This window comes from Gordonia hongkongensis (assembly GCF_023078355.1).
Lineage (GTDB): Bacteria > Actinomycetota > Actinomycetes > Mycobacteriales > Mycobacteriaceae > Gordonia > Gordonia hongkongensis.
In genome coordinates, this window is the sequence record NZ_CP095552.1 from 576,120 (window position 1) to 689,715 (window position 113,596).

105 protein-coding genes, 1 tRNA gene, 8 pseudogenes and 1 riboswitch (2 of these 115 only partly in view) are annotated in these 113,596 nt (G+C 67.5%); of the genes and pseudogenes, 72 read left to right on the forward strand and 42 right to left on the reverse strand.

The genetic code is table 11. The features are described 5' to 3' along the window. On the forward strand, window positions 1-22 hold the 3' end of the coding sequence (locus MVF96_RS02550; RefSeq protein WP_004022078.1) for a WhiB family transcriptional regulator. The gene continues 287 nt to the left of window position 1, outside the view; only the last 22 of its 309 coding nucleotides appear in the window; its start codon lies beyond the left edge, outside the window; its stop codon occupies window positions 20-22. 176 nt (window positions 23-198) lie between these two features. Here the strand turns inward: MVF96_RS02550 and bagB are convergent, their stop codons facing one another. Further along, window positions 199-1,293, reverse strand: coding sequence for an ArsA family ATPase (gene bagB / locus MVF96_RS02555; RefSeq protein WP_058251081.1), 1,095 nt, complete (start codon window positions 1,291-1,293; stop codon window positions 199-201). After that, entirely contained in the window at window positions 1,293-2,363 is a 1,071-nt protein-coding gene (gene bagA, locus MVF96_RS02560) for an ATPase BagA (protein ID WP_058251082.1), read from the reverse strand. The genes bagB and bagA overlap by 1 nt, the downstream gene beginning before the upstream one ends. A 43-nt stretch (window positions 2,364-2,406) precedes the next feature. Between bagA and MVF96_RS02565 the strand changes: the two genes are divergently transcribed. The 8 genes from MVF96_RS02565 (at window position 2,407) to MVF96_RS02600 (ending at window position 9,132) form a co-directional block, all read left to right on the forward strand. Beyond that, window positions 2,407-2,571: a Sp36 family protein gene (locus tag MVF96_RS02565; protein WP_004022081.1), complete on the forward strand. Its 165-nt coding sequence runs from the start codon at window positions 2,407-2,409 to the stop codon at window positions 2,569-2,571. 2 nt (window positions 2,572-2,573) lie between these two features. Continuing rightward, on the forward strand, window positions 2,574-3,047 hold the full coding sequence (locus tag MVF96_RS02570) for a RidA family protein (protein WP_159369926.1): 474 nt from the start codon (window positions 2,574-2,576) through the stop codon (window positions 3,045-3,047). A gap of 8 nt (window positions 3,048-3,055) precedes the next feature. Then, window positions 3,056-3,817, forward strand: a complete 762-nt coding sequence (locus MVF96_RS02575; RefSeq protein WP_165630705.1) for a TSUP family transporter — start codon at window positions 3,056-3,058, stop codon at window positions 3,815-3,817. 187 nt (window positions 3,818-4,004) lie between these two features. Further along, window positions 4,005-5,504, forward strand: a complete 1,500-nt coding sequence (locus MVF96_RS02580; protein WP_336284910.1) for an MFS transporter — start codon at window positions 4,005-4,007, stop codon at window positions 5,502-5,504. After that, a complete protein-coding gene (locus MVF96_RS02585; protein WP_247451102.1) occupies window positions 5,501-6,736 on the forward strand; it encodes an MFS transporter in 1,236 nt (411 codons plus the stop codon). Before MVF96_RS02580 ends, MVF96_RS02585 begins: the two co-directional genes overlap by 4 nt. A gap of 40 nt (window positions 6,737-6,776) precedes the next feature. Then, window positions 6,777-7,013 carry a hypothetical protein gene (locus tag MVF96_RS02590; RefSeq protein ID WP_058251086.1) on the forward strand — a complete coding sequence of 79 codons (237 nt, stop codon included), beginning with the start codon at window positions 6,777-6,779 and terminating at the stop codon, window positions 7,011-7,013. Window positions 7,014-7,090: 77 nt separating this feature from the next. After that, window positions 7,091-8,233 (forward strand): flotillin family protein, encoded by a 1,143-nt coding sequence (locus MVF96_RS02595; RefSeq protein ID WP_065630677.1) that lies wholly within the window; start codon window positions 7,091-7,093, stop codon window positions 8,231-8,233. Window positions 8,234-8,310: 77 nt separating this feature from the next. After that, window positions 8,311-9,132: an MBL fold metallo-hydrolase gene (locus MVF96_RS02600; protein ID WP_065630678.1), complete on the forward strand. Its 822-nt coding sequence runs from the start codon at window positions 8,311-8,313 to the stop codon at window positions 9,130-9,132. Window positions 9,133-9,197: 65 nt separating this feature from the next. On the opposite strand, the gene MVF96_RS02605 is transcribed toward MVF96_RS02600, so the two are convergent. Further along, the gene (locus MVF96_RS02605; protein ID WP_068970215.1) at window positions 9,198-9,872 is read right to left on the reverse strand and encodes a Crp/Fnr family transcriptional regulator; all 675 of its coding nucleotides are present in this window, start codon (window positions 9,870-9,872) and stop codon (window positions 9,198-9,200) included. Between the two features lie 179 nt (window positions 9,873-10,051). Further along, window positions 10,052-10,315 carry a hypothetical protein gene (locus MVF96_RS02610; protein ID WP_058251089.1) on the reverse strand — a complete coding sequence of 88 codons (264 nt, stop codon included), beginning with the start codon at window positions 10,313-10,315 and terminating at the stop codon, window positions 10,052-10,054. Between the two features lie 333 nt (window positions 10,316-10,648). On the opposite strand from MVF96_RS02610, the gene nth reads away from it, so the two are divergent. The 4 genes from nth (at window position 10,649) to MVF96_RS02630 (ending at window position 14,062) form a co-directional block, all read left to right on the forward strand. Continuing rightward, complete coding sequence (gene nth / locus MVF96_RS02615; RefSeq protein ID WP_223258841.1) at window positions 10,649-11,338, forward strand: endonuclease III; 690 nt, start codon at window positions 10,649-10,651, stop codon at window positions 11,336-11,338. 80 nt (window positions 11,339-11,418) lie between these two features. Beyond that, window positions 11,419-12,039, forward strand: a complete 621-nt coding sequence (locus tag MVF96_RS02620) for a TlpA family protein disulfide reductase (protein ID WP_240199209.1) — start codon at window positions 11,419-11,421, stop codon at window positions 12,037-12,039. Continuing rightward, on the forward strand, window positions 12,036-12,872 hold the full coding sequence (locus tag MVF96_RS02625; RefSeq protein WP_065630681.1) for an NUDIX hydrolase: 837 nt from the start codon (window positions 12,036-12,038) through the stop codon (window positions 12,870-12,872). Before MVF96_RS02620 ends, MVF96_RS02625 begins: the two co-directional genes overlap by 4 nt. Beyond that, window positions 12,869-14,062: a MarP family serine protease gene (locus tag MVF96_RS02630; protein ID WP_065630682.1), complete on the forward strand. Its 1,194-nt coding sequence runs from the start codon at window positions 12,869-12,871 to the stop codon at window positions 14,060-14,062. The genes MVF96_RS02625 and MVF96_RS02630 overlap by 4 nt, the downstream gene beginning before the upstream one ends. On the opposite strand, the gene MVF96_RS02635 is transcribed toward MVF96_RS02630, so the two are convergent. From MVF96_RS02635 to acs, 3 genes are all read right to left on the reverse strand, one after another. Then, the gene (locus tag MVF96_RS02635) at window positions 13,977-15,041 is read right to left on the reverse strand and encodes an alpha/beta fold hydrolase (protein ID WP_065630683.1); all 1,065 of its coding nucleotides are present in this window, start codon (window positions 15,039-15,041) and stop codon (window positions 13,977-13,979) included. The genes MVF96_RS02630 and MVF96_RS02635 overlap by 86 nt on opposite strands. Window positions 15,042-15,044: 3 nt before the next feature. Then, a complete protein-coding gene (locus MVF96_RS02640) occupies window positions 15,045-15,554 on the reverse strand; it encodes a phage holin family protein (protein ID WP_065630684.1) in 510 nt (169 codons plus the stop codon). A gap of 192 nt (window positions 15,555-15,746) precedes the next feature. Then, window positions 15,747-17,687, reverse strand: coding sequence for an acetate--CoA ligase (gene acs, locus MVF96_RS02645; protein ID WP_065630685.1), 1,941 nt, complete (start codon window positions 17,685-17,687; stop codon window positions 15,747-15,749). A 394-nt stretch (window positions 17,688-18,081) separates the two neighbouring features. On the opposite strand from acs, the gene MVF96_RS02650 reads away from it, so the two are divergent. From MVF96_RS02650 to MVF96_RS02715, 15 genes and pseudogenes are all read left to right on the forward strand, one after another. Further along, window positions 18,082-18,837 (forward strand): oxidoreductase, encoded by a 756-nt coding sequence (locus MVF96_RS02650; protein WP_137808646.1) that lies wholly within the window; start codon window positions 18,082-18,084, stop codon window positions 18,835-18,837. Between the two features lie 953 nt (window positions 18,838-19,790). Next, window positions 19,791-20,852, forward strand: coding sequence for a septum site-determining protein Ssd (gene ssd / locus MVF96_RS02655; protein ID WP_247451104.1), 1,062 nt, complete (start codon window positions 19,791-19,793; stop codon window positions 20,850-20,852). Next, the gene (locus MVF96_RS02660) at window positions 20,849-22,057 is read left to right on the forward strand and encodes a TadA family conjugal transfer-associated ATPase (protein ID WP_078111775.1); all 1,209 of its coding nucleotides are present in this window, start codon (window positions 20,849-20,851) and stop codon (window positions 22,055-22,057) included. Before ssd ends, MVF96_RS02660 begins: the two co-directional genes overlap by 4 nt. Then, window positions 22,054-22,905 carry a type II secretion system F family protein gene (locus MVF96_RS02665; RefSeq protein WP_171011525.1) on the forward strand — a complete coding sequence of 284 codons (852 nt, stop codon included), beginning with the start codon at window positions 22,054-22,056 and terminating at the stop codon, window positions 22,903-22,905. Before MVF96_RS02660 ends, MVF96_RS02665 begins: the two co-directional genes overlap by 4 nt. Continuing rightward, window positions 22,902-23,522: a type II secretion system F family protein gene (locus tag MVF96_RS02670; RefSeq protein ID WP_211538702.1), complete on the forward strand. Its 621-nt coding sequence runs from the start codon at window positions 22,902-22,904 to the stop codon at window positions 23,520-23,522. Before MVF96_RS02665 ends, MVF96_RS02670 begins: the two co-directional genes overlap by 4 nt. A 35-nt stretch (window positions 23,523-23,557) precedes the next feature. Continuing rightward, window positions 23,558-23,932 carry a VOC family protein gene (locus MVF96_RS02675; RefSeq protein ID WP_065630549.1) on the forward strand — a complete coding sequence of 125 codons (375 nt, stop codon included), beginning with the start codon at window positions 23,558-23,560 and terminating at the stop codon, window positions 23,930-23,932. Between the two features lie 139 nt (window positions 23,933-24,071). Then, window positions 24,072-24,254 (forward strand): annotated as a pseudogene (locus MVF96_RS02680) (DUF4244 domain-containing protein); the annotation flags it as partial. A gap of 23 nt (window positions 24,255-24,277) precedes the next feature. Next, window positions 24,278-25,657 (forward strand): recombinase family protein, encoded by a 1,380-nt coding sequence (locus MVF96_RS02685; RefSeq protein WP_247451106.1) that lies wholly within the window; start codon window positions 24,278-24,280, stop codon window positions 25,655-25,657. A gap of 731 nt (window positions 25,658-26,388) precedes the next feature. Further along, window positions 26,389-26,646 (forward strand): DUF6011 domain-containing protein, encoded by a 258-nt coding sequence (locus MVF96_RS02690; protein WP_247451108.1) that lies wholly within the window; start codon window positions 26,389-26,391, stop codon window positions 26,644-26,646. Window positions 26,647-27,004: 358 nt separating this feature from the next. Then, a pseudogene (locus tag MVF96_RS02695) lies at window positions 27,005-28,198 on the forward strand (DUF3631 domain-containing protein); the annotation flags it as partial. 95 nt (window positions 28,199-28,293) lie between these two features. Then, complete coding sequence (locus tag MVF96_RS02700) at window positions 28,294-28,596, forward strand: hypothetical protein (protein WP_247451112.1); 303 nt, start codon at window positions 28,294-28,296, stop codon at window positions 28,594-28,596. Window positions 28,597-28,750: 154 nt separating this feature from the next. Continuing rightward, entirely contained in the window at window positions 28,751-29,263 is a 513-nt protein-coding gene (locus MVF96_RS02705) for a hypothetical protein (protein ID WP_247451114.1), read from the forward strand. 148 nt (window positions 29,264-29,411) lie between these two features. Continuing rightward, entirely contained in the window at window positions 29,412-30,257 is an 846-nt protein-coding gene (locus tag MVF96_RS02710; protein WP_247451116.1) for a phage major capsid protein, read from the forward strand. Window positions 30,258-30,493: 236 nt separating this feature from the next. Next, entirely contained in the window at window positions 30,494-30,850 is a 357-nt protein-coding gene (locus tag MVF96_RS24620) for an HNH endonuclease signature motif containing protein (protein ID WP_418930415.1), read from the forward strand. Continuing rightward, the gene (locus MVF96_RS02715) at window positions 30,843-31,112 is read left to right on the forward strand and encodes a hypothetical protein (RefSeq protein ID WP_247451118.1); all 270 of its coding nucleotides are present in this window, start codon (window positions 30,843-30,845) and stop codon (window positions 31,110-31,112) included. Before MVF96_RS24620 ends, MVF96_RS02715 begins: the two co-directional genes overlap by 8 nt. A 677-nt stretch (window positions 31,113-31,789) precedes the next feature. On the opposite strand, the gene MVF96_RS02720 is transcribed toward MVF96_RS02715, so the two are convergent. Both MVF96_RS02720 and MVF96_RS02725 read right to left on the reverse strand, forming a co-directional pair. After that, window positions 31,790-32,332, reverse strand: a complete 543-nt coding sequence (locus tag MVF96_RS02720; protein ID WP_247451119.1) for a hypothetical protein — start codon at window positions 32,330-32,332, stop codon at window positions 31,790-31,792. Then, complete coding sequence (locus MVF96_RS02725) at window positions 32,329-32,592, reverse strand: hypothetical protein (RefSeq protein ID WP_247451121.1); 264 nt, start codon at window positions 32,590-32,592, stop codon at window positions 32,329-32,331. Before MVF96_RS02725 ends, MVF96_RS02720 begins: the two co-directional genes overlap by 4 nt. Before the next feature lie 209 nt (window positions 32,593-32,801). Here MVF96_RS02725 and MVF96_RS02730 point away from each other — a divergent pair. From MVF96_RS02730 to MVF96_RS02740, 3 genes and pseudogenes are all read left to right on the forward strand, one after another. After that, window positions 32,802-32,879, forward strand: a pseudogene (locus tag MVF96_RS02730) (DUF4244 domain-containing protein); the annotation flags it as partial. After that, window positions 32,879-33,274 (forward strand): TadE family type IV pilus minor pilin, encoded by a 396-nt coding sequence (locus MVF96_RS02735; RefSeq protein ID WP_247451123.1) that lies wholly within the window; start codon window positions 32,879-32,881, stop codon window positions 33,272-33,274. The pseudogene MVF96_RS02730 and the gene MVF96_RS02735, both read left to right, overlap by 1 nt. Continuing rightward, a complete protein-coding gene (locus tag MVF96_RS02740; RefSeq protein WP_247451125.1) occupies window positions 33,271-33,642 on the forward strand; it encodes an Rv3654c family TadE-like protein in 372 nt (123 codons plus the stop codon). The genes MVF96_RS02735 and MVF96_RS02740 overlap by 4 nt, the downstream gene beginning before the upstream one ends. A gap of 16 nt (window positions 33,643-33,658) precedes the next feature. Here MVF96_RS02740 and MVF96_RS02745 read toward each other — a convergent pair whose 3' ends face one another. Together MVF96_RS02745 and MVF96_RS02750 are read right to left on the reverse strand one after the other, a co-directional pair. Continuing rightward, a complete protein-coding gene (locus tag MVF96_RS02745) occupies window positions 33,659-34,210 on the reverse strand; it encodes a hypothetical protein (protein ID WP_065630533.1) in 552 nt (183 codons plus the stop codon). Continuing rightward, a complete protein-coding gene (locus MVF96_RS02750; protein ID WP_068970205.1) occupies window positions 34,203-36,530 on the reverse strand; it encodes a DEAD/DEAH box helicase in 2,328 nt (775 codons plus the stop codon). The genes MVF96_RS02745 and MVF96_RS02750 overlap by 8 nt, the downstream gene beginning before the upstream one ends. A 337-nt stretch (window positions 36,531-36,867) precedes the next feature. On the opposite strand from MVF96_RS02750, the gene MVF96_RS02755 reads away from it, so the two are divergent. The 3 genes from MVF96_RS02755 to topA all read left to right on the forward strand — a co-directional run bounded on the left by MVF96_RS02755 (window position 36,868) and on the right by topA (window position 41,098). Then, window positions 36,868-37,071 (forward strand): cold-shock protein, encoded by a 204-nt coding sequence (locus MVF96_RS02755; protein WP_004022110.1) that lies wholly within the window; start codon window positions 36,868-36,870, stop codon window positions 37,069-37,071. A gap of 173 nt (window positions 37,072-37,244) precedes the next feature. After that, window positions 37,245-37,829, forward strand: a complete 585-nt coding sequence (locus MVF96_RS02760; protein WP_247451127.1) for a hypothetical protein — start codon at window positions 37,245-37,247, stop codon at window positions 37,827-37,829. A 185-nt stretch (window positions 37,830-38,014) separates the two neighbouring features. Continuing rightward, a complete protein-coding gene (gene topA / locus MVF96_RS02765; protein WP_247451129.1) occupies window positions 38,015-41,098 on the forward strand; it encodes a type I DNA topoisomerase in 3,084 nt (1,027 codons plus the stop codon). 75 nt (window positions 41,099-41,173) lie between these two features. Here topA and MVF96_RS02770 read toward each other — a convergent pair whose 3' ends face one another. Further along, the gene (locus MVF96_RS02770; protein ID WP_078111767.1) at window positions 41,174-42,634 is read right to left on the reverse strand and encodes an adenylate/guanylate cyclase domain-containing protein; all 1,461 of its coding nucleotides are present in this window, start codon (window positions 42,632-42,634) and stop codon (window positions 41,174-41,176) included. 172 nt (window positions 42,635-42,806) lie between these two features. Between MVF96_RS02770 and MVF96_RS02775 the strand changes: the two genes are divergently transcribed. From MVF96_RS02775 to MVF96_RS02790, 4 genes and pseudogenes are all read left to right on the forward strand, one after another. Next, window positions 42,807-44,093 (forward strand): DNA polymerase III subunit delta', encoded by a 1,287-nt coding sequence (locus MVF96_RS02775; protein ID WP_058251106.1) that lies wholly within the window; start codon window positions 42,807-42,809, stop codon window positions 44,091-44,093. Between the two features lie 77 nt (window positions 44,094-44,170). After that, a pseudogene (locus tag MVF96_RS02780) lies at window positions 44,171-44,296 on the forward strand (ArsR family transcriptional regulator); the annotation flags it as partial. 283 nt (window positions 44,297-44,579) lie between these two features. Then, complete coding sequence (locus MVF96_RS02785) at window positions 44,580-45,104, forward strand: SRPBCC family protein (RefSeq protein WP_058251108.1); 525 nt, start codon at window positions 44,580-44,582, stop codon at window positions 45,102-45,104. 105 nt (window positions 45,105-45,209) lie between these two features. Continuing rightward, complete coding sequence (locus MVF96_RS02790; RefSeq protein ID WP_058251156.1) at window positions 45,210-45,389, forward strand: hypothetical protein; 180 nt, start codon at window positions 45,210-45,212, stop codon at window positions 45,387-45,389. A 95-nt stretch (window positions 45,390-45,484) separates the two neighbouring features. On the opposite strand, the gene MVF96_RS02795 is transcribed toward MVF96_RS02790, so the two are convergent. Further along, window positions 45,485-46,327, reverse strand: coding sequence for an alpha/beta fold hydrolase (locus tag MVF96_RS02795; protein ID WP_058251157.1), 843 nt, complete (start codon window positions 46,325-46,327; stop codon window positions 45,485-45,487). 154 nt (window positions 46,328-46,481) lie between these two features. On the opposite strand from MVF96_RS02795, the gene MVF96_RS02800 reads away from it, so the two are divergent. Beyond that, window positions 46,482-47,042, forward strand: coding sequence for a TetR/AcrR family transcriptional regulator (locus MVF96_RS02800; RefSeq protein WP_247451131.1), 561 nt, complete (start codon window positions 46,482-46,484; stop codon window positions 47,040-47,042). 110 nt (window positions 47,043-47,152) lie between these two features. After that, window positions 47,153-47,869, forward strand: a complete 717-nt coding sequence (locus MVF96_RS02805) for a phytanoyl-CoA dioxygenase family protein (RefSeq protein WP_247451133.1) — start codon at window positions 47,153-47,155, stop codon at window positions 47,867-47,869. 22 nt (window positions 47,870-47,891) lie between these two features. On the opposite strand, the gene MVF96_RS02810 is transcribed toward MVF96_RS02805, so the two are convergent. The 7 genes and pseudogenes from MVF96_RS02810 to MVF96_RS02840 all read right to left on the reverse strand — a co-directional run bounded on the left by MVF96_RS02810 (window position 47,892) and on the right by MVF96_RS02840 (window position 53,393). Beyond that, entirely contained in the window at window positions 47,892-49,046 is a 1,155-nt protein-coding gene (locus tag MVF96_RS02810) for a hypothetical protein (protein WP_247451135.1), read from the reverse strand. A 108-nt stretch (window positions 49,047-49,154) separates the two neighbouring features. Further along, on the reverse strand, window positions 49,155-50,420 hold the full coding sequence (locus MVF96_RS02815) for a Fic family protein (protein WP_065630523.1): 1,266 nt from the start codon (window positions 50,418-50,420) through the stop codon (window positions 49,155-49,157). Between the two features lie 304 nt (window positions 50,421-50,724). Beyond that, window positions 50,725-50,800 (reverse strand) — tRNA-Thr (locus MVF96_RS02820). Window positions 50,801-50,883: 83 nt separating this feature from the next. Then, window positions 50,884-51,734: pseudogene (locus MVF96_RS02825) on the reverse strand (esterase/lipase family protein). A 60-nt stretch (window positions 51,735-51,794) separates the two neighbouring features. Next, window positions 51,795-52,220 carry a VOC family protein gene (locus tag MVF96_RS02830; RefSeq protein WP_137808633.1) on the reverse strand — a complete coding sequence of 142 codons (426 nt, stop codon included), beginning with the start codon at window positions 52,218-52,220 and terminating at the stop codon, window positions 51,795-51,797. 112 nt (window positions 52,221-52,332) lie between these two features. Further along, window positions 52,333-52,761 (reverse strand): helix-turn-helix domain-containing protein, encoded by a 429-nt coding sequence (locus MVF96_RS02835; RefSeq protein ID WP_137808689.1) that lies wholly within the window; start codon window positions 52,759-52,761, stop codon window positions 52,333-52,335. A gap of 50 nt (window positions 52,762-52,811) precedes the next feature. After that, window positions 52,812-53,393, reverse strand: a complete 582-nt coding sequence (locus tag MVF96_RS02840; RefSeq protein ID WP_137808632.1) for a hypothetical protein — start codon at window positions 53,391-53,393, stop codon at window positions 52,812-52,814. Between the two features lie 223 nt (window positions 53,394-53,616). Here MVF96_RS02840 and MVF96_RS02845 point away from each other — a divergent pair, with 223 nt between their 5' ends. The 5 genes from MVF96_RS02845 to MVF96_RS02870 all read left to right on the forward strand — a co-directional run bounded on the left by MVF96_RS02845 (window position 53,617) and on the right by MVF96_RS02870 (window position 58,741). Beyond that, on the forward strand, window positions 53,617-54,492 hold the full coding sequence (locus tag MVF96_RS02845; protein WP_247451136.1) for a DUF8176 domain-containing protein: 876 nt from the start codon (window positions 53,617-53,619) through the stop codon (window positions 54,490-54,492). Between the two features lie 41 nt (window positions 54,493-54,533). Continuing rightward, entirely contained in the window at window positions 54,534-55,739 is a 1,206-nt protein-coding gene (locus MVF96_RS02850) for a hypothetical protein (RefSeq protein ID WP_247451138.1), read from the forward strand. A gap of 1,106 nt (window positions 55,740-56,845) precedes the next feature. Beyond that, window positions 56,846-57,307: an enoyl-CoA hydratase gene (locus MVF96_RS02860; RefSeq protein ID WP_171011527.1), complete on the forward strand. Its 462-nt coding sequence runs from the start codon at window positions 56,846-56,848 to the stop codon at window positions 57,305-57,307. A gap of 6 nt (window positions 57,308-57,313) precedes the next feature. Further along, window positions 57,314-58,021 carry a hypothetical protein gene (locus tag MVF96_RS02865; protein ID WP_226512323.1) on the forward strand — a complete coding sequence of 236 codons (708 nt, stop codon included), beginning with the start codon at window positions 57,314-57,316 and terminating at the stop codon, window positions 58,019-58,021. 48 nt (window positions 58,022-58,069) lie between these two features. Further along, entirely contained in the window at window positions 58,070-58,741 is a 672-nt protein-coding gene (locus tag MVF96_RS02870) for a VOC family protein (protein WP_247451140.1), read from the forward strand. Here the strand turns inward: MVF96_RS02870 and MVF96_RS02875 are convergent, their stop codons facing one another. After that, complete coding sequence (locus tag MVF96_RS02875) at window positions 58,742-59,458, reverse strand: GntR family transcriptional regulator (protein WP_065630516.1); 717 nt, start codon at window positions 59,456-59,458, stop codon at window positions 58,742-58,744. It abuts the gene before it with no gap. 107 nt (window positions 59,459-59,565) lie between these two features. On the opposite strand from MVF96_RS02875, the gene MVF96_RS02880 reads away from it, so the two are divergent. From MVF96_RS02880 to MVF96_RS02905, 6 genes and pseudogenes are all read left to right on the forward strand, one after another. Next, window positions 59,566-60,309 (forward strand): phosphonatase-like hydrolase, encoded by a 744-nt coding sequence (locus tag MVF96_RS02880; RefSeq protein WP_137808624.1) that lies wholly within the window; start codon window positions 59,566-59,568, stop codon window positions 60,307-60,309. A 47-nt stretch (window positions 60,310-60,356) separates the two neighbouring features. Next, entirely contained in the window at window positions 60,357-61,322 is a 966-nt protein-coding gene (locus tag MVF96_RS02885; RefSeq protein WP_247451142.1) for a phosphate/phosphite/phosphonate ABC transporter substrate-binding protein, read from the forward strand. 1 nt (window position 61,323) lies between these two features. Then, complete coding sequence (phnC, locus tag MVF96_RS02890) at window positions 61,324-62,133, forward strand: phosphonate ABC transporter ATP-binding protein (protein WP_247451144.1); 810 nt, start codon at window positions 61,324-61,326, stop codon at window positions 62,131-62,133. Next, a pseudogene (gene phnE / locus MVF96_RS02895) lies at window positions 62,130-63,724 on the forward strand (phosphonate ABC transporter, permease protein PhnE). The gene phnC and the pseudogene phnE overlap by 4 nt, the downstream one beginning before the upstream one ends. After that, the gene (locus MVF96_RS02900; RefSeq protein WP_247451146.1) at window positions 63,700-64,713 is read left to right on the forward strand and encodes a zinc-binding dehydrogenase; all 1,014 of its coding nucleotides are present in this window, start codon (window positions 63,700-63,702) and stop codon (window positions 64,711-64,713) included. Before phnE ends, MVF96_RS02900 begins: the two are co-directional and overlap by 25 nt. Window positions 64,714-64,748: 35 nt before the next feature. Further along, window positions 64,749-65,864, forward strand: coding sequence for a TIGR03364 family FAD-dependent oxidoreductase (locus MVF96_RS02905; RefSeq protein WP_247451148.1), 1,116 nt, complete (start codon window positions 64,749-64,751; stop codon window positions 65,862-65,864). 108 nt (window positions 65,865-65,972) lie between these two features. Here the strand turns inward: MVF96_RS02905 and MVF96_RS02910 are convergent, their stop codons facing one another. Then, window positions 65,973-67,169, reverse strand: coding sequence for an NAD(P)-dependent malic enzyme (locus MVF96_RS02910; protein ID WP_058251397.1), 1,197 nt, complete (start codon window positions 67,167-67,169; stop codon window positions 65,973-65,975). Window positions 67,170-67,435: 266 nt separating this feature from the next. On the opposite strand from MVF96_RS02910, the gene MVF96_RS02915 reads away from it, so the two are divergent. From MVF96_RS02915 to MVF96_RS02930, 4 genes and pseudogenes are all read left to right on the forward strand, one after another. Then, window positions 67,436-68,101: a GntR family transcriptional regulator gene (locus MVF96_RS02915; RefSeq protein WP_065630510.1), complete on the forward strand. Its 666-nt coding sequence runs from the start codon at window positions 67,436-67,438 to the stop codon at window positions 68,099-68,101. Next, window positions 68,098-69,358: pseudogene (locus MVF96_RS02920) on the forward strand (MFS transporter). The gene MVF96_RS02915 and the pseudogene MVF96_RS02920 overlap by 4 nt, the downstream one beginning before the upstream one ends. A 111-nt stretch (window positions 69,359-69,469) precedes the next feature. Then, window positions 69,470-71,551 (forward strand): DUF6541 family protein, encoded by a 2,082-nt coding sequence (locus tag MVF96_RS02925; protein ID WP_247451150.1) that lies wholly within the window; start codon window positions 69,470-69,472, stop codon window positions 71,549-71,551. 327 nt (window positions 71,552-71,878) lie between these two features. After that, complete coding sequence (locus tag MVF96_RS02930) at window positions 71,879-72,742, forward strand: MBL fold metallo-hydrolase (protein WP_247451152.1); 864 nt, start codon at window positions 71,879-71,881, stop codon at window positions 72,740-72,742. On the opposite strand, the gene galE is transcribed toward MVF96_RS02930, so the two are convergent. Together galE and rfbB are read right to left on the reverse strand one after the other, a co-directional pair. Beyond that, the gene (gene galE / locus MVF96_RS02935; RefSeq protein WP_159369961.1) at window positions 72,727-73,746 is read right to left on the reverse strand and encodes a UDP-glucose 4-epimerase GalE; all 1,020 of its coding nucleotides are present in this window, start codon (window positions 73,744-73,746) and stop codon (window positions 72,727-72,729) included. The two genes, MVF96_RS02930 and galE, sit on opposite strands and share 16 nt — an antisense overlap. Window positions 73,747-74,110: 364 nt before the next feature. After that, window positions 74,111-75,115, reverse strand: a complete 1,005-nt coding sequence (gene rfbB / locus MVF96_RS02940) for a dTDP-glucose 4,6-dehydratase (RefSeq protein ID WP_247451154.1) — start codon at window positions 75,113-75,115, stop codon at window positions 74,111-74,113. A 130-nt stretch (window positions 75,116-75,245) separates the two neighbouring features. On the opposite strand from rfbB, the gene rfbA reads away from it, so the two are divergent. Both rfbA and MVF96_RS02950 read left to right on the forward strand, forming a co-directional pair. Then, entirely contained in the window at window positions 75,246-76,121 is an 876-nt protein-coding gene (gene rfbA, locus MVF96_RS02945; protein WP_247451156.1) for a glucose-1-phosphate thymidylyltransferase RfbA, read from the forward strand. A 52-nt stretch (window positions 76,122-76,173) separates the two neighbouring features. Continuing rightward, window positions 76,174-76,791, forward strand: coding sequence for a dTDP-4-dehydrorhamnose 3,5-epimerase family protein (locus MVF96_RS02950; RefSeq protein ID WP_247451158.1), 618 nt, complete (start codon window positions 76,174-76,176; stop codon window positions 76,789-76,791). 57 nt (window positions 76,792-76,848) lie between these two features. On the opposite strand, the gene MVF96_RS02955 is transcribed toward MVF96_RS02950, so the two are convergent. The 3 genes from MVF96_RS02955 to MVF96_RS02965 all read right to left on the reverse strand — a co-directional run bounded on the left by MVF96_RS02955 (window position 76,849) and on the right by MVF96_RS02965 (window position 79,268). Then, complete coding sequence (locus tag MVF96_RS02955; RefSeq protein ID WP_065630502.1) at window positions 76,849-77,643, reverse strand: ABC transporter permease; 795 nt, start codon at window positions 77,641-77,643, stop codon at window positions 76,849-76,851. A gap of 8 nt (window positions 77,644-77,651) precedes the next feature. After that, window positions 77,652-78,593, reverse strand: coding sequence for an ABC transporter ATP-binding protein (locus MVF96_RS02960; protein ID WP_247451159.1), 942 nt, complete (start codon window positions 78,591-78,593; stop codon window positions 77,652-77,654). Window positions 78,594-78,725: 132 nt separating this feature from the next. Next, window positions 78,726-79,268 (reverse strand): EXLDI protein, encoded by a 543-nt coding sequence (locus tag MVF96_RS02965; RefSeq protein ID WP_247451161.1) that lies wholly within the window; start codon window positions 79,266-79,268, stop codon window positions 78,726-78,728. A gap of 138 nt (window positions 79,269-79,406) precedes the next feature. On the opposite strand from MVF96_RS02965, the gene MVF96_RS02970 reads away from it, so the two are divergent. Further along, window positions 79,407-80,123, forward strand: a complete 717-nt coding sequence (locus tag MVF96_RS02970) for a hypothetical protein (RefSeq protein ID WP_247451163.1) — start codon at window positions 79,407-79,409, stop codon at window positions 80,121-80,123. Here the strand turns inward: MVF96_RS02970 and MVF96_RS02975 are convergent. Next, complete coding sequence (locus MVF96_RS02975) at window positions 80,120-80,473, reverse strand: DUF2304 domain-containing protein (protein ID WP_058251385.1); 354 nt, start codon at window positions 80,471-80,473, stop codon at window positions 80,120-80,122. The two genes, MVF96_RS02970 and MVF96_RS02975, sit on opposite strands and share 4 nt — an antisense overlap. Before the next feature lie 7 nt (window positions 80,474-80,480). Further along, window positions 80,481-81,182 (reverse strand): glycosyltransferase family 2 protein, encoded by a 702-nt coding sequence (locus tag MVF96_RS02980; RefSeq protein WP_065630497.1) that lies wholly within the window; start codon window positions 81,180-81,182, stop codon window positions 80,481-80,483. Window positions 81,183-81,273: 91 nt separating this feature from the next. Between MVF96_RS02980 and MVF96_RS02985 the strand changes: the two genes are divergently transcribed. Further along, complete coding sequence (locus MVF96_RS02985) at window positions 81,274-82,128, forward strand: glycosyltransferase family 2 protein (protein WP_247451165.1); 855 nt, start codon at window positions 81,274-81,276, stop codon at window positions 82,126-82,128. Window positions 82,129-82,425: 297 nt separating this feature from the next. Here the strand turns inward: MVF96_RS02985 and MVF96_RS02990 are convergent, their stop codons facing one another. Next, a complete protein-coding gene (locus MVF96_RS02990; RefSeq protein WP_247451166.1) occupies window positions 82,426-83,703 on the reverse strand; it encodes a polysaccharide biosynthesis protein in 1,278 nt (425 codons plus the stop codon). Window positions 83,704-83,711: 8 nt separating this feature from the next. After that, on the reverse strand, window positions 83,712-85,079 hold the full coding sequence (locus tag MVF96_RS02995) for a M1 family metallopeptidase (protein WP_065630494.1): 1,368 nt from the start codon (window positions 85,077-85,079) through the stop codon (window positions 83,712-83,714). A gap of 222 nt (window positions 85,080-85,301) precedes the next feature. On the opposite strand from MVF96_RS02995, the gene MVF96_RS03000 reads away from it, so the two are divergent. Continuing rightward, window positions 85,302-85,727 (forward strand): DoxX family protein, encoded by a 426-nt coding sequence (locus MVF96_RS03000; protein WP_058251379.1) that lies wholly within the window; start codon window positions 85,302-85,304, stop codon window positions 85,725-85,727. A gap of 4 nt (window positions 85,728-85,731) precedes the next feature. Here the strand turns inward: MVF96_RS03000 and MVF96_RS03005 are convergent, their stop codons facing one another. Further along, window positions 85,732-86,313, reverse strand: coding sequence for a hypothetical protein (locus MVF96_RS03005; protein ID WP_247451168.1), 582 nt, complete (start codon window positions 86,311-86,313; stop codon window positions 85,732-85,734). 129 nt (window positions 86,314-86,442) lie between these two features. Here MVF96_RS03005 and MVF96_RS03010 point away from each other — a divergent pair, with 129 nt between their 5' ends. Next, entirely contained in the window at window positions 86,443-86,937 is a 495-nt protein-coding gene (locus tag MVF96_RS03010; protein ID WP_065630492.1) for a DUF5709 domain-containing protein, read from the forward strand. On the opposite strand, the gene MVF96_RS03015 is transcribed toward MVF96_RS03010, so the two are convergent. Continuing rightward, window positions 86,934-87,785 (reverse strand): Clp protease N-terminal domain-containing protein, encoded by an 852-nt coding sequence (locus tag MVF96_RS03015; RefSeq protein WP_247451171.1) that lies wholly within the window; start codon window positions 87,783-87,785, stop codon window positions 86,934-86,936. The two genes, MVF96_RS03010 and MVF96_RS03015, sit on opposite strands and share 4 nt — an antisense overlap. Before the next feature lie 171 nt (window positions 87,786-87,956). On the opposite strand from MVF96_RS03015, the gene egtB reads away from it, so the two are divergent. Then, on the forward strand, window positions 87,957-89,270 hold the full coding sequence (egtB, locus tag MVF96_RS03020; RefSeq protein WP_247451174.1) for an ergothioneine biosynthesis protein EgtB: 1,314 nt from the start codon (window positions 87,957-87,959) through the stop codon (window positions 89,268-89,270). Further along, entirely contained in the window at window positions 89,267-90,256 is a 990-nt protein-coding gene (gene egtD, locus MVF96_RS03025; RefSeq protein WP_065630490.1) for an L-histidine N(alpha)-methyltransferase, read from the forward strand. The genes egtB and egtD overlap by 4 nt, the downstream gene beginning before the upstream one ends. Here egtD and MVF96_RS03030 read toward each other — a convergent pair. Further along, window positions 90,237-91,301, reverse strand: a complete 1,065-nt coding sequence (locus MVF96_RS03030) for an LLM class flavin-dependent oxidoreductase (protein WP_065630489.1) — start codon at window positions 91,299-91,301, stop codon at window positions 90,237-90,239. The two genes, egtD and MVF96_RS03030, sit on opposite strands and share 20 nt — an antisense overlap. Window positions 91,302-91,495: 194 nt before the next feature. Here MVF96_RS03030 and MVF96_RS03035 point away from each other — a divergent pair, with 194 nt between their 5' ends. Further along, on the forward strand, window positions 91,496-91,885 hold the full coding sequence (locus MVF96_RS03035) for an SHOCT domain-containing protein (RefSeq protein WP_247451175.1): 390 nt from the start codon (window positions 91,496-91,498) through the stop codon (window positions 91,883-91,885). Between the two features lie 88 nt (window positions 91,886-91,973). On the opposite strand, the gene thiD is transcribed toward MVF96_RS03035, so the two are convergent. Then, entirely contained in the window at window positions 91,974-92,894 is a 921-nt protein-coding gene (gene thiD, locus MVF96_RS03040; protein ID WP_159369971.1) for a bifunctional hydroxymethylpyrimidine kinase/phosphomethylpyrimidine kinase, read from the reverse strand. Beyond that, the gene (thiC, locus tag MVF96_RS03045; protein ID WP_247451177.1) at window positions 92,894-94,582 is read right to left on the reverse strand and encodes a phosphomethylpyrimidine synthase ThiC; all 1,689 of its coding nucleotides are present in this window, start codon (window positions 94,580-94,582) and stop codon (window positions 92,894-92,896) included. Before thiC ends, thiD begins: the two co-directional genes overlap by 1 nt. 7 nt (window positions 94,583-94,589) lie before the next feature. Beyond that, a riboswitch (TPP riboswitch) is annotated at window positions 94,590-94,679 on the reverse strand. A 219-nt stretch (window positions 94,680-94,898) separates the two neighbouring features. Between thiC and MVF96_RS03050 the strand changes: the two genes are divergently transcribed. Both MVF96_RS03050 and MVF96_RS03055 read left to right on the forward strand, forming a co-directional pair. Next, complete coding sequence (locus MVF96_RS03050) at window positions 94,899-95,246, forward strand: GNAT family N-acetyltransferase (RefSeq protein WP_065630486.1); 348 nt, start codon at window positions 94,899-94,901, stop codon at window positions 95,244-95,246. 333 nt (window positions 95,247-95,579) lie between these two features. Further along, window positions 95,580-96,818: an IS110 family RNA-guided transposase gene (locus tag MVF96_RS03055; RefSeq protein ID WP_137808541.1), complete on the forward strand. Its 1,239-nt coding sequence runs from the start codon at window positions 95,580-95,582 to the stop codon at window positions 96,816-96,818. 112 nt (window positions 96,819-96,930) lie between these two features. On the opposite strand, the gene MVF96_RS03060 is transcribed toward MVF96_RS03055, so the two are convergent. After that, a complete protein-coding gene (locus tag MVF96_RS03060; protein WP_247451179.1) occupies window positions 96,931-98,601 on the reverse strand; it encodes a (2,3-dihydroxybenzoyl)adenylate synthase in 1,671 nt (556 codons plus the stop codon). A 157-nt stretch (window positions 98,602-98,758) separates the two neighbouring features. Here MVF96_RS03060 and MVF96_RS03065 point away from each other — a divergent pair, with 157 nt between their 5' ends. The 6 genes from MVF96_RS03065 (at window position 98,759) to MVF96_RS03090 (ending at window position 104,939) form a co-directional block, all read left to right on the forward strand. Then, complete coding sequence (locus tag MVF96_RS03065; protein ID WP_247451181.1) at window positions 98,759-100,099, forward strand: salicylate synthase; 1,341 nt, start codon at window positions 98,759-98,761, stop codon at window positions 100,097-100,099. A gap of 46 nt (window positions 100,100-100,145) precedes the next feature. Then, window positions 100,146-100,394 carry an acyl carrier protein gene (locus MVF96_RS03070; protein ID WP_058251371.1) on the forward strand — a complete coding sequence of 83 codons (249 nt, stop codon included), beginning with the start codon at window positions 100,146-100,148 and terminating at the stop codon, window positions 100,392-100,394. A gap of 17 nt (window positions 100,395-100,411) precedes the next feature. Continuing rightward, window positions 100,412-101,593 (forward strand): acyl-CoA dehydrogenase family protein, encoded by a 1,182-nt coding sequence (locus MVF96_RS03075; RefSeq protein ID WP_247451183.1) that lies wholly within the window; start codon window positions 100,412-100,414, stop codon window positions 101,591-101,593. Window positions 101,594-101,634: 41 nt separating this feature from the next. Continuing rightward, on the forward strand, window positions 101,635-102,942 hold the full coding sequence (locus MVF96_RS03080; RefSeq protein ID WP_247451185.1) for a wax ester/triacylglycerol synthase domain-containing protein: 1,308 nt from the start codon (window positions 101,635-101,637) through the stop codon (window positions 102,940-102,942). Between the two features lie 107 nt (window positions 102,943-103,049). Then, window positions 103,050-103,901 carry an MTB12 C-terminal domain-containing protein gene (locus MVF96_RS03085; RefSeq protein ID WP_247451187.1) on the forward strand — a complete coding sequence of 284 codons (852 nt, stop codon included), beginning with the start codon at window positions 103,050-103,052 and terminating at the stop codon, window positions 103,899-103,901. Window positions 103,902-103,964: 63 nt separating this feature from the next. After that, window positions 103,965-104,939 carry an ABC transporter substrate-binding protein gene (locus MVF96_RS03090; protein WP_058251432.1) on the forward strand — a complete coding sequence of 325 codons (975 nt, stop codon included), beginning with the start codon at window positions 103,965-103,967 and terminating at the stop codon, window positions 104,937-104,939. Window positions 104,940-105,294: 355 nt separating this feature from the next. On the opposite strand, the pseudogene MVF96_RS03095 reads toward MVF96_RS03090, so the two are convergent. The 5 genes and pseudogenes from MVF96_RS03095 to MVF96_RS03115 form a co-directional block, all read right to left on the reverse strand. After that, window positions 105,295-106,628: pseudogene (locus MVF96_RS03095) on the reverse strand (lysine N(6)-hydroxylase/L-ornithine N(5)-oxygenase family protein). Beyond that, entirely contained in the window at window positions 106,625-108,169 is a 1,545-nt protein-coding gene (locus MVF96_RS03100) for a pyridoxal phosphate-dependent decarboxylase family protein (RefSeq protein ID WP_159369981.1), read from the reverse strand. Before MVF96_RS03100 ends, MVF96_RS03095 begins: the two are co-directional and overlap by 4 nt. 50 nt (window positions 108,170-108,219) lie before the next feature. Next, a complete protein-coding gene (locus MVF96_RS03105) occupies window positions 108,220-109,683 on the reverse strand; it encodes a condensation domain-containing protein (RefSeq protein ID WP_247451189.1) in 1,464 nt (487 codons plus the stop codon). Further along, window positions 109,671-112,007, reverse strand: a complete 2,337-nt coding sequence (locus MVF96_RS03110; RefSeq protein ID WP_247451191.1) for a penicillin acylase family protein — start codon at window positions 112,005-112,007, stop codon at window positions 109,671-109,673. The genes MVF96_RS03105 and MVF96_RS03110 overlap by 13 nt, the downstream gene beginning before the upstream one ends. A 5-nt stretch (window positions 112,008-112,012) precedes the next feature. Continuing rightward, window positions 112,013-113,596, reverse strand: the 3' portion of a protein-coding gene (locus MVF96_RS03115; protein ID WP_247452046.1) for an IucA/IucC family protein. Its footprint extends 198 nt past the window's final position; the window shows 1,584 of its 1,782 coding nt (coding positions 199-1,782); its start codon lies off the right edge, out of view; the stop codon is at window positions 112,013-112,015.

Genomic DNA, 113,596 nt, shown 5'->3' on the forward strand with positions numbered 1-113,596 from the left:
GCGTCATCGCGACGCCGTCTGACCTCTTCTCCGCCGAGCCGTGTCGAGTGGTTTCGACACGGCTCGTCGCACGCTCCTCGCCTGCTCAACCAGCAGGGGGGCTCGGCGCACGCTCCTCGCCTGCAACCAGCGGGAGGCGGCTCGTCGCACGCTCCTCGCCTTCTCAACCAGCGGGGGACGGCTCGTCGCGCTCGGTGATCAGCCGCGGCCGGTGATCTGCTCGGCCACCGCGCGCAGGGCGGTCACATCGGCCACCTCGAACGGCAGCGCCGGGACCCCGACGATCGGCACCCGCGGGTGCGACGCCGTGAACCGTTGCAGCAGATGGAGTTCGCGCTTCCCGGTGGCGGCCCGATCCGCGTGAATCCGGAGTACACCGCGAGCCAGTTCGTCGTTGACCGATTCGAGGGCGACCAGCGCTGCCTCCTCGTGGATCGACGTCAGGTTCGGGTGGGTCCGGTTGAGGATCAGTCCGGCCAGTGGCATCGACTCCTCGGACAGGCGGTCGACGAAGAACGCGGCCTCCCGCAGGGCATCGGCCTCGGCCGCAGCCACCACCGCGAACTGGGTGCCCGGCTGTTTCAGCAGGGCATAGGTCTTCGCGGCGCGGTCCTGGAAGCCGCCGAACATCGAGTCCAGTGACTGCACGAAGGTCGCCACGTCGCGGAGCATCTCGCCGCCGATGATCGTCGAGACACCCCGCATGGCCAGGCTCATCGCGCCGGTCACCATCCGGCCGACGCCGCGACCGCCGCCGACCAGCACCTTCATCAGACGCCCGGACAGGAACGACCCCAACCGCTGCGGGGCGTCGAGGAAGTCCAGTGCGTTGCGCGACGGCGGGGTGTCGACGACGATCAGGTCCCAGTGGTCCTGCTCGAGAAGCTTGCCGAGCTTCTCCATCGCCATGTACTCCTGCGTCCCGGAGAACGACGAGGCGACCGTCTGATAGAAGGCGTTCTGCATGATCGCCTCGGCGCGTTCGGGAGTGGAGTACTCGAGCACCATCTCGTCGAACGTGCGCCGCATGTCGAGCATCATCGCGTCGAGCGTGCCCTTGCCGTCGATCGCGACCGGCTGCGGGTCGTTGGTGAGTTCGGACATCCCGAGCGACTGCGCCAGGCGCCGGGCCGGGTCGATCGTCAGCACGGCCACGGTCCGGCCCTGTTCGGCGGCGTACATCGCCATCGCGGCAGCAGTCGTTGTCTTGCCGACTCCGCCTGCGCCGCAACAGATCACGACGCGGGTCGCGGGGTCGGTGAGCACCGCGCCCATCTTGAGGTCGAGTGGCATCACGCACCCGCTTTCTGGAGGAGGTCGGCCAGCTCATAGATCGACCCCAGGTCGACGCCGTCACCGAGGGACGGCAGTTCGAGTGTCGGCATCTCCACCTCGTCGAGCTGCGCCTTGGCGATCTGCTGCGCCTGCAGGCGGGTCGCGTGCTCGATCGTCTCGGTGAGCAGGCCGGCCAGGTCCCCGTCGGCGAGCTTGAGTCCGGCGGCGGTGAGGCCGTCCTCGACACGCCCCGCGTCGACCCGACCTTCGGCGATCTCGTCGATCACCTCGGCCGGCAGGTGGGGTTCGCTGACGCGGTTGATGACGAGACTGCCGAGGTTGAGGTTCTTGCCCCGCAGTTCGTCGATCGCCTCGATCGTCTCCTGGATCGGCATCGCCTCGAGGAGCGTCACCAGGTGGATGATCGTCTCCTCCGAGTGGAGCAGGCGGACGACACCTTCGCTCTGGTTGCGGATCGGGCCGGTCTTGGCGAGGTCGGCCATGGCCTGGGTGACGTCGAGGAAATTGCCGATCCGGCCGGTCGGCGGCGCGTCGACGACCACCGCGTCGTACACGCGGTTGCCCTGCTTGTCGGTGTGGATGATGCGCTCTTTGATCTTGCCGGTGAGCAGGACGTCGCGGAGTCCGGGAGCGACGGTCGTCACGAAGTCGATCGCGCCGATCCGCTTCATCGCGCGGCCGGCGAAGCCGAGGTTGTAGAACATGTCGAGGTACTCGAGAAGGGCGTGCTCGATGTCGATGGCCAGCGCGGACACCTCGCCACCGCCCTCGGCGGTCGCGATGCGGGTGTCGGTGGGTGGCAGCGGCGGGATGTCGAAGACCTGCGCGATGCCCTGGCGACCCTCGGTCTCGACGAGGAGGACCTTCTTGCCGTCGGCGGCGAGCGCGAGTGCGAGCGCCGCGGCGATCGTGGTCTTGCCGGTGCCGCCCTTGCCCGTCACGAAGTGCAGGCGAGCGCGCGCGGCGGCCGCCGGCCACTCGTTCTCGCGCGCGACGGAGGAGTTGTCTGTCACGCCGGAATCGAGCGCCTCGCCCGACCCGGATCGTGAGCCCTGTTCGTTGGCCACCGCAACACCTTATCCATTGACCGTCGCCAGATAGGGTGAGTCCATGAGTGAAGTGACCGCGTGGGAATACGTGACCGTGCCGCTGCTGACGCACGCCACGAAGCAGATCCTCGATCAGTGGGGCGCAGACGGTTGGGAACTGGTTTCGGTTCTGCCCGGTCCCACCGGCGAGCAGCACGTCGCCTACCTGAAGCGACCGAAGGGCTGACCATGGCGACCACGTGGACCGATCGTCTGGCCGAACTGGGCATCGAACTCCCGTCGGTGGTGCCACCGGTGGCGAGCTACACCCCGGCCGTGCGCACCGGCAACCTCGTCTACACCTCGGGACAGCTGCCCATCGTCGACGGCGAACTGTCGGCGCGGGGCAAGGTCCACGAGGGCGCCGAAGGCGTCGTTCGGCCGGACGAGGCGACGGCAGCAGCCCGGGTCTGCGCGCTGAACGCGCTCGCCGCGATCCACGCACTCGTCGGGATCGACTCGGTCGTCCGGGTGGTCAAGGTCGTCGGGTTCGTCGCGTCCGCACCGGGCTTCACCGGTCAGCCGGCCGTGATCAACGGGGCTTCGGACGTCCTCGGTGAGATCTTCGGCGACGCCGGTGTGCACGCCCGGTCCGCGGTCGGCGTCGCCGAACTCCCGCTCGGTGCGCCGGTCGAGGTGGAACTGATCGTCGAAGTGGCCTGACGTCTCCATTGGACGTCGCGCTGCTGGTCGTGGCAGCCGCCGCGGCCGGGTGGGTCGACGCCGTGGTCGGCGGCGGTGGCCTCGTCCTGATCCCGGCGATGCTGATCGCCCAGCCGGGGTTGCCGATCGCGACGGCCCTGGGGACCAACAAGCTGGCGGCGGTCTTCGGGACCGCGTCGGCAGCGTGGCGTTACGTGCGGCACGTCCGGATCGATCTTCGTCGCCTGATCCCGGTGTTCGTTGCGGCGCTCGCCTTCTCGGCCCTCGGCGCGACGGTGGCCGTCGTCCTGCCCACCGAGATCTTCACGCCGATCGTGCTGGTCATGCTGGTCGGCGTCGGACTGTTCGTCGCGCTCAATCCCGGCTTCGGGACTGACGCGTCGACGGGACCGCGCTCGCGCGTCTCGACGATCGCGGGCCTCGTGCTGGCCGGTGTCGTCGTGGCCTTCTACGACGGGGTGATGGGTCCCGGGACCGGTACCTTCCTCATCATCAGCCTGACCGCGCTGGTCGGGACGAGTTTCCTGGAGAGCTCGGCGATGGCGAAGGTCATCAACACCGGTACCAACCTCGGCGCCCTCACGGTCTTCGGCCTGCAGGGAAATGTGCTGTGGCTCTTGGGTCTCGGCCTGGCCGTCGCCAACATCGTCGGCGCCCAGATCGGCTCGCACATGGCGATCGGCCGCGGCAGTTCGTTCGTGCGGTGGGTCCTGCTGGCCGTCGTCGTCGTGATGGTGGGGAAGCTCGGGTACGACCTGATCGTCGGCTGAGGTGGCCGGACTCGGCGGACAGCGCTGTGGAACGGCATCGGCCGAACTATGCTCTCCTCGTCGACCCCGCAGCGGACGGGTCGCGACCCGATCGTCGTAGAGGCGGTGCATCATCAGCGATTCGACGGCTTCCGAGGCCGCGACGCCGCTGTCGGGAAAGCAGCGGGTCCTCGCGCTGCTCCTCGCGATGGCGATGTTCGTTCTCGTCGTGGACACCTCGTTCATGAATGTGTCCATATCGGCGGTGGTCCGTGATCTGGACACGACCGTGAGCGGTGTGCAGTCGGCGATTGCGCTCGAGGCGTTGGTGTCCGCCGCGTTCATCCTGATCGGGGGCAAGGTCGGGGATCTGATCGGTCGCCGGCGGGCCTACGTGATCGGTTTGCTCGCCTATGCCGTGGGCGCGTCGGCCATGGCGCTCGCACAAGGTCTCACGACGATCATCGTCTTCTGGGCGATCGTCGGCGGGATAGGGGCTTCCCTGCTCCTGCCCGCGATGCAGTCGCTGGTACACGGCAACTTTCACGGCGGCGACCAGAAGCGGGTCTACGCCCTCGTGGGCGCCGCCGCCGCGATCGCGGCCGCCGTCGGCCCGCTCCTGGGCGGTTTCATCACCACATACCTGTCCTGGCGGATCGCCTTCGTCGGTGAGGTCGTCATCATCGCGATCGTGTTGTGCGGCATCGGTTTGGTCCGCGACGTCGAGTACACGGGTCCACGGGGAGTCGACCCCGTCGGTGCTCTGCTCTCGGTGCTGGGAATGGGTGGGATCGTGCTGGGGATCCTCGTCTGGCAGGAGGGCGGTGAGGCCGTCGGCATCCTGCTGGTCCTGGGTGCCGCGGGTCTGGGCGGACTGACCTGGTGGCTGACCCGCCGGCGGCGCGCCGGGCGGCCCACGCTATTGGACCCGGACCTGTTTCGCTCCAAGCCGTTCCGCCTGGGCGTCAGCCAGCAGTTGCTGCAGCAGATCGCTCTCGGCGGCATCATGATCTCGCTGCCGATCTATCTGCAGATGGTCCTCGAGTACGACGCCATGGAGGCCGGGTTGTCCCTGGCGCCCCTGTCGCTCAGCATGTTCGCGGTCGCGCTGGTCGCCGGTCGGCGGACACACACCCGGCCCCCGTCGACGTTGGTGCTCATCGGTTTCGGCTTGCTCACGCTCGGGGTCGCGGTTCTGCTCCCGATCGTGACGCGGGCGGACTTCGGCTGGGGTCTCGTCGTGCCACTCGTCGTGGCGGGTGCCGGCCTGGGGCTGCTCGTCTCGCAGCTGAACGACTACACGCTCGGGCCGATGAGCGACGAGCGTGTGAGCGAGGCGGCCGGAACCAACTCTGCGGCCGGATCATTCGGTCTGTCCTTCGGACTCGCGAGTGCCGGTGCGATCCTGTTGGCCTCGCTCGCCTTCGGATTCGCGCGCGAGGCAGAGTCCAGCGAGGTCCTGGCGCCCGCGGAACAGCAGCGGGTGGCGCAGGTGCTCGACGACGACGCACAGGTCATGAGCAATACACAACTGACCGAGTTGCTGGCCGGGCAGCCCACGGACGTAAGCGACGAGATCATCCGGATCAACACCGAAGTCCGGCCGGTCGCGCTACAGGTGGCGCTGGTGGTCCCACTCGCTGCGGGTGTTCTCGGCACGATCAATTCGCTGCGGATGCGGAGCAGACCCGGTCGTCCGCGATCATGAGTGAGAACGTCGCTCTGCAACGGCGGACCATCGTCCTGCTGTGCACGGCCCAGATCCTGGCCGGCCTGTCGATGGGCGGAGCCCTGGCGCTTGGGGCGATCCTCGGTGAGGAACTGTCGGGAACGGCGTCCCTCGCCGGCATACCGACGACCGTGGTCACGCTGGGGGCCGCGGCCGCCGGTCTCCCGTTGGCGTCCCTGGCCGCCGGACGCGGGCGGCGTCCCGCGTTGACCACGGGCCTGGTGATCGCCGGGGCCGGTTCGCTGGTCGTGGCCGCCGCCGTCGATCGCGGCTGGTTCGCGTTGATGCTCGTCGGGATGGCCGGGGTGGGGTCGGGCACCGCGGTGAGCCTGCAGGCACGTTTCGCGGCAACGGATCTGTCGTCGGCCGGCACTCGTGGCCGCGACCTCTCGCTCGTGGTGTGGACGACGATGGTCGGCGCGGTGATCGGGCCGGCGGTGGTCCCGATCGGCGCCACCGTCGCCGGGTGGTTCGCGATGGCCGATCTGTCGGGTCCGTTCCTCGTGGGTGCGGTCGGGTGCTTCGGGGCGGCGGCCGTGCTGTTCGTCGGCCTCCGCCCCGACCCGCTGGTCGTGGTGACCTGCGAAACGGACGGGGGTCGTGTCAAAGTGTCGCTGGCCGAGGGGCTCTCGGCGATCACGCACTCGCCGCCGGCGCGGGCCGCGATGGCCGCGGTGGTGTCGGCGCACGCGGTCATGGTCGGGGTGATGGCGCTGACGCCGGTCCACATGCATCACGGGGGCGCCTCGGTGACGCTGGTCGGCCTGTCGATCAGCGCGCACATCGCCGGGATGTACGCGCTCGCACCGGTGATGGGCCTGCTCGCCGACCGGACCGGCCGGATCCCGGTGATCCTCGGCGGTCAGGCGACACTCGTCGTCAGCTGCGTCGTCGGATTCGTCGTCGCGGAATCGCAGACGGGTCTCGTCGTCGCGCTGGTCCTGCTCGGCGTGGGATGGTCGGCGTCGACGGTGGCGGCCTCCACGCTCCTCACCGACAGTGTCGACACCGCGCGACGCGCACCGGCGCAGGGGGTTTCGGACACCGCGATGAGTCTGGCCGGCGCGGCCGCGGGCGCGCTCTCCGGACTCGTCGTCGGGGCCTTCGGCTACGGGGTTCTGGTGCTCGGCGCCGCCGTGATCGCGGTGCTCACGGCGGCCTACGTGGTGCTCGACGGTGTCCGCGACCGACGACGGACCGCCATGGCCTAGGGTTCGACACACGGATCGGGGACACTGGGGAGGCCGTCGGATGGCAGCATCGCAACTCGTCGGGCGTACCGGGACGGTGACGATGTCGATACCGGGCGGCGAACTCCTCGGGGAGATCGAACTGCCGTTGGCCGGCGGAACCGAGCGGTTCCTCGCCCGCGCCGCCGCACCGATCGGGCTCGACGCGCCCGTTCTGGTCATCGCCGAGCGTTCCGGCCGAGTCGTCGACGTCGAGCCATGGGTACCGGTCCCGGGCACGGCGAACCGAACCATGTGAACAACCGATCGTCGAAAGGTCCCGGATGCGGCAGGATCTGACGTCGACACATATCGCCTGCCGCTCGAGGAGAGACCATGCTCGGCTACTACGTTCCCGAACCCGATGAGGCGATGCTGATCTCCGGCGCCAAGTCCGACTTCGACGATGCGCCATTCGTGGTCGTCGTCGGGCACGGGAAGTGGGTCATGCCCTTCTTCCGGAAGGTCCGTTTCCTGTCGATGGCGTTGCACGAGGCGACTATCCGAGAGGTCTGTGTGACGACCCAGGGCATCCAACTCAACGTGCGGGCGGTCATCGCCCACAAGGTCGGCAATGACGTGGCGTCGATCGTCAACGCCGGACAGCGCTTCATCTCCGAGCAGGAGAACGAGATGAATCAACTGACCGGACAGATCTTCTCGGGTCACCTGCGTTCCATCGTGGGCTCGATGACCGTCGAGCAGATCATCCGCGAGCGCGACACCCTGGCCCGTCAGGTGCTCGACGCGTCCAAGCGTGAGATGGGATCGATCGGTCTCGTCGTCGACTCGTTCCAGATCCAGTCGATCGACGACATGGATTCCGGTTACATCAACGCGCTGGCTGCCCCGAACATCGCCAAGGTGCAGCGCGAGGCGGCGGTCGAACGTGCTCGCGCCGACCAGGAGTCGGCGAAGGCGCAGCAGGAGTCGCTGCGGAACCAGGCCGACTACGAGCGGGAGACCGCGATCAAGCGGGCTGCGATCAAGGCCGAGACCGACAAGGCCAATGCCGAAGCCGCCCAGGCCGGTCCGCTCGCGCAGGCGCGGGTCAACCAGGAGGTCATCCGCGAACAGTCCGTGCTCGCGCAGGCGCAGGCCGAACTGCGTGAGCAGGAGCTGATCTCCGAAGTGGTGAAACCGGCCGAGGCCGAGGCGTTACGACGACAGATCATCGCCGAGGCGGAGGCCAAGGCGGTCGAGATCCAGTCGGCGGCCGCCGCACAGCACAACCGCATCGCCCTCGATCAGCAGCTCATCGAGGCCCTGCCCACGCTTGTCGGCGAGGTCGCCAAGGGCCTCAGCACCGCGAACCTCACCGTGTACAACGGGGCCGAGGGCGTCAACGAGATCATGACCGGTGTGATCACCCAGGGCGCCGCGCTGCTGCGCAGCCTGCAGGATCAGGTGGCGCCCACGGTGGTGGACGGGTCGGCCAGCGAGCAGTCCGTGAACGGTGCAACGGTCGGCGGGGTCTGACCCGGGGATCGACTCGGCATGGTCGGATCGTCGGGCTTCGCCCGGTTCCTCGCACCGAGTGGATAGGCTCGGGGACCATGAGCTCACCGAACGACGCCGCACCCACGCACCCTGCCTACGGGGTGCTGCGGGAAGTGACCCCCTTCGCGTCGGTCCTGCTGTGCGACAACTCGGGGATGATGGAACTCGACGGCACGAACACCTACGTGCTGCGCGCTCCCGGCAGCGAGGAATGCGTGGTCATCGACCCGGGACCGCCGAAGTACAAACACCACGCCCGGCGCCTCGCCGAATTGCCCGGGGTCGCACTGGTCTTGGTGACCCACCGGCACTTCGACCACACCGGCGGGGTGTCGCGCCTGCACAAGCGCACGGGTGCGCCGGTACGCGCTCGGTTGGAGAAGCACTGCCGCAACGGGGCGCCACTGCGGGATCGTGAGGTGATCGAGGCCGCGGGTCTGCGGATCACGGTGCTGTTCACCCCGGGACATACGGGGGATTCCGTCAGCTTCCTCGTCGAACACGACGGACAACGTGCGGTCCTGACCGGCGACACGATCCTCGGGAGTGGCACGACCGTGCTCGATCCCGCCGACGGCGGGTTGCGCGACTATCTGAACTCGCTGAACCGTCTGATCGTCGAAGGGGAAGGAGCGGCACTGCTCCCGGCGCACGGTCCGGACCATCCCGATCTGGGCCCCGTCGCGCGGTACTACAAGGCGCATCGCGAGGAGCGGATCGACCAGATCGTCGCCGCTCTGGACACGATGGGTGTCTCGGCCCGCGACGCGAAGCCGATGAAGGTGGTGCGCAAGGTGTACTCCGACGTCGACAAGAAGCTGTGGCCCGCCGCGCGGATGTCGGTGAAGGCGCAGTTGGAGTATTTGCGCGAGGCCTGACCCTTCGAGGGAAGAGCAAAGCCGCCCGCTCCCGGAGGAGCGAGCGGCTTCGTGGTGAACTCGAGTCAGCGCGCGCGGCGCGCGAGACGCTCGGAGTCGGCGATGAGCACGCTCTTGCCCTCGAGGCGCAGCCATCCGCGCTGGGCGAAGTCGGCGAGCGCCTTGTTGACGGTCTCGCGCGACGCGCCGACGAGCTGGGCGATCTCTTCCTGGGTCAGGTCGTGGGTGACGCGCAGCGCGCCGCCCTCCTGGGTGCCGAAGCGCTGCGCAAGCTGCAGGAGCTGCTTGGCGACGCGACCGGGCACGTCGGTGAAGATGAGGTCGGCGAGATTGTTGTTGGTGCGGCGCAAGCGGCGTGCCAGCACGCGCAGCAGCTGCTCGGCGATCTCCGGACGGTCCTTGATCCACGCCTTCAGCGCGTCACGGTCCATCGACACCGCGCGGACCTCGGTGACCGTCGTCGCCGACGAGGTACGGGGGCCGGGATCGAAGATGGAGAGTTCGCCGAACATGTCGGACGGGCCCATGATCGTCAGCAGGTTCTCGCGTCCGTCGGGCGAGCGTCGGCCGACCTTCACCTTGCCGGACATGATGATGTAGAGCCGATCGCCGGGCTCGCCTTCGTGGAAGATCACGTGTCCGCGAGGGAAGTCGGCGGGCTGAAGCTGCTTGGTCAGCGCCGCGACGGCGGAGGGCTCGACGCCCTGGAATATGCCCGCCCGCGCCAGTACTTCTTCCACCTAGGGAACCTTTCTCGAATCTCTCTACAGCCCGCGTCAGATCGCGCCGTTGGCTACGCTACCCCGCGCACAAGCATATGTGTTGGATGGGTCACTGGAAGCTCATTGCGGGTGTGTCCGATTGGCGGAGTGTCGACGCGGTGGTCGGGCGGTACGGAAGCGGGGGTGGCGACGGCCGGTCAGCTGGCCCGCTGCGGCGATTCGGTGTGGCCGGACACCGCTGATTCGTGACGGGTGACCCGTCGGTCGCGGAGTTCGTCGAGCGCGGCCGGCATGCCCTCGCGGGCGAGGGTCTGGACGTTCTGGGCGTCGGCCGAGTCGAGGAAGTCCTCCACCTCATCGCGTGAGACCGCCGAGCGGTCGATCCGGGACTGGACCTTGTCCATGCCCATGGCGAACAACATGAGTACAGCCGGGAACAGCAGCGCCGCGAGACCGTGCATGGGGACAAGTAAACACAATCGACCCGCCCGGAACCGCATCGAGAGGGCCGCCGTCATTGACTTGTTACCTGACCGTAGGTTGCGCGTGAGCACGCCGATGTGGCCGTGACCAGCCCTTCGCCCAGGGCGAACACGCGGTTCTGACCTGCGGTGATGTTCCATTCAGGGGGTGTGTGAGAGTGCTTCGCCCCGTGTCGGGGGCCAGCGGAATCGGGCTTCGCCGTGCGCATCGCTAACCTGAATCAGGTGAGCGCACGCAAGTCTGCGGCCGCGGGACCGACCCCGGCACGCAAGCAGGAGACCCATCTCGGATTGGTCCGGCGCGCTCGGCGGATGAATCGGACCCTCCAGGTCGCCTTCCCGCACGTGTACTGCGAACTCGACTTCACCGACCCGCTCGAGCTCTCGGTGGCGACGATCCTGTCGGCGCAGTGCACCGATGTGCGCGTGAACATGACCACCCCCGCGCTGTTCGCCAGGTATCGGACGGCCGCGGACTATGCCGGGGCGGACCGCACCGAGCTCGAGGAGATGATCCGTCCCACCGGCTTCTACCGGAACAAGGCGAACTCGATCATCGGACTCGGGCAGGCGCTCGTCGAGCGGTTCGACGGGGAGGTCCCGGACAATCTGAAGGATCTGGTGTCGCTGCCCGGGTTCGGGCGCAAGACCGCGAACGTGGTGCTGGGCAACGCCTTCGGTGTGCCAGGCATCACCGTCGACACCCACTTCGGCCGCCTGGTCCGGCGCTGGCAGTGGACCGAGGAGACCGATCCGGTGAAGGTCGAGCACGCCGTCGGCGAGCTGATCGAGCGGCGGGAGTGGACGGACCTGTCGCACCGGGTGATCTTCCACGGCCGACGGGTGTGTCATGCGCGCAAGCCGGCGTGTGGGGTGTGCGTCCTCGCCAAGGACTGTCCGTCGGTGGGCACCGGACCGATGGACAAGACCGAGGCCGCGGCCCTGGTGAAGGGGCCGGAGACCGAGCATCTCCTCGCGCTGGCCGGGATCGCGGCCCCGTGAGCGAACCAAGCGGCCCGGCGTCGCCCCGGGGTTCTCGTTTCCCGCCCGCCGCGCGATGGACCGTGGTCTTCGTGGTCGTGATGATCGCGCTCATCGTGGCGATCTGGCCGCGCGGGGACGATCCGTCGCCGATGTCGAGCGCACCGCCCTCGTCGAGTGGAGTCCGCCCGATCGATGCGCCGGTGGACGAGGCGCGTCTGGCGGAGGCGCGCAGCACCGCCGACCTGCCGGACTGCCCGGTCACCGGACTGCCGGAGTCGCCGGACTCCGTCCTCGACGGCGTCGTCGAACCCTGCTTGAGCACCGGAGCGCCCTACGACCTCGGTGCCTCGACGGCCGGCCGGCCGCTCGTCATCAACGTCTGGGCGCAGTGGTGCGGTCCGTGCAAGACCGAGCTGCCCTACTTCGAGGAGTTCGCCGCGCGGGCCGGCGACCGGGTCACCGTGCTGGCCCTGCACGCCAAGGAAGGCGGTAGCAACCCGTTCTTCCCGCTGACGCTGCTCACCGAGATCGGAGTCCGCTTGCCGTCCGTGCTCGACCTCGACGGAAAGGTGGCCGCGGCCATCAACGCGCCCAGGGTGTTCCCCTCGACCGTCTTCCTTCGACCCGACGGCACGGTGGCCGAGGTCTATCCCGGTGTCTTCGACAGTCCGGAGGAGATCGCCGATTCGGTGGCCGAGCATCTGGGCGTGCGGATATGAGCGGGCGTTCGCGCGCCGATGCGGGACCGCTGGTCCCGAGGGACGAGATCCCGCCGTGGCTGCGGGCGTTGACCGACGATGTCAGCGCCGTCAGGAAAAGCGTCGACAACCGCGGCGGGGATCGATCGCGCTGGGCGTCGATGTTGCCGACCAACTCCCGGTCGGCGGCCGTTCTGATCCTGTTCTCGGGTTCGTGGGAGTCGGCCGACGATCATCCCGGCGGGGTGCCGGCCGACGCCGAGGTCCTGCTGACCGAGCGCGCTCCCACCCTTCGCCAGCACAGCGGGCAGGTCGCGTTCCCCGGGGGCGCGGCCGATCCCGGCGACGACTTCCCGGTGGGCACCGCGCTGCGCGAGGCGGCCGAGGAAACCGGCCTCGACGCATCCGGGGTGACCATCCTCGCGACCCTGCCGAGCTTTCCCGTCGGGGTCTCGGGCTTCGACGTCGTCCCGGTGATCGGTTACTGGCACCGCCCGAGCGAGGTGCGCGTCGTCGACCAAGGCGAGACCGCGCGCGTGGACCGGATCAAACTGCGCGAGTTGCTGAACCCGGACAACCGGTTCCAGGTCCGCCGCAAGGCGGTCGGCATCGTCTACAAGGGGCCCGCGTTCTTCGTCGACCAGTTGCTCGTCTGGGGATTCACGGGTGGGCTCATCGCCGCCATCAGCGAGGTGTCCGGCTGGGACCGTCCGTGGGACTCCGCCGACGTTCGTTCGTTGGAGAAGATGATCGAGCTCGCCGGGAGCCGGCAGGAATCCGGGTTCGCGGAGCTGCACCCGGACGACCGCGACGTGGTCGACGCCGGTAACGCCGAGCCCGGAGGTACCCGATGACCGGCTCGACGTGGGTCGACATCATCGTGATCGGCATCGCCCTGCTCGCGGCGGCCAGCGGGTACCGGTCGGGTGCGGTCGCCTCGGCCCTGGCGTTCATCGGAGTCGCACTCGGCGCCGTAGCCGGTCTGCTGCTCGCGCCCCGCCTGATCGAGCAGTTCGACGATCTGCAGGTGCGGGTGCTCGCCGGGATTCTGGTGCTGGTCGTGCTCGTGGTCGTCGGCGAGGTGGCCGGCATGGTTCTGGGACGTGCGGCTCGCGGTGGCATCCGGTCGCCCGGGCTGCGCGCCGTCGACAGCGGAGTCGGCTCGCTCCTACAGGTGGTCGCGGTGTTGCTGGCCGCGGGCCTGCTGGCGATCCCGCTGCGCGAGTCCGCCGACCCGGCGATCGCCGGGGCGGTTCGGGACTCGAAGGTGCTCACCGGGGTCGACGCGGTGTCGCCGCAGTGGGTCGACGACATCCCGGACGACTTCAAGGCGCTCCTGGACAGTTCGGGACTCCCGAAGCTCCCGTTCGTCAGCACCCCGTCGACGAACGTCGACCCTCCCGATCAGGCGCTGGCCGAACTGCCGGTGGTGACGCAGGCGCGTCCCAGCGTGGTGAAGATCGAGGGCGTGGCACCGAGCTGCCGACAGGCTCTCGAGGGGAGCGGGTTCGTCGTCTCTCCGGAGCGCGTCATGACGAACGCGCACGTGGTCGCGGGCACCGAACGGCTGGAGGTCCAGACCTCGACGGGGGCGCAGCTCCCGGCGCGCGTCGTGCTCTTCGACAGCGAGAACGACATCGCGGTGCTCGACGTCCCGGGCCTCCGGGCGCCGGCCCTGCGGTTCGCCTCACGCCCCGCGTCGACCGGGGACGACGCCATCGCACTCGGTTTCCCCGAGGCCGGACCGTTCTATGTGAGTCCGCTGCGGGTGCGTGCGGTCTTCGCCCACACCGGTGACGACATCTACCGGACCGGGCAGGTGACCCGTGAGGTCTACGCCGTCCGTGGTCTGATTCGGCAGGGCAATTCGGGTGGGCCGCTGCTGAACTCGGACGGCGAGGTGCTCGGTGTGGTCTTCGGCGCGGCCGAGAATGCCGCCGACGAGACCGGTTTCGTGCTCACCGCCCGCCAGGTGCGCTCCGACTTCGACGAATCCGAGCGACGAAGCGAGCGGGTGAGTACGCAACGCTGCGTCCTCGCCTGACCTTGCGGGCCGATCGGCGGGGGACGTCGGCGGTGGGTGCGGGTTCGTGGCGTAGGAACTCGAGGATGTGCTCGGTCACCGTGGCCGGTTGTTCTTGATGGACGAAGTGGCCGCTGCCCTCGACCTGCCGATACGTCTGGTGCGCGGCCCATCGGTGACTGTCGGCAATCGCGTCGTCGAGGATGTACGGGTCGTCGCGGCCTCGGAGGGCCAGCACGGGGAGATGCAGCCGCTGGTCCATCAGTTCCATGAAGCGGGCGCCGTCGGGCCGGAACTGCGAACGGAACGCCCAGCGCCGGTACTCCAGGCTGCAGTGCGCGACGTTGGGGATCAGCATGGCCGACCGGTTGAGTTCGACGGTGTGCGCGTAGTCGGGTTCACCGCGCCAGGGGGCAGACGACCGTTCCGCGAAGTAGTCGGACACGAAGGCCGCGTCGTCGCGGGTGACCTGCCGTTCACCGAGGCGGGGGATCTGGTTGCGCAGGAACAGAGGTAAGAACTGTGCGCGTTGTGCCTTGTCGCGCAACACGCGTCGACGCAGGGCGCGGGGGTGCGGGGACGCGATGACGACGATCCGGTCGACGACGCGTGGGTGCAGCGCGGCGGTCGCCCAGCAGACCAGGCCGCCGTCGGAGTGTCCGATCAGGGTGGCCCGGGTGTGTCCGAACGCGCGGACGAGGCCGTTGGTGTCGCCGGCCAGGGTCCAGCCGTCGTAGCCGCGCGGTGGTTTGTCGGTGTCGCCGTAGCCGCGGAGGTCGACTGCGACGGCGCGAAAGCCGGCGTCGGTGAGCGCGGTCAGCTGATGTCGCCAGCTCCACCAGAACTCGCCGAAACCGTGCAGCAGCAGTACCAGCGGGCGGTCATCGGCGGGAACGCCGGCGGGCTGGACGGCGTGGAAACGGACTCCGTTGGCGCGGACGTCGAGATGCTCCCAATCACCCGGGAGACGAACGGTCGAGGGGTCGGGCTCCTCGCTCACGGATCACCCTTCGCGGGCGGGCGGGATTCTCGGGTGCGTGGTGGTGTCGTGCGCCGCGCCGCGGTGGGGCAGGACGGTCGGCAGTTCGTTGACCGTCTCGATCGTCTTCGCGGGTCCGCGCACGCGTTTGAAGAACAGGTATCCGACGAACGCGGCGATCAGGGTGACCGCCACCAGGATGAGGAACACGATGAGGAACGCCAACCAGCGCCAGACCCACTCGTCGAGCAGTTCGGCGAGGAAGAAAAAGAAGAAGAAGCTCGCGTAGAGCGCCATCACACCGGCGACGATGAGCAGCCCGGTGCCCGCGCCGGCCTTCTTGGCCTCGGTGACCAGCTCGGCCTTGGCGAGCGCGACCTCGGATCGGAACAGGGTGGAGACACTGGCGGTCGCGTCCTTGACCAGGCTTCCGATCGTCGGCTCGCCGTTGCGGCCGGCGTTGGCGTCGGAGAGCGGGATCGACGGGACGGAGTCCCGGCCCGCGTCGGGCAGGCCGTGCTCGTTGGGGCTCACAGAATCCTCCGTTGTTCGGCTGATGGCCATATGTTGCCATGCGCGGGCGGTCCGGGTGGCGAGCCACCCATCGAATGGGGTGGCGAGCCACCCGTCGAATGGGGTGGCGAGCCACCCGTCGAATGGAGTGGCGCGAAGACGGGCAGGGCCTGCCGACCTCAGGTCGGCAGGCCGTGGAGAACTCGAACGGCCTCAGGCCTTCTTCGCGCGGATCGCTTCGAAGACCGAGGGGTCGACGAGGGTGGAGGTGTCGCCGAGTTCGCGGCCTTCGGCGACGTCCTTGAGCAGACGGCGCATGATCTTGCCCGAGCGTGTCTTGGGCAGTTCGGGCACGACGTTGATCTCGCGGGGTTTGGCGATCGGCGAGATCTCCACCGACACCTGCTGGCGCAGTTCGGCGATCAGCTGGTCCCCGGTGTTCTCCACGCCCTCGCGCAGGATGACGAAGGCGACGATGCCCTGGCCGGTGGTCTCGTCGGCGGCGCCGATGACCGCGGCTTCGGCGACACCGGAGTGCCCGACGAGCGCGGACTCGACCTCGGCGGTGGAGATGCGGTGGCCGGAGACGTTCATGACGTCGTCGACGCGTCCGAGGACCCAGAGTGCGTGGTCCTCGTCGTAGCGGGCGCCGTCGCCGGCGAAGTACCAGCCCTGCTCGGCGAACCGTGACCAGTACGTGTCGCGGAAGCGCTCGTCGTCGCCCCAGATCCCTCGCAGCATCGACGGCCACGGCTGGTCGAGCACGAGGTAGCCCTGCTCACCGGCGCCGACCGGGTTGCCCTGGTCGTCGACGATGTTGGCGCTGATGCCGGGCAGGGGCTTCATCGCCGATCCCGGCTTGGTCGCGGTCACGCCGGGAAGCGGCGAGATCATGATGGCGCCGGTCTCGGTCTGCCACCAGGTGTCGACGATGGGTGCGGAGTTGCCGCCGATGACCTCGCGGTACCACTTCCAGGCCTCGGGGTTGATCGGTTCGCCGACGCTGCCGAGCAGCCGGATGCTGGACAGGTCGTGGGCGTCGGGGATCTCCCGTCCCCACTTCATGAAGGTGCGGATCAGGGTCGGCGCGATGTAGTAGATGGTGACGCCGTATTTCTGGATGATCTCGAAGTGGCGGTGTTCGTTGGGGGAGTTGGGGGTTCCCTCGTAGACGACCTCGGTCGCGCCGTTGGAGAGCGGACCGTAGACGAGGTAGGAGTGGCCGGTCACCCAGCCGATGTCGGCGCCACACCAGAAGACATCGCGGCCTTCTTTGTGGTCGAAGACGTAGTGGAACGTGTAGCTGACCTGGGTGAGGTAGCCGCCGGAGGAGTGGACGATGCCCTTGGGCTTGCCGGTGGTGCCCGAGGTGTAGAGCAGGAAGAGTGGGTGTTCGGCATCGAAGGCCTCGGCGTCGTGGGTGTCCGACTGTTCGTCGACGGTGTCTTCCCACCACACGTCGCGGCCTTCGACCCAGTTCAGGTCGGGGTCGTGGTTGGTACGACGCACGACGAGGACCTTCTCGACGGATTCCGCGGCGTCGTCGCCGGTGCCGAGCGCCTCGTCGACCTGGGTCTTCAACGGCGCCGGCTGGCCACGGCGGTACTGTCCGTCGGTGGTGATGACGAGCTTGGCCTCGGCGTCGTCGACGCGGGAGCGCAGCGCTCCGGAGGAGAAGCCGGCGAAGACCACGGAGTGGGTGAGGCCGAGGCGGGCGCAGGCGAGCATCGAGATCAGGGCCTCGGGGACCATCGGCATGTAGATGGCGACGCGATCCCCGGCGACCAGCCCGATGGACGAGAAGTAGTTGGCGGCCTTGCTGACCTCGGCGAGCAGCTGGCTGTAGGTGAGGTCGCGGGTGTCGCCGGGTTCACCGACCCAGTGGATGGCGACGCGGTCGCCCTTGCCTGCGGCGACGTGCCGATCCACGCAGTTGACCGCGACGTTGAGCTTGCCTCCGACGAACCACTTGGCGAACGGGGCGTCGGACCAGTCGAGGGTGGTGGTGAACTCGGTGGCCCAGTCCAGCCGCCGGGCCTGCTCGGCCCAGAACTCGAGGCGGTCGGCATCGGCATGGTCATACATCTCGGCGGTGCCGTTGGCCTGGGCGGCGAACTCGTCGGAGGGAGGAAATGCCTGGACGGTGGAGGACATCGGTGACAAGGGCCTTTCGCTGTCGACGGCGGTCACTCAACAGTAGGGTGACCTGGCGTCAGAACGGGCAATCAGTGTGAGCGTAGTCACGTCGCGGTCCAGGCTGGAACCGTCCGGTATGTGAGCGCGGCCGATTGGCGACGAACGGCGGGTAAGCGGCGACGAGCGGTCGGGATGCCCTCTGGACCGCGCCGACGTCGGGAGCGATGCGTTTCAGTCAGTCAACTGACGAACACCGTGAACAATTACAGGTGCGCATTATCTGAAACGGTGACTAACAATGGATCATCGGCGCCCATTCGGCTGACACCGTGGGTGTCCGAATCCGTAGCCCTGATCGACCGAACCGAGGGCGACCTGGTGAGCGGTCCGCGGCCGCAACTATCGTCGGTTCGTGACCACCGACCCACTGTTGCCCCTGCTGGAGCTGCCCGGCGTCGCCGCCGCCGCCGATCGAGCACGGGATGCCCTCTCCGCAGTGCACCGGCACCCCGCCAACCTGCGAGGATGGGACAAGACCGCCACCGAGGCGTCGTGGCGGGCGGGCCGGTCCTCGGCCGCGATCGACGGCGGAAGTGTCGAGCTCCGACGCGATGGCGACTTCGACGACCCGATTTTGGCCGGCGCGATGCGGGTGTCGCAGGCCCTCGACGGCGATTCGCTGGTCACACTCACCTCGGTGATCCGCCGGGCTCCCGCGCAGGCGCTGGCGAGGTTGCACACCCTCGCCGCCGCGGACCTCGTCGACGACCCGGAAGATCTCGGGCGGCCCCGGAGTGGGACGGATGTCGCCGAACGTCTCAACTTGTTGGGGCAGTTGACAACCGGCGCCACCTCGGTCCCGGCGCCGGTGCTCGTGGCGGTGGTGCACGGCGAGCTGCTGGCAGTGGACGCCTTCCCCGCTGCCAACGGTGTCGTCGCTCGTGCCGCGTCTCGGCTCGTCGGCGCCGCGACCGGGCTGGACCCGCACTGCCTCGGCGTGCCGGAGGTGACCTGGTTCAAGCGGGTCGGCGAGTATCGCACGTTGGCGACGAACTTCGGGGCTGGTACCGAGTCGGGCCTGCGGGACTGGATCATCTTCTGCTGCGAGGCCCTGGAATCCGGTGCGGCCGAGGCGAAGTCGATCGCGGACGCGGCCCGGTCGGGTTAGTCTCGCGCGGTCTCGAACGCGGCCCGGACAGCACTGCGGGCGGCCGCCGGCGTCGTAAACGACGCGGTTGCCGCCCGCGTAGCACGGACTCAAGTTACCAAGCGTGCTTGGTGGGTTGTGGTCACCGCCTCGGCGATTGATCGCGAGTCGGGATTACTGACCGTCCACGTGCTGCCAGCTGTGGGCCATTCCTCTCGGGCCTGGCGCCTCACGAGAGGAAGGCGGTGGCGCATCGAGTGGTGGCGGTCGGTCGTCCTGACTGTGATGTCGCAGGCGCACAACACTTTTGCCATATGCGGCGTGCTCCGCGTGGGTGCTTGCCGCCCGTGCTGGGAAGTGCTCGGCGTGGGGGTCCGTTCCTTCTCTTCCGGATCGAACTTGGCCTTCCGAGATTCCGTAACCACTGTTCTACACCGTGACGCCGATCACATCAAGCGTTCGGCGCCGGAATATTGAGCAACTTGCGGATGGCGACGAAACACTCTGTGACGCAGCATCTTCGACGGAATCCGCCGGCGGTTCGGGGGCGGTGGGTGTCCGGTTAGGGGGTTCGGCGGCCTCGAGCGGGAACGTTGCAAAGACGTTGCGCGATTCGCGAGGCTGAATCGCGATTCCCGAATATGCGCCCGGAACGGGCGTCGCATTCGACCACCTGGTTACTCGGCAGTAGAACGGACATTAGTGAATGGGATTGTTGTGCTTGCAAATAAACCAAAACCGTGTGTATAGTCATCGGTACCCGGTTCTCATACCGGTGCGTTTCAGCCCGACCCCCGGGGCTGAAACGTGACGACCCCGGCCTCCTCCCCCTGGCCGGGGTTGTCCTCTGTCTGGGGTCTTTTGTATCCCGAGACCCCGCCGGTCGCGAGAGTCTGTCCACAGCCTTCGTCGCCGTCCCCAACCGCCCGCGATCCCAAGCGTCGGAATGCCGCACCTGCCGCATGATCGGCTGCATGCCCGATGAACTCCTGGTTCTCGTAGATCCCGACCTCCACGACGACGTCGCTCGCTGCGCCGCCGCAGCCGGATACCACGTCCTCAACGCGCCGGCGGACGATTGCCGTCGCGAATGGCTGACCGCCCGGGCCGTCGCGGCCGACCCGTCCGCGATCGCTGTTCTCGACCGGGTGCGCCCACCTCGGCGACCCGGTCTCGTACTGGTGAGTGCGGCCGAACCGGGAGCACACGTCTGGCGGATGGCGATGGAACTGGGTATCGAAGACGCATCGACGCTCCCGGCCGACGAAGGACGCCTCGTCCGGGTGCTGACGGAGTGCCGGGTGCCCAGACGCCGACCCGCGGGTGTCGTGGCGCTCATCGGTGCTCACGGTGGTGCCGGGGCGTCGACCCTGGCCGCGGCGGTTGCGCTGACGTCGGCAGGTGCCGAGTCGCCCACGCTGCTGCTCGACCTCGACGACATGGGCGCCGGAGCCGATCTCCTGCTGGGCATCGAGCGCCGCCGCGGGCTGCGGTGGCAGGATCTCTCGCTCGATGGCGGCGTCGTCGGCGGTACGGCGCTCCACCAGGCGCTGCCGAGCGCGGGCGAGGGCCTGGCGGTGTTGACCTCACAACGCCGGCCGAGCGCCGGGTTGAGTGTCGAGGCGGTCACCGCGGTGATCGACGCGGGGCACACCCATGGTGATCTCGTCGTGCTCGACCTGCCCCGGTCCGACGCGCCGGTGGTGCGCGCCGCGATCGCGTCCTCCGATGTCGTGGTGGTGGTGACCACGCCCACCGTCGGCGGATGCGCCGCGGCTCGACGCATCGTCGACCGTGTCGTCGGTGACGAGGTGGCCGTCGAGCTGGTGGTGCGCGGCCCGTCGCCCGGCGGGTTGCGTCCGCAACAGGTCGCCGATGCCATCGGACTCCCACTGCTCGCCGCCTATCGGCCGGAGCCCCGTCTCGCGGGGCGGCTGGAGGGTGGTCCGTTGCGGTTGCGGCCTCGCAGTCCGCTCGGACGCGCGGCGCACACCGTGCACGCCAGGGTCGCCGAGCGCCGCCAGCGTGCGTCGTGACCCAGGCGCGAATCGACGGACCGGCCGACGAGGCGCTGTTGGACCGGGTTCGCTCGCGACTGGCCGCCGACGCGGCCGACCCGAGTCCGGCCGTCATCGCCGACGCGATCCGCGCCGAGGCCGGGGGAGTGCTGGGTGACACCGACCTGCTCGCCGCCCTCCGCTTCCTGCAGACCGAGCTGACCGGAGCGGGCAAGCTCGAGCAACTCCTCGCCGAACCCGACATCGCCGACATCCTGGTCGCCGGTCCCGACGAAGTCTGGGTCGACCGCGGATCCGGACTCGAGCAGACGACGATCCGCTTCCCGGACGAGGCGTCGGTACGCCGCCTCGCGGGTCGGCTGGCCCTGGGCGCCGGGCGGCGGCTCGACGACGCCCAGCCCTGGGTCGACGGGCAGCTGTCGAACGTCGGTCGGCGCGGATACACCGTGCGGCTGCACGCGATCATCCCGCCGCTTGCCGCGGACGGTACATGTATCTCCTTGCGGGTCCTGCGTTCGGCATCCAAGGATCTGCCGAGCCTCGTCGAGAGCGGCGCGATCCCGTCCGAGGTGGTGCCGATCATCGGGGACATCCTTCGGAACCGCCTGGCATTTTTGGTGATCGGCGGTACCGGGACCGGCAAGACGACCCTGCTCAACGCATTGATCGGAGCGATGGATCCGCGTGAGCGGGTCGTCTGCGTCGAAGATGCGCTCGAACTGGCCCCGCGCCATCCGCAGGTGGTGAGGTTGGTCGCGCGCGCGTCGAATGTCGAAGGCGTGGGCGAGGTGCCGGTGCGGACCCTGGTCCGTCAGGCACTTCGGATGAGACCCGACCGGATCATCGTCGGAGAGGTTCGCGGCGGTGAGGTCATCGACCTCCTCACCGCGCTGAACACCGGGCACGACGGGAGTGCCGGCACGGTCCACGCGAACTCGACGTCGGAGGTGCCGGCGCGGATGGAGGCCCTCGCCGCCCTCGGAGGCATGGCCCGCGACGCTCTCCACAGTCAGCTGGGTGCCGCACTGCAGGTGGTGCTCGGCGTGGCGCGCAACGCGGGCGGGACCCGCGGACTCGCCGAGGTCGGGGTCGTCCGGCGCGACGACGCCGGACGCGTGACCATCGTGCCGATCTGGTTGCGGAACAGCGGATTCACGGCGGAGCGCGATCACTTCGACCGGTTGGTCGCCGGGCGTGGGCCGGTGTCGGGGGACCGACGATGATGTCCACGCCGGTCGCCGTCGCGCTGGTCGTGGGAGCCGTGGGCGTCGCGCTGCAGCTGTCGGCCGCGCCGCGAGCGAGACACCGACTCCATACGGTGTCCGGACAACCCCGCCCCGCCCGGAGATCGGCACCGGCCGTGCTGATCCCGATGACGGTCCCGTTCGGGGCGCTCCTGATCGGCGGACTGGCGGCCGCCGTCGCTGCCGCGATCGTTGTGACCGTCGTGCTGTGGGTACGTCGGCGGCGGTCGGCCGAGAAGCGCCTCGTCCGCCAGTCGGATGACTTGCTCCTGGGGCTGTCGCTGATGATCGCCGAACTGTCGGTGGGCGCGCCACCGGTCCGGGCCTGCGAGGTCGCGGTCGCCGAACTCCGTCGTCGCGAGCCCCATGACCCGGCCACCGGAGCGGAGATCGCGAACGGGTTGGAGTCGATGGCGTTCCGGGCCGCCCTGGGCGGGTCGGTGATCGACCCGGTGTCCGGGGCCGGCCTGGCGGGCAGGGTCTCGGGCGAGGCGTCCTGGCGTCGTATCGGCGTGGCCTGGCAGATCGCCGAGGACCGCGGCCTGCCGATGGTCGACCTGCTCGGTGCAGTGCGTTCGGATCTTCAGGCGCGGCGTGGCTTCGCGGATCGGACGCGAGCCGGACTGTCCGGACCGCGGGCGACGGCGGCGGTCCTCGCCGGTCTGCCATTGCTCGGGATCGCCCTGGGTCAGGCGACCGGTGCGGGTCCGATCCAGGTCCTCCTCGGCGGTGGCCTGGGTGGGATCCTGCTGGTGGTCGGGTGCGCTCTGGTCGCCGCGGGGATCGGCTGGTCCGAGCGCATCACCGGCAAGGTGCTGGCACGATGATCGCCGGCGGCCTCACCGGCACGGCGTGTTCGGCGGTGCTGCTCGCGGCCGCGCTGTGGATCTGGCCCGCGCCGCGCTGGCTGCTCTATCGGGTGACCGATCCGCCGCCGCCCGATCGCACGCCGCGGTGGCTCGGTGCCGGTCCCACCGCCGACGACCCGTTCGCGGTCGCGGCGGCCTTCGATCTGTTCGCGGTGTGCCTACGCGCCGGTCTGCCGGTGGGGACCGCGGCCTCGGTGGTCGCCGAACGCGCGCCGGCGTCGATGGCGGCGCCCCTCGCTCACGTCGCCGACCTGCTGCAGCTGGGCGCCGATCCGGACGCGGCATGGTCGGCCCTGCTCGACGGACCGGACGGCGAGACGTCCGACGACCATCTCGATGCACTCGCCGCGATGGCGCGCCGGTCGGCGCGGGCCGGCTCGTCGCTGGCGGGCGGTCTCGCCGAACTCGCCGATGATGTTCGACGCCGGGCGCACGACGACGCACTCGCCGCCGCCGAACGGGCCGGTGTCGCGATCAGCGGCCCGCTCGGACTGTGCTTCCTGCCCGCGTTCATCTGTCTCGGGATCGTCCCGGTCGTCGTCGGGCTCGCCTCGTCGGTTCTGGGTTCGATCTGACGTATCTGTCGGTGCGACGACGCAGAATGTTCTCCATGACCGACTCCGGGCACCGACACCATGCCATCGACTACATCGAACTCACCGTCACCGACTCGGCCGCGGCGCAGGCGTTCTACGCAGCTGCGTTCGGCTGGCAGTTCAACGACTACGGTCCCGCATACGCGGGAATCGCGAATCCGGGCGGCCCGGACCTGCCCGAGGTCGGGGGTCTCGCGACGAGCGAGGTCGCGGCCGTACGCGGTGGTCCCCTTGTGCTGCTCTACTCCGACGATCTCGACGCCTCAGTGGAGCGGGTGCGCGCGGCGGGTGGCGAGATCGTGAACGGCCCCTACGCTTTTCCCGGTGGTCGTAGGTTCCACTTCACGGATCCGAGCGGGAACGAACTCGGGGTGTGGTCGACCTCTTAGCCGGGAATCGTCGGGGTTTGCGCCGGAAGGGCAGGGGCGGCAAATCCGAGGGATCCGAACGGCGACGCGCTGCGTCCAAGTACGTGCAACACCGTTCACTCGGTTCCATCGACTCCCAGGAGAGACCATGTCACGCACCATGTTCCGGACCCATGACGCCACCCAGGCCGCCGCGCCGCACGATCGAAGGGATGTGATCGGACGTCTCGGCGCGCACATGACGCGCCTGATGGCCGACGAGGAAGGCATGTCCACGGCGGAGTATGCGATCGGCACCATCGCCGCGGCGGCGTTCGGGGCGATCCTCTACACGGTCGTGACGGAAAGTCAAGATAGACTGTCATCATGCCGGAGCGAATCGCAGTCATCTACTGCCGCATCTCACAGGACCGAACCGGCCTACGAGCAGGCGTGGATCGACAACGAGCCGATTGCGAACGACTGGCAGAGTCCCTGGGCTGGACCGTGGGAGACGTGTTCGTCGACAACGACGTCTCAGCCTACGGGCGCCGACCCAGACCCGAGTACCAACGAATGTTGGACCTGCTTCGGGACGGGAGAGTGGGCGCCCTGATCGCCTGGCACACCGACAGGCTTTACCGATCCATCCCCGACCTGTCCGAGCTCGTTGAGATCTGCGACGACCGCGGCATCGAGATCCGCACCTGCAAGGCCGGCGAAGTGGATCTATCGACGCCCAGCGGTCGTCTCTCCGCCACAATGTTTGCGAGCATCGCCCGGTACGAGGTCGAACGCTCCGCTGAACGCCTCAGGTCCGCCAAAGACCAACAGGCCCGGGAAGGCAAATTCCGCGGCGGGCCACGGCCATTCGGCTATCAGGACGGTGGGCTACAGCTAGACGAGACAGAGGCGGCGAGACTCCGCGAAGCAGCCGACCATCTTCTGTCCGGTGGTTCACTGATGGCAGTAACGCGACGGTGGAACTCAGAGGGCTTCACCACCGCCCGCGGCTCGAAATGGACCGTGACGGCACTGCGGAAGGTTCTCACCCGCGGACGGAACGCCGGCCTGGTCGAGCAACAGGGGAGAGTCGTCGGCCCCGCTCTGTGGCCGGCAATCTTCGACGAGGACACCTTGCACGCGATTCGCGCCGTCGTCTCCGACCCGACGAGACGCACCGCAACCTCGTACGAGAAGAAGCACCAGGGCGCCGGGATCTATCGTTGCGGGAAGTGTGACGCACCGATGAAAACCATCAAGGCGCATGGTGGGGGCCGTGACTACCGTTGCGCTGAGCAACTGCACCTGTCCCAGAAACAAGACCCGCTCGACGAGTTCGTGAGCGCCCTCGTCGTCGGTCGACTTTCACGCCCTGACGCCGCCGTCATGTTCGCAGCGGAACCAGATTGCGACCCGGTTCAACTCGCTCGTACCCGCGAAGGCATACAGGCTCGCAAGGACGAACTCGCCGCGCTATTCGCGGCCGGGACCATCGACGGCTCGCAGCTGAAACGGGGCAGCGCGGATCTGCAGGTGAAGCTGGACGCGGTTGACGCCGAGTTGGCCGCTGCTCGACAACAATCCCCGGTTGCCGACCTTGCCCTCGCGCCCGACGTTGCGGAGCGATGGTCAGAACTGACGGCAGACGTGCGCGGCAAGATTATCGACGCGCTGATGAGAGTCACAGTGCTACCAGTAGGAGCCGGAGCGAAACGGCGTGATTTCCACGTCAGTGAGAGAGTCAGCGTGGAGTGGAAGAGATGAACCAGTCCTCGATCCGTGTGTTCTGCGATTCAGCCAGGCATTCGCCGCGGGTCGTGCCCGTGACCAATTTTGACAAGATCGACGGCACCTGGCACGAGCGCCCAACATCGCGAGCGGCGCAAACTGCGGGAACCGGCCAGACCTTGGTCGGAGATACTCTCCCGCAACCAGGTTGGGCGTTAGATCCAGCGATCGACAACAGAGATATTCGAGATCGATTCGACCTCAGATGTCGCAAATGCAAGGACCGACCGGTTCCAGCGCGCCGTGAGTCCTTGTTCGACGTACTTGATCGGTGGCTGGATTCTGGCGTGTCCGAACTCTCGCTTACTCAGATAGCTGCTAGTCTCGCAAGCAGAGGTGGTTAAGGTTGCCTCTCCCGAAGTTCGGCAGGGTTAACCGAACTGCATAAGTGCCTCAGCGGGCAGCGTTAATTCGCATGCCCTGGAGGCACTTTCTATGTCTTGGACCCAAGACCGTGCACGCGTTGCGGCTCTGTCCCGCACACGAACTCGTGACGATCCCGACCTGGTCTCGGCTCGTCAGACCCTCAAAGCCGAACGGCTCGCCGAGCATGTTGCGAAGGTGCTCGCTGAGGCTCCACCGCTCTCAGACGGACAACGCGAGCGCATCGCCGCGCTACTTAGGGTGAATCCTGGACGGCCTCAAGCGGGTCATGCAGACCTAGGGCTTGCGGACACCTCGCCCAGCGCAATCGGGGACGATGTCTGATGCCAGACAAGAAGGAACCCCCGGCGGTCACCGGGGGCTCTAGTGAAGCAGTCGGGTGGGTGCGCGACTTCCATCATCATAGCGAACCTCTGACGCCCGAAGAGCGGTACGAGGTAGCAGTCGTGTCGGCCGCCGCTGAACTTGGGTACCGGCCAGCCGTCCAATGCACACGGTGCGGCTCATGGCTCGTTGCCCCCAAATCCGTTGCGCTGCATCGTGGTCCTGTCTGCCGAGGGAAGGCGGGCGACGATGACTGACACAGCAGCATTCGAGCGCGTCATCGACGCATTCCGGGTCCAAGGTCTCACGGTCGACGAACGGGGAGACAAGGCGACCGCCCAAGCTCCGGGTCACTCGCCGGCCGACCGCTCCGTTTCCATCACCCGCGGCGACGACAAGGCACTCGTCCACTGTCACAGCGACGACACTGCCGACGTACTCGCTGCGGTCGGTCTCACCCTCAACGATCTGTACGACGACCGCCGAGGCATGGGCAAGGTTCCCGATTCGACACTTACCGCGGGACAGAAGCTGCTGCGAGACAAGCGTCGCGCCGAACAGCGAGCACGACGGTCCGAACTCGACCAGGCGCACGCCGACGAGTTCGCACGCGAACTGGCCGAAGCCGACCGCATCGCACGTGCGGAGAATCCTGACCGGCCGAGCGGTGGTGACCTTGTTCTCCAGAAGATCGAGAAGTTCCTGGCGCGGTTCGTGTGCTACCCGTCCGAGGCCGCTCGGGTAGCACACGTGTTGTGGATCGTTCACACGTGGATGATGCCGGCGTGGGAGTCGACACCTCGGATCGCTTTTCTGTCGCCTGAGCCGGGGTCGGGGAAGTCGCGTGCTCTCGAGGTCACCGAGCCCTTGGTGCCGCGGCCGGTTCACGCGGTCAACACAACCCCCGCGTACCTTTTCCGCAAGGTTGCCGACGAGGCCGGACCGCCGACCATCCTCTACGACGAAATCGACACCGTCTTCGGGCCGAGGGCCAAGGATAACGAGGACATAAGAGGCATGCTGAACGCCGGCCATCGCAAGGGCGCCACCGCTGGCCGCTGCGTCATCCGAGGAAAGAACGTCGAGACCGAAGAACTTGAGGCGTACTGCGCGGTCGCGCTCGCTGGTCTCGACGACCTTCCCGACACGATCATGACGAGGTCGGTTGTGGTTCGAATGCGCCGCCGCGCCCCCGGCGAACGGGTAGAACCGTGGCGGCTGCGCATCAACGGCCCCGAAGCCGCCGAGTTAGCCGCCGAGATCTACGGGTGGACAACAAGCGTCGCGGCGCAGGCTGGGGAGTTGTGGCCCGAGATGCCCGAGGGTGTCGAAGACCGTGACGCTGACGTGTGGGAGGCCCTACTTGAGGTCGCAGACCTTGCCGGCGGTGACTGGCCGGAGCGGGCTCGTGTCTCGGCTGTCACGCTAGTCACGGCTTCTAAGGACCGCACCCCGAGCTTGGGTGTGATGCTGCTGCGCGACATTCGGAGCATCTTCGGCAAGGAGACCAGGGTGTCCACGGAGAACATCCTGACCGCCTTGAACGATCTCGACGAGTCGCCGTGGGCAACGATTCGACGCGGTGACCCGATCGACGCACGAGGACTGTCGACTCGACTCGGCAAGTACGGGATCAAACCAGCGCAGTGGCGTGAAGGTGAAGATCGTCACCGCGGGTATCTCGCTTCTGATCTCGCCGACGCCTGGGAGCGGTATCTGCCCCCGGTAGGCACCCAGAAATCCGAGTCATCCGTGACAAGCGTGACACAGCGCCCGGTTGTCACTGCTGTCACGGGTGTCACGGATTTATCCGGTCCTATCCAGTGCCCGATCTGTCAATCACCGATGACCTTCGCCGACGACCTCGCTGTCGGCCATCACCTCACGTGCAGGGAGAACTGAGAATGGACCGCGAGACTCTCGACAAACTGAGCCGGAACTGTGAGCTGTACACGGGTCGGCCGTGGGACGGGACGATCGAGCACCTCGACGCCGCCCACGCCCGACAGACCGAGATGATCGAAATTCTGAACGCTCACGTCGCGTGGCTCAGTGCGACCAAAGAGCGGGTGGAACGGCGCGGGGAGCCCTGGAACACACGCACCTGCCGGGAGCAATCGCGCCGCGACGGCGACCTCGCCGCGCCCCCGCAATGGCTCGGCAACTACTCCGAGAACTGCACGCCGGAGTGGAAGCTCAACCGGTGACCACCGTTCGCTGCTGGCGCGGACCACGCTGGTACGCCGCCGCGGTCGTCCTCGACGCATCTGTTCCAGATGGAACACCTGCGGACCTGTCAAGGGAACCGGTATCCCTTGAAAAACTGAACAGACAGAAACCACATGCCCGAAAGGAAACACCATGTCCGACAACCTGACTGACAACAACGAAACCACCGATGCGACGGCGACCGGGGAAACTCCCCAGTCGGAGGACAGCACCACCGATTCGACGACACCGGACCAGAATCAGGACGGTGAAGTACAAGACGAGTACAACAGCGAAACCCCTGAGCCACAGAGCAAACGGGAAGCGCGGTACCGGGTGCAGCTCCGCGAGACCGAAGCCGAACGCGACACTCTCGCCGGCCGTATCGAGACGATGCAGCGCGCAGAGGTCGAACGCCTCGCGGCCGACGTAATCGGCAAGCCCACGGCGCTCTGGGCATCCGACACCACTCTCGCCGATCTTCTCGACGACGACGGCCAGGTCGACCCCGGTAAGGTGGCCGCCGCCGCCCATGCCGCCAAGGAGAAACTCGGACTCGAGATCGGGGAGGCAGCCCGGAAGAAGCGTGGACCCGTCGTACCGCGCGAGGGGACCGGCACCGGACACTCGTCACACAATGCTTGGAAGGACGCCTTCAACAAGTAGAGGTACACTGACAGCAGAACCGCGGTGAGACACCAGGTTCGACGACACACAGCCCACGCGGGCACCGGACGACGCGAGCCGCGCACCGAGAGAATCCACTCACTGGTGCGCGGCTCGCCGCGTTCCACACCCGTAAGGACTGACAAGCATGGCCATCCAAACCACCCACGACAGCGCCTCGGCCTGGTCTCCAGACATCACCGCCGTCGCACCCACCGACGCCGTACCCGACGCCCTGATCCTCAACACCTCGACTGTCGCCGGTGACATCGAGGGCGACGCACCACTCGTCCGCGTCCAGTACGTCGACGACGCCGACGCCTCTTTCACCGCCGAGGGCGAGTACATCACCGAGGAAGACCCCGGCCTGTCTGAGCGGGTTGTGCCCACCGGCAAGGTCACTCAGCTGATCAAGCTCAGCCGGGAACAGTGGGCTCAGCCCAACGCCAACGAACTCCTGTCCGCCAGCGTTGCCCGCGCCGTCACCAAGGCCGGCAACAAGGCGTACCTCGACCAGCCCGTACCGACTTCGCCCGCCGTTACACCACCTGCTGGTCTGCTCCACATTCCCGGCATCATCAACGGTGGCGCCGTCGATGAAGACCTGGATGGGCTGGTCGACCTCCTCGCGCTGCTCGCCACGAACGACAGCACACCGAGCCACATCGTGCTCAGCCCCACCGCGTGGGCATCGCTGCGGAAGTTCAAGACCGGCGCGGACTACAACACCAGCCTGCTCGGTACCGGCGCGACCGACGCCCAGAGGTTCCTGCTCGATTTGCCGGTGATCGTCACCCCGGCCGCACCCGTAGACACCGGCCTCGTCATCGACCAGACCGCCGTCGTCTCGGCCGTCGGACCCGTCATGGTCGCCACCAGCGAACACGCGTTCTTCGGCGCCGACAGCATCGCCGTCCGCTGCACCTGGCGCTTCGGAGCCAACGCGGTCAAGCCTGATCGGCTCGGCAAGTTCACCGTCACCGCACCCGAGTAAGGGCCGACACAGACCGCGCGACCGAGGGCGTCAACCCGTGACCCACATGAGAGCACGGCAAGACCACCCCACGACGAGGGCCAGTTCCGGCCCGAGGATGGCTCTGCGCCCCGGTCGCGCACCCACAACAACCCCAGGGGCAGGGTCCCCTCGACCACCACGAATCCGGCCCCTCTTGGCCATAGGTCTCCGTGTGTGTGACCCCCCCCACCCCCTCGGCTCTGAAAGGGTGTTTGATGCCGTTTGCGTCGACCACTGTCCGGAATCGGCGGCGTGCGGAGGTTCGTCGGCGTGATGGTGATGCGCCGTGTGCGTTGCAGATCACGGCGGACTGCCAGGCCGTTGATGGGCTGATCGAGTACGACGCACCGCCTCTTGATCCGCGGGCGTTTCAGGTGGATCACATCGTTTCGTCTGATGAGGCTCGCCGTATGGGGTGGTCGGAGGTCGAGGCCGACGTTCTGGACAACTGTGTCGGTGTGTGTCGGCAGTGCAACCGAGAGAAGTCGGCTGGCCGTGCTCCTACGGGGTCGCCTGTTCGTCCGACGTATGTCAATCCGCGATTTGATTGGGAGCCTGAGAGTTATGGCTGAGAAGTACACGACGCTGAGCGCGGCTATGGCCGCGGGCGACGAACTTGCTGAGGCTGAGATTCGGTATCGGCTGTTGGCTGAGACGTTTGAGCAGATGCCTCAGCTGCGCGGCAATATGAATGGTCAGTTGGAGCGGGTGAAGGCCGAGATCATCCGGTTGCGGGCGGCGAAGGCTACGGCGAAGAAGAGGCCGGCGGCGTCTACGGGTGATGACACGGTGGTCACGTTCGACTCGGCGCGGTTCCGCAAGTCGGGGGCGTAGCTGTCAGTCTCGCTCGCCAAGCTCACGGGCGTCTCATTTTCAGAATGGAATTTGACTCGTCGCCGGTCGCGATGGAACGTGCGCTGTCGATGCTGGGCAAGGGGTACTCGGGTTTGAGGACCCCTGTTGAACTGACACCCTTCGGGTGCCGGTGTCGTTGACCCCATCCCTTCGACCCACGACAACCATGCCCCTATCGCGTCCGGCCACGTCCAGTCGCCGCCTGACCCGAAGGGTAGGCGGTACCGCTGTGGCACCAGGCTCTCGTTTCGCGACGACGCGAGTGGTGGCGTACGTCCCCGGCGTACGACTGGGCTACGGGGAGCAGGCTGGTGGTTTCGGCGGGCTCTGCGGATAACGCCGGACACGCAGTCGGAGTGGTTGCGTGCGTCGTGCCCCTTGGCCGGGAGTCGAACCCGGCAACCATCGCCGTGAAGTACGTGGTGACCGTCAGGGCTGATTGGGTGTGAGTCAGACTCACCCCCCATGAGGGAAAGTGGGGAATTTCCCCACTTTCGAGGTGGAGTTCTCTGCACGGCCGTTACAGCCGTGGGCCTGCACTAGCGTTACGCCAGTCCAGGTCGGGCAACCACGGGCGTTACAGCAGTGGTTGACGCGGATGCCCTTGATCACAATGTGACTAACGGCAAGGGGGTCTGGATTTCAGGTCCGACCCTTCACTGGCGGTGGACTTTGCACCACGGTCCGTTGCGGCATGGCTTGCCCGAGCGGGTCATACGGCCACACTTCGCGCGCAACACCTTGATCGTGTACTTGGCGGGGAGTTTGCCGAGGCGTTCGTGGTCCGGGACTGGAAGGCCTTTGCAGGGTGCATTCTTGTCATCGCCATCAACGACGTAGAGCAGTTCGCCGCCCTCGGACCCGATGAGCGTGTGAATGAAGTAGCCGTCGACCATCTCGAATATGCGGTGGTCGTCAAGAAGCGTGTATCCCTCCCCATCGGCGTACTCGATGGGCAGACACTCGGGGCACGTCCGCCAATAGTTGGGGACGGCGAACACTCGATCACAGTGCTTGCACAAGCGGTTTAGGACGTGGGCAAGCTCGTCGCGGTAGCCCCGTTCGAAATCGTCGTCGTCTCGCAGCGTCATCGTCGCCAGCATCTGCTCTGCGACGCACCGTTTGTCATCACCCGACGCGCCCGCGCGTTCTGCGAGTTCCTCGCGGGCGGCACGCACCCCGGCGTTGTACGCGCTCACTGGTCTGACTCCAACCATGCGGCAACGGATGGAGTTGGTGACAGGATGTCACCGACCTCTTCGCCGGTCGCAACGGAGAGCGCCTGGATGACACGGCGAGCAAGTGCTTCGACGTCGTCGTGGCCGTAGTCGACGGCTTCCTCGAGCCGCCACACCGCCTCGCGGAGGTTGGCTGCGTAGTCGCACTCGGTGTCTTGTTCGTAGAGGCCCCAGGCGTGACGGATCAGGGTCTCGGCGGGGACGGTGGTCGGCGCGGTCATGCGTGCCACCCGAGCTCGATGCACACGGCCATCACGCCGAGCGGGACAAAGTAGAAGCTCAGGAGGAATGTCGCCACAGCGGCGACGAGGGATATGCTTGATACACGGTTCACGACGGAGTTCCGTTCCGTTTGTTCCGAGGCTCTGGAATCGGTGTTGGTAGCACCGGGCCGGAGCCGTTCCCGTTTAGGAACTGTCCAAGTCGTACATCCGTCGTCACCGGTGACAACATCGTGAGTGCCCTGACGGGCATCATCGGAAAGGCGCTCAACACCTCGGTCGGTTGATGAACCGCCGAAAGTGGCTGCGACGCCTGCTCGCCGACGAATCAGGCATGGTGACGGTCGAGGCCGCGTACGCGATCGCCGCGATCGTCGTGATGGTGCTCATCGCCGTGGGTGCGGTCGCCGCGGTGACCACCCAGATCCGCTGTACCGATGCGGCGCGCGAGGTGGCTCGCCTGTCCGCTGCGGGTGATGCTTCGGGGCGCGAGGTCGCGCAACGGCTCGTCGGAGATGATGCGCGGGTGTCGATCTCGGATGCGGACGATCGGGTCGTCGTGGTCGAGGTCCGATCGGGTGTGGCGATGCTGCCGGGTCTCACGGTGTCGGCTAGGGCAGTCGCGGCCAAGGAACCGACCGGTGTGGATCAGGTGGTGTTCGCGCCGGGGGTGGGGCCATGACGCGCCGTCGTGGGTTGATCGCCGACGACGGCGGTCACGCAACGGTGTTGGGCGCATTCGTGATCGCGGCGCTGGCTGCGGTTCTCGTCATGGTGATCTATGTCGGGGCAGCGGTGCTCGCCCGCCACCGCGCCCAGTCGGCGGCCGATCTGTCCGCTCTGGCCGCGGCGATCGATCATGCCGCGGGTGAGCCGAATCCGTGCGCGGCGGCACGAGGTCTGAGCCGCCGACAGGGCTCGGGGGCCGAGCTCGTGGAGTGCCGTACCGCCGGAGACGATGTGGTGGTGACGGTTCGGGTGCCGGTGGCACTCGGGAGCTTCGGGACGAGCGACGCCACCGCCCAGGCGCGCGCGGGACCGGTGGACTGACGTGCCGGAGGCGGCTCTACCCGAGACCGTCGGATTCGACGGAGATCCGCTTGGGGTACACCCGGATGGACTGCATGGGCGCGAACCACAATTGGTGGAAGTGCACGTCGGTGTCGCCTCGATAGGCGAGTTCGAGCGCATCGGTCCCGGTGTTCAGCGGAATCCACGATCGGGCGGCCCGGACGAACGACGACCAGTGGATGAGTTCCCCCTCGGTGAGGAAACCGCCTGCTGCTGCCCAGGTTTCACCGGAGTGGGCATCGGTGGACGCCAGATAGACCTCACCGAGGGAGGCGGTGACCCGCGGACCGACCATCGCCGTCTGCAGATACCACTGTGCCGTGGTCACGACATCGGTGAAACCTCCGGAACGGGCCGCGCACCAGGCGTAGTGGAGGTCCAGGGCGTCGAGCGCCTCGTCTTCGGAGAAGAACACGTCGCGCTCGCCGATGGACGACGGCAACTGGTCGGTGTTCTGCGTCGGGCGGGCGAGCAGGAAGAAGGCACGAGAGGGTCGGGTGACCTGACGATACGTGTGGGTCCCCCGGTCGGATGCCTCGTCATGCATGGGCCAAGTATTCCCGACGGAGAAGATCCAGGACGGCTACTGCGCCATTCTTGTCGAGCGGATCGTTACCGTTGCCGCATTTGGGACTCTGGACGCAGGATGGGCAACCGCTCTCACAACCGCAGCTGGCCACGGCGTCTCGGGTGGCGTCGATCCAGGTCAGGAACGCCGAATGCCCGCGTTCGGCGAAACCGGCACCGCCCATGTACCCGTCGTAGACGAAGACCGTCGGCAGACCGGTGTCCGGGTGGAGGTCGGTCGAGAGTCCACCGATGTCCCACCTGTCGCAGGTCGCAACCAGAGGGAGGAGGCCGATGGCCGCGTGTTCCGCGGCGTGCAACGAACCGGGCAACCGGGTCTCGTCGACACCGGCGTCGGCGAGTGCCTCCGGTGTGAGGGTGTACATCACGGCGCGGGTGCTCAGGGTCTGCTCGGGCATGTCGAGCTCGACGGCGTCGAGCACCTCTCCGGTGCGCAACGTGCGCAGGTAACCGACGACCTGATGGGTGACGTCGACCTCCACGAATGCGACCGTCAGCGGGCCGAATCGCCGGCTCGCGAGCGTCGCGGTGATGCTGATGTCCGTCGTCTCCCGCGCCGACGTCGTCCAGTCCGGGTCCTCCGGATGCGCCAGCGCGAGACCGTCGTCGAGATCGAGCTCGTCGACGAGATAGGTCTCGCCCTGGTGAATGTGGACGGCGCCGGGGTGCACCGTCGACATGGCCCGGCCGGTGTCGACGGTACCGAGCAGCTGCGACGTCGTGGTGTCGACGATCAGGACCTGCCCGCCGATGCCGCCGCGGATGTCGACGTCGGCGTGGGGTTCGGTTCCGGCCGTGACGTACCAGCCGGACTTACGTTTGCGCAGCAGGCCGTCGGCGGCCAGGTCCTGCGCCACGTCGCGGGCGTTCCAGGCGTCGATCTCGCTGTCCGACAGCGGTTTCTCCATGGCGGCGCACAGCAGGTGCGGACCGAGGATGTACGGGTTGGCGGGGTCGGTGACCGTGGCCTCGACGGGTTTGCCGAGGAGTGACTCCGGATGATGCACGAGGTAGGTGTCGAGCGGGTCGTCGCGGGCGACGAGCACGACGAGTGAGTCGCCGGACTCGCGCTGGCGTCCCGCGCGCCCGGCCTGCTGCCAGAACGAGGCGACCGTTCCGGGGTACCCGCTGACGATCACGGCGTCGAGTCCGCTGATGTCCACGCCGAGTTCGAGCGCATTGGTGGTGGCCACGCCCAGCAGTTCGCCGTCGGAGATGGCCTTCTCCAGACGTCGCCGATCGTCGGCCAGGTATCCCGCCCGGTACGCGCCGATCCGGGACTCGAGCTCGGGGGCGCTCTGTGACAACAGGTGTCGTGCGCTGAGTGCGGTCAGTTCGACGCCCCGCCGGCTCCGGGCGAAACACAGTGTACGAGCACCTTCCACCACGAAATCGGCCAGCAGTCGGGCGGATTCAGCGCCGGCCGAGCGTCGGACGGGTGCACCGTTCTCGCCGGTGACCACCGGCAGGAAATCGGGCTCCCAGAGGGCGACGGTCCGCTCCCCGCGGGGAGATGCGTCCTCGGTCACCGCGACGGCCGGTTCACCGATCAACCGGCCCAGCGCCTCGGCCGGTTCGGCGACCGTCGCACTCGCGCCGATGACGACCGGATCGGCACCGGCGGCCCGCGCGATCCGCAGCAGACGCCGCATCACCAGGGCGGTGTGAGACCCGAACACGCCTCGGTAGTGGTGACATTCGTCGACGACGATGAACCGCAGATGCCGGAAGAACTGACGCCATCGGTGGTGATGGGACAGGATGCCGATGTGCAGCATGTCGGGGTTGGTGAAGATCCAGCGCGAATGGGCGCGCGCCCACTGCCGGATCTCGGGGTCGGTGTCGCCGTCGTATGCGCACGGCTGGAGGTGCCCGAACTCCGGTCGCCCGGCGATGATCGAGGACACCGCCCGGATCTGGTCGGCCCCGAGAGCTTTTGTCGGCGCGAGGTATAACGCGGTCGCATTCTTTTCGTTCAGAAAAGAAGTGAGAATGGGCATTTGATACGACATCGATTTGCCCGATGCGGTCCCGGTGCAAATAGCCACATGATTGCCGCGGAATGCGGCGTCGGCCGCGCGCGCCTGGTGAGTCCACACCTTCTCGATGCCGTTGTCGGCGTAGGCGTCGATCAGGGGCTGCGGCACCCACTCCGGCCAGGCGTCGAAAGATGGTGAGCGCGATGGGATTACCGAGAGGTGGGTGAGCGGGGAGGGGTCGGCGTCGGACCCCGCGAGGGTGCGGGCCAACAGGCCTGTCCCGAATGTGGAGTACTGCATCTTCTGGTGAGAACTCTTCGAAATAGTGTTGCAGCGACGGGTCTCCGACCTGCGTCGATGTTACCGGCTGGTGTCGTTGGTCTGAAGTTTGACGAGGTTTTGACTCACTTTGGTTCGTGTGACTATCGCTGGGGGGCCGAACATGATTGACTGGTTCCGGCCGCAGCTTTCGCGACCCACCGCCCGGTGGGCGACAAGCATGTTGCAGCCGTGGTACTGAGGTTAGTTTGGCGGATCGATGCAGATCTTCGCGGGGCTCTTTGAGGTATGGCGGTCGACCGGCCACGACACGATGACCCATCGTGTCGCGACAGTTGATATGTAAAGGATTGCAAGAATGGCACAGGGAACTGTGAAGTGGTTCAACGCGGAAAAGGGCTTCGGCTTCATCGCGCCTGATGAGGGTTCCGACGACGTGTTCGTCCACTATTCCGAGATCCAGGGATCCGGTTTCCGCACCCTCGAGGAGAACCAGCGGGTCGAGTTCGAGGTCGGTCAGGGCACCAAGGGGCCGCAGGCCACCGGCGTCCGCGCTGTCTGAGAAGACCCGCGTGTGACTGCACCAAGCAGTCGGGGCAAACCACCGCTCCCGTTTCGATTCGTCGAGGCGGGAGCGGTTTGTTGTCTGGCTCCCGTTCCGCAGCGCTCCGCGCGTCGCGAACGCGCCACCTGAACCGCCCACCTATTTCCGAGACACAGCACTAGTCTCGAATCGTGGGCCAGTTGTCGTTTTTCTCCGCGGAGACCGAACAGCCCGCGTACGCCGACCTCGCGGGGCTGCTCGCGGCGCACGGACAGGCCGTCCGCTCCGAAACCGGTACGCGGGTCTCGATCGTGGTCGCCGACCGCTGGCGGGCAGAGCAGATCGTCGTCGAGATACGTGCGGCCGGCCTCGAAGCCGAGTCGACGGTCTCGGACGAGGGCACCCCGCTGGCCCGGACCGCGCCCTGCCATGAACTCGATCCCCTGCACGCGGCCTGGTCCGCGGGAGCGGTCAAGGCGATGCCCCCCGGTTGGGTTCCGAGTTACCGGGCCCTGCGCCTGTGGGTGATCGCCGCCGGTCACTCGGATGCCGGCCGCTACCAGCTCGGATTGGATCCCCACGCTCCGGAGTCGCACGCGGCACTCGCCACGGCGCTGATGCGTGTCGGCATCGCACCCACCCTCGTCGGTACGCGCGGGCATTCCCCGGCCCTGCGGATCGCCGGCCACCGGCGCCTGTCCCGGTTGCACGAGTACGTCGGTGTGCCGCCCTGTGCCGAGGCCGTCGCCGACTGGCCTCCGGTCGACGAGCATTAGTCATCCCGCATTCGAGCCGTTGAGCTGCTACAACGGGTCGGAACGGTGTCGGATCGGTCACCTCGCCGGGTCCGAGACGGAATTCAGATGTGCAAACGGCGCTATACATAAGGTACAAACCCATCGAACACACCTGAACTGACACGCAGGAACGTTCTCCACCCAGTCAACCGAAGGACGCCCCGGTGGCAGAGACCAGCACCGCATCCCGCTCGAACAGGGGTATTCGACGCCTCGTGATCGTCGAGTCCCCGACCAAGGCCCGCAAGATCGCCGGGTACCTGGGGGCGAACTATGTGGTGGAGTCCTCCCGAGGGCACATCCGCGACCTCCCGCGCGGCGCCGCCGACGTGCCGGCCAAGTACAAGGGGCAGTCCTGGGCACGTCTCGGTGTGAACGTCGACGAGAACTTCGAGCCGCTGTACGTGGTGTCGCCCGACAAGAAGTCGACCGTCAGCGAACTCAAATCGCTGATGAAGGACGTCGACGAGCTCTACCTCGCCACCGACGGTGACCGCGAGGGGGAGGCGATCGCCTGGCATCTCCTCGAGACCCTCAAGCCGAAGATCCCCGTCAAGCGCATGGTGTTCCACGAGATCACCGAGCCGGCCATCCGGGCCGCTGCCGAGAACCCGCGTGACCTCGACATCGACCTCGTCGACGCGCAGGAGACCCGACGCATCCTCGACCGCCTCTACGGCTACGAGGTGTCGCCGGTGCTGTGGAAGAAGGTCATGCCGAAGCTGTCGGCGGGCCGCGTGCAGTCGGTGGCGACGCGCATCATCGTCGAGCGGGAGCGCGAGCGCATGGCGTTCGTGTCGGCCGAGTACTGGGACATCTCCGCGACGATGGACGCGAGCGCGGAGAGTGCGGACAGCTCCAATCCGCAGACCTTCAAGGCGCGGCTGGTCAACGTCGACGAAGCCCGGGTCGCCACGGGACGCGACTTCGAGTCGACGGGTGTCCTGAAGAGGTCCGACGGCGTCATCGTGCTCGACGCCGACCGCGCCGAGAGTCTGGCCACCGGCCTGCGAGGTGCGGGGATGACCGTCACCTCGGTCGAGGAGAAGCCCTACACGCGCCGTCCGTACGCGCCGTTCATGACCTCGACGCTGCAGCAGGAGGCCGGCCGCAAGTTGCGGTTCACCTCCGACCGCACGATGCGGATCGCGCAGCGGTTGTACGAGAACGGCTTCATCACCTACATGCGTACCGACTCGACGAGCCTCAGCGAGTCGGCGATCAACGCCGCCCGCGCCCAGGCCCGCGAGCTCTACGGCGACAACTTCGTCCACCCGACGCCGCGCCAGTACACCCGCAAGGTCAAGAACGCCCAGGAAGCACACGAGGCGATCCGACCCGCCGGTGAGACCTTCCGGACTCCCGGCCAGGTCGCCGGACAACTCGAGGCCGATGAGTTCCGCCTGTACGAACTGATCTGGCAACGGACGGTCGCGTCGCAGATGGCCGACGCCAAGGGCACCACGCTGAGCCTGCGTATCGCCGGTACCGCCTCTTCCGGAGAGCGCTGCACCTTCGCCGCGTCAGGTCGCACGATCACCTTCCCGGGCTTCCTGTCGGCCTACGTGGAGACGGTCGACGAGCTCAGCGGCGGCCAGGCCGACGACGCCGAGAACCGGTTGCCGCAGCTCACCGAGGGGCAGTCGCTGACGGCCACCGACCTGACCGCAGACGGTCACTCCACCAACCCGCCCGCGCGCTTCACCGAGGCTTCGCTGGTGAAGGTGCTCGAGGAACTCGGGATCGGCCGACCGTCGACGTATGCGTCGATCATCGGCACCATCCAGGACCGCGGGTACGTGGTCAAGAAGGGCAACGCCCTGGTGCCGTCGTGGATCGCATTCGCGGTCGTCGGTCTGCTGGAGGCGTACTTCCAGAGCCTCGTCGACTACGACTTCACCGCGACCCTCGAAGACGACCTCGATCAGATCGCGACGGGCAACGAGAACCGCACGAAGTGGTTGTCGGAGTTCTACTTCGGCGACGACCATTCCGGTGCCGACGGTGAAACCCGTTCCGCCCATTCGGCAATCGCGCAATACGGTGGTCTGAAGAAGCTCGTCGGTGTCAATCTCGAGGAGATCGACGCACGGCAGGTCAACTCCATTCGTCTGTTCAACGACGAAGAGGGCCGCCCGATCTATGTGCGGGTCGGCCGTTACGGGCCGTATCTCGAGCGCAATGTCGCCGCGGACGGTGCGGACGAGGATCTGCAGCGCGCCAACCTGCCCGCCGACATCACCCCGGACGAGTTGACCCTCGCGGTCGCCGAAAAGCTCTTCGCGACACCGCAAGAGGGGCGTTCGCTCGGTACGGACCCCGCCACCGGTCACGAGATCGTCGCCAAGGAAGGACGTTTCGGTCCGTACGTGACCGAGGTCCTGCCGTCGGACGACGATGACGACGACGGGGACACGCCCGCAACCATTCCCGCGGGCCCGACGCCGCGTGACGGCGGGTCGGGCGGCGGCACCGGAGGTTCGGACACCGCCGACGGCGACGTCGTCCCGCTCGACTCGCCCGGCGGGGGCACGGCCACCAAGACGAAGCCGGCGGCGAAGAAGACCGCGAAGAAGGCGGCGAAGAAGGCCGGTCCCAAGCCGCGCACGGGCTCGCTGTTCAAGACGATGGACATCTCCACGGTCACCCTCGAGGACGCGCTGAAGCTGCTGTCGCTGCCGCGTGTCGTCGGCGTCGACCCGGAGTCGGGCGACGAGATCACCGCGCAGAACGGCCGGTACGGCCCGTATCTCAAGAAGGGCTCGGACTCGCGGTCCCTCGGCACCGAGGAGCAGCTCTTCGAGATCACCCTCGACGAGGCGCTGAAGATCTACTCGGAGCCCAAGCGTCGCGGTCGTCAGGCCGCCGCGCCGCCGCTGCGTGAGCTCGGCAAGGACGACGAGGTCAGCGGCAAGCCGATGGTCATCAAGGACGGTCGGTTCGGACCGTACGTGACCGACGGCGAGACCAACGCCAGCCTGCGCAAGGGCGACGAGGTCGCGTCGATCACGCCGGAGCGCGCGATGGAGTTGCTCGCCGATCGTCGGGCTCGGGGCCCGGCCAAGAAGGCTGCCAAGAAGACCACGAAGAAGGCGGCGGCCAAGAAGGCCCCCGCCAAGAAGGCCGCGGCCAAGAAGACGGCGGCGAAGAAGACCGCGGCCAAGAAGACGACGGCGAAGAAGACCGCAGCCAAGAAGTCGACCGCCAAGAAGACGGCGGCCAAGAAGGCGACGCCGGACGCCGAGTAAGAGCGCCCGATAATCGCTGGGGACAAGCGACGGCAAGTCCCTGCTCACACCTCAGGGGCAGGGGAGGGTGGTAGCTCAGTCCCGCCGGTCCGGCTCGAGGTGCGGGCGCGCGAGGAGCGTCTCGATCCCGCGGCCGCGGAGTTCGACGCCCTCGCCGATCTCCCAGTGCTCGGCTTCCTCGTGAGACGCCAGGAAGACCGCGCGTGCGGACCCGAGGACGCGGGTGGGTTCGTCCTTCGCGAGCTCGGTGAGGCGGGCGGCCTCGTTGACCGGGTCGCCGATGACCGTGTACTCCAGTCGCTGCTCGGCGCCGATGTGGCCGGCGATGGCCTTGCCGGCCGAGACGCCGATGCCGATGTCGGTGTCACCGAGGGTCTCGTAGAGCTCGGCCCGCAGCTCGCGCGCGGACGCGAGTGCCCGGCCGGCGAAGTCGTCGAGGTCGAGCGGCGCACCGAAGATGGCGAGCGCCGCGTCGCCCTGGAATTTGTTGACGAACCCGCCGTGGCGACCGACCACGCCGACGACGACCCGGAAGAACTCGTTGAGCAGTTCGACGATCTCGCGGGGCGGCCGATTCACCGCCAGGCGCGTCGAGCCGACGATGTCGACGAACAGGACGCCGACGTAGCGTTCCTCGCCACCGAGTTCGGTGCCGGTCTCGATGGCCCGCCGCGCGACGTCCTCGCCGACGTAGCGGCCGAACAGGTTGCGCAGCTGCTGGCGTTCGCGCAGGTCGGCGACCATGTCGTTGAATCCGGCCTGCAGCAGGCCGAGATCACTGCCGTCATAGATCTTCACCGCGACGTTGAGGTCGCCCTCGCTGACCTTGGACTGTGCGCGGCGCAGCTGCTTGATCGGATCGTTGATGGCGGCGACAACGCGCACGATCGCGATCACGCTGAACGCGAGCGCCGAGATCGCCATCCACAGGATCGGCCGCTCCAGGCCGGTGGAGTCGGCCTCGATGATGCCGAGCCGGTGCAGCACGATCATCCCGATGATCACCAGCATCGGGGCGACCACGCTGATCACCCAGAACGCGGTGATGCGGGTGGTGACACTGGGCGCGATGGCGTTGTCGGGATTGTTGGCCATCGCCGCGACCGTGATCGGCCGCATGACCTTCTCCGCCTGCATGTAGCTGAGCGCACACGTGACCATCGCGCCGATCGTGCTGGCGATCGCGACGATGAAGGCGTTCTTCGACGAGACGGTCAGGTTGACGAGCGTGAACAGCGTGCCGCCCACGACCCACAGCGCGGCGTTCACCGCGGTCAGCAGCATCGGTAGCGCGAGGGCGCGGCGTCGTGCGGCCTCGTTGTCGAGTCGGGTGCGACGCCGATGCCAGATGAGCACCGGTAGCGAGAGCTGGATGCTGGCGAAGCCGCCGATGACCATCGCGATCAACAAGTAGGCAGCGAAGATGACCTGGTTCAGCGCGGTGATCTCGTCGAGGCTGATCGAATCCTGGATCGGCATGCCGAAGCGCAGGAACGCGAAGGTGAACAGTGCACCGACGAGGTTCGCCCGCAGCATGTCCAGCGCGAGAATGGGCCACGGCGTATGAATCAGCCATCGGGCCAGATGCAGGCCCTTTGACCACCGCGACCGTTGTTGAACCACGGAGACTACGGTAGCTGGCTGCTTGCAATCGTTAAACACGGTTCCGCGCCTCAGGCGTGTCCGAACTGCGGATTAGGGTGTTGCTGTGACAAATGTCTTCGATCGGCTGACCGGGCAAGAGGCCATCGCCGACGATCTGCGGGCCGCCGCACGGGCCGCCCGTGCTCTTGCGGCGAGGCTCGACGCGGGTACGTCGGACGACCTGTTCCTCGCCGACGACGAGATCCCGGCCGTCGATGCGGGGTGGTCGCGGGCGTCGATGACCCACTCGTGGCTGTTCACCGGACCACCGGGCAGCGGTCGGTCGGTGGCCGCGCAATGCTTCGCCGCGGCTCTCCAGTGCCAGGCGCCCGACGCCGCGAACGTCGGCTGTGGCGAGTGTCGTGCGTGCGTCACGGTGATGGCGAAGACCCACGCCGATGTCCGCCACGTCGTGCCGGAGGGGCTGAGCCTCGCCGTCGGCGCTATGCGCGACATCGTGCAGGCCGCCGCGCGCCGGCCGGGCACAGGGCGCTGGCAGATCGTCATCGTGGAGGACGCCGACCGGCTCACCGAGCAGGCCGCGAACGCACTGCTGAAGGTCGTCGAGGAGCCGCCGTCACGCACGGTGTTCCTGCTGTGTGCGCCGTCGGTGGACCCGGAGGACATCTCCGTGACCCTGCGGTCGCGCTGCCGGCACGTCGCACTGGTGACGCCGACGACCGCCGACATCGAGCGGGTTCTCGTCGAGCGCGACGGTCTCGATCCGGAGCAGGCTCGGTGGGCGGCGTCGGTGTGCGGCGGCCACATCGGGCGCGCGCGTCGGCTGGCGACGGATCCCGAGGCGCGCACGCAACGCGAGAAGGCGCTCGGGCTGGCGCGTGCCGCCGCCCGCGACTCGACAGCCTATGCCGCTGCCGAGGAGCTCGTCCGGTCGGCCGATGAGGCCGCCAAGGCGATCAGTGCCGAACTCGACGCGGCCGAGACCGAGGAGATGAAGACCGCGCTCGGGGCGGGCGGTACGGGCAAGGGCACCGCGCGGATGCCGCGCGGAAGTGCCGGCGCGCTCAAGGAACTGGAGAAGCGGCAGAAGTCGAGGGCGACCCGGGTCGGACGCGACGTCCTCGACCGTGCCCTGGTCGACCTCGCCGCGCTGTTCCGCGACGCGCTCGTCGTCGGCGTCGGCGCCCAGGTCACCGCGATGCATCCGGACAAGGCCGACGACCTCGCGAATCCGCTCGCCGGCTACGCCAAGCCCGAGCAGCTGCTGCAGTGCGTCGAAGCCGTGCTCGCGTGCCGGGAGGCCCTCGACATGAACGTGAAGCCGAAGTTCGCCGTCGACGACATGGTCGCGCGAATCGGACTCGCGCTCGCGCGCCCGGTCGGGGCGTAGACAGCTTCACCCTTCTCTATTGGTAACTCATGTGTTACCAATAGGACGTGGATGACTTCGAGGCGATCGCCGACCCGGTGCGTCGTGCGCTGATCGAGCGGCTCGCTCGCGGGTCGGCGCGCGTCGTCGATCTCGCGGCCGACCACCCGATCAGCCGGCCGGCGATCTCGCGTCATCTTCGCGTGCTCGGCGAAGCAGGCGTTACGACGGCCGTCGACCACGGCCGGGAGCGGCATTACGAGCTGGCGTCCGGCGCGCTGGCCGGGGTCCGGGCGTGGCTCGACGCGGTGGACTCGGCGGTTGCGGGTTCGCACGCCGTGGACTCGGACGGCGTGGACTCGGACGGCGTGCAGCCGAGATTCGACGAGCGTCATCTCGACGCGCTCGACCTCGAGGTGCGACGTACCGTGCGCGAGTTCGTCGATGAGGAATCCGCGAACCCCCTCTTGCACAGCCCGATTCAGGCAAACGACACAAGGAGACAGGATGACTGCCGACATCGCGGCCACCGGCCGCCGAGAGGTGCGGGCCGGCGTGCCGCACGTGGTGCTCGAGCGGACGTTCGCCGCGCCGATCGACGCCGTATGGGCGGCGATCACCGAACCCACGCGGCTCGAACGCTGGATCGGCACGTGGGCGGGCGATCCGGCCGACGGGTTCGTCGACTTCCGGATGACCGCCGAGGGCGAGGACGTGGAGTCCGAACGGTTCACGATCCTGGAATGCGATCCGCCGCGCCGGCTGGTCGTCGAATCGAAGTCCCCGGCCCAGGACGGGGGTGAGGACGTGTGGCGGCTGGAACTGGACCTGGCCGAAGCCCACGGAACGACGACACTGACCTTCGCTCAGGGACTGCCAACGGCCGACATGGCCGAGAACGTGGGCCCGGGATGGGAGTACTACCTCGACCGTCTGGTGGCGGCCGAGGCCGGCCGTAGCGTCGCCGAGGTCGACTGGGACGCCTACTACCCGGCGCTGTCGTCGTCGTACGCGGACATGTTCCGGGACTGATCGGTCGCGCGCCCGGACTCCGATCGCCGGAGGGTGACGCGGGCCTCGACCTATCATGAGGTCACGGTCGCGTGCCGCGGCCGGACGATGAGCGAGGAGCGAGCGATGTCGGACTTCATCCGCAAGATCAAGGAAGATGCCAAGGCCGTCTCGGCCGCCATCGATCAGGAACTGACGGTGCTCGAGGGTGTTCCCGGTTACGACCCCCTCGCCGACAACAAGGACGCCAAGGCGTCCGACGAGAGTGCCGACGATTCGGCGCCGGTCGACGACGACGCCCGGTAGGGACAGACGGCAAACGGCCGCCGGATGGAGAATCCATCCGGCGGCCGTCCTGCTGTCACGCGGGTGTGCTCACTGCTGAACTCACCCCGGGGTGCTCACTTCTGAACGAACCCCAGCAGCGCCTCGTTCACCTCGGCGGCGTGAGTCCACAGCAGGCCGTGCGGCGCATCGGGGACCTCGACGTACTCGGCCTCCGGAACGGCCTGGTGGAAGCGGCGACCAGTGGCATCGATCGGCAGGATGTTGTCGGCCGTGCCGTGCAGGATCAGGGTCGGCTTGCCCGAGTCGCGCACTGCGGCAACATCTTCGCGGAAGTCCTCGATCCAGGCGGGGACGACCGAGTAGGCGGCGACCGGCGCGCTGCCGACCGCGGTGTTCCAGTTCGCATCGACGACCTCCTGGGTGATGCGGGTGCCGAGGTTGTCGTCGAGGTTGTAGAAGTCCTTGTAGAACTGCGTGTACCAGGCGTAGCGGTTCTGCTTGGCGGCCGCGGCGATACCGTCGAAGACGGACCGGTCGACGCCTTCGGGATTGTCGTCGGTCTTCACCAGGAACGGTTCGAGCGACGCCAGGAACGCGAACTTCGCGACCCGGTCGGTGCCGTGGTTCTTGGCGTAGCGGGCGAGTTCGCCGGTGCCCATGGAGAATCCGACGAGGATGACGTCGCGGAGGTCGAGCGTCTCCAGGACGGTGTTCAGGTCCGCGGCGAAGGTGTCGTAGTGGTAGCCGGTGCCGACCTTGCTCGACTTCCCGAACCCGCGACGGTCATAGGTGATCACGCGGTAGCCGGCGTCGATGAGCTCGCGCGCCTGCAGTTCCCAGCTGTTCCCGTCGAGCGGATAGCCGTGGATCAGCACGACGGCCTGGCCGGTGCCGTGATCTTCGTAGTACAGCTCGACGTCGGTGGAGTTCTCGGTGCCGACTTTGATGTAGCCCATTGCGATCACTTCTCTCTGTTGAGGCGACCCGATCGGGATCGGAATCGATGCGGCGGGCGGGAGAACGGTCGTTCTCGCCGGTGATTGCTACACTAGAGAACGATCGTTCCCCGCGCAACCCCCAAGCCGGGAACCGGCAGTAGAGGAGATCGAGGTGGCCGACGCCGTGGACCCGCGCGAGCAGGTGGTCCGTGCCGCTGACCGGCTGTTCAACGCGCACGGGGTCCACGCGGTGGGGATGGACAAGGTCCGCGATGCGGCGGGGGTGTCGCTGAAGAAGATCTACTCGATGTTCCCGTCGAAGGAGGCGTTGATCCTCGCGGTGCTCGACGATCGGACCCGGCAGTGGAACAGCGGGATCGCCGCCTGTGCGGAGGGGCTGTCGTCGCCGCGGGAGAGGCTGCTCGCCGTGTTCGACTTCTTGCTCCAGTGGTTCGGCACCGACGAGTTCCGCGGGTGCGCGTTCATCAACGCCTACGGCGAGCTCGGGGCCGAGATGCCCTCGGTCGCCGCCGCGGTCCGTGCGCAGAAGGCTGATTTCCAGCGTTACGTCGCGGGTCTGGTGGCGGAGTTGGGAGGCCCCGACGGCCTCGGCGCGCAGCTGTCCATCCTCGCCGAGGGGGCCCAGACCACGGCGGCGATCGCGGGCTCGGCGCGTGCCGCCGACGATGCACGAGCCGCCGCCGAAGTCCTGATCGACCAAGCTCTCCCGTAGTCGATTCCAGAGGGCCTGCGGCCGTGAGCTTCTCGACGGTTCGTGATCTGCCGCCCTTGGTGCGGCGAAAATCGCTCGCGGGAGACGCCCGATGGTGGGAGGCTGCGACGGTGATCGACGTCGACAGGTTCAGCGCAGACGGTTTCCTCAAGATCGAGCGTCCGTCGCTGCGCGAGGCCGCGGACCGGGCGCGGGCAGGATTGTGGGCTCAGCTGGGTCTGTCCGAGGACGACCCGGACGCCTGGACCGATCCGGTGCGCTGGGCGTCGGACATGGTGGGGGCCGGCCCATTCGGGTTGCTCGCGAACAGTCCGGAGCTGACCGAGGCGCTCGATGCGATCTGTGGCGTCGGCGGTTGGACACCGCGCGGCGCCCTGGGCAACATACCGGTCCGCTTCCCGCTGCCGCCGACGGTCGATGACCGCGGCTGGCACATCGACGCCAACACACCGCGCGAGGACGGATCGTGGGTGGTGAGTCGACGGCCCCACACCGTGCTGATCCTGACCCTGCTCTCCGAAGTCGGACCGACCGACGCACCGACACGCATCCGGGTGGGGTCACATCTCGACGCTGTCACGGTTCTCGACAACGACGGGATGAGCCCCTTCGACGCCGGTCCGCTACTCGACGCCGCGAGTCGCGAGCGTCGCGTCGCCTACGCGACCGGCAGTCCCGGTGACGTCTTCGTGGTCCATCCGTTCACCGTGCACGCGGCTGACGAACATCGTGGTGCGACTCCACGTTTCATGGCGCAGGGGCCGGTGATGCTGACCTCGCCGTTGTCGCCCGACTCGGCAGCACCACTGGCGTCGGTGTTCGGTTGAGCAGCTGATCTACGACGACGGATCAGGCGGCGGATTCCGAGGATTCGCTGCCGGAACCACCGCGGTCGGAAGAATCGCTGTCGTCGCCCGCGCCGGAGCTGTCACCGCTCGTCGAGTCGGATCGGGAGTTGCCCGAACTCTCGGACGGACCGTCGTCGCCCGCTTCGCCTGAGTCCGGTCCGGTGTCCCCGTCGTCTTCGACATCGGCGGACTCGGTCGGCAAGTCCTGGTCATCGTCGACCACGATGTCCCGCAGGGTTTCCCGGCCCACGTCCCGTGTCTCGACGGTGTTCCTGGGCGTCTCGGCATCGGCTCCGGCGTCGGATGTGGTGTCGCCACGGTCGGTGGTCGGCTCGATGGGCCGTCCGCGGGGTGGTTCGGTGACCTCCGGCTCGCTGCCCGTGCCGGCATCGGGACGTGGCGTCTCGACAGGGCGGTCCGTCCGGGGCGGGTCGACCTTCCATCCGATCGACTTCAGGAGTGCCGAGACGAGCGGGATGGTCTCCAGCCAGACTCGAATGCTCCACGGCCCGCGCGGATCCGACACCAGCACGATGATCGGCCCGTCGGTACCCGGCGGGGGAGGAGTCAGGCTGGTGCCGCCCTCGGGTACACCGGGCGCGCCGGGCCCGCCGGAGCCCTGGGCGTCGCCGGTGTAGACGACGAACGGACTGTTCGCGTCGAGTCCGGCGATGACGGTCATGACCGCCAGGTTCTGTTGCACCGCACGTTCTTTGAGTTCGTCGTCGAGCTCCGTCGACAACACTGCGCGGGTTCGGGGACCGCCGGCGATGATGGGGCCGACCGAGTGCGGAAAGTCGATGACCAGCGTTCTCGGTGTACCCGTGGAAGACAGGTCGCGTGTCATGGGAGCGGCCGGCCCGCCGGTCGGTGTCGCAGCGACGGACGGGGCGGCGGGGCCGCCGGCGCCCGGCGACAACGGGATCGGTTGGCTCCACCCTGTGGTCGATTCGGTGGCCACCTGGACGGTGTCCGGCGCGGCGAGAGCGTGGACCAGGGTGGTCACGTTGATCGATGCGACCGCGGTCGGGATGACGGTGGCCAGCGAGAGCGCGCCGAGGGTGAGAGAGGCGTTGGAGAGGCCCGAGGGTCGTCGAAGAGGGCCGACGCCGTCGTTCTCGACGGCGCGTCGCGTGCCGCGCCGATATCCTGCCACCCCTGGGCCCCCTCTTTGTCGATCAGATATTAGACGACGAGTGGGCAGCTCGCTGTCGTCTGAATGACACAAATCGGGACATCTACTCGGAGGGTCAGCTACTGGAGATCACGGTCCTTCCAGATCCAGCAGCGCGGCCACCCGCTGGGTGAGCCGGAAACGCAGCGGTTTCCTCGTGACGGTCTCGATGATCCCGGCGTCGTCCAAGAGCTGGAGTCGCGGTCGGACGAACTGACTGGATCTTCCCAGCACGTCGGCCAGGGTGTTCGATCGGACGGCGCGGTTCACATCGAAGTAGTAGGCCTGGCCGAGGGTGTACAAGATCGCGCCGAAGTCGTCAGGACTTATCGGCGGTGACGACTCGCGGTCGAGCCCTACGCTGAGCGGAAACTGTTCGTCATCAACCAGATCGCGAAGGCGTGCCCTGAGCGCCTCGATCTTCTGCCGACGTTCGGAGAGGTCGAGCAGCAGCCGATGTTGTGCCTCGGCGATGATCTCCAACATTCTGATCAAGAAAGGCGTCAGATCCCCGCGATTCAGTGGATTCTCCACGTCCGCGAACGCGCGATAGTAACGGTCCTTGTTGTCGGCGACGGTCGCCGACAGCGCGAGGCTCGCGTACGGAGCGATCACCTGTCGGAGGTCGAGTGCGAGAAGGTAGCGCCCGGTTCGGCCGTTGCCGTCGTAGAACGGGTGCGTGTACTCGAAGATGAAGTGCGCAGCCACGGCCCTGATGAGTTGGGGGACCGAATCGTCGCGCGCCTGGCTCAGCATCAGGGTGAGCGCTGCGTCGATCGCTGACTCGGGCACGACTCCGGTATGCACGATTTTGGTCCCGGATTCGATCGATACCGGTCCCTGCCGGAACAGCCGCCCATCGGGAGCGTCTTCATCACGGATCTCTCCCGCGGTCACCGCGTCGTAGACAGCCCGGATGTCGTCCAGCGTATGCGGACTTTCGGCCTCGTCGTTGCCGATGTCGAGGTAAAGACGCGCCATCTCCGCGAAGCGCTTGTTTTCGATGGGTTGTCGCGCCCGGACGGCCCTGATCGCAGCACCGATCTCCTGTCGGGTCGAACGGACCTGTTCGATCTCGTTGGTCGCTTGGATTTCGTCGATGACCATGCGATGGAGATAGTGGGTCCGTGCTCGTCCTGGCAGATCTTTCCACTCGGACTGAATCTTCGGCTCAAAGCTCATGATTCGTTCGATCAGCACTGCGATCTCGGGGGTCAGCAGCGCGAACATCGGGTACTCGCCGATCATCAAGTCCCAGCGGAGGGCGGCGGGAGACTCGCGTCGGACCCGTTCCTCAGCGTCGGCGCCGACTTGATCGCGCTGGTGGAAGACGGACTTGAGCGTTCTGTATGACACTTGATCTATCTCCGCATCCATACGCAAAAGCGGGGTGGCCTGTATGGCCTATGTTATACAGAGACGGAGATAGATAAAATAAGGAACAGTCGGAGTGGCCTCTATTGTTCCAATGGTGCCCAGGGCTGCGTTCGCAGGGTCGGTCGACGGGGGTCGCGCACCGCGGGGCTGCCACACGCCCGCCTGTTCATGGTTGAACGAGTGAACTAAACGGCCTGCGGTCAGTGCGTCGAGGCGGCCGCGCGGCGGATTTCTGACGACGCAGGGGTGGGCCAGAACCGAGGCATGAGTGGCCGAGAGGAGATGGAGCCGCCCAGGGGAATCGAACCCCTGACCTATTCATTACGAGTGAATTGCTCTACCGACTGAGCTAGGGCGGCGTGCTACGCGAGGCAGCGCAGACGAGTCTAGCGAGGGTCGGGGATCGAACAAAACTCGGGTCGTCGAAGCCAGAGGGCCCAGGTCAACCCGGGAAGTCGGAACCGCAGACGACCGGCACCCGACGCTGCGGATCGAGTGCGTTGCGGACGAGCGCAGCGACGGTCGGGGAGTAGGCCATCCCGACGTGACCGATCTTCGACGCCGGGCACACGTCCTGGATCACCGTGTTGGTGATGTTGGGGCCGGGCGGCATCAAGGTCACGGTGTACGGCGTCGAGATCTCGTCGAATCGCGTCGCGAGGTTCACGTATCGGATCGAGCGATGCGTCGGACCCCAGTAGCTCTGACCGGGGGCACGGGCCGGTAGGCGGTCGGTGATCGACCCGACGCGGGAGTATCCCCGGTTCGACGCGGACAGCCCGACGATCGTGCCCACCTGTTCGGCGCGTCCGGTAGCTGGGTGACCAGTTGGGCGATGGCGCCGCCCTGGCTGTGGCCGACGACATCGACCTTCTCGGCACCGGTGGCAGCCAGAACCCGTCCGACAAAAGCCGAGACCACACGGGCGGACTGCTCCTTGTTGCCCAGCCCTCCCGTGTTGCCGCTCCAACTGGTCTGGCCGTAGGTCAGGCTGAAGACGCAGTACCCCGCGTTGGCCAGAGTCTGCGCGAGGTAGGCCCAGTTGGCACTCTGGTTCATGGCCGTCGCGTGCAGCAGCACGACCGGATTGCGTCCGTCCCGGTCGCGGCAGCTGAAGCGGTTGGCGCCGGCGGGCGACTCGGTTGCCGGGCTGAGATATCGAGAGGCGATGGCAGTCGGCGCATCCGTGATCACCGGGAACGGCGCGGCGTTCGCGGTGCCGGCCACGAGGCACAGACCTGCGGCGGCGAGCGCGAGCACAGCCGCCGTGACTCCGGATCGGATGCTGTTCATGGTCGGATTGTCGCCGACGACGCGGCGACGCGACCCGCGATTGCCGGAACGCCGGGCGGTCTAGGCGAGTACCTCGGCCAGTTGCGTCAGGCGAACACTGTTTCCCGACGGGTCGCGGAAACCCGCGTCGATGCCGTACGGCCGTTCTTCGGGTTCCTCGGTGAACTCGACGCCCCGCGCGGCCAGGGCCTCATAGTCCCGCCGACAATCGTCGGTGGTGAGGAAGACCGTGCCGGCGAAACCCTTCGACATCAGGCTGCGGATCTCCTCGGCGACGCCGGAGTCGATGGCCGGTGGGCCGGGGATGCCCATGAGCACGATGCTCACGTCGTCCTGTTCGGGCGGACCGACGGTGAGCCAACGGAATCCGCCCATCTCGGGCAGGGACGCGTCCGATCGAATCTCGAGCCCGACCTTCGACGTCCAGAAGTCGAGCGCCTCGTCCTGGTCGTGTACCCACAGTTGGGCGCTGGCGATGCGAATCATGTTGTCTTCCTTCGCTTGGGGGATGTCGCGGTGGTGAGATCAACGTAGGTCGCTGCGGCCGTCGAGGTCTTCTCCCCGTGTGCTGTCCTCACCTGGTCCGTCGCGTGTTGCTTCACTTCCCGGGGGGGTACTCGGTCCGACTCGTCGGCGCCGGGCGCGAGTAGACGCGCAGAACGCATGCCGGTATCCGTGCGTACGTGGAGGCGGGCGGGAACGAATCCCGATATGCGGTCGGCGTCTTGCCGAATGCGCGAGTGAAGCTCGTGGTGAACGAACCGACACTGGAAAGACCCACCGCCATGCAGATGTCGGCGACGGTACGGTCTGTCGTTCGCAGCATGGCCGCTGCCCGTTCCAGTCGTCGAGTCTGCAGATACGCGTGTGGCGACTGTCCGTATGCGGCTGCGAAGGCCCGCGAGAAGTGGGCGCGGGACAGTTTCGCCGCGGCGGCCATGTCGTCGACCGTCAGCGGCTCGGCGAATCGCACGTCCGCGAGATCCTTGGCGCGCAGCAGGTGACGGGCCGGGTGTGCGCTGGGCATGAACTTGATGATGCCCACGTCGACACGTCGCCGTCGGATGTTCGGTGACCTCAGTCGCGGTCGCGACGCCGGAACTCGACGCCGCGCGGCGACAGTTCGTACCCGACGACGAGGCTGTCGGTCAGCCCGAGCTTCTTGAGCTTGGTGATGTCCTGCTTCAATCCTGCTCGGTCGGTGCCGAGTTCAGCCGCGAGGTCGGTCGACACCACGCCCGGGCGGCGCGCGATGATGTCGAGGGTTTCGCGGGTCCACGGCCCGTTCTTGGACCGGGCGTCCATCCGGTCGAGGCGGGTTCGGATCTCCTCCACGTCCGAGTCGGAGAGATCGTCGTCGGCGCGTAGGGCGATGCGCGGGTCCTCGCCGATGCACTGCAGTCCGATGCGGTAGGTCGGATTGTGGACGTTGACGCAGAGGGTGGCCCGGACGGCGTCGGCATCGTCGTATCCTGCGCGCCGCGCCTCGTCGCGCGTGATCCGTTCGGGGTCGACGCGTTCCAGAGACGTCACCTCGATGACGTGAGTCAGCGCGACGAAGCTCGAACCCGGATGTATGCGCGGATGGCCCCATCGCCGGAAGGCGAGGTCGACGGTACCGTCCGCGACCCCGCGGGCGACTGCGGCCGTGAGAAGCACACTCGCGACCCTAGTCAGCGCGACATCTGTGTGCATGAATTCGCAGCGGCAGGATCGCGTGTCACCCCTGTGGATGACAGCTGAGAACGTCCTGAGAGCTGTTGTAGGGTGTCCCGAGGTCAGCGACGGCATATGCCGACGTCATCGGGGGACCCCCTGCGTCGTGCCGTCGTTGAGTGCAACTTCACGACGACATGATCACCGGCCGGGGGAGGGATCTTTGGTGCCGCCGCGCGCTTCCGCACTGTGGTTCCCCGACGTCCCGCCGTCGCCCGCTTCCGACGCGACGCCAGCCGCCGATCTGGCCGCTCACCTGGCCCGATACCGCTCCGTCGGCCCAGCTCAGGTGGCCTCGCAGCCGTCCGCGGTGGCCGTTCTCGAGCGCCCGGTTCCGATGCTCGAGAAGCCGGTCCGGCCAGTGGCCGCGGCACCTCAGGTCGTCGCGCCGCGCCCGGCGTCGGAGCTTGACGCGTTCCTGGCGGAGGCGGAAAAGTCGGTCCGTGCGAAGCGGAAGAGCGGATCGGCCGCACGCGGTGAGAAGCCCGCACGTCTCGGTTCACCACTGCGAATCGCAGGTGCGGCAGCAGCGATTCTTGTGATTGTCGCCACAGCCTTGGGTGTGGTCCTGACGCGCGGCGGCGAGCCCGCATCGACGACGGCATCGACGTCCACCGCTGACGCCTCCGATTCGCTGTTGCCGTCCACGTCCGCTGTGGCGAGCGAGCCCGTCTGTACGCAGCGCCCGGTGGGGTCGGGGACGACGGTGTCCGACGGCGACGATGCCGGTAATCAAGAGTCGGGTGCCGGTGCGATCCGCGCCTTCAACCACGCCTATTACGTTCTGCGCTCGGCGAGGGCGGCACGGGCGGCCGCGGCGCCGGGCGCGGTGGCCTCTGAGTACGTGATGCAGCAGTACATCAATCAGCGTCCACTCGGTACCCGGCACTGTCTGACGGTCGCCGAGCGCGGCCCGGGCGAGTACTCGGTGGTGCTCACCGAACTGCAGCCCGACGCGGCGCCCATCACCTACCGCCAGGTCATCCGCACGACGACCATCGGCGGCAAGTCCTACATCCAGTCCATCCGATCCGTTGAGTGAGATCTCGCCCGCCGTGGGCGCACCAGAGAGGTAGTCGAGTAATGAGTCATAGTCGGGGTCGGCATCGGAAGCGTCGGGTGCCGAGTGGTCCATTGCTGTCGGTGACGTCGGCGGTGGTCGCGGTGTCGATCACTGCGGGCGCCGGGGCGGCGTTTGCGGTGCCGGAGCAGGGTGGCACGAGTCCGGGCGACACGGCTCCGGGGCAGGGTGGCACGAGTCCGAGTGATGTGTCGCCGGATGGTGGTGCCGGTGCTGAGGCGACGGTCGAGCCGGTCGTGGTTCCGGGGCCGGGCAGTATTCCGGGGCCGCCGGTGGAGGCGCCTTATCAGGCGTACACCGCGCCTGGGTCGTATTCGTATGACGAGCCCTACACTCCGTTGATCAACAATCGGGTGGCTCCGCGGGTTGCTCCGCCGGTTCGGCCGATCGCGCCGCCGCCGGAGAAGATCCGTGTGGGCAACTTCGTCACTGACATTCCGGAGGGGATGTCGAAGCGTGATGTGAACTCGATCAATGCGTGGTCGGCCTATGGCGAGGCGAAGATCGCGCAGGGACTGATTTCTGCTGGTGTTCCTGAGGATGAGGCGACTCGTCGTGCGGCCGCGACGATCATCGGCGTCATGGCCGGTGGCACGGCTGGTGCTGTCGCGCTTGGTATTCCGTCGGCTGTTGTGGGCGCGGTGGTTGGCGCCCCGATTGGTGCGGTGGCGGGTGCGATAGTCGGTGCCGTCACGACGGGTGGTGCTACATCGGGCATTAACGCACTCGGTGGAGCTGGAATAGGCGCAGCGGTTGGTGGAATCGGAGCTGGAGCTGCGGGGGCTGTGGTCGGTGCCGCTATTGGGGGTACTGCAGGTGGCCTACTGGCGTACTCGCTCGGGGCGGGCGACCCGGGTGCCGACCCAACCGAGCCGTGGCGTCAGCAGGGCCCGCGGCACGCGCTGCCCGAGTCTGGCCCGAACCAATTCGAATTCCACCTGACATCGGACCATGCGCGTCGCTCTGGACTGCCGGCTGTTGACTACGTGGTAAATCATCGCGGTGACGTCGATGCGACCGTCGGAGCCTCGACCTTCAAATGGTCTGGCATGCAAGCACGCTCGCCCTACGCGGTGTTCGGGCCTCAAGTCGAACGATCAGTCCGTGACTGGACGCGGGCGCAATCCGAGACTCTCAAGGATGCGGTCCCGGGTAGTGACGTGCAGTGGCCCGGCGAGGCCGACCACGCTAGCGCTGCTAGGAAATGATATGAAGCGCGCGAAGGATTACGTTAATCTCGGTCGATCAGCAAAGAGGTTGTGAAGTGAAAAAGGCAATCGTATCCGTGTTCGTTGTCGTAATCGCTACTTTAGGTGTCATTGTCGGCGCGGGCCAGGCGTCTGCTGCGCCGTTGCAGAACTTCAGTACAAACGGCACGACATTCGGTACGTTTGGTAACCATTCTTTCTGCCGCGGTGCTATTACATACAGAGTCGACGCCGTGGCTAAGAAACGTGGCGTTGTCAAGGTCACCGCGACTTCACACGGATTCTCGGGTCAGGGTCCTTCATGGAATCGGAATCCGAATTGCCGCTTCCTATTTCGCTCCGCTGTCACAAGTGTCCGAGGGATCGATATAGAGAAGTGGACGGTTGGTTCTTTCGGGCCGAAACCAGGGCAGAAGCAGACGTGGCACGTCGTGACCGGCTCCGGCCCCGCTTGGATGGGCATCACTACATATGCCGTCAACAGTGCCGTTCGCGTCCTGCAATCCCCTGCTGGACCCTCCTTCTTCATGACGGTGCCGTAGGCGTCGATCTGTTGCACGAAGGATCTGAATGAAAAAGCTCTTGATCTTTGTGGTCGCGCTTGTCTTGGCAAGCGTCGCTACGGTTGCTGGCGGTGGTCACGCAACCGCAGCCCCCATTCCCCAGCTATCAACGACCGGGAACAATTTTGGCACCTTTGGTGACCACTCCTTCTGCCGCGGAGCTGTCAACATCGGTCTCGATGCGCCGGCAGGGAAGCCCGGTGTGGTTCGAGTAACTGCACGGTCGCACGGCTTCACAGGCGACGGCCCGGGATGGAAGAAGAATCCGAGGTGTCGAGTCCTTTTTGCGACAACGTACACGAGCGGTCGAGGACTCAACATTCAGAAGTGGGTGAGAGCTGGCTTCGGGCCGCGACACGGTGAGAGCAAGACTTGGGACGTCCATACGGGTTCGGGTGTAGTCGTATTCGGCGTAACTGCCTACTCGACTAACAGCCCGATCGCCTCACCCCAGTCGTACGGGGCGGGTTTCTACCTGTTGGTCCCGTAACTGAGCGCCCGCAGAAGGTAAGGAGGGATCAAGTGAAACGATTACTCGCGACTATGTTTGTCGGCCTTATCGTTGGCGCGTTGTGCATGGCGGGCGTCAGTCAGGCGTCTGCGGCTCCGATTCCCCAGGTTTCGACCACCGGCTACAACTTCGGGATATTTGGCGACCACTCCTACTGCCGGGGTGCGGTTAACGCGACTGTGGATGCGCCGAAGGGTAAGCGGGGTGTAGTCAGGGTCACGGTGCGGTCGCACGGGTTCACTGGGGCTGGGGCGAGTTGGAAGCGTAATCCGAATTGCCGAGTGCTGTTTGGGAACTACTACACCAGCGTGCGGGGTTACAACCTGGAAAAGTGGGTTACCGCAACGTTCGGCCCGCGTCCGGGTGAGAAGAAGGTTTGGGAGATCAACACCGGCTCAGGTCCAGTCAGCCTTGGGTTCGGTGGGTTTTCCCCCAATAGTCCTGTTCGAGTCCCTTCCGGCTACGGTTCGACCATCTACATGCTCGTTCCTTGACCCCTGATGACCAACCCGACCACTCCACGCGACGGCGACCCGCAGGCCTGGGCCGAGCGGGCCGTCGTCGTGTGCGGGACTGCGGGAGGCGTTGGCACGTCGGTTGTCTCGGCGCTGCTCGCGGAGCATCGGGCGTCGTCGACGCTCGGCCTTCTCTCGTGGTGGGTGGATGCGTCGGGGAACGACTGCGACATCGAGCTGCGGCTCTGCGGGTCGGGTAACCCCGAACTGTTGCGCACGGCGTCGGGCACGGGTCTGTGGCTTCCGCCCGAGGAGGCGACGGTCACCGACGCCGTCGTCGAGACGTGGCGGCAGGGCGCGGTTCCCGTCGTCGACGCCGGCGCGCATCCGCTCACGCTGCTGCCCGAACTCGCCGAAGACGACCTCCCGAATCTCACCCCGGTACTCGTGATCGCGGCGCGACCCGACCTGCTCAACCGCGCCCGGGTCGTCTTCACCGAATGGGACCGGGCCGGGGTGCTGGAGAAGACCATCGTCGTCATCTCCGCCCAACTACCGGCCACCCATCAGGTTGGCCTCGCCGACATGCTGGTGAACGTGGTGTCCGGTGCGGTCGGCGGAGTCATCGGGCTCGACTACGACCCGGTCATCGGCGCCGGCACCGCCCTGGACCTAGAGGCGCGCCGCGGGTTCCTGCCGGCGACGCACCAGTCGATCGCGACACTGGCCGCGGCGACCACCAACAGGCACTGAGGCGCGCCCCCTTTCGCAATCCACCGGAACGGGGCAGCATGGGGCGACATGACCGGGTCCACTCGCTCACCGCTCACCACCGCCGAGGCCGCCGAGATGGTCGCCGATCCCTGGCGTGTCATCGCCGACCGACTCGCCGCCGCCTACAACACCGGATCGATGGTGCGGGGCGGTGAATTCGTCGCCAAGATCATCGACGCCGCCGAAGAGGCGAACCACCACCCCGACATCGACCTGCGCTACGGCACGGTGCATCTCGTGCTCACCACGCACAGCGCGCACCAGCTCACCGAAGCCGATGTCGCGCTGGCGAACCGGATCACGGGCATCGCCGCCGACCTCGGCCTCGAGCCGGTGTCCGCGCCCGTCACCCAGTTCATCCTCGCCATCGACGCCCTCGACATCCCGGCCATCAGGCCCTTCTGGAAAGCCGTCCTGGGCTACGGCGACGCGGCCGATCGCGAACCTGTCGACCTCGTCGATCCGGCTGGGCGCCTACCCAGCGTTTGGTTCCAGCAGATGGACGAACCTCGTCCCCAGCGGAGCAGGATGCACGTCGACCTGTGGATCCCGACCGACGAACTACACGAGCGGCTGCAGTCGGCCATCACCGCCGGCGGCCAACTCCTCACCGACGAGTACGCCCCGGCCTTCTGGGTCCTCGCCGACGCCGAGGGCAACGAGGTGTGCCTGTGCACCTGGCAGGACCAGAACTACTGATCAGTCGGCGTACATCGTCTGCGTGAACGCCATCCGGTCGCCCCGGTACAGCGAACGCCGATACTCGATGGGGACGTCGTCCTTGTCGTAGGACAAGCGGTTCAGCAAGAACATCGGCGTACGAGCGTCGACGTTGAGCAGAGCGGCCTCACGCGCGTCGGGCAACGTCGTCTCGATGGTGTCCTCGGTACGCCCGAAACGCACCCCGCGCCTACGGAATTCGGCATACAACGACGAGGTCACCTCGAAGTCGCGTTCGAGATCGGGGTACCGGAAGGCCGGCAGGCGTGTCCGTTCCAGCGCGACGCGCACCCTGTCGGTCGTGAAGACACGCTCGAGCTGGATGACCGGGTCGCCGACGGCGATCGCCAGGCGTTCGGCGAGCACCGCGTCGGCCGTCAGGTTCGTCCATCCCACCAGGATGCGACTGGTCTCCATCCCGCGCTCGCGGGCCGCCTCGGTGTACGAACCGATCGACAACGGTTGTCGGATCTTGGGACCCGCGACCACCGTCATCCGACCCCGGCGCTCGATTTTGCCGTCGAGCAACAGCTCTCGAAGTGCTTGTCGGATGGTCTCGCGTGACACCGAGAAGCTCTCGGCGAGATCGCGTTCCGCGGGAAAGGGATCACCCTCGACGAGGTCTTGAAGGAGTTCCTCCAGCCGGGACCTGACCACCTGGTGCTTGAGAACGCGCGGTTGCTCGGACAGGGTCATGCGACCAACATAGCAAATAATGGTCTAGACCAAGTGGCAACCGAGTGTTCACCTGGCGTTGGGGTAAGACACCCGAATTGGTCTATACCAAACGCGAGAGTGGGCTCATGCGTACAACCGATGACTTCACTGAGCCTGCTTCGGAACCTGCGGGGACAACCACCTCACACGACGGCACCTCGTCCGTCCAACTCGTCGTCTTCGACATGGCCGGCACGACGATTGTCGACGACGGGCTCGTCACCCAGGCGTTCGAGATCGCCGCGACCGCGGTCGGCATCCCGGCCGAGGGCGTGGAACGCGACCGCGCCCGCACCTACGTCCTCGACACGATGGGACAGTCCAAGATCGCGGTGTTCCGCGCGCTTCTCGGCTCCGACGACGCGGCCCGCCGGGCCAACGAAGCGTTCGAAGAGGCCTACGGAGAACTGATCGACGACGGTGTCGAGCCGATCCCGGGAGCGGCGGAGACCTTCGCGGACCTGCGATCGCGCGGGATCACTACCGCGTTCACCACCGGGTTCAGCCCGGCCACCCAGCAGCGGATTCTCGACTCACTGGGGTGGGCCGAGGTCGTCGACCAGGTCCTCGCTCCCACCGCCGGACTGCGCGGTCGCCCGTACCCGGACCTCGTACTCGCCGCCGCTCTCACCGCGCAGGTCGACGACATGGCCAACGTCGTCGTCGTCGGCGACACGTCGAGCGACATCGACACCGCACGGCGCGCCCGCGCCGGCCTGGCCGTGGGCGTGCTCACCGGCGCCCACGACGAGCACACCCTGCGCGCCGCGGGTGCCGATCGGGTGCTCGCGTCGGTCGCCGATCTCCCCGCTCTGATCACCGCCCCCTGACCCGCTCCTCGAACCGACCCCGCAACGTCCCGAAAGGCTGACCCCCGATGATGATCCGTAAATCTCCGCTCGCGATCACCGCCGCCCTCGCCACCACCGCCCTCGTCCTCGCCGGATGTTCCGGCGGCGATTCGGAAGCGGTCAACGACAATGGTTTTCCCGAGACCCTCACCCTCGCCGCGATCCCGGCCGAGAACTCCTCCGATCTCAAGGCCAGCTACGACCCGGTCATCAAGGTGATCGAACAGGAAACCGGGTCGAAGGTCGAGTTCGTGCAGGCATCCGACTATGCCGGCGTTGTCGAGGGGATGATCGCCGACAACGTCGACCTCGCCTTCTTCGGTCCCTTCGCCTACGTCGTCGCCGGCCTCAACGGGGCCGACATCACCCCGATCGGAGCCGTGGTGTCGGAGAAGGGCGCGGAACCGGGATACCAGTCCTACGGAATCGCCAAGGCCGACAACGCGTCCGTCAACAGCATCGATGACTTCGCCGGCAAGACGGTCTGTTTCGTCGACCCCGGGTCCACCTCCGGCTTCCTCTACCCGAGCGCCGGTCTCATCGAAGCCGGGGTGATCAAGTCCGGCACCGAGACCGACCTCGCCGCCGGCGTCACCCCGATCTACGCAGGCGGACACGACGCGTCGGCGCTGTCGGTGGCCTCCGGTGACTGCGAAGCCGGATTCGCCTTCGACTCGATGGTCGACAAGACCCTCATCGAGAAGGGTGACCTCCAGCAAGGACAGCTGAAGACGGTCTGGAAGTCGGAGATGATCGCGGGATCGGTGTTCGCGGCGAACAATTCGCTGGGCCCGGAAGCCATCGACACGCTCACCAAGGTGTTCACCGAGCAGGTCAACAAGGAGTCGATGGAAGCGGCGGGATTCTGCTCCGGAGACGAGTGCCTGATCACCGACGAGCGCGCCTGGGGCGTCGTGCCTGCCTCCGACGAGGACTACGCCGGTGTGCGGCACGTCTGTGACGTCACCAAGTCGGAAAAGTGTGCGAGCTGAGATGGCCGTCCATCCGCAGGTCGCAGGCGACGACCTCGTCGTCCACGTCGATGGTCTGACCAAGCGATTCGGGAACACCCTGGCGGTCGACGACGTGTCGCTCGACGTCCATCGCAGCGAACTGGTTGTGCTCCTCGGCCTTTCCGGGTCCGGGAAGTCCACCTTCCTCCGCTGCCTGAACGGACTGCATCCCGCGACGTCCGGCGTCGTCGACGTCGTGGGGCACCGGGTCGATCGCGCCGGGCGCGCCGAGATGCGAGCTCTACGACGCGACGTCGGGTTCGTCTTCCAGCACTTCAACCTCGTCGGCCGGATCAGCTGTCTCGAGAACGTCCTGCTCGGCGGGCTCGGCCGACTCCGGTGCCCGCGCTACGGTGCGCTCACGTACCCGAAGCACATGCGCCAGGGGGCCTTCGAGCACCTCGACCGTGTCGGTCTCGCCGACCTCGCCGACCGTCGCGCCGACACCCTCTCCGGCGGGCAGCAGCAGCGCGTCGCCATCGCACGCACGCTGATGCAGAAACCGACGCTCCTGCTCGCCGACGAACCGGTGGCCTCCCTCGACCCGGAGAACGCCGGCGTCGTCATGGATCTGCTGTTCCAGGTGTGCGTCGAGGAGAAGCTCACCATCCTCTGCACCCTGCACCAGGTGGACCTGGCCCTCGGATGGGCGCACCGCATCGTCGGATTGCGCAGTGGGCAGAAGGTTCTGGATCGCTCCACGGTCGGACTGGACCGCGACGAGGTGATGGACGTCTACCGACGGGTCGACCCGGTGTCGGCGTCGACGAACGCGGCGCGACGCCGATGAACACCCCGCTGCTCGATCGACCGCGGGCGGACCCGTCTGCGCGGAAGCGACCCGGGTGGAACCGCGCGGTCCTGCCCGGCATCGCGGTCGGAGGCCTTGTCGCCACGCTGATCTGCGCGTGGTGGATCGACTTCGCGCCGGGAACACTGATCTACGGGATCGAGGACATCGTCGCGCTCATCGAGCGGATGCTGCCACCTCGGCTCGGTGATCCCGGCCGGATCAGCTTGCTGGCGTTGGAGACTCTGCTGATGGCGGTGCTGGGCACCGTGCTCGCCGCGATCGCGTCGGTGCCGCTGGCGTTCCTGGCCGCTCGCAACACCAGTCCGCATCCTGCGGTCCAGGCGGTGGCGCGGGCCATCATCACGTTCTGCCGAGCGATGCCCGACCTCCTGTTCGCGGTCTTGTTCGTCCGTGCTCTGGGTATCGGTGTGCTGCCGGGCATCCTGGCCCTGGCGTTGCATTCGATCGGCATGCTCGGCAAGCTGTTCGCGGACGCGATCGAGCAGGTCGACGAGGGGCCGCGCGAAGCTGTGCGCAGCACGGGCGTCGGCTATGTCCGCGAGATGGTCAATGCGGTCGTACCGCAATGTGTCCCGGCGTGGATCGGGGCGTTCGTCTACCGCATCGACATCAACCTCCGGATGTCGGTCGTGCTCGGGTTCGTCGGCGCGGGCGGAATCGGCTTCGCACTGCAGGACGCGCTCCGTGGTCTGATCTATCCGCGAGCCCTCGGCATCGTGCTCGTTATCCTCGTGATCATCGCCGCGATGGAGTTGCTGGCCATCGGAATCCGCCGCGTGCTGCTGACGCCGTCGCCCATGCGGCCCGGTCTGGAACGCGCCGTCCGGACGGGTTTCGGGCTGCTGGTGGTCGCTGCGACGGTTGCCGCGATGGTGGTCCTGGAGATCACGCCGTGGGCGCTGATCGCGTGGATACCCCGGCCGTCGAGGTGTTCGGCCGGATGATCCCGCCCGACTTCAGCACTCTGGGCGCCGACCTGTTCGACGCCGCGTTCCAGACGGTCGCGATCGGCGTCGTGTCCACCGCGATAGGTGCGGTGCTGTCGATCCCGGTCGGAATCCTCGCTGCTCGCAACGTCACTCCGCATACGGCGGTGTACTGGGGTGCGCGGGCCTGGATCCTCGTCGTTCGGGCTGTGCCGGAGCTCATTCTCGCGGTGGTGTTCGTCGCCGCGCTGGGGCTGGGTCCGGTGGCCGGAACCTGCGCCCTGGCAATCGGTTCGATCGGCTTCCTCGCCAAGCTCGTCGCCGACTCCGTGGAGGAGATCGACCCGGGGCCCGTCGAGGCCGCCCGCGCGGTTGGTTGCGGGTGGTGGAGAACCCTGTTCGCTGCGGTGATCCCGCAGGCCATGCCGTCCATCGTCGGCTCTGGTTTGTACCTGCTCGACGTCAACATCCGCACATCCACGGTGCTCGGCATCGTCGGCGCCGGCGGTATCGGCTTCCTGCTCTTCGAATCGATCCGCACCCTCGACTTCGAGGTCGCCGGGGCCATCGTGCTCATCATCTTCGTCATCGTCTACACCATCGAGAGGTTGTCCGGTTGGATACGCTCACGACTCGTCTGACCCGTGCCGCCGTCTGGAGGGGCGATCGGATCGACATCGTCGAAATGCCCTTTCCTGCAGTTGGTCCCGGCGAGGTTCTCGTCCGGGTGCGCCTGGCCACGGTGTGCGGCAGTGACCTGCACACCGTGACCGGGCGTCGAGAATCGCCCTGCCCCTCCGTACTCGGACACGAGGCGGTGGGTGAGGTGGTCGACGCCGGCGCGGGAGCGACCGCCCGCACAGGGGATCGCGTCGTCTGGTCAGTCACCGTCTCGTGCGGTGAGTGCGATCGGTGCCGACGCGGCGTCACCGCCAAGTGCCGGCGGGTGCGCAAGGTCGGACATGAACCGTTCGACGGTGATTGGCCGCTGTCCGGGGGATACGCCACGCACATTCTGCTGCCGGCTGGCACCACGTCGGTCGGTATTCCCGACGCTCTCGACGATGTAGTGGCCGCCCCAGCGGCCTGCGCCACCGCCACCGTGATGGCGGTCGCCGAGCGTGCCGGGGAGGTGTCCGGGCACCGCGTCCTCGTCGGTGGAGCGGGAATGCTGGGGACGACCGCGGCGGCGGTGTGTGCCGACCGCGGCGCCGACGTCCTGATCGCCGACTGGGACCGGGCGCGCGTGGAGCAGGCCACCGGATTCGGGGCGCGGCCCGACGACGGCGAGAACGTCGACGTCGTACTCGATTTCACCGGCTCGTCGGACTTCATCCGACGGGGACTCGCCCGGCTGGACGTCGCCGGGACGCTCGTGCTGGCCGGTTCGGTGACCCCGGGCCCGGTGCTGGACATCGATCCGGCGCAGGTGGTCCGACGCTGGTGGACGATCACCGGGGTCCACAACTACGAGCCCCGTCATCTACAGCAGGCCGTCGACTTCCTGGCGCGAACCGTCGACCGTCATCCATGGTCGGAGTTGGTGACCAACCCGCTGCCACTGGACCAGATCGAGGGCGCGTTGCAACCGGCCCCGGGGGCCGCTCTGCGCGTCGCCGTCGCGCCCTGAATGACACCATCTTTCGACAGAGGAGAAGTGAACGCATGCGCGTGATCATCGTCGGTGCCGGCATCATCGGGACCGCACACGCCTGGATGGCCGTCGAACGCGGGCACGAGGTGATCCATCTGGATCGTGAACTCGAAGCGCGGGGCGCCACCGTCCGCAACTTCGGATTGGTGTGGGTCTCGGGGCGATCCGCTCCCGAACTGGAGATCGCGCTGCGCTCCCGCATCCTCTGGGAGCAGATCGGCACCCAGGTCCCGAAGGTCGGCTTCCGGGCGAACGGCTCGATCACCCTGTTACGTACCGAGGCTGAACTCGCCGTCGCCGAAGAGGTGCTCGCCCGCGACGACGCGCAGCGTCGGGGATTCTCCCTGTTGCGCCGGATCGAGGTCGCGGAGAAGAACCCTGCGCTACAGGGGAACTACCTCGCCGGACTGTACTGCGCGTCCGACGCCGCTGTGGAGTCCCGACAGGCGATGCCCGCCTTGCGATTCCGCTTGGAGCGATCGGGTCGATACACCTTCGTTCCGGGCGTCGAGGCGCGCGCGATCACCGGCACCTCGGTTCGTGATGACACCGGGGCCGTTCACGCAGGCGACTGTGTCGTGTTGTGCCCCGGCGCAACTCATCGCGGACTGCTCCGCGAGATCTTCGGCGAGCTGCCGGTCCGTCGGGTCCGATTGCAGATGATGCAGACGGCACCACTCGGGCAACGTCTCACCACTTCGATCGCCGACGGCGACAGCCTCCGCTACTACCCGGGCTTTGCGGGCCCCGCCCTCGAGGAACTTCGGCGCACCGAACCGCAGCGACCGGTCGCCGCCGACCACGGGATGCAGCTGCTGTGCGTGCAGCGCCTGCACGGTGGGCTGACCATCGGCGACACCCACGAGTACGTCGAACCGTTCACCTTCGACGTCGACGAGGATCCCTACGCCCACCTCGTCGAGGTGACGGAGGGGCTGCTCGGGCGGCCGCTGCCAAAGATCCAGCGCCGCTGGGCCGGCGTCTACAGCCAGTGCACCGAGCCCCATCGCATCGTGTGCCGCGAGTCCATCGGGGACGGGGTGTGGGCGGTCACCGGCCCCGGTGGCCGCGGGATGACCCTCGGCCCGGCCATCGCCGAGGAGTCGGCGGAGCTCATGGGGTGGTGAGTGACGCCGCCGAACTGCTGAAAACCACCCTCCACAGGCGGACCGACGACAAATTGCCGTCGGCGCCCTCCTGGAGGGTGGTTTTCAGTCGAGATCGAAGCCCTACGGCTAGGAGCAGTGCCCCTCGGCGCGGGCGACGTCGGCGACGGCGGCCGCGACCGCCGGGGCGACCCGGTCGTCGAGCGGGCTGGGCACGATGCGGTCGGCGCGCAAGTCATCGGCGACGACCGAGAAGATGGCTTCGGCCGCAGCGATTTTCATGCCCTCGCTGATGCGTCGTGCACCGGCGTCGAGCGCACCCTTGAAGACGCCGGGGAAGGCGAGGACGTTGTTGATCTGGTTCGGGAAGTCGCTGCGTCCGGTCGCGACGATCGCCGCGTACTTCGCGGCGGCCTCCGGATGGATCTCCGGGTCGGGGTTCGACAGGGCGAAGACGATCGAATCGTCGTTCATCGACGCGATGAGCTCTTCGGGGATCAGACCGGCCGACACACCGATGAACACATCCGCGCCCGCGAGCGCCTCGACCGCGCCACCGGTCAGCCCGCGCGGGTTGGTGCGTGACGCCAGTTCGCTCTTCGACTCGTTCAGGCCGTCACGTCCCGCAGACACGATGCCCTTGGAATCCAACACGACGACATCGGAGATGCCCACTGCCAGAAGGATGTTCGCGCACGCGACACCCGCGGCACCGGCGCCGGAGATCACGACCTTCAGGCCGGCGAGATCGCGGCCGAGGTGGGTCGTCGCGCCCTTGAGGGCGGCGAGGACGACGATCGCGGTGCCGTGCTGGTCGTCGTGCATGACCGGGCAGTCGAGGGCCTCGATGACGCGGCGCTCGATCTCGAAGCAGCGCGGCGCGGAGATGTCCTCGAGGTTCACGGCGCCGAAGCTCGGGCGGAGTCGGATGAGGGTCTCGACGATCTCGTCGGGATCCTGGGTGTCGAGAACGATGGGGATCGAGTTGAGTCCGGCGAAGCTGCGGAACAGTGCGGACTTGCCCTCCATGACCGGCAGCGAGGCGCGGGGGCCGATGTCGCCGAGTCCGAGGACCGCCGAGCCGTCGCTCACCACTGCGACCAGGCGATCGGTCCAGGTGTACTTGTTCACCAGGGTCGCATCGGTGTCGATCGCACGCGACACCTGGGCCACACCCGGGGTGTAGGCGATCGACAGGTCGCGCTGGGTGTCGATGGGTGCGCGCAGCTCCACCGAGAGCTTGCCGCCGACGTGGGCCAAGAAGATCTCTTCGTCGGTGATGGGGTGGTCGGCGATCGTGGGTTCGGTGTAGGGGGTCTCACCCATACGTGTGTCCTCCGTGCTCGTCACGGGTCCTCCTGAAAAGCCGCGAAATGCGGGTTGCATCGTCTCGCCGGCCACGCTGCCCGCGAGCTAGAAGTGATCCGCATCGACGCGAGCAGGTGGGCTCAGCGGACGCGGGCCGGGCTCGTGCGAGCGGGGTGACGCTCGTTACGGCCGGATTAAGTGTCTCACCGTCTGGGATCGTTCCGGAAGGTGGGTCGGCCCAGGTGAAGTGTCCAATGATCATTGATAAGGTACAACTTGTGTCTATGTTGCATGCGACCTCCGAATCCGCTGCTGAGCGGGTATATGTCGAGGTCAAAGAGCAAATTCTCACAAACGCGATCGCCGGCGGTGAGCTGATCAGCGAGGGTGAGATCGCCGCGAAGTGCTCGGTGAGCCGTACGCCGGTGCGCGAGGCGTTCCTGCGGTTGGAGACGGAAGGCTGGATGCGTCTCTACCCGAAACGGGGAGCCCTCGTGGTCCCCATCGGTGAGCGCGAGATCCGCGACGTCGTGGACGCGCGCCTGCTCCTCGAACGGCACGCGGTGCGTGCGGTCGTGGGCCGGCCGGGCGCGGTGGCCGGACTCGTGCGGAGTCTGCGCGCCAACCTCGACGCCCATCGACGGTCCGACGCCTCGGACATCCGGGAGTTCTCCCGCATCGACGCCGAGTTCCATCAGCTCATCGCCGCCGCCGGCGACAACGCATTGCTGTCCGGCTTCTACACCACGCTCGGGGAGCGGCATCGACGGATGACGACGGCGTCGGTGCACCGGGACGCGAGTGTCGCGGCCCGAATCCTCGACGACCACCGCGCGCTCCTCGACGCGATCGAGTCCGCCGACGCCGAACGTTTCGACACCCTGCTCGCCGGCCACCTCGTCGCGGTTCACGATCTACCCGGGCACGACCTCCCCGGGGCACCGGCATGAGCGCCGACCGCGCGCGCTTCGGATGGCCCGCCGTCGCGCTCGCCGTGTTCGCCACCGCGTGGGGCGGCAACGAATTCACGCCGCTGCTGGTCATGTACCGGCAGATCACCGACATGTCGCCGGTCGTCGTCGACGCGTTGCTCTTCGCCTACGTCCTGGGCATCGTGCCCGCCCTGCTGATCGGCGGCCCGTTGTCGGATCGGCTGGGCCGACGGCCACTCATGCTGCCCGCCCCGCTGTTCGCGGCGGTCGGCTCGGGACTGCTGGCCGCGGGCTCGGAGTCGGTGGCACTGCTGACCGCCGGGCGGGTGTGCAGCGGCATCGCGCTGGGTCTCTCGATGGCCGTGGGGGAGTTGGATCAAGGAACTCTCCGACCGCGACGGTGCGCAGACGGGTGCCGGCGCCGGTCGCGCGGCCATGAGTCTCACGGCCGGCTTCGGCGTCGGCGCCGGTGTGGCCGGGGTGCTCGCGCAGTGGGGGCCGTGGCCGCATGTGCTGCCGTACCTGATCAACATCGCCGTCGCGGTCGTCGCGGCGAACCTGATCGTGCTGGTGCCGGAGACGCGTCCCAGACAAGACTCGCCGGGGCGTCTGCGTGACGACCTGCGCATCCCGTCCGCGGGCCATCGTCGTTTCCTGTTCGTCGTGCTGCCACTGGCGCCCTGGGTTTTCGGTGCCGCCGCATCGGGTTACGCGATCGTCCCCGCCCTCATGTCCGCCCGCACCGCGGGAGCGCCGATCGCGTTCGCCGGCCTGTGCTGCGTCCTCGGCCTGTCCGCCGGTTTCGGCATCCAGTCGTTGGGTCGGCGGATCAACCGGCCGGGGAGTCTCCGCGGTGTCGTCGTCGCCTTCGTGGTGCTCGTGGCCGGAATGGTCCTCGCGGCCGTGGCGGCACACGTGCTGACCGTATGGGTCGCGCTCATGGCGTCGACGCTGCTCGGCTGCGGATACGGCATGGCGATGATCGTCGGCCTGCTGGAGGTGCAGCGCATCGCCGGACCCGACGACCTCGCCGGGCTCACGGCCGTGTTCTACGGCGTGACCTACCTCGGCTTCGGGGTTCCGGCGGTTCTGGCCTGGATCTCGGAGAGCTGGCCGGCGATCACCTACCCGGTCATGTTCGGCTTCGGCGCCGTCGCCGCGATGATGAGCCTGATCGTCGCTCTGCTCGGACATCGTCGCCACGGTGCGCCCGTCGACGAACCCGGTACCGCCGCAATGGCAGGCTCGGCCGCCGGGGCCGCCCGCACACGGTGACGCGTCGTCGATCGACCACCCGGTAACCTGCTGAGAGTTTGATCAGGCACCGCGCAGTGACACCGCGGTGCGACGGGGAGTGCAGCGGGCGAGTGTGGAAAGGCGCAGACGATGATGCTGGGAGCATGGGTCGTCGTCGTGACCGCGCTCGTGCTCATCCTGCCCGGCGCGTTCGTCGGCCGACGGATGAACCTCCCGTGGCCGGTCGCGCTGGCCGCCGGTCCGCCCATCACGTTCGCCCTGGTCTCGATCCTGACGGTGCTGTACTCCGTCGTCGGCTTCGAGTGGAATGCCGTCTCGGCCCTGGTGGGTCTGGTCTTCGCGGTCGGCGGTGCCTGGGTCTACTCGGCACTGCTGCTCACCCGCTGGGGTCAGCGGCTGGCGCCGGTACCCGACGCCGACGGCGAATCCCGCGTGGGACGGACCGCGGTGGTGAGGGTCGCCGCCGGGCTCGGACTCGGTGGACTCGTCATCGCCGTCACCTGTATCCGGCCGATCGCGACGACCGCATTCGCCGGTCTCGGCAACATCTCGCAGGTGTGGGATTCGTTGTGGCACGCCAGTTCGCTGCGCTGGATCCACGAGACGGGCGTCGGCTCGGCCATGCGGATGGGCGAGCTGATGAACTACGACACCCAGGGGTTCAACTACTACCCGAACACCTGGCATGCGCTGGGTGCGTTGCTGTTCCCGCTGACCGGTACCGACCCGGTCGAGCTCTACAACACGTATTCGCCCGCCGTGCTGGCGATCACCGTTCCGCTCGGTGTCGCGTCGCTGGCCTACTGGTTCGCGCGGCACCGCTACGACGTCGACTCGTCGGCTCTCATCGCCGGTACCGCGGGTGCGCTGAGCGCGCTGTTCCCGTCCCTGCCCTACGTCGAGGTCCAGCTGACCTCGGTGCCGAACGCGGTCGGCGTGAGCCTGGCGCCGGTCGCCGCCGTCCTCGTGATGAGCGTGGTGTCGGACAGATCGCGTGTGCTGCCGGCCGCGCTGGCCGTGGCCGGTGTGACCGCCACCCACCCCTCCGGCCTGATCGTCGTCGGCGTGATCGTCGGCCTCTGGTGGCTGTGCGAGGGTCTGTGGCGTCCGGTCGCCGGTCGCCTGCGCGATCTCGCGACGCTGGCCGTCACGGCGGTGGTGACGCTGGTCCTCATCGCACCCGTCATCCTGGGCACCATCCGGGTCGCCGACACCAACGAACTCCCGTTCTTCGACTTCCGTGAGGAGACGATCGGCGTCCTCGACGGGCTCGTCAAGGGCGCGTTCAACGGGACGATCCCGCTCGAGCTCGACCACTTCCCGGTGTGGCCGCTGATCGTCGTCACCCTGCTCGGGCTGATCGCGCTCGTATGGCTGCGATGCTGGGCCGGACTGGTCGCATGGTTCGTGTTCGCCCTGGTGACCGCCAACGCGATGGTGTCCCTAGGGCCGCTGTCGTACCCGCTCGGGGCGATCGGCGGCTACTTCTACAACTCACCCCACCGGCTCACGTTCGTGGTCGCGATCCTCTCGGCCGCGGCGGCCGGCGTCGCGATCGGGGTTCTCGCGCTCGGCGTCGCAGGTCTGGTCCGACGCCGCGTGGCATCGGAACCGGCCGACGGTCAGAAACCGGCCGAGGCGACTTCGGGGAAGGCGCGCTGGGTGGTGGCCGCGACATACGTGGTGTTGCTGGGTCTGATCGCCGGAGCCGCCGTCGTGCGTTATCCGCCGAACGCGCAGATCGCGTCGAAGGAGCGGGGCGGCAAGTATGTCGGGCCCGACGATCTCGCCGCCTACGAGTGGCTCGCCGCGCAGCCCGACGCCCAGGACGTCCTGGTCCTCAACAACCTCGACCAGGGCACCGGCTGGCTGTACCCGGTCACCGGGGTCACCCCGATGTTCCCCTTCTACCGAGCCAACGAGTTCTCCGAGCGGCAGCGCGACCTGTTCTGGGGGGTGTCGGAGATCGGCGCCGACCCGGCCATCGACCAGATCGTGCGAGACATGAACGTGCACTACGTGATCGACTCGCCGCCGAGTTACTGGGAGTTCCAGCGCGGCATGCCCGACCCCGCCCGCGGTCACCAGGGCGACCCCTTCCTGGCGTTGCGTCAGAACGGCGCTCCCGGATTGACCGAGGTGTTCCGCCGCGGCGACGCGGTGGTCTACCGCGTCAACGACCTCGTCTACCCGCCGCCGCCCGCGCCCTGAGTGACTTGACCCCCTTAGGCCCGATGCGAGGCGCGTACCCGCCCCATGCTCCCTGAGGTGTGAGGAGCGCAAGCGACGAGCCTCGAAGGGTTTGGCGAGGCAACTCACGAGGACCCTTCGTGGCTCGCTTCGCTCGCACCTCAGGGAGCAGGGGGTCGCGCCTCGCACCTCAGGGACCATGGGTTTTGCGGTTCTTTCGGATTAGGGAGCGGTGGGGCCGCGTCTCGCACCTCGGGGAGCAGCGGGTCTGCGCCGCGCACCTCACGAAGCGGGGGATACGCGGCCATTCGCCCCGTTCGACGATCGGGCACGGGCTAGCGTCGGGATATGCGGCCCTGGATGTGTGTGTTCTGCGCCAACGAGTTCCCGCCGGGCGAGACGCCGCCCGCGATGTGCCCGATCTGCGACGACGACCGGCAGTGGCTTCCGGTCAGCGGTCCCAGCTGGACCCCGCTCGACGAGACCGCCGACAACGCGCTGACCGCCCACGAACTGGAGCCCGGTCTGACCGCGTTGTCGGTGCAACCCTCCGTGGGGATCGGGCAGCGTGCCCTGCTCGTCGCGACTCCCGACGGGAACGTCCTCTGGGAACCGCCGGGTTTCCTCGGGCCGTCCCTCGTCGACTGGCTGGAGCAGCACGGCGGGGTCGGCGCCATCGCCGCGAGTCATCCGCATCTGGTGGGCGCGAGCGTCTCGCTCAGTCATCGATTCGGTCGAGTTCCGGTGTACTACAACGACTCCGACCGGCGATGGGTCACCCGCCCCGACCCCGTCGTGCGCTTCTGGTCGGACACCACCGAAGTCCTCGGCGGAGTGCGACTCGTGCAGTGCGGCGGTCATTTTCCCGGCAGCGCGGTGCTACACCTTCCCGACGCCGCCGACGGCAGGGGTGCGGTGCTGACCGGCGACACCATCAAGGGCGTCATGCAGCCCGGCATGGTGACCTTCATGCGCAGCTACCCGAACATGATCCCGCTGTCACCGCGGCTCGTCCGTCAGATCGTCGACCGGGTGAACGAACTCCGGTTCGACCGGCTCTACGACGCGTTCGGTGTCGTCGTGGCCGAGAACGCCCGGGACGTGGTGGACAGTTCGGCGCGGCGCTACATCGGCTGGGTCACAGACTCGATCGTCGATCCCGACGATCCGCACGCGCCTGCCCAAGGGGAAACCGGTCAGGCGTCCGGGTAGCCCTTCGGGTTGCCCGACTGCCAGCGCCAGGTGTCGGCGCACATGTCGTCGATGGTCTTGGCGGCGTGCCAGTTCAGGTCGTCGTTCGCCCGGGTCGGATCGGCGTAGGACGCGGCGATGTCGCCGGCCCGCCGCGGGGCGACCTCGTAGGGGATGGGGCGCCCACTGGCCTTCTCGAACGCGTGCACGACCTCCAAGACCGAAACCCCTTGCCCCGTACCGAGATTCCAGGTCGACATGCCGGTCTCGCCGGTGCTGATGCGGTCGAGGGCCGCGACGTGGCCGGCGGCCAGGTCGTCGACGTGGATGTAGTCGCGCACGCCGGTGCCGTCGGGGGTGTCGTAGTCGTCGCCGAAGACCGCCAGCTTCTCGCGCCGGCCGACCGCGACCTGCGCGACGAACGGCATCAGGTTGTTCGGAATGCCCGACGGGTCCTCGCCGATCTGCCCGCTCGGATGCGCGCCGACCGGATTGAAGTACCGCAGTGCCGCGATGCGCCACACGTCCGAACTGGCGGCGACATCGCGCAGGATCTGCTCGATCATCACCTTGGTCCAGCCGTACGGGTTGGTCGCCGACGTGGGTAGGTCCTCGGTCATCGGCAACTGTGGCTCGGCGCCGTAGACCGTTGCCGACGACGAGAACACCAGCGTGTGCACGTCGTGGCGCTCCATCGCGCGGAGCAGGGCGAACGTGGTGCCGAGGTTGTTCTGGTAATAGTCGAGCGGCTTGGCCACCGACTCGCCTACCGCCTTGAACCCCGCGAAGTGGATGACCGCGTCGATGTCCTCGTGGGCGAAGAAGTGTTCGGTCTTGTCGACGTCGGCGAGGTCGAAGGCGTGGACGGGGATGGAACGGTCGGTCAGTGCCTCGAGCCGGCCGACGACGGCCGGCTTGGCGTTGCTGAAATCGTCGACGATGACGACGTCGTGTCCGGCCGAGACCAATTGGATGACGGTGTGCGAGCCGATGTAGCCCGCTCCTCCGCTCACGAGTACGCGCATGACGACCACCGTAAGCGGCGACCCTGGGAATGGGCCAAGTGGACTGCATGGAGGTCACCAGGTGGCTTCGACTCGGCGCCTCGCTTCGCTCGGGGCCGGCTCAACCAGCGGAGGGTGCGGGTCAACCAGTGGAGGGGCCGGGTCACCAGCGGAGGGGCTGGTTAATTAGCGGAGGGGCCAGGTCAACCAGCGGAGTGGCGGCTCAACCAGGGGAGTGGCGGGTCAACCAGCGGGAGGGCCGGCTCAACCAGCGGGAGGGCCGGCTCAACCAGCGGGGGCGGGTCAACCAGCGGAGGGGCCGGCTTAACCAGCGGAGGGGGCGGGTCAATTAGTGGAGGGCCGGCTCGATCAGCGGAGGTGCCGGTCAGCCGGTGACGCGTTCGGTGGTGGCGTACTTCTGTTCGACGGCTTCCTTGGCGGGTTGCCACCAGCCGGGGTGGTCGCGGTACCAGTCGATGGTGGCGGCGAGGCCGGCGCGGAAGTCGAGGTAGGAGGGGGTCCAGCCGAGTTCGGTGCGCAGGCGGGTGGAGTCGATGGCGTAGCGGCGGTCGTGGCCGGGGCGGTCGGTGACGAAGTCGAAGGCGTCGGCGGGCTGGTCGAGGAGTTCGAGGATGGTTTCCACCACGGTGCGGTTGTCGACCTCGCCGTCGGCGCCGATGAGGTAGGTCTCGCCGATCTGGCCGCGGTCGATGATGGTCCACACGGCGTCGTTGTGGTCGTCGACGTGGATCCAGTCCCGGACGTTGCGGCCGTCGCCGTAGAGCTTGGGGCGCACCCCGGAGAGCACGTTGGTGATCTGGCGGGGGATGAACTTCTCGATGTGCTGGTACGGGCCGTAGTTGTTGGAGCAGTTGGAGATGGTCGCGGCCACGCCGAAGGAGCGGACCCAGGCGCGCACGAGCAGGTCGCTGCCGGCTTTGGTCGAGGAGTAGGGGCTCGACGGGTTGTAGGCGGTCTGTTCGGTGAAGCGTGCCGGGTCGTCGAGATCGAGGTCGCCGTAGACCTCGTCGGTGCTGATGTGGTGGTAGCGCACCCGGTGGGCGCGGACGGCTTCGAGCAGGGTGTAGGTGCCCACGAGGTTGGTGGAGACGAACGCCGAAGGGTCGGCCAGGGAGTTGTCGTTGTGGGATTCGGCGGCGAAGTGCACGACGAGGTCTGCTTCGGCGACGAGTCGGCCGACCAGGGTGGCGTCGGTGATGTCGCCCTCGACGAGTTCGACGCGATCGGCGACCGGGGCGAGGGTGTCGGGGTTGGCGGCGTAGGTGAGTTTGTCCAGGACCCGGATCGAGACGTCGGGGCGGGTCGTCAGGGTGCGCAGCACGAAGTTGGCGCCGATGAACCCGGCACCCCCGGTCACGAGAACACGCACGCGCGGCGCCTTTCGTCGAGGTCGATGGTCGCAGTCACTCTACCGAGCAGCCGACCTGCTCGCCTCGGGTGAGCGCAGCGGGGCGACTCGCGTGCCGTCGCGAAAGGCCGCGGGCATTACCCTGATCGCCATGAAAGGGATCATCCTGGCCGGCGGTACGGGCACGCGGCTGCACCCCATCACGCAGGGGGTGAGCAAGCAACTCGTCCCGGTCTACGACAAGCCGATGATCTATTACCCACTGTCGACGCTCATGCTGGCCGGGATCCGCGACATCCTGATCATCACCACCCCGCACGACGCCCCGGCCTTCGAGAGCCTGCTCGGCAACGGCGACCAGTTCGGCATCGACCTGACCTACAAGACCCAGCCCTCCCCGGACGGACTCGCGCAGGCCTTCGTCCTCGGCGCCGACCACATCGGTACCGACTCGGTTGCTCTCGTCCTCGGCGACAACATCTTCTACGGCCCCGGACTCGGCAGCCGGTTGCAGGGTTTCGAGAACGTCGACGGCGGTGCGGTGTTCGCCTACTGGGTGGCCAACCCGGAGGCCTACGGCGTGGTCGACTTCGATGCCGACGGCACCGCTATCTCGCTGGAAGAGAAACCGGCACAACCGAAGTCGAACTTCGCGGTGCCCGGTCTGTACTTCTACGACAACGATGTCGTCGACATCGCCCGCAACCTGCGGCCCAGCGCCCGCGGCGAGTACGAGATCACCGACGTCAACGCCCACTACCTCGACCGCGGCAAACTGTCGGTCACCGTCCTGCCGCGCGGCACGGCGTGGCTCGACACCGGCACGTTCGACAGCCTCCTCGACGCCGGCAACTTCGTCCGCACCGTCGAACAACGCCAGGGACTCAAAATCGCTGTCCCAGAGGAGATCGCGTGGCGGCAGGGCTATCTCTCCGACGAGGAGTTGCGGGCTCGTGCCGACAAACTCCGCAAGTCGGGTTACGGTGACTACCTGCTCGAACTGTTGCAGCGGGGCAAGGGTTTCTGAGCGCCGCCCCCGAGGCGCATGTCCGACGACCGACTCTGGGAAAGGTGTCCGCATGAAGGTCCGCCCGCTCGCCATCGACGGAGCGTGGGAGTTCACCCCGGTCCAGCACGGCGATGCCCGTGGGTTGTTCGCCGAGGCGTTCAAAGCCGACGTGATCGGCGAGACGATCGGCCACCGCTTCGACCTCGCGCAGGTGAACCTCTCGGTGTCCGCGGCCGGCGTGCTGCGCGGCGTGCACTTCGCCGACGTCCCGCCCGGACAGGCGAAATACGTCACCTGCCCCACCGGCGCGATTCTCGACGTCATCGTCGACATCCGCGTCGGCTCACCCACTTTCGGTACCTACGACACCGTCTTGCTCGACGACGTGGATCGTCGTGCGGTCTACCTGTCCGAGGGTCTCGGCCACGCATTCTGCGCGCTCGCCGACAACTCGACCGTGACCTACCTCTGCTCCACCGGATACAACCCGACGGGTGAACACGGCATCAACCCGCTCGATCCGGAACTGGGTATCGAATGGCCGACGCACGCCCGGAACGGTTCACCGCTGGAGTTCGAACTCTCGCCGAAGGACACCGCGGCACCGGGGCTCACCGAGGCGCGTGAGTCGGGTCTGCTGCCGAACCACGACGAGGTGGCCGACTTCCTGGGTTCGCTGCGGGATTGAGGCGCGAACGCCGAAACGTGCACGGCGCGAGCCGTACACGTCGCGGGGCGGGAAGCGTCAGCCGGTAGTGGATCGCCGAAACGCGGTGACCGCCCAGAAGTAGCCGACCACCAGGAACACCACGCACCATCCCAGCGCCCACGGCCAGCGATCACTGATGTCGAGACCCATGAGGAGTCCGCGCAGCGTGTCGGCGATGGGACTGAACGGCTGGTACTCGGCGAACTGGCGGACACCGTTGGGCATGCTGTCGGTCGGGACCAGCCCACTGCCCAGATAGGGCAGGAACAGCAGCGGCAGCGGCATGTTGCTCGCACTCTCCGGATTCGGCGCGACGACGCCCATGGCAACCGCGATCCACACGAGGCCGGCGGTCAGTAGCAGGAGCAATCCGCCGGCCGCGAACCAGTCGAGAAGGCTTGCGTCGGCACGGAAGCCCATCGCGAACGCGACCGCGAGCAGGAAGCAGACCGCGACCACACCTTGGATGAGGGCGCCGACGAAGTGTCCGGCCAGGATCGCTGTCGGCGGAGTGGCCAGTGATCGCAACCGATTGATGATGCCCTCGGTGACGTCCTGATTGACCGAGACCGCAACCGCCACCGTCAGGAACGACGGCACGAAGAGCAGTAGGCCGGGGAGAAGATAGTTGATGTACTTGCCTTCTAGCGGTCCGTCCGCGGCGAAAGCGCTCTCGATGGCACCGCCGAAGAAATAGGTCATCATCAGCAGGATCACGACCGGCATCGCAATCGTGGAGAACATCATGGTGGGGTATCGCCGTAGCCGGATCAGGTTGCGGCGCACCATCACCGCGGAGTCGGACAGGGTGTGGTCGAGCGTGGTGGTCATGACTTCTCCTAGTTGGCGGTGGTAGCGGCGGTGCGGCCGGTGATGGTGAGGAAGACGTCGTCGAGATCCGGTGTGTGGACCGAGATCCCGGCAGCGTCGATCCGGGCGTCGTCGAGGGTGGCGAGCACGCCGCGGACAGCGCCGATCCCGGCGCCACCGGGGACGGCGAGGGTGTTCTCGCCCGGGGTGTCGACCGCCGAGGGGAACTGCGACCGCGCCCGTTCGAGGTCGTCGGCGTTCGTGAAGTCGATCCGGATGTATCCGCCCGGCACGAGACGCTTCAGTTCGGCCGCCGTCCCCTCGGCCACGATGCGGCCGCAGTCGAGCACAGCGATCCGGTCCGCGAGGTGATCCGCTTCCTCGAGGTACTGCGTGGTGAGGAAGATGGTGGTGCCGCCGGCGACGAGACCGCGGACGGTGTCCCAGACCGCGCGGCGGGACCGTGGATCGAGTCCGGTCGTCGGCTCGTCGAGAAAGATGATCGACGGTTCGCCCACCAACGTCATGGCCAGGTCGAGGCGCCTGGTCATACCGCCGGAGTATTCGGCGACCCGACGGTCCGCGGCGTCGGTGAGGTCGAAGTCGCGCAGCAACCGGTCGACCCGTTCGCGGGTCGCCGCTTTCGAGAGATGTCGCAGGCGGGCGACCATGGTGAGGTTCTCCCGCCCGGTCAGCAACGTGTCGACGGCGGCGAACTGCCCGGTCAGGCCGATCTGCGCGCAGATCTCGGCGCGGTCGGTCCGCGGATCGAGTCCGGCGACCTCCACCTCACCAGCGTCATGTTGCGACAACGTGGACAGAATCTTCACGGTGGTCGTCTTCCCGGAGCCGTTGGGTCCGAGCAGGGCGAACACCGTGCCCGCCGGTACGTCGAGATCGATACCGTCGAGGACGGTGTGGTCGCCGAAGGACTTCGTGAGTCCGGTGGCGCGGATGGCGGTTGTTGTCATGATCGTGCTCCCAGTGGTTGATGGATCAATAAATAAACTCATGCGCATATATGCATATGTGGGTAGACGACCGTCCCTGATGGACGTCGCCGGGAAGTACTCGGTGGTTCTAGCGGTGCGGTCGGGTGGGGTTCACACGTCCAGGTCGTCGACCTCGGGTCGGAGGGCGGCGGCGGTACGTGCGTAGAAGCGTTCGGGGACAAGCGGTTTGAGCTGGTCGGGAGAGTCGACGATGTCGACGCGGTAGTCACCCCAGTCGGGTAGGTCGGCGGTGAACAGGCTGCGGACACTGGGAACGCCGGTCAGATCTTTCAGCCAGTTACCGGTCTTCTGGCGATGTGTCACCCCGTAGTTCGCCCAGTCGACGTGGTGGACCGCGAGGACGATCTTTCCGGTCCGCCCTTCGTAGGCGGTCAATTTGGTTGCATTGCCGGTGGTTTCGTCGTACTCGGTCTCCTCGGCGAGGACTCTGCCGAAGAACCGTTTACGACGCACTCCGTCGGGACCGTCGCGCAGGACGACCTCGTCGTAGCCGGCGTCGCGGTAGTCGGCCGCCCGCACGTACGCACGCAGTGCCTCGACGACTGCGCCGGAGAGATTGCCTCCCGACACCTGTTGGGCGCGTTCGAGGACTTTGAGGTCCTCGTCGGAGACGTAGATGGTCTTGTTGGGCATGCGATAACTATATGTAGATGTATACGTAGACGCAAGGGGTTGGCGAAACTGCGTCCGGGACGGCAGTCCGCGAGGGTGACGGCTCCGAATCGTTCAGTAAGCTGAGCGATGGGAGGTGGCGAGCTAATGCTCACTGGAGTGATCGGAAATTCGGCGATCATGGCCGCGATAGGGCTGGGGATGATCGCGTTGACCGCGTGTGCGTTCCGCCTGAGGCGGTCGTGTGGGGCCGTGGCCTGGTTGGTGGTCCTGCTCGGCGTGGCACTGACATTCGACAACATGGCGGTCGCCGTAGGCCGGATGGTCGGCTTCGGTGACCTTCTGTATGCGATCAATTTGCCGCGCTTCTGGATTCACGGGCTGTTGACTCCGCTGATCGTTGTCGCCGCGGTCGTGCTCGCCTGGCGTCTGGGGGTGCGGTGGAGTCGCCCGGTGGTCGTGGTCGGGGCCGTTCTCGTCGCCGCATTGGTGGTCGTCGGGATCGTCGAGTGCTTCGAGGCGCTGGAGCTGACGCCGGCGACCGACGGTGATGCGCTGCGGTACGCCAACGCCGCCGCGGCCGGCCCGCCGGTCCCCGCACTGGGCACCGTGCTGATCCTCATCGCGATCGGGATGACCGCGTGGCGTCAGGTGCGGTCGTTCTGGCTGTTGCTCGGCTCGGTGACGATGCTGGTCACCGCGGCCGCGGGCACGTCGGTTCTCTGGCTCGGCAACTTCGGTGAGCTGGTGTTGTACGCCTCCATCGTCGCCACCATGTTCCAGGTGGCCGCGGCCGAAAGCCGTTCCGCCGAAGGTGCGAACGATCGGCTGGAGTCGGGGAGGGCCGCGGCGCAGTCGATGACGGTCCGGAGCTAGTCGCCCGTTCCGGAATGGTTCTCGCGCTCCGCGTCCTGCAGCGCGATCGCGCGGGCCAGCCGCGCGTACTTGACCTCCAGGTCGCGGAACCGCAGATACGTCGACACCGTCGTGAAGGCGAATGCGATGACCAGCAGGAACAGGACCAGGTCGAGGCCACGTTGGATGCCGATCTTGTTGGCCACCCACGTGACGTCGTCCTGCCGCAGCATCGCGTAGAGGCCGAAGCCGATGAACGCGACGAACAGCAGCTTCACGCCCGCCGACGCGCGGGCCGTGCCCCGGTTCACCACGAAGAACCCGACGAGCGCGACCAGACCGAGGATCGCGAGGATCTGGAACCAGATCATCGTGGCATCACTTCCTCATCCGGGTGTGGAACAGGCCATCGGCGACGATGTTGACCCCGTTGATCAGCGACTGTCCCTTCGCCCGCGAGTAGTCGGTGTAGAGGATCGTCACGGGTTGTTCGGCCACCCGCCACCGGTGGTGATCGATGAGCGCGATGAACTCCGACGCGTGGCTCATCCCGCTCATGAGCAGGTCGAGCTGATCGGCCACCGTCTTGTTGAACGCCCGAAGTCCGTTGTGCGCGTCGGACAGTCCGAGGCGACGGGTGCGCGGGCTCAGGAACACGATGGTACGCAACGCCATCCGGCGCAGGATCGGAACCGATTCGCTGCGGCCGTCGGCGAAGCGGGTCCCGACGATGATGTCGACCGGCTCGCGTCGTAAGCGCTCGATCATGGCCGACACGTCGTCGACCCGGTGCTGTCCGTCGGCGTCGAAGGTCACGAAGAACCGTGCCCCCGGCCGGCGACGCGCGTACTCGACGCCGGTCTGGATCGCGGCGCCCTGACCGAGGTTCACCGGGTGCCGAACCAGATGCACCCCGGCGGCCCGGATCTCCTCGGCCGAGTTGTCCGAGCTGCCGTCGTCGACGCAGACGATGTTGGGAAACGTCTCGCGGGCCTTGGCCGCCACCTCGCGGATCACCTGGCCCTCGTTGAAAACGGGTACCACCAGCCACACGTCGGCGTTGGTACTGGGGTCGGCCATGGTCAACAACCCTAACCCGCTTCCGCGCGGAGTCTGCCGCCCGGCACGCCTCGGGGGCCGCGTGGTGATCGGACCTGGTTAGTCTTGTCCGGTGACGATCGACGTGATGATGCCGTTCTACGGCGACGTCGCCCAGTTCCGGCAAGCCGTCACCAGTGTGCTCGACCAAGACGACCCGGACCTTCGGCTCGTCGTCGTCGACGACTGCTACCCGGATCCGACGCCGCGGCACTGGCTGGAGTCGCTCGGCGACGCCCGGGTCCGGTACCTCCGCAACGAGACCAACCTCGGAGTGAACGGGAACTTCCGGCGCTGCGTCGAGCTGGTCACCGCCGACTGGTTCGTGGTCATGGGGTGCGACGACGTGATGCACCGTGCCTACCTCGCCACCGTCCGTACGATGGCCCGCCACCATCCCGACGCCGCGGTCATCGCGCCCGGCGTCGACGTCATCGACGAGAACGGACAACCGGTCACGCCGCTCGGTGACCGGATCAAGTCGGTTCTCGCGCCGCCGCGGGCGACCGTGCTGTCCGGGGAACAGCTGGCCACCTCGCTGTACCACGGCAACTGGACCTACTTTCCGTCCCTGTTGTGGCGGACCGCCGCCGTGCGCGAGGTCGGGTTCCGGCCCGGACTCGAGATCGTCCTCGATCTCGCACTCCTCGTCGATTTGGCGAGCGCCGGCGGGTCACTGGTCTACGACCCCGAGGTGGTCTTCTCCTACCGCAGGCACCGCGCCTCGGTGAGTTCCGTGCAGGCCGTCGACGGTCGGCGGTTCGCCGAGGAGAACCGATTCTTCGCCGACGAAGCGCAGCGTTGCGAGGCGCACGGCTGGCCGAAGGCGGCACGCGCCGCCAGGTGGCACGCGACGTCGAGGCTGAACCACCTCTCGGCTCGCGTCGGGGCGGGCCTCGGCCGGCTGCGGGGTTCGTCCGGGAGCTAGGAGCGGCCCCGGTCCTCGAGGTGCGTGTGAAGCGAGCCCAACCCCTGCTCCCTGAGGTGCGGGCGAAGCGAGCTTAACCCCTGCTCCCTGAGGTGCGAGCGAAGCGAGCCTCGAAGGGCTCGTAGCGCGCCTCACCAGCCCTTCGAGGCTCGTCGCTTGCGCTCCTCGCACCTCAGGGAGCAGGGGTTATGCGGTTCTTTCGGTCAACGACGGCCGCGAGGCCGCAGGTACTGAGGAGCGAGCTTGCGAGCCGACCCCATGCTCCCTGAGGAGCGAGCTTGCGAGCGTCACGAAGGGTCAGGCCCGCAGCAATCCGACGAGATGCACGCCGAGGCCGACCAGCGGTCCCACGACGAGGGCGACGCAGGTCCGGGTCGCGACGTCGAGCGGCAGCAACAACATCGCGATCGCGACCAGGGTCGACACCCACCATCCGGCCGCGTACCAGCGGTGGGCGCCCGCGGCGATCGCGGCGGCGCCGGTCACCGTCAGCAGCGCCAGGCACGTCGCGCCGAGCGTCAGCATCGCCACGACCACACCGTCGAGATCGAAGTCGGCGCCGAACACCGATCGCAGCAACCACGGGCCCACCAGCCACGCGGCCGTCACCCCGACGCCACCGACCGCGGCGACGATCCCGAGGGGAGCACCCAGCGCGGCGAGGCGGTGGTCCCGGCGGTCGACGAACCTCGAGATCAGCACACCCTGAAAGCTGTTGAGCGGCACCAGTAGTGGTGCGCGGGTCAGGGTGACGGCGAGGATCAGCGCGCCGATAGTCCGGACGTCGTCGGCGTCGGGGCCGCCACGCAGGTCGGTGGTCAGGTTGATGAGAACGGGAAAACCCATGACGAGGACGGCGCTCGCGGCGGCGGCGGCCATCGCGGTCAGGGTGTTGCCCGTCAGACGTCGGGGCGCGACGTCGCCGGCGACGCCGATCGCACGGCGGGCCGAGGCCGACACCACGAGCAGCAGGCACCACGACACCGACCCGACGACGGTGACGACCAGGAAAGCGGTGACACCCCAGCCGGCCGCCACCGCGACACCGGCACCAGCGAGCCGGATCAGCGCGTCGACCGACAGCAGCACCGCGAACGACGACCAGTCCAGCCGCCCCGACAACGCTCCGCACAGGTGCGCGTACACCGCGAAGCTCGCCACGCCGACGGCGAGCAGCAGCACCGACAGGCCGCGATCCGCGGTGAAAACGCGTGAGCTCCACACCGGTGACGTCGCGACGACCAGAACGGCCAGGCCGAGCCCGATGCCCGCGTTGACCAGCAACGGGCGTGACCGGGCGAGCCCCTCCGATGCGGCGGTCCGGACCGCCCGCGTCGTCTCCTGGAGTTGCCCGTTCTGCGCCCCGGTCACCAGGCCGTAGGCGGCCCAGAACACGGCGAACACGCCGTAACCGACGGCCCCGAGATGCCTGGCCGCCAAGAGCAGGACGACATACCCCGACGCGGCCGCGACGATCGTCGCCATCGTGACCCGGCCCAGTGAACGTGCGTCGGTGTCGCCTGGCGGACTGGCCGAACCGGCGTCCGGACCCGGCGTCGTCGGATCGGTCGTCATCGAACGGTTCAGGAAGGACCCGGGAACGGCGGCAACTCGGGCGTGAACAGCCAGTCGTCCCAGAGATCCTTGAGCGGCTTCGACGAGTGGGTGGCGGCGAGCGCCATGAAGTCCTCGGTGGTCACCGAGCCGTACCGATACTTGTCGGTCCACCGCTGCAGCAGCGCGAAGAAGTCGCCGTCACCGATGGTCAGCCGCAGTGCGTGCAGGGTGAGTGCGCCGCGTTTGTAGATCCAGTCGTCGAACATCTTGCGCGGACCGGGATCGGCGAGTGGCACACGCACCGGCGACGATTCGAGTTTCGCGTAGTAGTGACGCGCCCATTCGTCGGCGCTGCGGCCGCCCGAGTGCTGACTCCACAGCCACTCGGCGTAACAGGCGAAACCCTCGTGGAGCCAGATGTCGCGCCAGCGGGCCGCGGTCACCGAGTTGCCGAACCACTGATGCGCGAGCTCGTGGGCGATCAACCGCTCCGCGTGCCGGCTGCCGTCGCAGTGATTGGCCCCGAAGGTGGAGAAACTCTGTGCCTCGATGGGGATCTCGAGTTCGTCGTCGGTGACCACGACGGTGTACTGGGGGAACGGATACGGCCCGAACATCTCGACGAACGCCGCCATCATCTCGGTCTGCTGACCGAAATCGACCCCGAAGTTCTCCTCGAGTCGCGAGGGGACGAGGCCCGAGACCGGAATCGGTTTGGACGCCAACGAGATCTGCTTGTACTGACCGATCTGGATCGACGCCAGGTAGGTGGGCATCGGTTCCACCTGCTCGTAGACCCAGGTGGTCTGCGCGGCGCGGACCCGCTTGGACTCCAGGACGCCGTTGGCGAGCGCGTGATACGGGCTGTCGGTGGTGATCGAGATCCGGTACGGCGCCTTGGCGCTTGGGTGGTCGTCGCAGGGGAACCACGACGCCGCCCCGTTGGGCTGGTTCGCACAGAGCGAGCCGTCGGTCAGTTCCTCCCAACCGACCTCACCCCACGGGCCGCGGATCGGATGCGGACTGCCGTGGTATCGGACGGTGACGGTCATCGCCCCGCCCGGGGGGAGTGGAGTGTCGGGGGTGATGGTCAGCTTGTGCCGACGATGCGAATAGCGGGCGCGCTTGTCGTTGACCGACACCCGTTGCACCGACAGCGAGCTCGCCAGGTCGAGGGTGAAACGCTTGAGCTCGGCATACGACGTCGCGGTCAGGATCGCGGTGCCCTCGAGTCGATTGCTCGACACCTTGTACTCGAGTTCCAGATCGTATCGAGAGATGCGATAGCCCAGATTGCCGTTGTCGGGCAGATATGTATCGAGGACGTCGGCGGGTGCCCCCAGCACGGGTTGCCCGGAGTTGCCACGTGAACCCAGCCCAGACTTTCCCGGCACTCTCGACTCCTACTCCGTTCTGCCCCGGCGGGCTGACGTGCGGCGGCGCGCCTCGACGAGTCGCGTCGGCGACGCGCTGCGACCGGTCACGAAGCGGTTGCGGTTCGGTGGTGACGTCTCGATTCGGCTGTTCACCCGCGACGGGGCGATGCTGTCCCGGACACTGAGAGAGTACCTGGCGGCGGCACAGCCGGCCCGCCCGATCGATTCGAGGAGTGCGGAATGAGCGGATTCGGTAGTGTGGCGCAGTTTCTCGCGCGCCTGATACTCGGCATCATCTTCATCGCCCACGGGTGGCAGAAGCTGGTCACCCAGGGTATGGACGCCACCAAGGCGGCATTCGGCCCGGCCGGCATGGACATCCCCTACCCAGAGCTCGCCGCGTACTACGCGACATGGGTCGAGCTGATCGGCGGCATCCTGCTGATCCTCGGACTGCTGCTGCCGATCGTCGCGACCCTGCTGATCGCCGACATGATCGGCGCGATCGTGTTCGTGCACTGGGACGCCGGGTTCTGGAACATGGACGGCGGTTACGAGTGGCCGCTCGCGCTGATCGCGGGCCTGCTGGCCGTCGGCTACACGTCGGCCGGCCGGATGGGCGCCGACAGCTACATCATGCGACGCCGACGCCGAGACGTCGTCTGACGGCTCACACCAGAGCCAGACCGTCGATGGTGGCCGCGCTCGCCGGAGCGCCGCCACCATCGGCCAACCTATCGACCAGGCGCGTGAGCAGTTCTCGCTCCTCGTCGGCGTGAAGGAGTCCGACACCGTCGATGAGCCCCGGCGAGATCAGCGCGAGGGGATCGGTGTCGTGCCGATGGACCACCGCCGCGCCGAGCAGACGTTGCGCCTGGGCGGGATCGGACTTCCAGAGCGCGTCGGCGGTCAGCAGGTACAACCGGACGGCCGGCGGATAGTCGTGCAGGTGCACGAGCGCCCAAGCCCAGTGCTTCGCGACGTCGACCGTGTCGGCTTCGGCGCGCCCGTGCGTGCGCACGTACTTGCCGTGCAGTTCACGACACAGGTGGCTGGCGTCGGACCACAGCATGAGATGGGACATGCAGCGGACGCAGTCGTGCAGATTGGACAGGTACATCACCGAATACGGTCCCTCGCGGCGCGATCTGATCTCGCGGAGCACGGAGAACTCGGCCAGCGCGTGGTCGTATTCACCGGCCGAGAGCAGCGCCCGGGCCTCGGCCTGCATTTCCTCGATCACCCTCGACATTGTCGCCGATCCGGCACGACGGCACCGGCGATTCGGCCGAACCGGGTGAGCGCGACCGACAGCGGTCGGCCACGTCGCGCCGTCGGGTCGTCCTGGCGGGACTCCCCGCGGGCTGGCATCGTGGCAAGGATGAAGGACGACATCGGTAGCACCCCGGAGGGTTCGGACGGCGAGTACAGCCTGGACGAGGACGACCAACTGCAGCCGGAGGACACTCTGGACGACCGCGGCGTCGACGACGTCCTCGACGAGGGGTACTCACCGCCCGACTATGTCCCCAAGGGTGCCGTCCACGGGCTGACCTCCCGGGAACAGGCCGAGGGCGAGACGCTCGACGAGCGGCTGGCCGAGGAGGAGCCCGACGTCGGAGCGGTCGATCCGCTCGACGAGATCACTGCCGAGGAACGTGCGCGGACCGATTGGCGCGCACACGATTCCGACCGTGACGAGGAGTTCGAGGAAGACGACGAGGTCGGCGACCGCCGCGCCGGACGTCTCATCGCCCCGGATGCCGGATCTGGTATCGACACCGAGTCGGACGCCGTCGCCGAGGACGCCGGGATCGACGGCGCCGGGGCCTCCGCGGAAGAGGCTGCGGTGCACTACATCTCCGATTCGGACTAGTCGGTCTGACCCGGCCCGCTCGCTTCGCTCCCGGCGCCGGTTTGATTCGGCCCGCTCGCTTCGCTCCCGGCGCCGGTTTGATTCGGCCCGCTCGCTTCGCTCCCGGCGCCGGGCTGCTCCAATACCTGCGCCAGCGTCGCGACGATGGTCGAGCGGACGGCATCGGCCGTGAGACCCAGCCCGCTCATCGCCTCGGCGAGCGTTGCATCGACGAAGAAGCCGAGCAGGAGATGCTCCGTGCCGATGTAGTTGTGCCCGAGATCGAGGGCGGCAGCGACGGTCGACTCCAGGACCGACTTCGACGCGTCGTCGTAGGGCACCACGCTCGTTGCTTCGTCGTCGGCGATGTCCCGCGGTGCCGGGAGCAGTGGCGCGATGGCCGCACGCCAGGCGTCGGCGTCGACACCGGAGTCCCGCAGCACATGGAACACGAGGGACTTCGGTTCGACCGTGAGGGCCTGCGCGATGTGGGCCGGGGTCACGTGCTCGGCACGGCCCGCGGCCGCTGCCGCGTTCGCGGCCATCAGTACGTTCGCGGCCCGGGGCGTGAAACGCGAGAACGGGTTGTCCGCGCCGGGTGCATTGTTCTCGCCTGCGGACGACACGCGGTCGACGAACCGCTTCTGAGCGGCCTGTTTGCTCACGCCCATGCTGGTGCCGATCGCGGTCCACGATGCTCCCGAGCGGCGGGCCTGGTCGACGAAGTGACCGATCAGGCTGTCGGCGATGTCGCCCAGGTGCTGCGCGGCGACCACCGCGTCGGAGAGTTGGTCCAGCGGGTCGTCGTGGACCTTGCGGATGGCATGGATCAGGTCGTCGAGGCGGATGGTGACTGAATTCTGGGGCATGCGTCAACCGTAGGTTGACGAGTCGATCGCGTCAATCCCGAGTTGACGACGACACGTCGAGGCCGATAAGAGCCTGTGCGTTGACAGGAACGGCAAGCGTCATGACGATGGATGCGGAGATCGGCGAAGTCGTCGCCGGCCGCTCCAGGCTTTGCCACGGGAGGTTATCCAGTGAGCATCACCGAACCGTCGGTTCGTCCCCAGTCCACAGACACCCGGTCCGCCGAGAGCCCGCCGGCGCACGGTGTCGTCACCGATGTCGCGCGTCGCTACCTCGACGTCCGCGCCCTGACCGACACGCTGTCCGAACGGCTTTCGCCCGAGGACCAGACACCGCAGTCGATGACCGAGGCGAGCCCGGCGAAATGGCACCGGGCGCACGTCACCTGGTTCTTCGAGGAGTTCATCCTGCGGCGTGACCCCGCGTACAAGGTCTACGACGACACGTTCCGGTACCTGTTCAACAGCTACTACGAGGCTGTGGGAGAACGGCATCCACGACCTGATCGCGGTCTCGTCACGCGGCCGGGTGTCCGCGATGTGACCCGCTACCGCGAGCATGTCGACGCCGCGATGGTGGATCTCCTCGAGCGCGGCGACCTCGACGAGGCCGCACTCGAACTCGTCGAACTCGGCTTCAATCACGAACAGCAGCACCAAGAGCTGCTGCTCATGGACATCAAGCATCTCTTCTCCACCAATACGTTCGGGCCGGTGTACATCGATCGCGAACCCGACGAACCGGGCATCGCGAAAGCGTTGGGCTGGCGGCAGTTCGAGGGCGGCGTCAACGAGATCGGCGCGTTGGGCAGCGGATTCTCCTACGACAACGAGGGCCCCCGGCACCGGGTGTATCTCGAGGACTTCGAGATAGCCGACCGCGCGGTCACCAACGCCGACTGGCTGGAGTTCATGGCCGACGACGGTTACCGGCGCGCCGAATTCTGGTTGTCCGACGGGTGGGCGACCATCCGCCAGACCGGATGGGACGCACCGGGATACTGGCGCGACGAAACGGGTGCGCGCTCCACCGACCCGTCGGACTGGACGACGTACACCCTGTCCGGCCGGCGGCGGATCGTGCCCGACGAGCCCGTCCTGCACGTCTCGTTCTACGAGGCCGACGCCTACGCCCGCTGGGCGGGGGCCCGGCTGCCCACCGAATTCGAGTGGGAGATCGCTGCCGGCTCACTGGGTACCGAGCGCGGGGCCCTGCTCGACCCGGACCGATGTCATCCCGGCCGCGTCGGTGCGGCGATGATCGGGGATGTGTGGGAGTGGACGGCCAGTGCGTACCTGCCCTATCCCGGCTTCGTGCCCGCCAACGGCGCGGTGGGTGAATACAACGGCAAGTTCATGTCCGACCAGCATGTGCTGCGCGGGGCGAGCGCGGTGACGCCTGTGGGTCACGAACGACTGACGTACCGGAACTTCTTCCCGGCGCCGTCGCGCTGGGTCTTCTCGGGACTCCGGCTGGCCCGATGAGCCTCGACAGCGACACCCCGGTGACGGCGACCACCGGGGAGACGGCCATCGGGGGCCTTGCCGCAGACGCACTCTCGGGATTGTGGCAGCAACCGCCGGTCCTCCCGACGAAGTGGTTGTACGACGAGCGCGGCAGCAAGCTCTTCGACGAGATCACCCGTCTGCCCGAGTACTACCCCACCCGCCGCGAGACCGCGATCCTGCGCGCGCGGTCGGCCGAGATCGCCTCGACGACTCGTGCCGACGTCATCGTCGAACTGGGCTCGGGCACATCGACCAAGACGCGTCTGCTGCTCGACGCCTTCGTGGACGCGGCCGCCGACGGTGAGCGTCCGACCTACGTCCCCGTCGACGTCAGCACCGAGATGCTCACGACGACAGCCGAAGTGCTCGCCGTCGACTATCCCGGGATCGACGTCGTCCCCGTGGTCGCCGACTTCACCGAGCCCGACCTGGATCTCCCGCCCGCCGACGGCCCGCGCCTCGCGGTGTTCCTCGGTGGCACAATCGGCAACTTCGATCCTGCTGCGCGCGCGGAGTTCTATCGTTCGATGGTCGGCTCGTTGTCCCCGGGTGACTACTTCCTCCTCGGTACCGACCTCGTCAAGGACACCGGGCGGCTCGTCGCCGCCTACGACGACAGTGCCGGTGTGACCGCCGATTTCAACCGGAACATGATCGAGGTGCTCCGTGCCGGCCTCGACGCTCGCGGGCTCTACGCCGACGACTTCGAACACATCGCCCGCTGGAATCCGGGCGAGCACCGCGTCGAGATGTGGCTTCGCGCCCGGCGGGACGTCGACGCGTACTTCGGTGTGCTGGGCCGTTCGTGGCGGGTGCCCGCGGGAACCGAGATCCACACCGAGATCAGCACCAAGTTCCAGCCGGGGGCGCTCGCGGAAGAACTCGAGTCGGCCGGACTGTCCGTCGTGTCGGCGTGGACCGATCCCGCGGGCGACTTCCAGCTCACCCTGACCCGACGCTGAGCAGTTCGCGCACCCGCGGGATGACCTGCGTCCCATAGAGCTCGACACTGCGCATGAGCTCGGCGTGGCCGAGTGTCCCGTGCGAGTACTTCAGGTCGAATCGGCTCAGTCCCAGAGCTTGGACGGTCGACGCGATCTTGCGGGCAACGGTGTCGGGCGACCCGACGTAGAGCGAGCCGCCGGGTCCGGTCGACCGCTCGAACTCGATGCGGGTCGGGGGCGGCCAGCCGCGTTCGCGACCGATGCGTCCGACGTACTCGCGGTAGTGCGGCCACAGGTCGTCGCGTGCCTGCGCGTCGGTGTCGGCGACATGTCCCGGTGAGTGCACGCCGACGGGCATCAGCGGCTTGTCCATCTCGCGCAGGGCGCGGTGATAGAGATCGACGTACGGCTTGAAGCGCAGTGGGTCGCCGCCGATGATCGCGAGCATGAGCGGCAGGCCGTACGACGCGGCACGTACCACCGACTCCGGGCTGCCGCCGACCGCGATCCACGTCGGCAGGGGCGGGTTCTCGAGTTCGGGGTAGACCGTCTGGGACTGCAGAGGACTGCGCGTGGAACCCGACCAGGAGACCGGTCGGCCGGTGCGCAGTTCGGCGAACAGGGCCAGCTTGTCGCTGAACAGTTCCTCGTAATCGGAGAGGTCGAAACCGAACAGCGGAAACGACTCGGTGAACGACCCGCGCCCGAGGATCACCTCGGCACGACCCGACGACAACGCATCGACTGTCGAGAACCGCTGGAACACGCGGATCGGATCATCGGAACTCAGGACGGTGACGGCCGAACCGAGACGCATCCGGGTGGTGCGCGCCGCGATGGCGCCGAGTACGACCTCGGGTGCCGACACCGCGTAGTCGTCCCGGTGATGCTCACCGACACCGAGGAAGTCGACGCCGACCGTGTCGGCGAGGATGGCCTGCTCGAGCAGATCGCGCAGGGTCTGCGACCCCGAGCGCAATGTGCCGTCGGGTTCGGCGGTGATGTCCCCGAACGTGTCGAGACCGAGCTCGACCTTCTCGATACCTACCGGGTGAGATTCCATGTCGCCCTTCGCGAAGTTGTGATCGTGCGGGGCGAAATCGGAGGAATTGCGCCCGCAATGGTCTTTTCACACGATTTCACGAACATCTTTCCAGTTCGTCACGGTGTCGAGGTCGGTGCTGTGTAATGCTTCATAACGGTTCATGTGCTCGGCTCTGAACTCGCCGATTTCTTCTAGACAAGGGAGACACTCCGATGTGGGATTCATTCTGGGACTTCATCTGGTACACGATCGTCATCTTCGCGTTCGTGGCCTACCTGATCGTCCTGTGGCACATCATCAGCGACCTGTTCCGGGACAAGGCCGCGTCGGGCTGGCAGAAGGCGGCCTGGATTGTCTTCTTGATCTTCCTCCCGTACCTCACCGCCATCGTGTACCTGCTCGCCAAGGGCAAGGGGATGGCCGAGCGTCAGCGTGAGGCGTACAACGAGGCCAAGCAGGCGTCCGACGAGTACATCCGGTCCGTCGCAGGCACCTCGCCGACCCAGCAGATCGCCGACGCGAAGAACCTGCTCGACTCGGGCGCGATCACACCCCAGGAGTTCGAGCACTTGAAGAGCAAGGCCCTCAGCGGAACCGCCTGACGGTCCCTCGACACAGACAACGCTCCCCGATGGCGCCGGTCGCCGTCGGGGAGCGTTGTCTGTTCTCCGGTTCGGGACCGGCGTCGCGTCAGTCCGCCGACCCGGCGCCCACACGCCACAGCGGATTGACCGGACCGTGGCCGGCGCCCAGTGGATACGCAGCGGCCAGGCAGCGGGTCACCCAGTCCTTGCCGAAGCCGACCGCCGCGGGAACGTCGTGCCCGTGGGCCAGCGCGCATGCGATCGCGGCGGCGAGGGTGTCGCCGGCGCCGTGGTCATGCGGGGTGTCGATGCGTTCGTGGCTGAGCTCGATGAACTGGTCGCCGTCGTAGAGCAGATCGGGGGAGTGGTCCGAGCTTCGCAGGTGCCCGCCTTTCACCAGCGCCCAGCGCGGCCCGAGATCGAGCAGCGCCCTGGCCGCGTCGCGTTGCGACGCGGTATCGGTGACCTCGATCCCGGTGATCAGGCGAACCTCGTCCAGGTTCGGGGTCACCACCGTCGCGAGGGGAAACAGGCTGTGCCGCAGGGTGTCGAGTGCCGAGTCGGCGAGCAGCTGGTTGCCGTGCATCGACGCGCACACCGGATCGACCACCAGCGGAACGGATGTGTCCCGGCCGATACCGCTCGTGCGGCACTGCTCGACGATGGCCTCGATGATGGGCGCCGACGCGAGCATCCCGGTCTTCGCCGCGGCCACACCGATGTCACCGGACACGGAGTCGATCTGCGCCGCCACGGTCTGCGGTGAGATCTCCTCGAACCCGCTCACGCCCACCGAGTTCTGGACCGTCACCGCGGTCACCGCGACACACCCGTGCACCCCGAGCAGGGCGAAGGTGCGCATGTCTGCCTGAATCCCCGCGCCCCCGCCGGAGTCCGAACCAGCGATGGTCAGGACCCGTACCGGGGCCGTTCCGGGCGGTGACAGCGGGAGTCCCGTGTAGGCCTGTTCGTCGACCGTGCGCTGATTCGCGTCGACTGTGCGTCGTCGTGCGTCGTCTGTGCGCATCAGGCGCCGCCGGTCGTCTGGAGCGGGAGGTACACGCGGTTACCGGCCTCGGCGAACTCGGCCGACTTCGCGGCCATGCCCTCGGCGATAGTCCGGTCGATGTCGTCCGCGGTGACGAGACCGTGCTCCTCGGCGTAGGCGCGGACGTCCGCCGAGATCCGCATCGAGCAGAACTTGGGTCCGCACATCGAGCAGAAGTGGGCGGTCTTCGCGGGCTCGGCGGGCAGCGTCTCGTCGTGGTATGCGCGCGCGGTGTCGGGGTCGAGGGCGAGATTGAACTGGTCGGTCCAGCGGAACTCGAAGCGCGCCTTGCTCAGTGCGTCGTCGCGTTCCTGTGCCCGCGGGTGGCCTTTGGCCAGGTCGGCCGAGTGCGCCGCGATCTTGTACGTGATCACGCCGACCTTGACGTCGTCGCGGTCCGGAAGTCCTAGATGCTCTTTCGGAGTCACGTAGCACAGCATCGCGGTGCCGGCCTGAGCGATCATCGCGGCGCCGATGGCCGAGGTGATGTGGTCATAGGCAGGTGCGATGTCGGTGGCCAAGGGCCCGAGAGTGTAGAACGGCGCCTCCTCGCACAGTTCTTCCTCCAGGCGCACGTTCTCCGCGATCTTGTGCATCGGGACGTGACCCGGACCTTCGATCATGACCTGCACGCCATGGGATTTGGCGATCGTGGTCAACTCGCCGAGGGTCCGGAGCTCGGCGAACTGCGCCTCGTCGTTCGCGTCGGCGATCGACCCGGGGCGTAAGCCGTCGCCGAGGGAGAACGTGATGTCGTAGCGGCGGAAGATCTCGCACAACTCGTCGAAGTGCGTGTACAGGAACGACTCCCGGTGGTGCGCGAGACACCAGGCCGCCATGATCGAACCGCCGCGCGAGACGATGCCCGTCACCCGCTTCGCGGTCAGCGGAACGTAGCGCAGCAGGACACCGGCATGGACGGTCATATAATCGACGCCCTGCTCCGCCTGCTCGATGACGGTGTCGCGATACAGTTCCCAGGTCAGCGAGGCGGGATCGCCGTTGACCTTCTCCAGCGCCTGGTAGATCGGAACCGTCCCCACGGGGACCGGCGAGTTACGCATGATCCACTCGCGGGTGGTGTGGATGTCGGCGCCGGTCGAGAGATCCATGATCGTGTCGGCGCCCCAGCGGGTGGCCCACACCATCTTCTCGACCTCGTCGGAGATCGAGCTGCGCACCGCCGAATTACCGATGTTCGCATTGACTTTCACCGCGAAGTTCTTGCCTATGATCATCGGTTCGGACTCGGGGTGGCGGTGGTTGGCCGGGATGACCGCGCGGCCGATGGCGACCTCCGACCGGACCCGTTCGGCGTCGACGCCCTCCCGGGCGGCGATGAACCGCATCTCGTCGGTGATGATGCCGGCACGCGCCCAGGCCAGCTGGGTGCTCGCGCCGTCGATCGGGTCGGGCCGATGCCAGCTGTCGCGGGTGGGGGTGAGGCCCTTCTCGACGTCGATGTGCGCCGCCGTATCGGTGTAGGGGCCGGAGGTGTCGTAGACGTCGAGGTGTTCGCCGTTGGTGAGCTGGATTCGACGCTGCGGCACACGCAGGTCGTCGACGGCGAGGTAGTGCTTGGCGCTGCCCTCGATCGGGCCGAGGGTCAGGAACCCGGAATCGGCGGGTGCGCTGCTGTTGCGGGTGGTGGATACACGTGTGCCCATGGCTGGTCTCCCTACGCCGGCATTACCCGGACAGGTTCGAGCGGTCGGCGACCGCCCGTCGCCATCTCAGCCCTCGGTCATCGTGAGAGCCCCCGCGGTGTGTAGTTGTCGTGCGTCCGCCACCCTACATCGCATCGTCCGGTCGGGTCGTGCGGGTGGGGAAGACCGTATCGATTTGCGACGATCACACGATCGGGGTCGGCAGTTACGGTTCCGTAAGGTACCGTGTGACCCGGATCACAGGGGTGGCGCTGTCGCGTGTGGCAGGTACGCGCCGGTGATCCGATGTCCGCGATCACGAGGTGAGGAGGGTCGGGTGCTACGCAAGCATCGTCAGCGACCACCACAGTCGGCAAAGTCCATCCTGCAACAGATCTCGCAGGTGGTACACAATCCCGACCGCGACCGATTCGAACTCTGGGTCGCCGGCGACCTGGTCGGCGTGCTCGGTTATTCGACCGAGTCGGCGGACGGTCAGACCACCATCACCGTGCTGCACACCGTGCTCTACGACGAATACAGCGGACACGGACTCGCCACGCGACTCACCCGTAGCGCCGTGCACTACACCCGCGAACAGGGTGCCCGCCTCCGGCCGGTGTGCACGTTCACCAAGCGCTACCTCGACAGCCATCCCGGGATCGTGCCGCTCGCGCCGGTGTGATCCGAAGGTAAGCCTCGGCGGCTCCAGAACATTCCTCGCCGGACCCTTCGAGGCTCGTCGCTATCGCTCCTCGCACCTCAGTATCTGCGGCCTGGCGGCCGTCGTGGGGGTCGAAGAGTTCGTGCTGGTCACCGGCGCGTGGGGGGTTGATAGTGGAGGGGTGGGATGCGGTGACCTTGAATTCCTCCCTTGTGCCGAAGAGCCAGTACCTCAGTGTGAGGCGCGGGGCCTGCCACGGGAATCGTGGATTGTTGCTACGAGCACGCGGATTAGACTCCTGCATTTGTTTGCCCCGTCCGCAGCCCACTTCCGAGGACTCGAAAGGAAACCGAGATGGAAGTGCTGCATCCCCGATGCGCCGGGATGGATGTCTCCAAAAAGGATGTGAAAGTCTGTGTCCGCCTGGCTAGTCCGGGCCGAAAGACCGTGCAAGATACCACGACCTGGTCGTCGATGAGCGGCGACATTCTGCGGCTGCGGGACTATCTGATCGCCGAGCAGGTGACGTGTGTGGTCATGGAAGCCACCGGCGACTACTGGAAACCGTTCTACTACCTCCTCGAAGACGCCCCGTTCGAGGTGATGCTGGTCAACGCCCACGACGCCAAGAACCTCCCGGGCCGCAAAACCGATGTGTCGGATGCGGCGTGGCTGGCGCAGCTGGCCGCCCACGGGCTGTTGCGGGCCTCGTTCGTGCCGCCCGAACCGATCCGACGGTTACGCGATCTGACCCGCACCCGCACCGCGATCACCCGCGAACGCGGCCGCGAGATTCAACGGTTGGAGAAAGTCCTCGAAGACGCCGGCATCAAACTGTCGGTGGTGGTCTCCGATATCAACGGGGTCTCGTCACGATTCATGTTGCAGGCGCTGGTCAAGGGTGAACGCGATCCCGCCGTGTTGGCGGAGTTGTCGGTGAAACAACTCCGCCGCAAAATCCCCGCGTTGACCCAGGCGTTGCAGGGCCGCTTCACCGACCACCACGCGTTCCTGGTCGAGTTGCATCTGGATTTCATCACCGAACACACCACCCGGATCGACGCGTTGACCGAGCGCATCGAGAAGGTGATGGCGCCGTTTCAAGCCAAACGCGACCTGATCTGCACGATCCCGGGTATCTCCACCACCACCGCCGATGTGATCATCGCCGAGACCGGCGGCCAGATGGCCCAGTTCCCCACACCAGGCCATTTGGCCTCGTGGGCGGGAGTCTGCCCCGGCCAGCACCAATCCGCCGGACGGGTCAAAAACGTCAAAACCCGCCCCGGTAACCGTCACCTCAAAGGTGCTCTCGGGGCTACAGCGTTATCGATCGCCAGCCACAAAGGCACGTTCCTCAACGCCAAGTACCGGCGCCTGGTCCGCTCTCGCGGCAAACCCAAAGCGATCGTCGCCCTCGAGCACACCCTGCTCACCGTGGTCTGGATCATGCTCACCGACAACGTCGTCTACGACGAACCCGGCCCCGACTACCACCAGCAACGCCACCCCGAACGCACCAAGAACCGCGCCATTTACGACCTACACAAACTCGGATACGACGTCACCATCACACCCCACGGAGCGGCCTGAGCAGCCACCTCACCTAACTCTTCGGATTAGGGAGCAGGGGTTATGCGCTTCTTTCGGATTAGGAAGCGGTGGTCGCGCTCGCGCCGGTGTGAGGAACGGGCTCCGACTCGGCTCAGCCCGCCGACGGCTCCGACAGCAATGTCTCGCGGAGCACCTTCTTGTCGATCTTGCCGACCGCGGTGACCGGCAGGGTGGTCACGACGCGGATCACGTCGGGCAGTTTGAAGGACGCGAGACCGCGGTCGGCGAGGAAGGTGCGGATCGCGGCGAGCTCGAGTGGTCGGGCCGGGGGGTGTTCGTGCGAGAGCACGACTGCCGCACAGATCTTCTCACCGAGCGCGTCGTCGGGCAGCCCGACCACCGCGACCTGCCGGACCGAATCGTGGGCGAGGAGGTTCTCCTCGACGTCGTCGGCGGCGACGTTCTCCCCGGCGCGCACGATGGTGTCCTTGATGCGGCCGGTCACGGCCAGGTGCCCCGACGGCAGCCTGGTGACCTTGTCCCCGGACCGGTAGAACCCGTCCGGCGTGAAGGATTTCTCGTTGTGCGCCGTGGCGCGGTAGTAGCCGCGGATCGTGTACGGCCCGCGCACCAGCAGTTCGCCTTCTTCCCCGTCGGGGACATCGGCTCCGTGCTCATCGACGACCCGGACCTCGTCGAGCTCGGACATCGGTGCCCCCTGCACTTGGTGCACCAAGTCACGCGGGTCGTCGGCCCGGGTGTAGCAGATGAGCCCCTCGGCCATGCCGAAGACCTGCTGGACGACGGGGCCGAGGGCCGCGTCGAGGGCGACGGCGTCGGACTGGGCCAGCTTGGCGCCGCCCACCTGCAGCAGGCGCAGGGAGCTGATGTCCGCCGGCTCCCACTCGGTCGCCGCGCACCAGAGTTGCGCGAGCGCGGGGACGAGCGCGGTCACCGTGACGCGGTGCCGCTCGATGAGGTCGAAAGTGTTGTCCGGACTGGGGTTGTCGGCGAAGACGACGTGGCCGCCCGCGCCGAAGACGCCCAGGATTCCCGGGCAGCACAGCGGAAAGTTGTGCGCGGCCGGCAACGCGACGAGGTAGGTGTCGTCGGCGGTGAGGCCGGCGACGTCCGCGGACAGCCGGGCGTTGAGGTCGTAGTCGTCGTGCGTGCGTGCGATGAGTTTCGGCAGTCCGGTGGTGCCCCCCGACACGAGGAACAGGGCGGGTAGCCCGGCGTCGGGGGCAGCCGGGAGCTCGACCGAGGCGGGGTCGGCGTCGGGGAGCGGTGTGAATCGACCCGGTTCGCCGGAGATGAAGACCCGGGCGACGTCGGGCACCCGTGACTGCAACTCGGTCGCGAGTTCGCGGTAGTCGAAACCCCGGCGGCCGTCCTCACCGATGTAGGCGACCGCGCCGGCACCGGCTGCGAGATGGGCGATCTCGGTGATCCGGTGCGCGGGCAGGGTCATCACCGGCACGACGCCCGCGCGCAGAAGGCCGTACAGGGTGACCGCGAAGTCGAGGGAGTTGTTCAGCTGCAACACGACCCGCTGCGTCGGCTGCAGTCCGGCCGCGACGAAACCGGCGGCACGACGGAGGGTGGCGTCGCGGAACTCGGCATAGGTGAGCGTGCGCGGTCCGTCGGTGGAGGCATCGGTCAGCGCGGGGGAGTCGGGAGTTCGCTCGGCGGCCAGATCGAGGCTGGCGAACAACGGGCGGTCGAGGAAGACGCCGGCGTCGCGGTACTTCTGTGCCTGTGCGTCGGTGTGGGGAGCGAAACCGTCGAGCAGATCGGTCGCGGGGTCGAGATGCGTCGGCATGAGTTCATTCAAACACAGGCAGGATAGGGTAACCTTACCGGTCGATGCAGGGCGGGAGGCCGGCTGTCGACCCGCGGGGGATTGTTTGATTAGGCTGCCCTAAGATTCCCTATGATCATCGGTGCTCGAGTGCATCACGACCGGAGGAACGAAGGACATGTCGCTGACAACCGAATCGCACGCCGCGCAGTTCGTCGACCTGCTCGCGCCGGCCTCGCCGCTGAGCGAGTCCGATGCCGCGCGGATCACCGCGGCCTGGGCCGGCTCCGGCGAATTCGGCGACCATGTCGTCTACGAGCGCGACCGGCGCTGGACCTTCGCGGCGGGTGTCCGCGCCCGCGTGGTGATCACACGCAGTGAGGTCATCGTCGATGATCTGGGCGACCGCACGACGACGCCCTGGCGCGGCGACCCCGCCGACGCGCTCGCCGCCGCGACCGCGTCGCTGTCGATTCCCGACTGGCGCGTCTACGGCTGGGTCGGTTTCGACTTCTGCGCGCCCTATCACGGCATCCTCGAGCGCGTTCCCGAGGACACGGTGCTGGCGCACCTCATCGTTCCCGAGTTCGAGGCGACCGTCGATGCCGACGGGGTCGACACCGGGTCGCTCGACGCCGAGCGTGCCGGTCGTCTCCTCGAGATCGCTTCGCGAGCAACCGTTTCCGTCGAGTCACGGCCGGTGGACGTGCAGTCCGACCCTGACGACTACCGCGGCCGTGTGGCAACGGCTGTCGCCGAGATCGAAGCCGGCCGGTATCAGAAGGTGATCCTCTCGCGCGCCGTCGACATCCCGTTCGACGTCGACATCCCCGCCACCTACGCCCGCGGCCGTGCCGACAACAACCCCGCCCGGAGCTACCTGCTCTCGCTCGGTGACCTGCAGGCGGCCGGGTTCAGTCCCGAACTCGTCGTCGCGGTGCACGACGACCGGACCGTGGTCACCGAACCACTGGCCGGCACAAGGGCTTTCGGGATCTCGGCGGAGCAGGACGCGGCGGCCCGCGCCGACCTGCTCTCGGATGCCAAGGAGATCGCCGAGCATGCCATGTCGGTACGTGCGTGCTTCGACGAGATCTCCTCGATCGCCACTGCGGACACCACGGCCGTGAGTGAGTTCATGGAGGTTCGTGAGCGCGGGAGCGTCCAGCATCTGGCCTCGACCGTGCGCGGGACCCTAGCCGATCACGAAACCCCCTGGCGCGCACTCGAGGTGGTGTTCCCGTCGATCACCGCGTCGGGCATCCCCAAGACCCCGGCCGTGGAGGCGATCGACCGTCTCGAGCCCCGACGCCGCGGCCTGTACTCAGGCGCGATCCTCACCGCGTCGTCGAGAGGCGAGCTCGAGGCGACCCTGGCCCTGCGCACCATCTTCTCGTCAGGGCAAGGCGCGTGGCTGCGTGCCGGTGCCGGCATCGTCGCGCAGTCCACGCCGGAGCGCGAGTTCACCGAGACCTGCGAGAAGCTGGCCAGCGTCGCCCCGTACGTGGTCCCGCGCTGACCGACCGATACTTTCGACCGAACATCACCACCCCAGGAGCCACCACATGTCCGACCACATCACCGAAGCCCTGCGCGGCATCCTCGAAGAGGACCTCGACCTCGCGCTCGGCGACATCAGCCGCGACTCGAAGCTGATCGACGACCTGGGGCTGGACTCGGTGGCGTTCGCCATCGGCGTGGTGGCGATCGAAGAGCGTCTCGGCGTGAAGCTGTCGGAACGGGAGCTCTTCGAGTCCAAGACCGTCGGAGATCTCGAAGACCTCATCCGGTCGAAGGCCGGCACCCCGGCCTGAGAAAACCCGGACCCGACATGACTGTGGAGGCCCCAGTGCAGACGTACGCCGAACTGCTCGACGCCGCGTTCGACGAGCAGGTGACGGCCTGGACGGCGCAGGCGGAACTGGATCATCGGTTCCCGCGGCCCCTGCTCGAACACCTCGGTGCCGAGGGCGTCTTCGTCCGCAAGTGGGAGGACCGCAAGGTCACCGACCTCCACGACCATTTCGCCCTCGGCGCACATCTCGGCGCGCTGGGTTCCGCGGCCATCGGAGTGGGTGTGAGCCTGCACGATTCGGCCATCGCCATCCTCCGCCGCTTCGGCCGCAACGACTACCTCAGAGACCTGGCCCAGCGCGCCCTGACCGCCGAGACCGTGCTGTGCATCGGGGCCTCCGAGGAGCAGGGCGGCTCGGACCTACAGAACTCCGAGACCCGGATCCTGCCGGAGAACGGCGGGTTCCGCGTCGTCGGGCACAAGAAGTTCGTGTCTCTCTCGCCGATCGCGGACCACGTGTTCGTGGTCTGCCGGGGCGTCGACGACGGTCCCGACGTGGGCGGCAACGTGGCGCTGGCCGCCGTCCCGATCGAGTCGGTGACGGTGGGGAAGCCGTATGCCAAACTCGGCGCCGGGCCCCTCGACACCGCGCCGGTGACCATCGACGCCTGGATCCCCGACGAGGCGCTGATCGCCCGGCCGGGGACGGGCCTGGCGATCATCAGCTGGGGGTTGGCGCACGAGCGGTACTCGGTGGCCGCCCAGATCGCCGCCGCGTGCGACGTGATGATCGGCGTGACGCTTGCCCGGATGGTGGAGCGCACCCAGTTCGGCAAGAAGCTCTACGACCACCAGGCACTCCGCCTGCGCGTCGCCGATCTGCAGGCCAGGGTCGACGTCCTGCGCTACTCGCTGGCCGGTGTCGCCGCGGAGGGCAAGATCAACCTGCGCACCGCCGCGGCGCTGAAGGCCACCGCCGCCAACCTCGGGGAAGAGGTCGCGTCGGAGTGCCTGCACATCTTCGGCGGGATCGGTTACCTCGAGACCGGATCCCCCATCGGTCGCTGGTGGCGGGACATGAAACTGGCCCGCGTCGGCGGCGGCACCGACGAGGTGCTGTGGGAACTGGTCGCGGCGGCGATGAAACCCGACACCGAGCGGTACCAGGCCATGTTCGTCGACTCCGAACTCCACGGCACCGGTTCGCCGGTGTCCTGAAGCGCTCGAGCCATCGTCCCTCTCACCCAGGCGGTCATCCCATGAACAGCCCAGCCAGCCAGGCACCGGCCGACGCGCGTGTCACCGAACTCGCGCCGCCCGACCACACCTATCTGCACATGGACAAAGACAGCGCGCCCATGCACTGGTCGATGATCCTGCAGCTCGAGAGCAACGGGGCGTTGCTCGGCCTCGACGAGGTGCGGACGCGGGTCCGGGAGCGGGCCGGGCTGTTCGAGATCTTCCGGCTGGGCATCCGCAACGGCCGCTGGCGCAAGCCCGAAGTGGTGCTCGCCGACGACAGCTGGGATGCCGGCGAACACGTGACCGAGTTCGGGTTCACCGATCGCGCCCATCTCCAGCGACGGGTGACGAAACTGCTCGAGTCGCCGCTGCCGCGTCCGCGCCCGTTCTGGGACATCACCCTGTTCACGCCGTCGGCGGGTGCCGAAGGCGTCGGACAGTGGGTCCTGCTCCGGGTGCACCACAGCATCTCCGACGGCATCGCGGGGGCGGCCTTCGCCGCTCTCCTCGCCGACGGGGAACCCGACGATCTCGCGGAGTTCGAGCGATTCGCCACAAGTCCCCGCTTCCGGATCAGCGGCATCGACCCCGAGGAACTCAAAGAGGCGAAGGCCGCCTATGGCGACCAGCACGCGGCGGGCGGTGGCAAGAAACGAGCCTGGCCCGCGCTGACGAAGTCGGGCGAGCGCGAGTACGCCCTGTTCGCCGCGTCGACCCGGACGCTGCGCAAGGCTGCCAAGGGCAACGGCGCGACCGTTCACGAGTTCCTCCTCGCCGCCATCGGCCGGGCGATCAGCCTCAACCCGCCCGCGTCCCCACAGGCCGACGTCGTCCGCGTGACACTGCCGGTGACCCTCGACGACGAGTTCCGGCACACCGGCAACGCGGTGTCCGTGGCGCTCCTCAACCTGCTCGGCAACGAGCCCGATCTGTCACGTCAGATCGGCCGTGCGCGAAGCGAACTCGAAACCATAGCGACGCGGAAGCCGGAGCTGTACCTGGCCGCCGCCGACGATCTGCCGCGCGCCCCGCTGTGGGGTCTGCAGCGCGCGATCGTGAACGCGTCGATGTCCCACATGCACCCCGACATCCACATCGGCATCAACCCCGGGTTCTCGCGGGTCCGGTCGGTGCTGGGGCGCTCGATCGTCACCCTGACACCGTTGTCGCCGCTCGCGGGTTACTCGCTGTCGGTGACGACCCTGATCCTCGGACACACCACCACGTTCGGCGTCGTCACCGACGCGCAGGCGCTACCCGGGTACGCCGAACGGTTCGTGGCCGCGCTCGACGAAGTGCTGCAGGAGGCCCTCCCGTCAACCTGACGGGGGTGCGAGCTTAGGCTTGCCTTGTAATCCGGGGTCCGAGGGCTGCAATATACAGGTGGCCGTCGGCTCGGCGGGGGCGAAGACATACACGGAGAAAGAACAACATGAGCAACGACGTCAACTACCAGGACCCGGCCGGGGCCGATTACTACTCGGGGGTCGACCACCGCGAGTCGGACACCGGTTCGTCTAGCCGATCGGGCGGGGTCAGCGTCCCGACCGTCCTGGCGTCGGCAGGCATCGCTGCCATCATCTCCGCGATCGTCGTGACGATCGGCGTGGTGGGCATCGTGGTCAGCGAGCGCAACGACTCCGCCACCGCCGCACAGCCGACCGTCGTCAACCTCGGTGCCGCGCAGACCGCGCTGCCCCAGCAGGGCATTGCCGGCCAGCAGCCCGTCCCGGGTCAGCCCGCACCCGCCGGCGCACCGGCCGGAGCGCCGGCGGCGGCCCCGACGGAGAACGTGCCCGAAGGCGGCGGAGCGATCGGTGGACCGGTCGGTCCTCCCGGTGAAGGAGCCGCGCCGGCTCCGGGTGCGGCCCCCGCACCTGCTCCCGCGCCGGGCACCACGGCCGCCCCGCAGCAGAGCGTTGCCGCCGGCCCGGCCGCGCTGACGCCCGGACAGCTCAACACCAAAGTCCGCATCGTCATGAACTCCAACGGCAGCCGCGCCGCACGCGCCGCCGAACTCGAGGGCGGTGAGCGTGCGCTCCGTCAGATCGACCTCGTCGCCCGCGCGATCACGACCTACGGCAATGTCGGGCTCAGCTACCAGATGGTGGGACCCGTCCAGGTCAGCGGCAACACGCTGACCGCTCCGCTGCAGATCAGCGTGGTCGGCCGCGGTAGCCAGAATCGCTCGATGACGTTCGTGTGGAGCGGCAACAAGTGGAAGCTCTCCAACCGAAGCGTCTGCACCATCGCGGGATTCGTCCTGCTGCCCTGCTCGCTCTGACCGCGCGGGGTGACACGGTCCGGTCCGCCGGACGACACCGACAACCCATTGGGGGATCTTCACGTGATTTCACGACCACGCCTGGGCGCACTCGCCGCGAGTGCACTCCTGTTCGCGGGCCTGCTGGCCGGTTGCTCGAGCTCGGATGACGAATCCGCCGGTGGCACCGTTCAACTCAACTTGCCGGACGGCCGGTCGGTGACGATCCCGGACACCCCGGAGCGGATCGTGACCCTGGGTGATCAATGGACCGACGTCGTGCTGTCGTTCGGTGAGACGCCGGTGGGGTACTACGATTACTCGAAGTCGGCGACCGGCGAGATGCAGCCGTGGTACGGCGAGAAGCTGGCCGACGCGACGTTCGTCGATCCCACCAAGGGCGACGACGCGACGACCATCGCCAAGCTGAACCCGGACCTGATCTTCGCACCCGGCTTCGCCTCGGACAGTCCGGAGTTCCAGCAGATCTCGAAGCTGGCCCCGACGGTCAATGCCATCAGCGACCAGGAGATCGATCCCTGGCAGGACATGGTCACGGTGATGGGCACCGTGCTGCACGACCCGGAGAAGGCGAAGTCGATCATCGACGACACCAACGCGAAGATCGCGGCGGTGGCGCAGGAGTACCCGGATCTGAAGGGTAAGACCTACGCCTTCGCGTTCATGTACGGCAACGACCAGCTGTCGGTGCTCGGCGACGAGAACGACGGCGCCGGAAAGCTGTTCACCTCGCTCGGGATGAAGATGGCTCCCAAGCTGGTCGCCGAGTACCAGCGGACCGGCCAGCCGCGCTTCGGGCTGAGCACCGAGAACATCCCGATGCTCGACGCCGACGTGCTCGTCGTGGCCACGGCCACCCCCGAGCAGGCGGAGACCCTGAAGTCGCTGCCCGGGTACAAGAACCTGAAGGCGGTCAAGGACAACGCCGTCACGTTCATGACCCAGTCGCAGATCACGGGTCTCAACGCGCCGACGCCGAACTCGATCCCGTACGTCCTCGACCTGCTGAAGCCGTCGTTCGCCGCGGCGTCCAACTGAGCTCGGTCTGGAACGAACTCGCCCTCCGCGGAATGCGGAGGGCGAGTTGGTTTTCGGGGGCACCGGACCCTTCGTGGCTCGTCGCTATCGCTCCTCACACCTCAGGGAGCAGGGGGTGCCCGTCGCTATCGCTCCTCGCACCTCAGGGAGCAGGGGGTGCCCGTCGCTATCGCTCCTCGCACCTCAGGGAGCAGCGGATCGCCCCCGCTGGTTGAGCAGGCGACGAGCGCAGCGGATCACCCCCGCTGGTTGAGCAGGCGACGAGCGCAGCGAGGAGCCGTGTCGAAGCCACTTCGCAACAACGACAACGGCCCGAGCCGCACGTGGCGAATCGGGCCGTGAGCCGGCTAGCGGGTTACGGCGCGACGATGTCGTCGTCGTCCGACGCGCCGAAACTGGTGAACGCGGTGTGCCTGGGCAGGCGGTAGGCCTCGCGGCCCAGCACGGTGTTCAGGATGCGTGCGTTGCGGACCGCGCCGATGTCGAGGTTCGGGGCCGAGACGCCGTGCGCGTGCTCCTCGGCGTTGGCGACGAAGATCCGGTTGGTCAGGGCATCGTCGGTCTCGATCTCGTGGTTGGCGCCGATGACCAGGCGTCCGCGCGAATCCCGGTGCAGCGCAGACTCGATCGGGGCCAGGAAGTCCGCCCTGCGGGCCTGGTAGCCGGTACTGGCGATGACCATGTCGGTGGTGTGGGCCAGCTCGGAGCCGGTGTCGAGGTGACGGCCGCGGACCCGGAGCTTGCCGTCGGCGAGGGTGTCGATGCCCTCGACCTCGACCGAGATCCGCAGCTGCACCGGGTTGAGCTTGTCCTGCAACTGGCGCCGGTACAGCAGGTCGTGCAGGCGCTCCAGGGTGTCGGTGGAAATGCCCTTGTGGAACTGCCAGTGCTGCGGGCGAACCCGATCCCGCGCGGCCTCGGGAAGGCTGTGGAAGTAGTCCATGTAGGCCGGCGTGGTCATCTCCAGCGAGAGCTTCGTGAAGTCCAGGGCGCGAACCACGGTGTGCGCGTCCACCATCGGACCGCGGGGCCGCCGCGTAGGTTCGCCTCCAGCAGATCGATGACGATCTCGGCACCCGACTGGCCGGAGCCGATGACGGTGACGGTTTCGGCGGCGAGCGCCTTCTCCTGTTTGAACAGGTAGTCGGAGCTGTGGACCACCGCGGGCGAATCCGACGAGAGTGCCTGCGGGACGAGCGGTTCGGTGCCGATGCCGACCACCACGTGTCGTGCGATCACCGTCGAGGAGCTCGCGCCGGTGTGCATGGTCACCCGGAACGCGTCGGCCTCGGCGTCCCAGGCCACCTCGTCGACGGTGGTGCCCCACCGGAGCGAGTCGAGCCGGGACACGCACCAAAGCAGGTAGGCCTCGTACTCGATGCGGGTCGGGAAGAAGTCCTCGCGCACCAGGAACCGGTACATGCGATCGATGTCGGCCATGTAGTTCAGGAACGACAGCGGATGGGTCGGGTCGACGAGCGTCACCAGGTCCGACAGGAAGCTCACCTGGAGGGTGGCGTCGTCGAACATCAGGCCCGGATGCCACCGGAACTCGTCCCGCGAGTCGACGACCAGGAGGTTCACGTCGTCGAGCGTCGAGGCGAGCGCGGCGAGGCCCAGATTGAATGGGCCGCAACCGATCGCGAGTACGTCTACGTTCTCGACAGTGGTCTTCTCTTCTGGGGTCATTCGGACACTCTCACCATTTCTTCACTGTGGACTTCCGCGCCGGGTGCGGCGGTGCCTTCCGACTCCACCTCGAGCGCGACGCGCAACAGTTCGTCGAACAGCTCGTCGATGTCGCTCTCCGAGGTCTCCGGGTTGAGGAGGGTCAGCTTCAGGCAGGTCTGGGGCTCTTCCTCACCGGGCACCCGGACCTGGGTACGGCCGATGAGTGCCTTGCCGTCGGCGATCAACCGACGCCGCAGTTCGCCGTTGACCGCGTCGAGATCGGTGCACCGATACCGGAACACGACGGTGGTCAGCGTGACCGGTGCGATGAGCTCGAGCTGCAGTTCGGTGGCGATTCGCTGTTCGGCGTACACCGCGAGGTCGTTGCACTTGTCGAGCATGTCACCCAGAGTGCGGCGTCCGTAGGCGAGCAGGGTCGCCGCGACCTTGAGGACGTCGGGACGTCGCGTCGTCTGCAGCGTCTGACCCAGGAGGCCGCTGTACCCGGCCTCCACGTCGTCGTCGGGGTTGAGGTAGGCCACCGAACGGTTCAGGGACACGAAGCGATCGGCGTCGGACAGCAGCATGAGGCTCGCGGCCGCCGGCTGCCAACCGACCTTGTGCAGGTCGAGGGTGACCGAGTCGGCGCGTTCGACGCCGGTGAGCAGACCGGCGAGGCGGTCGGAGAACAGCGAGCCGAATCCGTAGGCGGCGTCGACGTGCATCCAGATCTCGTGCCGCTCGGCGATGTCGGCGATCTCCCCGAGCGGGTCGACGGTACCGAAGTCGGTGGTGCCCGCGGTGGCGACGATCGCCAGCGGGGTCGCCGCGCCGGCCTCGCGGATGGCCGTCTCCAGCGCCTCCGGGATCATCCGGTGATGCGAGTCGACCTCGACCGGGATGACCGCGGTCTCGCCCAGCCCCAGTGCCGCACAGGCGCGGTGAACCGAGAAGTGCGCCACGCGCGAGCAGAAGACGACCGGGCGGTGCAACGCGCCGACGCCGTCGTGCCGCACGTCGATGCCCCGCCGGGCAGCGGTGTGGTCGCGAGCGATCATGAGCGCCAGCAGATTCGAGATCGATCCACCGGGACTGAAGACACCGCCGGCATGTTCGCCGAACCCGGCCATACGAGCCAGCGACTGTACGGTCCAGGTCTCGAGCGCCAGTGTGGCCGGGCCGGAATCGTAGGTGTCGAGTGAGGCATTGGTGGCCGAGGCCAGGGCGTCGGCGGCGACCGCGACCGACAGCGGAGCGGGTTGCAGATGCGCCGCGGCCATCGGATGGGTGAGGTCCAGTCCGAACTCGGCCACCAGGCGGGCGAGTCGGGTCAGCGCCTCGGACTCGCCGATCCCGTTCTCCGGAACTCCGTGCGGGCCGAGTAGTGCCGTCACCCCGCCGAGCACCGCGACGGGGTCACCGCTCGGCAGCGGGGCGCCGTGATGGTCGTCGCCGACCGCGGCCGCGACCTCGGCCAAGCCGCGCCCGACGTCGGCCCAGCCATCGCCGGGACGGGCGAATCGCGAGGCACCCCATACGGACTGGCGGTCTTCGGACACTGAGTTCCCCCCTGTTGACTCTGGTGCGCGGTGGCGCGGTGGCAGGCCGGTCATCCGGCGCTGCCCTTCTGTGGTGCGCTCTCGGCGAGGGTTTCGACGAGTGCGGAGACGTTCTGGTGCAACGACGTCGGAATCAGATCGACGAGTGCGGTGAGTACTGCGGTGGCGCGGTCGGCCACCGTGTCGGGGACGATCCCCGGTTGGTGGTCGACCTCGACGTGGGTGCTCTCGTCGTCGGCCTCGAAGGCGATCGAGAGCGGGTAGTTGGCGATCCCGTTGAACACCGACCGGCAGGTGACCGGGGCGTCGGCGGGTTGCGGGATCCCGCGCAGCGGTGCGGGCCGGACCGACGCCATGATCTCGATGACGGGAAAACGGCCGCCTTGCTGTCGCAACGCGGTGAGGATCGGCCCGAAGTCGGTGCCGGAGTGTTCCATCGATCGGTAGATGACTGCGCCCGCGTCCCGGAGAGCCTGCTCGACGGTGGCGTCGGGGTCGATGCGGAACCGCATCGGGATGATGTTGCCGCAGTATCCGACGTTCTGGGGTGACTGCGTCCGACGACGGTTGTCGGCCGGCACCATCAGGACGTGATCGGCGGCGCCGGTCAGGGCATACGCGGCCAGCGAACACACGCCGATCAGCAACGCGTTCGGGGTGGCCCCGACGGTCTGGGCGACCCGGCCGAAAGCGGCCAGCGAGTCGGCCGCCACCGGGGCGGCGACCTTGATGCCGTCGCGGTCGTCCATCGGCGAGAGCCAACTGTCGGCGGCACTCTCGGTGGGCAACTCGCCGCTGAGCGGATAGCGGACGTCGTCGGCGGCCCAGGTCGTGAGGGCGTGGCGCACCGCGTCCTCGGCGGCTGCCGAGGCGGCCGTGGAATCTGGTGTGACCGGGCGGGAGTCGGCGTTGACGTCCCCGGGCCACGATCCTGACACCAGGGTGCCCAGCAGCAGCGGCCATGAGGTGTCGTCGACGGCGAGATGGTGCACGACGAGGATCATCGTGACGTCGCCGTCCGAGCCCGAGACCCGAAGCCGGAGCGGCACATCCGACTTCAGATCGAATGGCGTGCGGGTCAGCGCGGTCGCGATCGCGTCGGCATCGTCGACGGGTCCGGTTGCCTCCGCGTCCGGCAGGCCCCAGGTCCACACCGTGCCCGATGCGTCCCACGATCCCGCGTGCGACACGGCGCGGCGACGCGGCGTGCCCGCGTCGTCGACCTCGACCACCGAGCTCAGGACCCCGAAGCGCTCGACGAGTAGCTCGGCGGAGGCGACGACCGATCGGAGCGTTCGAGTACCGCCGAACTGCAGGACGAGTCCGATGTTGTGCGACACCGATTCCGGATCCAGTTCGTAGATCCGCCACATCCGCCGTTCGGCGGTGCCGAACTCGCCGAACGGCACGGAGGCCCTCGGTTCGTCAGTCGCGGGCGCCGTGTGGGCGGGTTCGCCGGCCTGCGCGATTCGACGCCGCAACAGCGTCAGTCGCGCTTCGGTCAACGCGGGCATGGCTCCCTCTCGGTCGATGTGGCGGTGGACGGCGTCGACGCTGCTGCGGTCGTGCCACGCAAAACATCCCAGTCGCGGACGACCTCGATCAGCTCGCCCGCCGCCCACCGCGGCGCCTGGTCCTGGAAGTGATCGGAACGGGGATCACCGCTCACGCCCAGCGGGACGATCCAGCGGCTCGCCCCGCGGTCGGCGAGGTCCCACACGTAGCGTGCGGCGGCACCCGTGATGCACAGGTGGGTGCCGACCGCCGCGGCGTTGGCGAACACGCACTCGGCGTCCCCCGCCAGGGGCAGGGGGGTCGGACGAAGGGTGGCGAACAGGTCCGGGTGCTGCGGCGACGCGCCGACCAGGTCGAATCCGTGGATCGGTGACAGGCGGTGGACGCTGCCCCACGTGGGCGTCGAACCGAAGGTCCCGATCCGGGCCACCACGGCATCGAGGGCGGCGACCGCCACGGCCTCGATGTCGATGCCGATCCCCGCCGTGTTGGCGACGACCGAGGTCAGCGCGGTCGCGAGACGGGGCTCGGGCACGAACCACGGCTGGAACACCGCCGGGAACCCGTGCGGCCCGCGCAGCGGCGCGAGCACGTCGGTACTCGCGACCCCGAGAACCAACTGGGTACGGAACTCGGCATAGAGGTACGCGTCGGTGCTGTCGGCGGTCATCGACCGGTCCCACGCCACTAGGCGATCCCGGATGCCTTCGGCCTCGGCGTCGGCGCCGCGTACACGTGACAGCAACTCCTGGACGACGGTCGCCTGCTCGAGCCGGACATCGGTGTGGATGTCGGCGCAATCCGCCGGACTCACCGAACCGAGACCGTCGAGCCGCGCGGTGATGCGGTCGGCGCGAAACGGTTCGACGCACTCACTCGTGAGCGGCTGCAACGCAGGAACATCGGACATCCGCTGGTTGGCGGTGACGGTGATGCTGCTGCGGAGGGTCGCGTCGAAGCCGGGGTCACCGAGCGAACCCGCCTCGTATCCGCGCCACTGGTAGCGCTCGTCCCAGCCCGGGACCGGCAACCAGTAGTTCTCGGGCGCGCGGACCGGCACCCGGCCGGCCACGTGGGTGGCGACGGTGCCGTCGGCGTGGGCGATGACCGCGCGGTTGACCGGCTCGACCCACTTCGTCAAGGCTGCTTCGACATCGGCGACGGTGCGCGCGAAGAGGAGGTCGATCGGCGCGTCGAAGGTGACCTCTTCGGTGAGCAGCGGGGACCGGATGCTCATGGCGAACGACTCATCGGGGCCGCCGAAGACGACGGCACCGTTCGGGGTGGTGCCGAGCTGCACGGCAACGGGTTCGGCATCCCGGACGAGGATCGTCTCGGTGCTCACCCCGGCCGGCACCCGCCCGCCGCCCGGTACCTCGACCAGGAGCGTGCCGGCCTCGTCGCGCGTCAATCGCTCGAGGTACAGATCCTGATAGTCACCCATGGCATTCGTGATGCCCCAGGCGATGTCGTCGCCCTGACAGAAGTGCGGGACTCCCGGGACGCCGGCAAAGGCGAACCCGGTCATGTCGAATGCTTCGTGCGGACCTGTCGAGGCGAGGTGGAACTGCTGATAGATGCCCGGCAGTTCGAGGAATCGATGCGGGTCGCCGGCGACGATGGGCGCACCGGTCGAACTCCGCTCGGCGGACACACCCCAGGCGTTGCTGCCCGACATCGGATCGCCGAGGTCCACCGCCGGGGCGGGTTGCTCGGGCGACGCCGGGCGGGTGATCGCGAGGATCTCCCCCAGGAACGCCTCATCGGGCATCGCGGGCACCGTGGGGTCGGTCTCCCGCGTCTCGAAGTCCCAGAACCGCAACGCATCCAGACCGAGCGTGCGGCAGGCATGCAGGCGGAAGAGTTTCGTGGTGAACCGCCCGAAGAGCACGTGATGCATGATGAACACCGAGATCGGCGTCCACGGCCGCCACGGCAGCGGACGATGCGCCAAGGCCTCCAGTTCCGGTGCGGCAGCCGACGTCTCGAGGTCGCCGAGGGTGCTGTTCACGCCGTCGGCGTAGGCGGTGACCAGTTCCCGGGTGCGGGTGGACGATGCGTCGAAGATGCGTTTCGCCGCCACGTCGAGCTGGGCGCGGCGGGCGAAGGTGTCCCATTCGACGCAGCCGGCCCCGAAGACCTCGGCGGTACGTCCCTCGGCGCGCAGCCGCATGAACTCGATCTGCCAGCGCCGGTCCTCGCCGCATGCCCGGCCCTGTCCGTACAGAGCGCCGCGCGGCGTCGAGGCGAGGACGTGCGGGATGCCGTGGTCATCACGCAGGATCTCCACGTCGTCGGGTGCGTGGGTGCGGGTGGTGGTCATCTCCGTCACCGGTCCCTCGGCGGCGCAATCGGATTGACGAGCCGGTGACCCGCGTCGATCAGCGATGCGTAGGAGTCCTCGATGTCGACCATGCGCTTGTTGTTGCGCAGTTGCAGCCCATTCATGTGCACCGCCCCGAACTCCGGTGCGAACAGATCCCAGCGAGCGAACCTGTCTTCCAGATCGGGGTGGGCGGCGACGAACTCACGCAGGCTCTCGGCCACCAGCGACCAGAACTCGTCGTCGCCGACGATGCCGTGCGTGTGCAGGATCTCGGCGAGTGGACGCAGGAAGTCGTCGAAGACGTCCGACAGCACACCCAGGTTGCGGATCTCGTCCGGTTCGGTGGTCCGGACGCGGGCGCAACTCTCCGGGAGTCCGTCCGCCTCGCCGAACACCGATACCTCCTCGCCGATGTCCTTGAGGATCGCTCGCACCGGGATGCCCTCGGCGAGAACGAGGATGAGGTTCTCCCCGTGCGGTGAGAACTTCAGCTCGTATCGGTAGAGCAGGTAGGCGATGGGGTGCAGATAGGTGCGCAGGTAGCGACGGATCCACTCGGTCGCGGGAACACCCGAACGGTCGATGAACGCGCCGACCAGTGGCTCCCCCAGGTGGTCGACGTGAAGCAGCGCGGCCATGGTCGACAGTTGCTCGTCGGCGGCTGCCAGCGGCACCGGGCTCTGCCGCCACAGCGCGGACAGGATCTTGCGGTACTCCGACCCCGGCTGCGTGATCGGCGTGAACGTCGGACTGCGGTAACCGATCGCCGCGACCTCGAAGATCATCTCGAAGCCGATCGCGGCGAGGTACTGGTCGTCGGCGACGAGTCCACGGACCCAGTTGTTGATCAGCGGCGTCGTCCGCATGTAGTCGGCCGACATCCCGCGTGTGAAACCCATGTTCACGATCGACAGTGCGACCTTGACGTAGTTGCGGGTCGGGGTGGTCGCGTTGAACACCGTGCGGATCGACTGCTGTGCCTGATAGAGGTCGGGGCTCGTGCCGACCTCGACGATGCGCTGGTCGGCGATGTCGGCGGAGTAGAGCTTTCGTACTTTCTCGACCCACTGCCAGGGATGCACCGGGAGGTACCGGTAATCGGCCGGGTCACAACCGACTTCGCGCAGGGCGTCCCCGAAGTCGGACAGCGTCTCGGGTCCGAGCTCGTCGAGGAGCAGCGCGTCGTAGTCGACGTCGCTGACGGTGGCGACGTCACAGTCCTCGCGACGGACGGCGAGCCAGACGAGCCTGAAGTGGTTGCCCACCTCGGGGGCGTAGCGCTCGATGTCGTCCGCGCTGAAACCCAGACGGCCGGCGTTGGCGACGATGCACGGGTGCCCCTCCGTCATCGTCGCCTCGATGGTCTGGAAGTCGGCGTGAGCGAGATCCGTTGCCGGGATGCGTCGTTCGTCCGGACGGTCGGCGCTGATCGCCAGGGTGTTGATGAACTCCTCGAGGTACTCCGGCAGCGCCTGGGGACCGATCCCCAGGAACGGTGCCAGGTCGACGATCATCGCCACCGCGTCGATCGGGAGTTCGGCGCCGTCGCGCACACGACGCAGCGTCGACTCGTCGATCGCCCAGCT

Excerpts from the sequence above, each read along its gene's own strand:
- bagB (WP_058251081.1), bottom strand. The coding sequence starts at position 1,293 with ATGCCACTCGACCTCAAGATGGGCGCGGTGCTCACCGACCCCGCGACC.
- MVF96_RS02565 (WP_004022081.1), top strand. The coding sequence starts at position 2,407 with ATGAGTGAAGTGACCGCGTGGGAATACGTGACCGTGCCGCTGCTGACG.
- MVF96_RS02570 (WP_159369926.1), top strand. The coding sequence starts at position 2,574 with ATGGCGACCACGTGGACCGATCGTCTGGCCGAACTGGGCATCGAACTC.
- MVF96_RS02580 (WP_336284910.1), top strand. The coding sequence starts at position 4,005 with ATGGCGATGTTCGTTCTCGTCGTGGACACCTCGTTCATGAATGTGTCC.
- MVF96_RS02585 (WP_247451102.1), top strand. The coding sequence starts at position 5,501 with ATGAGTGAGAACGTCGCTCTGCAACGGCGGACCATCGTCCTGCTGTGC.
- MVF96_RS02590 (WP_058251086.1), top strand. The coding sequence starts at position 6,777 with ATGGCAGCATCGCAACTCGTCGGGCGTACCGGGACGGTGACGATGTCG.
- MVF96_RS02595 (WP_065630677.1), top strand. The coding sequence starts at position 7,091 with ATGCTCGGCTACTACGTTCCCGAACCCGATGAGGCGATGCTGATCTCC.
- MVF96_RS02600 (WP_065630678.1), top strand. The coding sequence starts at position 8,311 with ATGAGCTCACCGAACGACGCCGCACCCACGCACCCTGCCTACGGGGTG.
- MVF96_RS02610 (WP_058251089.1), bottom strand. The coding sequence starts at position 10,315 with ATGCACGGTCTCGCGGCGCTGCTGTTCCCGGCTGTACTCATGTTGTTC.
- nth (WP_223258841.1), top strand. The coding sequence starts at position 10,649 with ATGAATCGGACCCTCCAGGTCGCCTTCCCGCACGTGTACTGCGAACTC.
- MVF96_RS02620 (WP_240199209.1), top strand. The coding sequence starts at position 11,419 with ATGATCGCGCTCATCGTGGCGATCTGGCCGCGCGGGGACGATCCGTCG.
- MVF96_RS02625 (WP_065630681.1), top strand. The coding sequence starts at position 12,036 with ATGAGCGGGCGTTCGCGCGCCGATGCGGGACCGCTGGTCCCGAGGGAC.
- MVF96_RS02630 (WP_065630682.1), top strand. The coding sequence starts at position 12,869 with ATGACCGGCTCGACGTGGGTCGACATCATCGTGATCGGCATCGCCCTG.
- acs (WP_065630685.1), bottom strand. The coding sequence starts at position 17,687 with ATGTCCTCCACCGTCCAGGCATTTCCTCCCTCCGACGAGTTCGCCGCC.
- ssd (WP_247451104.1), top strand. The coding sequence starts at position 19,791 with ATGCCCGATGAACTCCTGGTTCTCGTAGATCCCGACCTCCACGACGAC.
- MVF96_RS02665 (WP_171011525.1), top strand. The coding sequence starts at position 22,054 with ATGATGTCCACGCCGGTCGCCGTCGCGCTGGTCGTGGGAGCCGTGGGC.
- MVF96_RS02670 (WP_211538702.1), top strand. The coding sequence starts at position 22,902 with ATGATCGCCGGCGGCCTCACCGGCACGGCGTGTTCGGCGGTGCTGCTC.
- MVF96_RS02675 (WP_065630549.1), top strand. The coding sequence starts at position 23,558 with ATGACCGACTCCGGGCACCGACACCATGCCATCGACTACATCGAACTC.
- MVF96_RS02685 (WP_247451106.1), top strand. The coding sequence starts at position 24,278 with ATGCCGGAGCGAATCGCAGTCATCTACTGCCGCATCTCACAGGACCGA.
- MVF96_RS02690 (WP_247451108.1), top strand. The coding sequence starts at position 26,389 with ATGCCAGACAAGAAGGAACCCCCGGCGGTCACCGGGGGCTCTAGTGAA.
- MVF96_RS02700 (WP_247451112.1), top strand. The coding sequence starts at position 28,294 with ATGGACCGCGAGACTCTCGACAAACTGAGCCGGAACTGTGAGCTGTAC.
- MVF96_RS02705 (WP_247451114.1), top strand. The coding sequence starts at position 28,751 with ATGTCCGACAACCTGACTGACAACAACGAAACCACCGATGCGACGGCG.
- MVF96_RS02710 (WP_247451116.1), top strand. The coding sequence starts at position 29,412 with ATGGCCATCCAAACCACCCACGACAGCGCCTCGGCCTGGTCTCCAGAC.
- MVF96_RS24620 (WP_418930415.1), top strand. The coding sequence starts at position 30,494 with ATGCCGTTTGCGTCGACCACTGTCCGGAATCGGCGGCGTGCGGAGGTT.
- MVF96_RS02715 (WP_247451118.1), top strand. The coding sequence starts at position 30,843 with ATGGCTGAGAAGTACACGACGCTGAGCGCGGCTATGGCCGCGGGCGAC.
- MVF96_RS02725 (WP_247451121.1), bottom strand. The coding sequence starts at position 32,592 with ATGACCGCGCCGACCACCGTCCCCGCCGAGACCCTGATCCGTCACGCC.
- MVF96_RS02735 (WP_247451123.1), top strand. The coding sequence starts at position 32,879 with ATGAACCGCCGAAAGTGGCTGCGACGCCTGCTCGCCGACGAATCAGGC.
- MVF96_RS02740 (WP_247451125.1), top strand. The coding sequence starts at position 33,271 with ATGACGCGCCGTCGTGGGTTGATCGCCGACGACGGCGGTCACGCAACG.
- MVF96_RS02745 (WP_065630533.1), bottom strand. The coding sequence starts at position 34,210 with ATGCATGACGAGGCATCCGACCGGGGGACCCACACGTATCGTCAGGTC.
- MVF96_RS02750 (WP_068970205.1), bottom strand. The coding sequence starts at position 36,530 with ATGCAGTACTCCACATTCGGGACAGGCCTGTTGGCCCGCACCCTCGCG.
- MVF96_RS02755 (WP_004022110.1), top strand. The coding sequence starts at position 36,868 with ATGGCACAGGGAACTGTGAAGTGGTTCAACGCGGAAAAGGGCTTCGGC.
- MVF96_RS02770 (WP_078111767.1), bottom strand. The coding sequence starts at position 42,634 with ATGCTGCGGGCGAACCTCGTCGGTGCACTGTTCACCTTCGCGTTCCTG.
- MVF96_RS02785 (WP_058251108.1), top strand. The coding sequence starts at position 44,580 with ATGACTGCCGACATCGCGGCCACCGGCCGCCGAGAGGTGCGGGCCGGC.
- MVF96_RS02790 (WP_058251156.1), top strand. The coding sequence starts at position 45,210 with ATGTCGGACTTCATCCGCAAGATCAAGGAAGATGCCAAGGCCGTCTCG.
- MVF96_RS02795 (WP_058251157.1), bottom strand. The coding sequence starts at position 46,327 with ATGGGCTACATCAAAGTCGGCACCGAGAACTCCACCGACGTCGAGCTG.
- MVF96_RS02830 (WP_137808633.1), bottom strand. The coding sequence starts at position 52,220 with ATGATTCGCATCGCCAGCGCCCAACTGTGGGTACACGACCAGGACGAG.
- MVF96_RS02835 (WP_137808689.1), bottom strand. The coding sequence starts at position 52,761 with ATGCCCAGCGCACACCCGGCCCGTCACCTGCTGCGCGCCAAGGATCTC.
- MVF96_RS02850 (WP_247451138.1), top strand. The coding sequence starts at position 54,534 with ATGAGTCATAGTCGGGGTCGGCATCGGAAGCGTCGGGTGCCGAGTGGT.
- MVF96_RS02860 (WP_171011527.1), top strand. The coding sequence starts at position 56,846 with ATGTTTGTCGGCCTTATCGTTGGCGCGTTGTGCATGGCGGGCGTCAGT.
- MVF96_RS02865 (WP_226512323.1), top strand. The coding sequence starts at position 57,314 with ATGACCAACCCGACCACTCCACGCGACGGCGACCCGCAGGCCTGGGCC.
- MVF96_RS02870 (WP_247451140.1), top strand. The coding sequence starts at position 58,070 with ATGACCGGGTCCACTCGCTCACCGCTCACCACCGCCGAGGCCGCCGAG.
- MVF96_RS02875 (WP_065630516.1), bottom strand. The coding sequence starts at position 59,458 with ATGACCCTGTCCGAGCAACCGCGCGTTCTCAAGCACCAGGTGGTCAGG.
- MVF96_RS02880 (WP_137808624.1), top strand. The coding sequence starts at position 59,566 with ATGCGTACAACCGATGACTTCACTGAGCCTGCTTCGGAACCTGCGGGG.
- MVF96_RS02885 (WP_247451142.1), top strand. The coding sequence starts at position 60,357 with ATGATGATCCGTAAATCTCCGCTCGCGATCACCGCCGCCCTCGCCACC.
- phnC (WP_247451144.1), top strand. The coding sequence starts at position 61,324 with ATGGCCGTCCATCCGCAGGTCGCAGGCGACGACCTCGTCGTCCACGTC.
- MVF96_RS02905 (WP_247451148.1), top strand. The coding sequence starts at position 64,749 with ATGCGCGTGATCATCGTCGGTGCCGGCATCATCGGGACCGCACACGCC.
- MVF96_RS02910 (WP_058251397.1), bottom strand. The coding sequence starts at position 67,169 with ATGGGTGAGACCCCCTACACCGAACCCACGATCGCCGACCACCCCATC.
- MVF96_RS02915 (WP_065630510.1), top strand. The coding sequence starts at position 67,436 with ATGTTGCATGCGACCTCCGAATCCGCTGCTGAGCGGGTATATGTCGAG.
- MVF96_RS02925 (WP_247451150.1), top strand. The coding sequence starts at position 69,470 with ATGATGCTGGGAGCATGGGTCGTCGTCGTGACCGCGCTCGTGCTCATC.
- MVF96_RS02930 (WP_247451152.1), top strand. The coding sequence starts at position 71,879 with ATGCGGCCCTGGATGTGTGTGTTCTGCGCCAACGAGTTCCCGCCGGGC.
- galE (WP_159369961.1), bottom strand. The coding sequence starts at position 73,746 with ATGCGCGTACTCGTGAGCGGAGGAGCGGGCTACATCGGCTCGCACACC.
- rfbA (WP_247451156.1), top strand. The coding sequence starts at position 75,246 with ATGAAAGGGATCATCCTGGCCGGCGGTACGGGCACGCGGCTGCACCCC.
- MVF96_RS02950 (WP_247451158.1), top strand. The coding sequence starts at position 76,174 with ATGAAGGTCCGCCCGCTCGCCATCGACGGAGCGTGGGAGTTCACCCCG.
- MVF96_RS02955 (WP_065630502.1), bottom strand. The coding sequence starts at position 77,643 with ATGACCACCACGCTCGACCACACCCTGTCCGACTCCGCGGTGATGGTG.
- MVF96_RS02960 (WP_247451159.1), bottom strand. The coding sequence starts at position 78,593 with ATGACAACAACCGCCATCCGCGCCACCGGACTCACGAAGTCCTTCGGC.
- MVF96_RS02965 (WP_247451161.1), bottom strand. The coding sequence starts at position 79,268 with ATGCCCAACAAGACCATCTACGTCTCCGACGAGGACCTCAAAGTCCTC.
- MVF96_RS02975 (WP_058251385.1), bottom strand. The coding sequence starts at position 80,473 with ATGATCTGGTTCCAGATCCTCGCGATCCTCGGTCTGGTCGCGCTCGTC.
- MVF96_RS02980 (WP_065630497.1), bottom strand. The coding sequence starts at position 81,182 with ATGGCCGACCCCAGTACCAACGCCGACGTGTGGCTGGTGGTACCCGTT.
- MVF96_RS02990 (WP_247451166.1), bottom strand. The coding sequence starts at position 83,703 with ATGACGACCGATCCGACGACGCCGGGTCCGGACGCCGGTTCGGCCAGT.
- MVF96_RS03000 (WP_058251379.1), top strand. The coding sequence starts at position 85,302 with ATGAGCGGATTCGGTAGTGTGGCGCAGTTTCTCGCGCGCCTGATACTC.
- MVF96_RS03005 (WP_247451168.1), bottom strand. The coding sequence starts at position 86,313 with ATGTCGAGGGTGATCGAGGAAATGCAGGCCGAGGCCCGGGCGCTGCTC.
- MVF96_RS03010 (WP_065630492.1), top strand. The coding sequence starts at position 86,443 with ATGAAGGACGACATCGGTAGCACCCCGGAGGGTTCGGACGGCGAGTAC.
- MVF96_RS03015 (WP_247451171.1), bottom strand. The coding sequence starts at position 87,785 with ATGCCCCAGAATTCAGTCACCATCCGCCTCGACGACCTGATCCATGCC.
- egtD (WP_065630490.1), top strand. The coding sequence starts at position 89,267 with ATGAGCCTCGACAGCGACACCCCGGTGACGGCGACCACCGGGGAGACG.
- MVF96_RS03030 (WP_065630489.1), bottom strand. The coding sequence starts at position 91,301 with ATGGAATCTCACCCGGTAGGTATCGAGAAGGTCGAGCTCGGTCTCGAC.
- MVF96_RS03035 (WP_247451175.1), top strand. The coding sequence starts at position 91,496 with ATGTGGGATTCATTCTGGGACTTCATCTGGTACACGATCGTCATCTTC.
- thiD (WP_159369971.1), bottom strand. The coding sequence starts at position 92,894 with ATGCGCACAGACGACGCACGACGACGCACAGTCGACGCGAATCAGCGC.
- thiC (WP_247451177.1), bottom strand. The coding sequence starts at position 94,582 with ATGGGCACACGTGTATCCACCACCCGCAACAGCAGCGCACCCGCCGAT.
- MVF96_RS03055 (WP_137808541.1), top strand. The coding sequence starts at position 95,580 with ATGGAAGTGCTGCATCCCCGATGCGCCGGGATGGATGTCTCCAAAAAG.
- MVF96_RS03060 (WP_247451179.1), bottom strand. The coding sequence starts at position 98,601 with ATGCCGACGCATCTCGACCCCGCGACCGATCTGCTCGACGGTTTCGCT.
- MVF96_RS03065 (WP_247451181.1), top strand. The coding sequence starts at position 98,759 with ATGTCGCTGACAACCGAATCGCACGCCGCGCAGTTCGTCGACCTGCTC.
- MVF96_RS03070 (WP_058251371.1), top strand. The coding sequence starts at position 100,146 with ATGTCCGACCACATCACCGAAGCCCTGCGCGGCATCCTCGAAGAGGAC.
- MVF96_RS03075 (WP_247451183.1), top strand. The coding sequence starts at position 100,412 with ATGACTGTGGAGGCCCCAGTGCAGACGTACGCCGAACTGCTCGACGCC.
- MVF96_RS03080 (WP_247451185.1), top strand. The coding sequence starts at position 101,635 with ATGAACAGCCCAGCCAGCCAGGCACCGGCCGACGCGCGTGTCACCGAA.
- MVF96_RS03085 (WP_247451187.1), top strand. The coding sequence starts at position 103,050 with ATGAGCAACGACGTCAACTACCAGGACCCGGCCGGGGCCGATTACTAC.
- MVF96_RS03105 (WP_247451189.1), bottom strand. The coding sequence starts at position 109,683 with ATGCCCGCGTTGACCGAAGCGCGACTGACGCTGTTGCGGCGTCGAATC.
- MVF96_RS03110 (WP_247451191.1), bottom strand. The coding sequence starts at position 112,007 with ATGACCACCACCCGCACCCACGCACCCGACGACGTGGAGATCCTGCGT.